Source organism: Sphingosinithalassobacter sp. CS137, assembly GCF_014334115.1.
GTDB lineage: Bacteria > Pseudomonadota > Alphaproteobacteria > Sphingomonadales > Sphingomonadaceae > Sphingomonas.
The window spans coordinates 1,610,264-1,721,672 of the sequence record NZ_CP060494.1; the positions used below are offsets into that span (position 1 = coordinate 1,610,264).

The window sequence follows — 111,409 nt, forward strand, 5'->3', positions numbered from 1 at the left end:
CGCGGATCGCCGCGCCAAGCGCGCCGCAGACCCGCTCGGTACGCACCGGATCTTCGAAAATCCGCATCTTCTGGAGAAATACGGGGGACCGCAGCCCCGAGGAAAGGATGAAATGTCCCTCCAGAAGCGCGCCCGCATCGCGGAACTCCGCCAGAATCTCGTCGCCGGTCACCAGATGCTTTCCGCTGTTCGAACGGCCGCGACTCTTAGGCTGCGCCTTGACGTGTCGCAACCACGGGAAGAAAGGGGCCGTCACAAGCTTGAGACACGCGGGTTGCGCGCGTATAGGCCCTTGCAATCAGGAATTCTCCTGCCCCTTGCGGCCGGCCGACGGCGCTCCTGAAAGGGTGATACGATACGATGCGCATGCCTGGGTTGACTTCGATTTTCCTCGCGGCGGGACTGGTGCTGGCGGGTCCCGCCACCGCCCAGACCGAGCCGTCCGCCACGCCGACGACGGCTGCGGGCGCTCTCGACGTGCCGGCCGCGACGACGCCGCCGGAATATATGGGCAATACGCCCCCGGTCACTGCCGCGGCTCCGCTGCCGGAAGCGCCGGGCGCCCTTCCCGATCCCACGCTGCGCGCAGACGGCTCTCCGCTGCTTCAGGCCGCTCCCGGTTTCGGCCAGCCCGCCGACCGCGAAATCGGCCTGCAGAGCCAGGTCACGCCCACCGGCCGCGAGGCGCACTGGTTCCACAACCAGGTACTGCTCCCGCTGATCGTGTTGATCTCGCTGATTGTGCTGGCGCTGCTGGTCTATGTCGTGATCCACTATCGCCGCGCCGCCAACCCCACGCCGTCGCGGACCGCGCACAACACGCTGGTCGAAGTCGTCTGGACGCTGGTGCCGGTGCTCATCCTGCTGGCGATCGCGGTCCCCTCGATCCGCCTGCTCGCAGCGCAGTATCGCCCGGCGCCCGACAATGCGGTGACGCTCAAGGCGATCGGCAACCAGTGGTTCTGGTCCTATGAATACCCCGATCACGGCGGCGTCTCGATCGTGTCGAACATGCTGCGCGAGCAGGGCGAGGTCGAAGCCGGCCAGCGCTATCGCACCGATGCCGACGGTCCGCGCCTGCTCGCCACCGACAACCGCGTCGTGCTGCCGGTGGGCGTGCCGATCCGGCTGATCACCACCGCCACCGACGTGATCCACAGCTGGGCGATCCCCGCCTTCTGGGTGAAGCTGGACGCGGTGCCGGGCCGCCTCAACGAGACGACCTTCACCATCGAGCAGCCGGGCCTCTATTTCGGCCAGTGCTCGGAACTGTGCGGCGCGCGCCACGCGTTCATGCCGATCGCAGTCGAAGCCGTTGCGCCCGAAGTCTTCGCGCAGTGGATCCGCGCCAAGGGCGGCACCATGCCCGAGGCCGACTCCCCGTCCGATGCTCCGCCCATGCAGCCGGGCGCCGACGAGGGCGACACCACCACGACCCCCACCGAAACCATCGTTCCCAACGTCACCAACGTGACCATCGACGACACCGTGCGGACCGTCCCCGTCACCGACGCGGCGGCGACCCAGAACGGCGGCGGCCTCGGACAGACGGACCAGTAAGACATGACCGACACGGCTCTCACACCCAACCGCTTCGAAGCGCATGGCGATCCTGCGCACGACCATCACGACGAGCATGTTCCGGGCTTCTTCGCCCGCTGGTTCATGTCGACCAACCACAAGGACATCGGCACGCTCTACCTGATCTTCGCGATCATCGCGGGGATCATCGGCGGCGCGATTTCCGGCCTGATGCGCTGGGAACTCGCCGAGCCGGGCATCCAGCATCTCCAGTGGATGGCCAGCATGGCCCATGGCGGCGAGCAGACGTTCGACGAGGCCATGCACTTCTGGAACGTGCTGATCACCGCGCACGGCCTCATCATGGTGTTCTTCATGGTGATGCCGGCGATGATCGGCGGCTTCGGCAACTGGTTCGTTCCGATCATGATCGGCGCGCCGGACATGGCGTTCCCGCGCATGAACAACATCTCTTTCTGGCTGCTCGTCCCCGCGTTCCTGCTGCTGCTCGCCTCGCCGTTCGTCGGCGTCGGCGCGGGCGTGGGCTGGACGGCCTATGCGCCGCTCTCCACCTATGGCGAGCCGGGTCCCTCGGTCGACATGGCGATCCTGTCGCTCCACCTCGCGGGCGTCAGCTCGATCCTGGGCGCGATCAACTTCATCACCACCATCTTCAACATGCGCGCGCCGGGCATGACGCTGCACAAGATGCCGCTGTTCGTGTGGTCGGTGCTGATCACCGCCTTCCTGCTGCTGCTGGCGCTTCCCGTGCTCGCCGCTGCGATCACCATGCTGCTCACCGATCGTAACTTCGGCACCGGCTTCTACGACGCCTCGGTCGGCGGTGACCCGATCCTTTACCAGCATCTGTTCTGGTTCTTCGGCCACCCCGAAGTGTACATCATGATCCTGCCGGGCTTCGGCATCGTCAGCCAGATCGTCGCGACCTTCAGCCGCAAGCCGGTGTTCGGCTATCTCGGCATGGCCTATGCCATGGTCGCGATCGGCCTGGTCGGCTTCATCGTCTGGGCCCACCACATGTTCACCACGGGCCTGTCGGTGAACGTGAAGATGTACTTCACTGCGGCGACGATGGTGATCGCGGTGCCTACCGGTATCAAGATCTTCTCGTGGATCGCGACGATGTGGGGCGGCTCCATCAGCTTCAAGACGCCGATGCTCTGGTCGATCGGCTTCATCTTCATGTTCACCGTGGGCGGCGTGACCGGTGTCGTGCTCGCCAACGGCGGCGTCGACGACTATATGCACGACACCTATTATGTGGTCGCGCATTTCCACTATGTGCTGTCGCTGGGTGCGGTCTTCGCGCTCTTCGCCGGCTTCTACTACTGGTTCCCGAAAATGTTCGGGCGGATGTACAACGAGGTTCTCGGCCAGGTGCACTTCTGGGTGTTCTTCGCCGGCGTGAACATCCTGTTCTTCCCGATGCACTTCCTGGGCCTGCAGGGCATGCCGCGCCGCTATCCCGACTATCCGGACGCCTATGCGCACTGGAACGAGATCGCGAGCATCGGCTATGTCATCATGGCCGCAGGCATGCTGGTGTTCTTCGTCAACCTCATCATGTCGCTGGTCGGCGGGCGCCGGGCCGAAGGCAATCCGTGGGGCGAAGGCGCGACCACGCTGGAATGGACGCTTTCCAGCCCGCCGCCGTTCCACCAGTTCGAGACGCTGCCGGTGATCGAGGACGACAAGCACCACTGATCGCACGGCAACTGCAACCGCAGGCGCCCCGGGGGAAACTCCGGGGCGCTTTGCTGTCGGGCACGTGCTGGGGCATACAGTTATCATGGCCAAGCATTCGGTGCCCGACTGGTCCGCGATCACGGACTATAGCGCGCTCCACGACGCCTCTCGCGACTGCACCGCGCTCGACGAGCCGGGCTTCTTCGCCGGGCCGTTCCGGCGGTTCCTGGAAATCGGGGCCACGCCCGACATGGCGCCGCGCGCCCGGGCGCGTGCGCTTGAATTCGGGCGGGGCGCACTTTGCGACTTTCGCGACCGCCTCGCGCCCGCTGCGCGCGCCGGGTTCGAGCGCCGGGCGCTCGATCGCGCCCGCGCCTGGTTCGCCGACAAGCCCGACGGCGACTATATGGTCGAGGTGCTGGAGGGCGTTTCCAACCACAATTGGCGCGGCCCGATCGAAGAAGAGACCGAAGAGGATGCCCCGTCCCCGCCGCCGCCCCGCGCCCGACGACGAATCCTGCCTTTTCTCCGCGGCTTCCGAGGCCTATAGGGCAGCCGATCATGACTCCCGCTGCCTTGAACCCCGTGGCACTGCCGGCCGACTGGCGCGATTTCCTCGCGCTCACCAAGCCGCGCGTGATGACGCTGGTCGTCTTTACCGGCCTCTGCGGCATGCTCGCCGCGCCCCAGCCGATCCATCCGGTGCTCGGCTTCACTGCGATCCTGTGCATCGCGCTCGGGGCCGGAGCCGCCGGCGCGCTCAACCAGTGGTATGAGGCCGATCTCGACGCGAAGATGAAGCGGACGCAGGGACGTCCGCTGCCCGCCGGCCGGATGGACCGCCAGTCGGCGCTGCATTTCGGCGTTGGCGTGGCCGTCGCTTCGGTCGTGCTGATGTTCTTCGCGATCAACTTGCTCGCGGCCGCGATCCTCGCCGCCTCGATCCTCTTCTACGTTCTCGTATACACTGTCTGGCTGAAGCGCCGGACGCCGCAGAACATCGTGATCGGCGGCGCGGCCGGGGCCTTTCCGCCGCTGATCGGCTGGGCCGCGGCCACCGGCGAGGTGGCGCTGCTGCCGGTCCTGCTGTTCGCGCTCGTGTTCCTGTGGACGCCGCCGCATTTCTGGGCGCTCGCGCTGTTCGTGAAGACCGATTACGCCAATGCCGGCGTGCCGATGCTGCCGGTGGTGGCGGGCGAGCGCGTGACGCGGCATCAGGTGGGGCTCTACAGTCTGCCGATGGCGGCAGTGGCGGTCGCGCCCTGGCCGCTCGGACTCACCGGCGCGCTCTATGGGGTGATCGCCGTCGCCGCGACGGCGCTCTTCCTGCTGTTCGCCGCCGCGATCGCATTGCGGACGACGGGTGAAGGCGATGCGATGCGTCCCGAAAAGCGGCTCTTCCGCTATTCGATCCTCTATCTCTTCCTCCTCTTTTCCGCCGTCGCGGCGGACCGGATGCTCGCATGACCGCTCCGCACGATGACCAGCTGGATCTGATTCGCGCCCGCCAGCGCTCGCGCGCCCGCGTAATGGCGCTGCTGCTCGGCGCATTCGTGATCCTGATCTTCGCGATCGCGATCGTGAAGATCCAGGCAGGGAGCACATCATGAACCGCAACATGCGCACTGCGATGCTCGCTGCACTGGGCGTGGTCGGCATGACCGGCCTGGGCTTCGCCAGCGTCCCGCTCTATCGCGTCTTCTGCCAGGTGACCGGCCTCAACGGCACTACCCAGCGCGCGCTCGAGGCGCCCGGCGCGACCGGCGAGCAGATCACCGTGGCGTTCGACAGCAACACCGATCCACGCCTGCCGTGGAGCTTTGCGCCGGAGGTGCGCTCGGGCAAGATCGACGTGGGCGCGCGCGACATGGCCTTCTTCGTCGCGACCAACAATTCGGACGTTCCCGTTACCGGGACCGCCACCTTCAACGTCACGCCCGCGCAAGCCGGCAAATATTTCAGCAAGATCCAGTGTTTCTGCTTCACCGAGCAGACGCTGCAGCCGGGCGAAACGATGCGCATGCCGGTGATCTATTTCGTCGATCCGGCGATCCGCGAGGATCCGGACGCGCGCGACGTTCAGGAAATCACGCTTTCCTACACTTTTTACCCTGTGGATTCCGACCGGACCACGGGTTAGAGCACGCCAGAACAAGGGACCAAGGGACACGCCGATGGCCGGAGCCAAGAACCACCAATATCACATCCTGCCGCCGAGCATCTGGCCCTTGATGGGCTCGTTGTCGGCATTCGTGCTTGCCGTCGGTGGCGTCATGCTCATGCATGAGGCGGCGGGCGCCTGGTGGGTTTTCCTGGCGGGGCTGACCGGCGTGCTCGTCACGATGTTCTCCTGGTGGGCCGATGTCGTGCGCGAGGCGCATGCCGGCGATCACACGCCGGTGGTGCAGCTTCACATGCGCTACGGCATGATCCTGTTCATCGCCTCCGAAGTGATGTTCTTCGTCGGCTGGTTCTGGGCCTGGTTCGATTTCGCGCTCTTCCCCTCCACGGTCGAAGTGGTCGGCGGTCAGTGGCCACCGGTGGGCATGGAAGTGATCAGCGCCTGGGGGCTCCCGCTGCTCAACACGCTGATCCTTCTCTGCTCGGGCACCACCCTCACCTGGTCGCACCACGCGCTGATCCACAACAATCGCAGGGACGCGATCAACGGCCTGTGGATCACGATCATCCTGGGCCTGATCTTCACGGCGATCCAGGCCTATGAATATATCCACGCGCCCTTCGCCTTCGAAGCAACCTCCACCGATCCAATCGGCACTTCGTTCGGCGGCGCCTTCTTCATGGCGACCGGCTTCCACGGCTTTCACGTGATCGTCGGCACGATCTTCCTGATCGTGAACCTGATTCGCCTCTACAAGGGCCACTTCACCCCCCGCCAGCATTTCGGCTTCGAAGCGGCGGCCTGGTATTGGCACTTTGTCGACGTCGTCTGGCTGTTCCTGTTCGTGTCGATCTACGTCTGGGGCTTCGCCGGCGCGCCGGTTCACGGCTGACATGGATGAAGGAGCCGGTACCGGGCAGGAACCGGCTCCTGCCGATGCGGCGCTGAAGGGCCTGTGTCCGCGCTGCGGCGCGAATACGCTCTTCCGAAGTTATCTCGCCTTTGCCGATCGCTGCCGCGCCTGCGGGCTCGACTTCTCGGCGTTCAACGTCGGTGACGGGCCGGTCGTGTTCCTCACCCTCGGCATCGGCACGATCGTCACCATCCTGGCGCTGATTCTCGAACTGGCCGCCGAGCCGCCCTTCTGGCTCCACGCGCTGCTCTGGATTCCGCTCACGCTGGCGCTGGTGATCGTGTCGCTGCGCTACACCAAGGCACTGCTGCTCGCGCTCGAATACAAGAACGCCGCGCGCGAAGGCCGGCTGCGGCGCGACACGTGATTCCGCGGCTGCCGATCCTGCCGACGCTGCTCGTCGGCCTTGCCGTGGCCGCCATGATCGGGCTCGGCCTGTGGCAGCTCGACCGGCGCGAGTGGAAGGAAGCGCTGATCGCACGCTTCGAAGCCAATCTCGAACGGCCGCCGATCACCTTTCCCCGCCCGCCCGTGGGCGAGGAGTATCTCTATCGCCAGGCGCACGCCTTCTGCCTCGAACCGGTCGGCTGGCGCCGCCGCGGCGGGCGTAGCGCCACCGGAACCAGCGGCTATCGCTTCATCGCCGAGTGCCGCACCGGCGGCGCCGAAGGGCCGCTGCTGCTGGTCGAAGTCGGCGTCACCGCGGACCCCGTGTTCGAGCCGCAATGGCAGGGCGGCGAAATCAGCGGCACCATCGTTCCCGCTCCCGTCGAGCGTTCCGCCTTCGCGTCGATCTTTTCCACGCCCGGCCCGACGCTGCTGATGCTCGTCGCCGACACTCCCGCCCCGGGCCTTGAGGCGAGCGCCCGTCCCGATCCTGCGGGCGTGCCGAACAATCACCTCGCCTATGCAGTGCAATGGTTCGCCTTCGCCGCGATCGCGCTCGTGATCTACATCCTCGCGCTGAGACGGCGGCGGGAGCGTTCGCCCGGCAATGATGACAGCGCGACGCCGGGCACCTGAAAGCCAGAGTTTCTTGCCGCCCCCTCGGCCGATCGCTAAGCCGCAGCGCACCATGCGCTATCAGAGCACCCGGGGCCGCGCGCCCATGCTGGGTTTCCGAGATGTCACGCTCGCCGGCCTCGCCGTCGACGGCGGCCTCTATGTCCCCGAATCCTGGCCGAGCTTCACGCGCGACGAGATCGCCGGCCTCGCCGGCCTTTCCTATGCAGAGACGGCGGTTCGCGTGATGCGGCCGTTCGTCGGCGACGATTTGGACGAGGCCGAGCTGCGCGCGCTGTGCCAAGCCGCCTATGGCCGGTTCGCGCATGCCGCGGTCACGCCGCTCGTCCAGCTCGATCACCGGCATTGGCTGCTCGAGCTGTTCCACGGGCCCACGCTCGCCTTCAAGGACGTTGCGCTCCAGCTGCTCGGCCTGCTCTTCGAGAAGTTCCTTGCCGGCAGCGACACGCATCTCACGATCGTCGGCGCGACGTCGGGAGATACTGGCTCGGCGGCGATCGATGCAGTCGCGGGCCGGATCGGCGTCGATATCTTCATGCTCCACCCCAAGGGCCGGGTGAGCGACGTGCAGCGCCGTCAGATGACCACCGTGCGGGCGCCGAACGTCCACAATATCGCGATCGAGGGAAGTTTCGACGACGCCCAGGCGCTGGTGAAGGCAATGTTCAACGATCGCGATTTCGCCGGGCGCTTCAGGCTGTCGGCGGTGAATTCGATCAACTGGGCGCGGCTGATGGCCCAGATCGTCTATTATTTCTACGCCGCCGTCCGGCTCGGCGCGCCCGATCGTCCGGTCGCCTTTTCGGTGCCTACCGGCAATTTCGGCGACGTGTTCGCCGGCTATGCCGCCGCGCGCATGGGGCTTCCGGTGGAGCGGCTGATCGTCGCCACCAACGTCAACGACATCCTCCACCGCGCACTGTCGGGCGGCGACTATTCTGCGGGCATTGTCACGCCCACGGCCGCGCCGTCGATGGACATTCAGGTGAGCTCGAATTTCGAGCGGCTGCTGTTCGATCTCGCGGGCCGTGACGGCGCCGCGATGGCCGCACAGATGACCGAGTTCGAAACCAACCGGGCGATCCGGCTCACCAATGCCCAGCGCGAAGGCGCGGCGCGCTGGTTCGCGAGCGACAGTGTCGATCCCGATGCCATGTCCCAGGCAATGCGCTGGGCCGCCGCCGAGGCAGGCCAGGTGATCGATCCACACACCGGCATCGGTCTCGCCGCCGCGCGCCGTGCCGACCTGCCGGTCGAAACCCAGGTCGTGACGCTCGCGACTGCGCATCCTTCCAAGTTCGACGATCCGGTCGAACGCGCGACCGGCGTGCGCCCCGCGCTCCCGCGCCGGGTGGGCGACCTGTTCGACCGCGAGGAGCGTTATGACGTGCTGCCCGCGACGTTCGAGGCAGTGACCGGCTATATTGCCGAGCGGGCGCAGCCGCGGCCGACCGAATAGCCCGGCCGATGGACCTGATCACCCTCGCCGGCGAACCCTGGGCCGAGTACGGACTTCTCGATTCGGGAAACGGCCGCAAGCTCGAACGCTATGGCCGCTATCGCTTCGTCCGCCCCGAGCCACAGGCGCTGTGGGCACCCGCCAGTGACGACTGGGATGCGCATGGCGAATTCGTGCCAGCATCGGACGAGGAAGGCGGCGGCCGCTGGACCTTCGACAAGCCGGTACCGCGCGAAGGCTGGTCGCTCGCGTGGGAAGAGGCCCGCTTCACCGCGCACACCACCCCGTTCCGCCATCTCGGCTTCTTTCCCGACATGGCACCCGTCTGGCACTGGATGCGCGGCCGGATCGCCGGCATGGCCGATCCCGAGTGCATGAACCTGTTCGGCTATACCGGCGTCGGCACGCTCGCGCTGGCGGCGGCGGGCGCCCGCATGGTGCACGTCGACGCCTCGAAGAAGTCGGTCGAGGCGGCGCGCGCAAATGCCGCACTGTCGGGCATGGAGGATCGCCCGGTCCGCTGGATCGTCGAAGATGCCGGCAAGTTCGTCGCGCGCGAAGTTCGGCGCGGCCGCCGCTATGATGGCATCATCCTCGATCCGCCCAAATGGGGCCGCGGACCCAATGGCGAGGTGTGGAAGCTGGAGGAAGGCCTCCCCGATCTGATCGCCGACTGCCGCCGCCTGCTCGATGGCGAATCGCGCTTCCTGTTTCTCACCGTCTATGCGGTGCGCATGTCGGCGCTGGCGATCGGCGAACTCGTGCGCCAGCATTTCGCAGATCTGGGCGGCACGGTGGAGTGCGGCGAACTTACCGTTCGCGAGGAAGCGCGCGGCCTGCTCCTCCCCACCGCCATCTTCGCGCGCTGGAGCCGCTGAGCCGGCTCAGCTGCGACCCATCCGGATCGCTGCCCCCGCGACGAAGGGGCAGCCCGCGACCAGCAGCAGGCTGACGGCGCCGAGCAGCTTGAGCGCGCCGGGCTCGCCGCCCACCGATCCCGCGCCGAAGATCAGCAGCGGCACCGCGAACGGCAGCATGACGAGCCCCGCGAGCCCTCCGGCCCCCCGCAGCCCCGCCGTCAGCGCCGCCGTCGCCACGCCAAGGGCGGCGAGACCCGGCGTGCCGATCGCAAGCCCGATCAGCACCTGCCCCAGCGCCGCTCCGCTCAGATTGAGCAGCGCCGCGGCGATCACCGTTGCGCCGAGCAGTGGAGGCCCGAAGCCGAGCCAATGGCCCGCCATCTTCGCCGCGGCGACGGTCGATTCGGCGAACCCGCGCACCGCGAGCTGATCCAGCACGCCATTCTCGGCATCGGGCGCGATCAGACGCTCGACCGGGAGCAGCGCCGCAAGCAGCGCCGCCGCCCAGATCACGCCCCCGCCCACACGCGCGAGCAGCCGCCCATCGGGGCCGATCGCGAAGGGGAACAGGATCGCGACCAGCAGGAAAAAGGCAACCGGAAGCACGAGGCCGCCCAGCGCCCAGCCGCGCCGCAATTCGCGCCAGATGAGCGCGCCGAACCCGCTCACAGCGGCGCCTCCAGCGTCACCGTGATCGCCCGCGCCATGCGCACCGGGAGATGCGTGGCGACCAGCACGATCCCGCCCGCCGCGCGGTGCGTCTCGATCACTGCCTCCAGCAGCGCGACCGAATCGGCATCGAGCCCGTTCGCGGGTTCGTCGAGCAGCCAGACCGGTGCCGCGCCTGCAACCACGCGCGCCAGCGCGGCGCGCCGCCGCTGGCCGGTGGAGAGCAGCCGGACAGGCACCTCCGCCAGCGCTTCCAGCCCCACCGCAACCAGCGCGGCAGCCACGGCCGCGCGGCGCCCGTCGAGCCGTGCCCAGAAATCGAGCGCCTGCACCACCGTCAGCTCGGGATCGAGCGCGGCGGTTTCGCTGAGCAGCGCGCGCGCGCCCTGCGCCTCCACCCGCCCCCCGGCAGGCGGCAGCAGCCCCGCCGCCACTCGGATCAGGCTCGATTTGCCCGCGCCGTTCGGCCCCGTAACCAGCGCGCCATCGCCCGGGCCGAGGGCAAAGCTCAGCCCCTCGAACAACAGACGTCCCCCGCGTGCGCAGGTCACATCATCGAAGGCGAGCCGCGCGGCGTTCACGCGTCGGCCGCGTCCTCCAGCGCATGCATGTCGTCGTCGGAAAGGCCGAAGTGATGGCCCACTTCGTGCACGACCACGTGGGTGACCAGCGCCTCGAGCGACACGTCGGTCTCGATCCACTCGTCGAGCAACGGCCGGCGATAGAGATGGATTCGATCGGGCAGCGCGCCCGAATCGAACGAGGATTTCTCCCCCACGGGACGCCCATGATAGAGGCCCGTGAGCTGAAACGGATCCTCGATGCCAAGCGCCGCGAGCGTCTCCTCGTCGGCAAATTCCTCGACGATCAGCACGACATCGCCGAGATAGCTGCCGAACGGCTCGGGAATCCTGGCGAGCGCCGCGCGCGCGAGCCGCTCGATCGCTTCGGCGCTGGGTGCGGTTGCCATCGGCGCTTGCCCGTTCATGGCCTAGCCCATAGTCCGGCAGGCGAAGCGACGGCAAGGAGAAGGACGATGGTGGCGAAACTGAGTCAGGCCGAGCGCGAGGCCGCATTGGGCGATCTGCCCGACTGGAACCACGATGCCGAGCGTGACGGCATTGCCCGGCGCTTCACCTTCGACGACTTCTCCGAGGCCTTCGGTTTCATGACGCGAGTCGCGCTGCTCGCCGAAAAAGCCGACCATCATCCCGAATGGTCGAACGTCTGGAATCGAGTCGACGTGCTGCTCACCACCCACGATGCAGGCGGTCTTTCGCAGCGCGACCTCGACCTCGCCGCGGCGATCGACGCGCTGCTGGTGCGCTGAGGCGCCCGCCGGAGCGAGCGCCAGCGCGTCAGCCGCTCAGCGATTGCTCTTCGGCAGCCCCGCCTTTTCCTCAGCCTGTACGGCCGCGCTCGGGTCGAGCGAGGGCGCCGCAGGATTGGGCACGGCCCGATCCTCGATATCGGCGGTCGGGATCGACTGATCGACGTTCGCTTCGCCCTGCTCGGCGTCGCCCGCCACTTCCTCGCCGGCCGCGGCTTCCGGCTGGGCCGGCGGCGCGGGGAAGGGCAGGTTCGATCCCTGCGCGTTCAGATAGGCGATCAGGTTGGCACGGTCCTGGGGGTCCGAAAGGCCGGCGAAGGTCATCTTCGTTCCGGGCGCATAGCGGCGCGGCGATTCGAACCATGCGTCGAGCGCCTCGAAGGTCCAGTCGCCGGGCACAGACTTCAGCGCGTCCGAATAGGCGAAGCCGGCGACGTGCGCGTGCGGCTTGCCCACCGTGTCCCAGAGATTGGGGCCGACGCCGTTCGCGCCGCCCTGATTGATCGTGTGGCAGGCGGCGCACTTCTTGAAGACGTTCTCGCCCGCGGCGACGTCCGCAGCGGCAAGGCGAGTAGCGATCGGCGCGACGGCATCGCCGCCTTCGCTCGCCAGCTCTACGCCCTCGATCGGATAGCCCATCTTCTCGGGCCGCTCGGCGTGAAACACCATCCCGCTGACGATCGTAAGCCCGAGCGCGGCAATGCCTCCCGCCAGAACCCATCCCGCGATCGTATTCGTCCGATTGTCCATCTGCTGCCCGGCACCCTTGGATTAAGTCGTGCTCCTTTAGAGCGGCACTTGGCGCATCGCAAGCCGGGCTTGCCCGCAGGGTCCGGCAGGTCTAAGCGCGCCCTCCCATGGAGAATTTCGCCGCGCCCGCGCGACCGATCATCGCCGCCATGATCGCCGATGCGGCGGCTGCGCCGGATCGCGCCGTCGCGTTCCAGGGTGCCCCCGGCGCCAATTCGCATATGGCCGTGCGCGAGGCGCTGCCCGATGCGCTGCCGCTCCCCTGCTTCAGCTTCGAGGATGCGATCGAGGCGGTGCGCGAAGGTCGCGCCGCGCGCGCGATGATTCCGATCGAAAATTCGCTGCACGGCCGAGTCGCGGACATTCATTTCCTGCTGCCCGAATCCGGGCTGGTGATCACCGGCGAACATTTCCTGCCGATCCGCCACGCACTGCTCGGGACCGGAACGCTCGAGCAGGTGCGCGAGGCGACCAGCCACGTTCAGGCGCTCGGCCAGTGCCGCCTGTGGCTGCGCGCGCGCGGCATCACCCCGGTCGCCTATGCCGACACCGCCGGCGCGGCGGCGCTGGTCGCCGAAACGGCGAATCCCGAAATCGCCGCACTTGCCCCGGCGGGCGCCGCGCCGCTCTACGGCCTCGACGTGCTCGCCTCCGACATCGCCGATGCCGATCACAATATGACGCGCTTCGTGCTGCTGGCGCGCGAAGGCGCGGCGCCCAAAGGCGACGGACCGTGCATGACGACCCTGGTCTTTGAAGTGAAGAACGTGCCCGCCGCACTCTACAAGGCGCTGGGCGGCTTCGCGACCAACGGCGTCAACATGACCAAGCTCGAAAGCTATCAGCGCGGCGGCAGCTTCGCGGCGTCCGAATTCTATGCCGACATCGTCGGCCGCCCCGGCGATCCCGCCGTCGATCGCGCGCTGGCGGAGCTGGGCTTTCACAGCAAATGGGTGCGTTTGCTCGGCACCTATCGTCAGGCGCGCCCGCGACCCTGACCGTCCGGGCGGGCGAAACGGCTACGCCTCGTCGAGCCAGGCCCGCATAAGCGTGTGCGCGATCGCATAAGGCGGGGGCGCGGCAAAGGGGGCGCCGGGTTCCTCGGACAGCGCCGCGCGGATGCCTGCCCGCGGCACCCACAAGGCATCCTCCAGCTCGTTCGGATCGACGGTAAGCGCATCGTCTTCCGCCCTGCCGATGCATGCGATCATCAGCGAGGAGGGGAAGGGCCAGGGCTGGCTGGCGACATAGCGGATGCCGTGCACGCGCACGCCCGCCTCCTCCAGCGTTTCGCGCGCCACCGCTTCCTCGATCGATTCGCCGGGCTCCAGAAAGCCCGCGAGCGCCGAATAGCGCCCGGGCGGCCAGCCGGGCTGGCGCCCCACCAGCACGCGGTCGTCGTGCTCGATCAGCATGATCACCACCGGATCGGTGCGCGGGAAATGCTCGGCGGCGCAATTGGGGCATTTGCGTGCCCAGCCCGCGCGAAAGGCCTGGGTGCCATGTCCGCACACGGCGCAGAAGCGGTGCCGCATGTGCCAGTCGACCACGCTGCGCGCGGCGGCATAGAGCGACGCCTCCTCGGGCGGCATCAGCCCCAGCATCCGGAACAGCGCGGGCGATCGCCCGCGCACCGGCGGCTCCTCGGGATCGACGGCGGCGAAGTGCGGCACCTGCCGTTCGTCTAGCCCGAGCAGGACGAGCTCGGCATTCTCCGCCGCATCGGCGAGCGATCCCCAGCCGAGCCGCCCCGCGTCGTCAATCTCCGGATCGAGCGCGGCAAGCCTGAGCAGCCGCGCCCGCCAGTCGCCCGTTGCCGCGGCGAGCGCCTCGGCATCGTGGCGCAGCCGGTCGGCGCGATCGAGGGTGCAGCCGGTGAAGCCCGGCCGGATCACTGCGCCATGTCGGTGTAGATCGCGCGCACCGCATCGTCGCGCAGCGGCCATTTGTCGGCGGGAAAGTAATTGACCATCACGACGCCGCGCACCTTGTTGGTCGGATCGACCCAGGCGGCCGTACCGGCGGCGCCGCCCCAGCCATAGGTGCCCGCGCCCGCACCACCCGGAACGCTGTCGAGATACACCGATCCGCCGGCGCCATAGCCCATGCGTGGGCCGGTGGTGCCGCCGGTGTTGCCCGCCACGCCGCCGAACGCGACGCCTTCGGGCAGCAGGTTCGACATGGCGAGCCGCACCGTCTCCGGCTTCAGCACGCGCGTGCCGTCCAGCACGCCTTCGTTGAGCAGCATGTGCAGGAAACGGTCATAGTTGCGCGCCGACATCACCAGCCCGGCGCCGCCATAGGGAAAGCTCGGCGGCGTCAGCCAGACCGACGATCCGGCCGGATCGACCGGTAGCCGGTTGTCGCCCGCCCAGGCATAGTTGGTGGCGAACCGGCCGACCTCGGACTGCGGCACCGTCCAATAGGTCGAGTCCATGTCGAGCGGATCGAACAGCCGGGTCTGGACGAAGCGCTCGAACGGCATGCCCGCCGCCACTTCGATCACCCGTGCCAGCACGTCGAGCGAGATCGAGTAGCTCCAGCTGGTGCCCGGATCGGCGATCAGCGGCAGCGTGGCCACGCGATTCGCGAATTCCTCGAGCGAATCGGGGCGGATGGTGCGCATCTGCGGCTCCAGCGCCGCGTTCAGTGCCGCCGGATTGATCCCCAGCCGGTTGTATTCGTCGAGCAGCGGGCCCTTGGTGACGATGGTGTAGCCGAGGCCGGCGGTGTGGGTCAGCAGGTGGCGGACCGTGATCGGGCGCGCGGCCGGGCGCGATTCGAGACTGTTCTCGGGATCGGTCAGCACCTTCATTTCGGCAAAGCCGGGAATGAAGTCGGAAATCGGCTGATCGAGCTCCAGCTTGCCTTCTTCGACCAGCATCATCGCCGCGATGCCGGTTATCGGCTTCGTCATCGAATAGACGCGCCAGAGCGAATCGGCGTCCGCCGCTGCGGCGCCCTCCTCGGCGGCGATGCGGCCGGCCGAAACGAACACGGGCGCGCCCGTGCCGCCATAGCCGATCACGATGCCGTTGGTCCGGTCTTCGGCCACATAGCGATCGACGAGCGCCTGAGTCTCCTGCGAAGCGGCGACACGCGATTCGACCGGCGGGGTCTGCGTCGCCGTCTGCGCGCAGGCCGCGCTCGCGGCGAGCGCCAGGGCGAGGCCGGTCAGTCCGAACTGTCTCATTGCACGCATCGCTGTTTCTCCATCATCCGCACCGCCCGAACGAACACGGTCGGCAGTCCTGCCGAGCCGAGATCGTCGATCGGCCACCATTCGCTCTCCGGCGGCACTGAATGCCCGGCGAACGGAGCCGCCGCAAGCGCCGCCTCGAGCCGGAAGTGCGTGAAGACATGGCGTACCCTCGGTTCGAGCAGCCGCCACTCCGCGGCGAACGGCGAAGCCGCCAGTCCCGGCGGTTCGGCGCCCCACTCCCCGGTCGGCAGCGCGCGCATCCCGCCGAGCAGGCCGCGTGCGGGGCGGCGCACCAGCAGCACCGCGCCGTCGCGCTCGGCCCAGAAGAAGGTGCCGAAGCGGCGCGGCTTCTCGGGCTTTCGGGCTTTCACCGGATAGGCTTCGGGCGCGCCCTCGGCCGCCGCGCGGCAGCGCTCACGCAGCGGACAGGCGAGGCAGCGCGGCGCCCGGGCCGTGCAGATCATGCTGCCGAGATCCATCATCGCCTGGGCGAAGTCGCCCGCGCACGCGTCGGGCGTAATCGAATCGGTCGCGGCATGGATCGCGGGTTTCGCGGCCGGCAGCGGATCAGAGATCGCGAACAGCCGCGCCACCACGCGCTCGACATTCGAATCGACCACCACCGCGCGCCGGCCGAAGGCGATCGCCGAGACCGCCGCCGCGGTATAGCCGCCGATCCCGGGCAGCGCGCGCAGCGCCGCCTCGTCCTCCGGAAGCCGGCCGCCATGTTCGCCCGCCACGGCACGGGCACAGGCCAGCAGATTGCGCGCCCGCGCATAATAGCCGAGCCCCGCCCATGCGGCCATCAGCTCGGCCTCGTCGGCCGCCGCCAGCGCCGCGAAGCTGGGCCAGCGGGCTAGGAACTTCTCGAAATAGGGCCGCACGGTGGGCACCTGCGTCTGCTGGAGCATCACTTCGGAAAGCCACACCGCATAGGGGTCCGCACGCGCTGCGCCGGGCGGCGCCCGCCAGGGCAGGACGCGCGCATGGCTATCGTACCAGTCGAGAAGCAGGGCGGCGATGACGTGAGGATGATTGTCGGGCACGCCTCGCCTATGGCATGGGTCTGTTCAGATGAAAAAGCCGTCCCCCCGATCCCGGCAAAAGCCTGTCGAGCCGCAGCGTGCGATGCGCGCACGGCCCGTGTCCGAGCTGCTGCCGGACGTCGGCCGCGCCACCTTCCGCAAGTTCGGCTTCGTCCAGCATTCGGTGGTCAGCCGCTGGAACGAGATCGTCGGCGAGCGCTTCGCGGGTGTGTCGGCGCCCGAATCGATTCGCTTCCCGCAGGGCAAGCGTGCCGAAGGCGTGCTGACGCTCACCGTTTCCGGCGCCCATGCGCCGATGATGCAGCATCTCGCCCCCGAGATCGTCGAGCGCGTGAATCGCTTCTTCGGCTATCCGGCGGTCGCGCGGGTCGCGATCCGCCACGGCGACGTGGCCCGCCGCGCCGCTCCCCAGCCACGCGCCGAGCGTCAGCCGATGCCCGAAGCGATGGGCGACAGTCTGCGCGGCATCGCCGATCCCGAGCTCAAGGCAGTGCTCGAAGCGCTCGCCGCCGGTGTCGCGGACGCAGAAGCCAAACCCATTCCCCAGCTCGGCCGGATCGACTGAATGATTCGCCACCCCCTCACTCGCCTCGGAGAATAGTCCATGCGTACTGCCCTTTTCCTCGCTCCGGTTCTGGCGCTTGTCGCCTGCAACGGCGGCAATGCCAATGAAGCCGCGCCCGTTCAGGGCGAGGCAGTCGAGAATGTCGCCGCGCCACAAGGGCAGCAATGGACCGAGGTCGTCACCAAGACCGAGCAAGGCGGCTATCTGGTCGGCAATCCGAACGCGCCGGTGAAGCTGGTCGAATATGGCTCGCGCACCTGCCCCGCCTGCGGCGCCTTCGCCGGTCAGGCGTTCGAGCCGCTGATGGAGGACTATGTCTCCACCGGCCGCGTCAGCTTCGAATATCGCGATTTCCTGATCCATCCGCAGGATCTCGCTGCCTCGCTGCTCGGCCGCTGCGTGAGCGAGGAGCGCTATTTCCCGATGCTCGAGCAGATGTTCGCCGCCCAGCCCGAACTGCTGCCGCGCGTCCAGCAGCTCAGCGATCAGCAGATCGCACAGCTTCAATCGATGCCTGCGCCGCAGGCGGCGCCGCTCTGGGCCGAAGCGACCGGCTATCTCGATTTCGTCAAACAGCGCGGGCTTTCCGAGAGCCAGGCCCGCCAGTGCCTCAACAACGCGGAAATGGTCGAGGAGCTGGTTGCGCTCCAGCAGGTCGCGCGCGAAGACAATGTCAGCGGCACGCCGAGCTTCTTCATCAACGGTCGGGCGGTGCCAAACACGCTGAACTGGGCGCAGCTCGAGCCGCAGCTGCAGGCAGCCGGCGCGCGCTGACGGCGTAGCGGGCCGGGAACGGCGATGCAGATCAAACGGCTGCGGCTGACAGGCTTCAAGAGCTTCGTCGACCCGGCCGATCTGCGCATCGAGCCCGGCCTCACCGGCATCGTCGGACCCAACGGCTGCGGCAAGTCCAACCTGCTTGAGGCGCTGCGCTGGGCGATGGGAGAGAACTCCGCTCGCTCGATGCGCGGCTCGGGCATGGAGGACGTGATCTTCGCGGGCACCGAATCGCGCCCCGCCCGCGATTTCGCCGAAGTCTCGATCCTCGCCGAAGAAGCCGGCGACGCCGACGAGCTGGAAGTCGTGCGCCGGATCGAGCGCGGCGCGGGCAGCGCCTATCGCATCAACGGCCGCGACGTGCGCGCCAAGGACGTGGCACTGCTGTTCGCCGATGCCGCCACCGGCGCCCATTCGCCCGCGCTCGTCAGCCAGGGCCGCATCGGCGCGGTCATTTCGGCCAAGCCTGCCGAGCGGCGCGCAATGCTCGAGGAAGCGGCGGGCATCGCCGGCCTCCACGTCCGCCGCAAGGACGCCGAGCAGCGGCTCCGCGCAACCGAGAACAATCTCCAGCGGCTCGACGAAGTGATCGGCGACCAGGAGAACCGCGCCAATGCGTTGAAGCGCCAGGCGCGTCAAGCCGAGCGCTATCGCGCGCTTTCCGATCGCATCCGCGAAGCCGAGGGGCGGATGATCTTCGCCCGCTGGCGCGATGCCGCCGCCGCCGCCGATGCCGCCAAGGCCGAAGCGGCGAGTGCCGAGGCGCTCGTCGCCGAACGGACGCAGGCGCAGGAAGCCGCGCTCGCCGCCCAACAGGCGGCGGCGGAAAAGTTGGCGACTGTGCGCGCCGCCGCGCTCGCCGTACGCGACCGCGCGAGCGAAGCCATGCACCGGCTCGCCCAGCTGCGCAGCGAACGCGCGGGCGTCGATCGCCGGATCGGCGAACTCGCCGACTCCGAAGCGCGACTGACCGAAGACCGCGGACGCGAAGGTGCGCTCGCCCGCGACGCCGCCGAGGCGCTGAAGCGGCTCGACGAGGAAGCGAAGACGCTCGAAGCCCGGATCGCCGAAGGTGCCACGCGCCTGCCCGAGCTCGACGCGGCATTGGCGCAGGCCGAACGCGCCGCGCGCGATTCCGAAGTGGCGCTCGCCCAGGCAGTCGCCGCGCAGGCGAGCGAAGCCGCCGAGGCGCGCGTCGCCGAAGCCGCGCTCGCCGCTGCCCAGTCCCGGCTCGAGCGCAGCATTCGCGACTGCACGCGAGTCGAGGCCGAACTGCGCGCGCTCGCCGATCCCGCTCCGCTCCAGGCCGAGCGGGCCCGCGCCGCGCAGGCACGCGAGCAGGCGGCGCGGCAGACCGAAAGCGCGCGCACCGCGCTTTCCCGCGCCGAGGCAACCGAACGCTCCGCGCTGGCGGAGCGCGATCGCGCCCAGTCCGCGCGGGCCGCCGCCCATGCCGAACTCGCCCAGCTCGACAGCGAGGCCACTGCGCTTGCCAAGGCAACTCGCCCCTCGGGCAAGGACCGGCTGCTCGACCGGCTCGACGTCGATTCGGGCTATGAGCGTGCGCTCGCCGCCGCGCTGGGCGACGATCTGGAGGCCGGGCTCGATCCGGCGGCCGAGCGGCATTGGGCGGGCGCCGAGCCCCGGCCGGAGGACCCCGCCGGTCCGGCCGGCACCACGCCGCTCGCCGCGCATGTCCGCGCTCCGGACGCACTCGCGCGCCGTCTCGCACAAGTGCTGGTGGCCGAGGAGGACGGCGGCCAGCCGCTCGCGGTCGGTCAGCGGCTGGTGACGCTCGCGGGCAAGCTGCGGCGGTGGGACGGCTATGTCGCGCGCTCGAGCGGCGCCGCGGCGGCCGAGCGGCTCGAGCGCATCAATCGGCTGCGCGCGATCGAGAAGGCGCGACCCACCGCCGTTCGCGCGGTCGAGGCCGCCGACGCCGCGCTGACGCGGATCGACGAGGACATCACCGAAGCCCGCCGTGCCGCCGGCGACGCGCGCCGCGTGCTCGAACATGCCGATGCCGCCGGGCGCGAGGCGATGCGCGCCGAAGATCGCGCCGCCGGGCAGCTCGAACGGCTCGAAGCGCAGCGCGCCGATCTCGACGCCCGCGCCCGCCGCGTCGCCGGCGAAGTCGAAGAGGCCGAGGCCGAACAACGCCGCGCCGAAGCCGCGCGCGCGGCGCTTCCGGACGGCAGCGCCACGCGCGAGCGAGTCGCCGCGCTCCAGTCCGACACCGAGGCGCGCCGCACCGCCACCGCCGCCGCGCGCGCCGAACGCGCGGCGCAGGAGCGCGACGTCGCACAGGCGCGCGAACGCCTTGCCGCCGCCCAGGCCGAAAATCGCAACTGGCGCGCCCGCGCGGGCGACGCCGCCCGCCGCGCGGCCGAGATGGACAAGCGCGGAGCGGCGATGGCCGAGGAGCGCGCCGCGCTCGCCGAGCGCCCGGCGCAGCTCGACGCCGCGGTTGCCGAAGCCGAAGCGGCGAGCGAGACCGCGCGCGGCGAATCGGCCAGCGCACAGTCGGCCGAGCGCGATGCGGAAGCCGGCGTTCGCGGCACCGACGCCGCGGTTCGTGCCGCCGGCGAGGCACTGGCGGAGGCGCGCGAGGCGCGCGCCGGCGCCGCCGCGCGCGCCGAGAACGCGGACTTGCGCCGGATCGAAATGGGTCGCCTTTCGGGCGAGCGGTTCGAATGCCCGCCGCCACTGCTTCCGCAGCGCGCCGGCTTCGACCAGGATGAGGTCGGCACGCCGCAGGACGAATCGGCCCGGCACGACCGGCTGATCGCCGAGCGCGAACGGATCGGCCCGGTCAATCTCGTCGCCGAAAGCGAACTGGCCGAGCTCACCACCCTGGCCGAGACAAACGCGCGCGAGCGCGACGAGCTGGCGCAAGCGGTCAATCGTCTGCGCGGATCGATCGGCACGCTCAACCGCGAGGGCCGCCAACGGCTGCTCGCCGCGTTCGAAGCGGTGAACGGCCATTTTCAGCGGCTCTTCACCACCCTGTTCAACGGCGGGCAGGCGCATCTCGAGCTGATCGATTCGGACGATCCGCTCGAAGCGGGGCTCGAGATCATGGCGCAGCCGCCCGGCAAGAAGCTCCAGTCGCTGACCCTGCTGTCGGGCGGCGAACAGGCGCTGACGGCAGTGGCGCTGATCTTCGGCCTGTTCCTCACCAATCCGGCGCCGATCTGCGTCCTCGACGAAGTCGACGCACCGCTCGACGACGCGAACATCGAGCGTTTCTGCGACCTGCTCGACCGGATGAACGCCGAGACGCGCACCCGTTATCTGATCGTCACACACAATGCCGCCACGATGAGCCGCATGGACCGATTGTTCGGCGTCACGATGGTCGAGCGCGGCGTGAGCCGGCTCGTCAGCGTCGATCTGGGCGGCGCGGAAAATCTGTTGGCGGCGGAGTAGGGAAATGGCGACAGGCAGGCCGAACAGGTGCCCCCGGTGCGACGGATCGATGACCGAGGGAGTGATCATCGACAACAGCTATGGCGAAAAGAAAGTGAGCGCCTGGGCCGAAGGGAGGCCGGAAAAGCGCTGGTACGGCCTGAAATTCCCGAAGAAGGTCCGCGAGATCACCAGCTTTCGCTGCAACCGATGCGGCTATCTCGAAAGCTACGCCCGCTAGGCGGCGAGGATGCGGCGATAGAGCGCGAGATAGTTCTCCGCCATCGTCTCGACCGAAAAGCGCGCCTCGACGGCGCTTCGGCAAGCCGTCCGGTTGATTGCACCGAGTCCAGCGACGGCCTCGACCGCCGCACCCGGCTCGCCGACCAGAAATCCGGTCGTGCCGTCGTCGATCAGCTCGGCCATGCTGCCGCGGTCGATCGCGATCACCGGCGTGCCGCACGCCATCGCCTCGATCACGCTCAGCCCGAACGGCTCGTCGAAATCGATCAAGTGGAGCAGCGCCTTGGCCGCGCCGAGCGCGCGCACCCGCTCCGCTCCGCCCACCGGGCCGTGATAGACGATCGCCTCGCCGTCGCAGTGCGGCTTCACTTCGCGCTCGAAATAGCCTGCGTCCTGCACGATGCCATAGAGGTGCAGCCGCCGCCCGGTCGCCTGGGCCACCGCGATCGCATGATGCGCGCCCTTGTCGGGATGCATCCGGCCGAAGAACAGCAGGTCCTCGCTGCCCACCGGATCGAAAGCGAATTCGTCGAGCCGGATACCGTGGTGGATCGTCGCGGCGTAGCGCAGGTCGGGATGCCGGTCGGCCTCAGAAATCGCGACATAATGCACCCGATCCTCGAACGGCTTGTACATCGGCAGGATGCGCTCGCTCGAAAAGCCGTGGATCGTCGTCACCATCGGCGTATCGATCAGCGGCGCAAAGGCATGTGCCGGGAAATCCGCCTGGTTGTGGATCAGATCGAATTCCCGCGCGCGGGAGAAGGCGTGGCTGAGGTGGCGATATTCCCACACCTTGGCGTCGAGGCTGCGATCCTCCTCATAGCCGGCGGGCACCACGCCATCGAGCTTTCCCGCGGTCTGCGAGTCGCGCGTCGCGAACAGAGTCACTGCGACTCCCTTCGCCACCAGCGCTTCGGTGAGCAGGCTCGTCACCAGCTCCCACGGCCCATAGTGGCGCGGCGGCGCGCGCCACGCGATCGGCGCGATCATCGCCACTTTCATCCCAAGATCAGTCCCTCGTCGGCACGGAGCCGTGCGGGATCGGCCCCGGCACCGCGGGTCGAGAGCAGCACGGCGAGTTCCCCGGCCCATTCGGGAATGGCGAAAGGCTGCGGCCGATCACCGAGATTCAGCACCACCAGCATTCGTTCGTCGCCGTGTCGGCGCGCATAGGCGAGAATGTCGCCCGCGCATTCCACCGGCAACCAGTCGCCGACATGCAGCGCAGCGCGTTCGCGCCGCAGCGCCAGCAGGTCGCGATACAGGCTCCATATCGAGCCGGGGTCGCCGCGCTGCGCCGCCACGTTGCGCGTCCGCCAGTCGTCGTGGAGCGGCAGCCACGGCTCGCCGCGCGTGAACCCGGCAGTGTCGCCGTCGTCCCACGCCATCGGCGTGCGCACCGGATCGCGGTTCAGTCCCTTGCCCGGTTCGCGCAGCTCGCGCGGATCGACCACCCGCTCGGCGGGAATCGGCACGTCGGCCAGCCCGATCTCGTCGCCGTAATAGATCGTCGGCGTGCCGCGCAGCGTCAGCAGCAGCATCGCCGCCACGCGCGCCTGTTCCGGCCCGAAGCGGCTCGCCGCACGCGGCCGGTCATGATTGCCGAGCACCCAGTTGGGCCAGCCGCCCGCCGGCAGTGCCGCCTCGTAATCCGCGATCAGCCGCGCCAGCGTCTCGGCCTTCCACGGCGCCTCGATCAGCTGGAAATTGAAGGGCAGATGCACCTCGGGCGCGCCGCGGCCGTAATAGTCCATCAGCCGCTCGACCGGCAGGTAGATCTCGCCGATCAGCACGCGCTCGGGGCTGTAGCCGTCCGCCACGCGCCGCATGTCGCGCGCGATCCCGTGCACTTCGGGCTGGTCGGTCGAATGGAGCTGCAGCACCCGGAACATCTCGCCCATCGCCGGGGTCCAGGCGGGATTGGGCGGATTATCGGGGAAATCGGCGTGCTTCACCATGTGCCACAGCACGTCGATGCGGAACCCGTCGACTCCGCGATCGAGCCAGAAGCGCAGCACTCCCAGCATCGCCTCGACCACCTCGGGATTGCGCCAGTTGAGGTCCGGCTGCTCCTTCAGGAATGCGTGGTAATAAAATTGGCCGGTGGCTTCGTCCCACTCCCAGGCCGATCCCCCGAAATCGCTGATCCAGTTGTTGGGCGGGCCGCCGCCGGGCGCCGGATCGCGCCAGAGATACCAGTCGCGCTTGGGATTGTCGCGCGAGGCGCGGCTCTCGGCGAACCAGGGGTGCTGGTCGGACGTATGGTTCGGGACGAAATCGAGCAGCAGCTTCAATCCGCGCGCATGGCATGCCGCCAGTAGCGAGTCGAAATCGTCCATCGTCCCGAAGCGCGAGTCGATGCCGCAATAGTCGGCGACGTCATAGCCGAAGTCGGCCATTGGCGAGGGGAAGATCGGCGACACCCAGATCGCGTCGATACCGAGCGCCACCAGCGCGTCCAGCCGCGCCTCGATTCCCTTCAGGTCGCCGATCCCGTCATCGTTCGAATCCTGAAAGCTGCGCGGGTAGATCTGATAGATCACGCCGCGCTGCCACCATTGCGGATCGCTCATCGCGCCTGCCCCTCGTTCGGTCGAGAACGAACGACGGGCGCGACCCGCGGTTTCACGCAAAACGGCTCTTGGGGAGGTGAGACACGCGACAGGCCAGATCGGCCTCGCCCGATACGACGATATAGCTGTCGCCCGCATCGGCGATTCCCGTGGAGAACACCACCGCCGTCGGCAGGTACATCTGGTGTGCGATCCCTGCGCACAGGTCCGGCCGCGCCTCCAGCAGCGGAACGCCGTCCTCCTGCCGCAGGATGCGCGAGGGATCGTCGCGATCGAGCAGCGCCCAGAAGGTGCGATAGACCCCCACCGCATCGCGCCGCTCGACACCGTGATAGAGCAGCAGCCATCCCTCCGGCGTCAGGATCGGCTGGGTGCCGCCGCCGATCCGCAGCGTCGAGCTGGTTTCCTTGCGCGGGCGGATGCCCGGGGCGTCGAGCGGCTTCCAGTGCAGCCCGTCGGGCGATTGCGCCAGGTTGATCGACGGTCCTCCGAGATACGGGCTCTCCTCGGGATAGGCGAAATAGACCTCGCCCAGCGGCCGCGTGAGGGCATGGTATTTCTGCCCGATCTTGCCCTCGAACAGCACCATGTCCTTGTTCTGGTGATCGAGCACGACGCCCATCGGCTCATAGTCGATCCCGTTCACCGATCGGTACATGGCAGTGCAGTGCCGCTCGGCCGAAACCCCGCACACCGTCATCCACCAGCTGCCGCCGACCAGGCTGATCCGTGCGTCCTCGATGCCATATTCCATATAGCTTGCCGAAGGGGCGATGATCTTGTCGTAATGGATCTTCACGATTTCGCGCGCGTCGCGGCTGATTTCGACCGGCAGGAGCCACGACAGCGACGTGAGCCCGAGCTGGGGCGGCAGCGCATTCTTCAACGCGAACTGGCGCGGATCGCGCATCTCGATCGAGCCGACCGGGTAGCGATCGAGCACATAGCCTTCGGGCGTCCAGCGAATCGTCCGTGCGTGCCCGGCGACCACGGGATTCTCCAGCGCCTCGGCGACACGCACCATCAGCAGCAGATTGCCGCCGGGCAGCCGCGCGAGCCCCGGATTGAACGCGCCCAGCACGAAGGTCGGCTCGCCGATCGAACCGCGCAGCGGCGAGCGACTCAGGTCCACGTCGTCCGGCCCGAAGATCAGATAATCGTCACTACCCACCCGCATCCCCTCCGCCCCCCGACGCGGAGCCGGGAGGACTCACCGGTAGAGGCAAAATGCGCCGTTCGACAAGATCAGGACTCGCGAAGCCGCTCGTGATGCCGGATCACTTCGTCGATAATGAACCTGAGAAATTTTTCGGAGAATTCGGGATCGAGATCGGCTTCCGCCGCCAATCGCCGCAGCCGCGCGATCTGGGCCTCCTCGCGCCCCGGATCGGCGGGCGGCATTCCGGACGTGGCCTTGTGCTCGCCGACTGCCTTCGTCACCTTGAACCGTTCGGCGAGCAGGAAGACGAGCGCCGCATCGATATTGTCGATGCTCTGCCGATAGCGTGCGAGCGTGTCGTCGGTCATGCGCCCCTCCCCCACGCTCTTTCGCCTTCCGCGGGCGCCGACGCAAGCCGCAAGACTTGCCTTTACGGCGCGCAGACGCCAGAGCCCCAAGCGATGACTGCCACCATCCACCGCCTCGGCTCGCGGGACGCGCCTTCGCTTGAGCCGATGATGGCGCTGGTCGCGTCCGACCTCAATCTCGTCAACGCCGTGATCCTCGACCGGATGCAGTCCGAGATCACGCTGATTCCCGAGCTCGCCGGTCATCTGATCGCGGGCGGGGGCAAGCGGATGCGGCCGATGCTGACGCTCGCCAGCGCGCGGCTGCTCGATTATCCGGGCACGCGGCACCACCGGCTCGCAGCCGCGGTCGAGTTCATTCACACCGCCACGCTGCTCCACGACGATGTCGTCGACAGTTCGGATCTGCGGCGCGGCCGCCGCACCGCCAACATCATCTGGGGCAATCCGGCGAGTGTGCTCGTCGGCGACTTCCTGTTCAGCCGTTCGTTCGAACTGATGGTCGAGGACGGCAGCCTCAAGGTGCTCAAGATCCTGTCGAACGCGAGTGCGGTGATCGCCGAGGGCGAAGTGAACCAGCTGACCGCCACGCGCCGGATCGACCTTTCCGAAGAGCAATATCTCGAGATCATCGGCGCCAAGACCGCCGCGCTGTTCGCCGCGGCCTGCCGCATCGCCGCCGTGGTGGCCGAGCGCAACGAGGCCGACGAGATGGCGCTCGACGCCTATGGCCGCAATCTGGGCATCGCCTTCCAGCTGGTCGACGACGCGCTCGACTATGCCTCCGACGCGGCGACGATGGGCAAGGACGCAGGCGATGACTTCCGCGAAGGCAAGATGACGCTTCCCGTCATCCTGGCCTATGCGCGCGGCAATGAAGCCGAACGCGCCTTCTGGCGCGACGCAGTGTCGGGCAAACGTGCTTCGGACGCGGATTTCGCCGAAGCCGTCCGTCTCGTCCAGTCGAGCCGGGCGCTCGACGATACGCTCGCCCGTGCGCGCCACTATGGCCAGCGAGCGATCGATTCGCTGGGCACCTTTCCGCACAGCGACGCGCGCGACGCGATGGTGCAGGCAGTCGAGTTCGCCGTCGCCCGCGCCTATTGAGCCGCCGGGTCAGACTTCCGCGTCGTCCGCGTCCTCATCCCCGTCGACGCTCAGCAGATCGTCCTCGTCGGCATCGAGCTGCTCCTCGACCGCTTCGGTGATCAGGTCGAGCTGGTCGAAGCTGGCGACGAATTCGGTGGTTTCGCCGTCCTCGTCCTCGATCTGCAGCACATAGTCGTCACCGGTGCGGGTGATGCTGAAATGGGCGAGTACCTTGGCCATGCCTTTCTCCTTTCGATTTCGGGCGCAACGCGCGTCGGGCGCTGCGGTGCCGTCAAAAGGTCGGGTCGTGCTGTCCGGCGGATCGAAAATTGTGGCAAAGGGTCGCCTGTGATGACTGGGCGCCCCCACTCCGCGCGTACGGAAGCCCATGGCTGAGCTGCCGGTTCGCGCCGTCCTGCCGGCGCTGCTCGCGGCGTTGCGCGAGCGTTCTAGCGCGGTGCTCGTCGCCCCGCCGGGCGCCGGCAAGACCACCGCCGTCGCGCCCGCCCTGCTCGACGAGCCCTGGTGCAACGGCGAAGTCCTGCTGCTCTCGCCGCGCAGGCTGGCCGCGCGTGCCGCCGCCGAGCGGATGGCGGCGCTCGCCGGCGAGACAGTCGGCCGGCGCTTCGGCTATGCCACGCGCATGGACAGCAAGCGCTCGGTGGAGACGCGCGTGACGGTCCTCACCGAAGGGATTTTCGTCAATCGCATCCAGTCCGATCCGGAGCTACCCGGCGTGTCGGCGGTGCTGTTCGACGAAGTGCACGAGCGCAGCCTCGACAGCGATTTCGGCCTTGCCCTCGCGCTCGACGCTCAGGGCGCGCTGCGGCCCGATCTGCGCCTCGTCGCCATGTCCGCCACGCTCGATGGGGCGCGGTTCTCGGCGCTGCTGGGCGATGCGCCGGTAATCGAAAGCGAAGGCCGCAGCCATCCGCTCGCGCTGCGCCATCTCGGCCGCGCGGCCGAGGCCCGGATCGAGACCAGCGTCGCCGACGCAATTCGCGTGGCGCTGCGCGAGGCGGAGGGCGGAATCCTGGCCTTCCTCCCGGGAGTCGCCGAGATCGAGCGCACCGCCGAGCGGCTCGGCGATCCCGGCCCCGGCATCGTCCTCCACAAGCTCCACGGCAGCCTCGACCCCGCCGCGCAGCGCGCCGCGATCGCAGCGGATGCTGAAGGGCGGCGCAAGATCGTGCTCGCCACGTCGATCGCCGAAACCTCGCTCACGCTCGACGGCATTCGCATCGTGGTCGATTCGGGGCTCGCCCGCCGCCCGCGCTACGATCGCGCGGCGGGAATGACGCGGCTCGTCACCGAGCGCGCGAGCCAGGCGGCGGTCACCCAACGCGCCGGCCGCGCCGCGCGGCAGGGGCCGGGCACGGCCTATCGCCTCTGGGAAGAGGCCGCGACTGCCGGCCTGCCGCGCTTCGACCCGCCCGAGATCCTCGAGGCCGATCTTTCGGCGCTGACACTCGACTGCGCGCTCTGGGGCGTTGCCGATCCGCGCGATCTCGCCTGGCTCGATCCGCCGCCGGACGCTGCGATCGCCGAGGCGCGGGCGCGGTTGCGGACGCTGGAGGCGCTCGGCGAAGATGGCCGCCCCACTGCGCACGGCCGCGCGATCGCGGGCCTCCCGCTGCCGCCGCGGCTGGGGCATATGCTGGTGCGCGCGAGCGAACTCGGACTTGCGCGGATCGCCGCCGAAGTCGCCGTTCTCCTCGGCGAACGCGGCCTGGGCGGCACCGACGCCGACCTCGACCTGCGACTGCGCCGCTGGCGCGGCGATCGCGGCCGGCGCGCCGAAGCCGCGCGCAAGCTGGCGGCGCGATGGACCGCACTTGTGGCGGGATCGGGCTCCCGCGCCGGCACCATCACCTTCGGCCCGGATGCCGTCGCCGTCGCGATCGCCCTCGCCTTCCCCGATCGGATCGCGCGCCGTCGCGATTCCAGCGGCGAACGCTGGGCCTCGGCCGGCGGACGCGGCTTTCGCCTCGACCCGGCCTCGCCGCTCGCTTCGTCCGAATGGCTGGCGGTCGCCGAGACGCAGGGTATGGCCTCGGGCGCGCGCATCCTCTCGGCCGCACCCATCGGCTTCGCCACGCTGGAAACGCTCTTCGCCGAGCGGATCGAGACGCGGCGCAGCGTGACGTTCGACGCCGCCACCGGCCGAGTGGAGGCGCTGCGCGAACGCCGGCTCGGCGCGGTCCGCCTGTCGAGTGGCAGCGATTCGGCCGCCACCGCCGAGGAGATCGAAGCCGCGCTGCTCGAGGGCGTCCGCGCCCATGGTCTCGCGCTGCTCCCATGGCCGGAGTCAGCCGCTGCGCTTCGCCGCCGCGCCGCCTATGCCGGGCTCGCCGCGCTCACCGATGCCGAATTACTCGGTGCGCTCGACGAGTGGCTGCCGCCGCTGCTCGTCGGCAAGCGCCGCCTCGATGCGGTGCCGCCCGAACTGCTCACTCAGGCGTTGCAGAACCGGCTCGGCTGGGACGGGCAGAGGACGCTCGATCGCCTCGCCCCCGCCCGCTTCGAGACACCCGCCGGGTCGAGTCACGCGATCGACTATGCCGCCGAGGCGGGACCGACGGTGGAGGTGCGCGTCCAGGCGCTGTTCGGACTCGCCGCGCATCCCCTGTTGGGGGACGGGACGCCGCTGGTGCTCAGCCTTACCTCACCCGCCGGCCGCCCGATCCAGACGACGCGCGACCTGCCGGGTTTCTGGGCTGGAAGCTGGGGAGCCGTCGCCAAGGAAATGCGCGGCCGCTACCCCAAACATCCCTGGCCCGACGACCCCGCGAACGCCCCGCCAACGCTGCGCACCAAAAAAGCCGATGCACGCGGCGCTCCGCCGCGATAAGGAAGGAGTCATGAAGACCGCCCGCATCTATCAGCGTCCCAAGAACGCCATGCAGTCCGGCCGCGCCCGCACCGATCGCTGGGTGCTCGAATTCGAATCGAACGAGAAGCAGCGCGCCGATCCGCTCACCGGCTGGGCCGGCTCGGGCGATACCGCGGCGACGCAGCTGCGGCTCAACTTCCCGACGCTCGAAGCCGCAAAGGCGCATGCCGAGCGCGAGGGCATCGCCTATCACGTGATCCCCGCGCCCGAGCGCAAGCTGAAGCTCCAGGCCTACGCCGACAATTTTCGCTGACGCTCCGACAGGGGGGGGCGCCCTGCGCGAGCGGTGGCCCCGCCCCCGGGCCGTTCAGGCCAGCCAGTCGTGCGCGAGCAGCAGCAGCAGCTTGACGTCCATCGCCAGTCCTTCGGCACGCTTGGCGGCGACGAAGGCGGTTATCTCCGTCAGCGGCACGCGGTGTACGACGATGTCCTCCTCGCCGGTTCCTCCGCCTTCGCTCACTTTCATCAGCCCGTGCGCGCGGACCAGCGTGAAGCCCTCGGTCACCATGCCGGGCGAGGAGTGGAAGAAGCCCAGTTCCTCGATCCGCTCGGCGCGATAGCCGGTTTCTTCCTCCAGCTCGCGGATCGCGGTCGCCTCGGGCGTGTCGCCGTCGCGCTCGTCCCCGACGAGCCCGGCGGGCAGCTCGAGGCAGCGGCGGCCGAGCGGCACGCGATACTGATCGACGAGCAGCACCTGCCCTTCGTCGTCGATCGCCAGGATCACGGCCGCCTGGATGCCGCGCGCGCGCGAGACATATTCCCACCGCCCCTGCCGCTTGGCGACCACCCAGTCGCCCTGCCAGGCGATCTCCACCGGCGCGTCGGCGTCGGGCGTGCTCACAGTTCGATCAGCCGGTCCGGAAGCTCGTTGGTGTCTGCGGCGGTCTTGGGGAAATGCTCGGCGAGCAGCTGGGAAATCAGCCCCACCGCCGCGACCATTCCGCCGGCGGGATCGCCCGCGCGTACCTGATCGACCAGCGCGGCCATCGCATCGCCCCAGCGTTCGGCCGGAACCTTCGAATGGATCGCGGCGTCGGCGACGATCTCCGCCCGATGCTCGGCGAGCGACAGATAGAGGAGGATGCCGACGCGATGCTCGGTGCGCTTCTCGGCGCTCGCCTTGAACAGCTCGACCGCGCGCCGACGGACTCGCCGCGACTTGGTCCCGCGCGGGGTCAGCGCCATCCGCAGCGGCGCCCATTCGAGCGCATAGCGCACGATCAGAAAGGCGACTGCCTGCCCCACCAGCACGAGCAGCAACAGCAGTGCGACGTTGGTCTCGCTGTTCCATCCGCCGTCCAGCCAGGCGAGCTTTGCCTCGGCCAGCCCGGGAACCGCGGCGAGCAGCGCCACCACCAGCAGCATCGCGAGAATCGCGTAATGGATCGCCACGTCGCGATAGCCGTCCGACCTTGCGCTCACGATCGTCACGATCTCGCCATCGGTCTCGCGCTCGGCGCTCGCCACTGCGGCGGTCACGCGCGCATGATCCTCGGCGCTGAAAATAGGGTCTGTCATCACCAGCTCCCCGATGCGCCGCCGCCGCCGAACGACCCGCCGCCGCCTGAAAAGCCGCCACCGCCGAAACCACCGCCGCCGCCGAAGCCGCCGCCGCCCCAGCCCGATCCACCGCGATGGCCGCCGCCGCTCCGCATCGCCGCGTCCAGTGCGGTCCACAGCAACACTTCGCCCACGCCGCTGCCGCGCCGGCGATAGCGCCGTCCGCGCCGGCCGAAGATCGCGGGGATCACGAACACCAGCAGCATCACCAGCCAGAAGGCGAGCACCAGCCCGCCGACCCAGCCATCCTCTTCGCCGTCGCGCTGGCGTCCGCTCTCGATCAGCTGCTGGGCGCGCGCCTCCGCCTGTTCGAGTGGCAGGCGCATCTGCTCGCCGATCGCCTGCGCCCCCGCCAGGATCCCTGCGGCCATGTCGCCATCGCGGAAATGCGGCAGGATCTCGTTGCGGATGATCTGGCTCGAGAGCGCATCGGTCATGATCGGTTCGAGCCCATAGCCCACTTCGATCCGGACCTCGCGCTCGTTGGGCGCGACGATCAGCAGGATGCCGTTGTTCGCCTCGCCCTGCCCGATCTCCCAGGCGCGGCCGAGCTGATAGCCATAGTCGGCGATGTCATACCCCTGCAGATCGGGGATCGTCGCGACGACGAACTGCCGCGAGGACGCCTGTTCGATCTCCGCCGAAAGCTGGGTGAGCTGCGCCTCCTGCTCGGGGCTCAGCAGCTCGGCCGCGTCGACGACGCGCCCCGTGAGCTGCGGAAACTCCTGCGCATGGCCCGGCTGCAGGCCGAGCAGCGCAAGCGCGAATGCAATCAACAGGGTGCGAAATCCGGCCATATCGCTCTTCCGGCCAAAACCGGTCAGTTGCTGTTCCCGAAATTCACCGTCGGTGCGACTTCGGAGCCCGCCTGCGCCTCGAACGGCGTCATCGGCTCGGCGCCATAGAAGATCTTGGCGCCGATCGCCGAGGGGAAGGTGCGGATGGTGGTGTTATACTCCTGCACCGCTCCGTTGTAATCGCGGATCGCGATGTTGATGCGGTTCTCGGTGCCTTCGATCTGGCTCATGAAGGTCTGAAACGCTTGCTGGCTGCGCAGCTCGGGATAGCGCTCGACGTTTACCAGGAGCCGGCTCAGCGCACCGCCAAGCTGCTGCTGCGCCGCCTGGAACTGCTGGACAGCGCTCTCGTCGGTCAGCTGGTCGGGAGTGACCTGGATCGAAGTGGCGCGCGACCGCGCCTCGATCACTTCGGTCAGAATGTCGCGCTCGGAACCGGCCGCTCCCGCAACCGTCGCCTGCAGGTTCGGGATCAGGTCCGCGCGGCGCTGATAGGCGGCCTGAACATCGGCCCACCTTGCCTTCGCGTTCTCTTCGGCCGTGGGAACGCTATTGAGGCCGCATGCGGAGAGCATGGCGGCGGCGGCAAGAATGATGACGGCGCGAAACTTCATGGGATACCCTCCCCGGCTCCAACTGTTGCGGCGCTATACGACACCGGAGACCGCGCCGTGAAGAGCGATTCCGGAAAAGAAGGGAGACCGAACGGGAATGTGGAAGGATTTCAGGACCTTCATCGCGAAGGGCAATGTGCTCGACCTTGCGGTGGGCGTCATCATCGGCGCCGCGTTCGCGACCATCACCAAGTCGCTGACCGATGATCTCATCATGCCGGTCGTCGGATGGCTCTTTGGCGGCGTGGATTTCTCCAACTATTTCATTCAGCTGGGACCCGTACCGGAGGGCTATACAGGATCGCTCAGCAACTATGCCGCGCTGAAGGAAGCGGGGGTGCCGCTGATCGGCTATGGCCAGTTCCTCAGCGTCGTGCTGAATTTCCTGTTCCTCGCCTTTTCGGTGTTCCTGCTGGTGCGCTACGTCCGCCGCGCGATCCGGCTGCTGCACGAGGACGAGGCGAAGGGCACCGCCGCTCCTGCGCCCGAGCCGCAGGACGTCGTGCTGCTGCGCGAAATCCGTGACGAACTGCGCGGGCGGAGCGAGCCTCCCATACGCTGATCGCCGCAACGCGCGCTCAGGCCGCTTTCAGATCCTCCGAACCGGCATCGGCCAGGCTGGTGCCGTCGAGGATGCGCGCGGTTTCGTCGCGCACGCGCGCCATCGCGTGGCGGATCGCGCAACTCGCCTCGTCGGCGCAGTCGGTGCAGGGCCGATAAGCGGTCCGGCTGACGCACGGCACCAGCGCCAGCGGCCCTTCGATCACGCGGATGATCTCGCCGAGCGACACCAGGTGAGTGGGCTTCGACAGGCAATAGCCGCCCAGCTTTCCGCGATGGCTGTGGACGAACCCGGCGTCGCGCAGATCGGCGAAAATCGCCTCGAGGAACTTGCGCGGCACGTTCGTCTCGGCGGCGATTCGGTTCATCGGGATCGGACGGCTTCCCACGGGCTGCTCTGCCAGGAAGAGCATCGCGCGAAGCGCGTACCGGGAACGCTGAGTCAACATGATGCTGGATTCGTGCCAAATCATTGTGGCGCGGTGATGGCGCTCCGGGGCTTTCAATTAATTCCCCGGGCCCTATATTGGAAGCTGCCGGGCTTGCCCGGCTATAGCGATAAACTGCGGCGTTCAATAGACGCAGCGGACCCGGGGGCAGTACCCGGCGGCTCCACCATAACCGGTGGTGTATCTGGACACCGTTTCTGACGGGGCCGAACCAGGATCGACGTGTGTTGAAAAGCGCTGTTTTCGCTCGGAATGGGACCACCGCGACGGCCCATACACACAAGTGCCAACGATAACGAAGCACTCGCTATTGCGGCGTAACCCCACGGCCTAACGGCCTAAGGTTATTCCAAAATGCGCGGTTGGACCGCACCGGGCAACAGAAGCGGATTCCAGCGGCTACCAGGGGGGCCGGGCAACAGAACCCCCTGGACCTTCCCCGACGCGCGACGCCCCGGCCGAAGCCCTTGCTCGGCTCCAGCAGCGGGGACGAAAGCGATGCCGGCCTTTCAGCCGGCCGCGTCCTCGGGATTTGCGCGATTTCGCTGCGACCCGCAGCTTGTCCGCCGTCGTGCTCGAGGAATGCGAGCTAGTCAGGATTCGAACGCTCCAGCATCGCCAGGGCCATGAGGAGCTCGCTCTCCAGCCGCACGCGATCGCGAAGGCGCGGCAGCATCGCGAGTGCCGATTGGTCGAATCCCGAGCGATCCGCCGCGATCGCGGTCGCGTCCCACGCGCGCGTGAAGCGCTGCCAATTCTCCTTGAGGACGCAGAACTCCTGTTCGGCACGCGCGATCCTGTCGCGCTGAGCGGCAGTGCCCGACCGCGCGGCCAGCGTTTCGAGGAGCGCACCCTCATGATCGAGGTGATCGCTCACGAGCTCCTTCAGATGGCGCAGCGCATCCGCGAGGACGTGCGGGTCCGCAGCGCGATCGCGCACGAGATTGCTCAGCCGACCGCTCAACATCTCGATCTCGTCATGCTCGCGCATGATCCGCGTATAGCTCGTTTCTGGCACGCGATACTCCTGGCGCGCCAGTTTAGGTCGATGCGCGCGCCGCACAAGCGGCATTCGCGCGATCTCGATCCGGATTGCTAGCGATCGTCCGGACGCAACAGAAAAGGGGCCCGGTCGCCCGAGCCCCTTTCGATCGAGATGATCGTGAGGATCAGCTCTCGGTGATGAAGGAGGGAAGGCCGATGTCCTCGCCGCCCTCGTCGTCGGACTTGCCGCTTTCCGAACGCTCGCGGCGCGGGCCGCGATCGCCCCGGTCGCGACCACCGCCGCCACCGCCGCGGCCGCCACGGCCGCCGTCGCGACGCCGGTCGCCGCGGTCGCCACGATCCGAACGCTCGCCCTTCTCGCGCGGCTCGCGCGCGGGACGGGTGTCCTCCAGCTCGGCGCCGGTCTCCTGATCGACGACGCGCATCGACAGGCGCACCTTGCCGCGCTGGTCGATCTCGAGAACCTTGACCTTCACTTCCTGCCCTTCGGACAGGACGTCGGACACCTTCTCGACGCGCTCGTTCTTGATCTCCGAGACATGGACCAGCCCGTCACGGCCGCCCATGAAGTTCACGAAGGCGCCGAAGTCGACCAGGTTCACCACCTTGCCGGTATAGACCTTGCCCACCTCTGGCTCCTCGACGATGCCGAGGATCCACTGCTTGGCGGCTTCGATCTGCGTCAGGTCGGACGAGCTGATCTTGATCACGCCCTCGTCGTCGATGTCCACCTTGGCGCCGGTCGAGGCGACGATCTCGCGGATGACCTTGCCGCCCGTGCCGATCACGTCGCGGATCTTCGACTTGTCGATCGTGATCGTCTCGATCCGCGGCGCGTGCGCCGACAGCTCGGTGCGGGTCTCGCCCAGCGCCTTGGCCATTTCGCCCAGGATATGGGCGCGGCCGTCCTTCGCCTGGTCGAGCGCGGTCTTCATGATCTCTTCGGTGATGCCGGCGATCTTGATATCCATCTGAAGGCTGGTGATGCCTTCGCTGGTGCCCGCCACCTTGAAGTCCATGTCGCCCAGATGATCCTCGTCGCCGAGGATGTCGGACAGGACCGCAAAGTCCTTGCCTTCGAGGATCAGGCCCATCGCGATGCCCGACACCGGCCGCTTGAGCGGCACGCCGGCGTCCATCATCGACAGCGATCCGCCGCACACCGTCGCCATCGACGACGAGCCGTTCGACTCGGTGATGTCGCTGGTGACGCGGATCGTATAGGGGAACTCTTCCTTCGTCGGCAGCACCGGACGCAGCGCGCGCCACGCCAGCTTGCCATGGCCGACTTCGCGACGGCCCGGCGCGCCGAAGCGGCCCACTTCGCCGACCGAATAGGGCGGGAAGTTATAGTGCAGCATGAAGTGCTGGTAGCTCAGGCCCGTCAGCCCATCGATCATCTGCTCGGAATCCTTGGTGCCGAGCGTGGTGGTGGCGATGGTCTGCGTCTCGCCGCGCGTGAACAGCGCCGAGCCGTGGGCGCGCGGCAGGAAGTGCACTTCGGCCTCGATCGGGCGCACCGTCTTGGTGTCGCGACCATCGATGCGGCGGCCATCCTTCAGGATCGCGCCACGGACGATCTCGGCTTCCAGCTTCTTGACGAGCTTGCCGGCGATCATCTGCTCCTGCGGATCGCGATCGGCGAAGGCTTCCTTCGCCTTGGCACGTGCCGCATTCAGCATGTCCGAACGGTCGGACTTGAGCGTGGTCTTGTAGGCAGCGGCGATATCGTCGCCGATCAGCTTCTTGAGCTCGGCCTTCATCGCCGACTGGTCGGCCTGCTCGGCAAGCTCCCAGGGCTCCTTGGCGGCCTGTTCGGCGAGGTCGATGATCGCGTTGATCACCTTCTGCATCTCGCGATGGCCGAACATCACGGCGCCGAGCATGACGTCCTCGGGCAGCTCATTGGCTTCCGATTCGACCATCATCACCGCATCGTGCGTGCCTGCGACCACCAGGTCGAGATCGCCCGCCTCGACATCGGCGTCGGTCGGGTTGAGCTGATATTCGCCGTCCTTGTAGCCGACGCGCGCGGCGCCGATCGGGCCGAGGAACGGCAGGCCCGACAGCGTGAGCGCGGCCGACGCGGCGACCATCGCCAGAATGTCGGGCTCGTTCTCACCGTCATAGCTCATCACCTGCGCGATGCAGTTGATCTCGTTGTAGAATCCCTCGGGGAACAGCGGGCGGATCGGACGGTCGATCAGGCGGGAGACCAGAGTCTCCTTCTCGGTCGCGCCGCGCTCGCGCTTGAAGAAGCCGCCCGGGATCCGACCGGCGGACGAGAACTTCTCCTGATAATGCACGGTGAGCGGGAAGAAGTCCTGCCCTTCCTTCACCTTCTTGGCGGCGGTCACTGCGCACAGCACCACCGTTTCGCCGAGCGTCGCCACCACGGCGCCGTCGGCCTGACGGGCAACCTTGCCCGTTTCGAGCGTGAGGGTCTTTCCGCCCCACTCGATTTCCACTTTCTTCGCGTTGAACATGTGCTTTCCTTTTCACCGGACGCCCTATGCGCCCGGGGCAGCTAGCGAGCCCTTGTGGCTCATGCGGTGTCCCCCAACCCGTTCGGGTTGGGCCTGTCGAAGCCCCGTTCCTCTTTCTGCGTCCGAAGAATTGCAGCCCCGCGACAAAATCGGGGCGAACGGAGGAGACTTGGTCGGCGGTGAGCCGGATTGCTCATCGGCCGATAAAGAAACGGCCCCCGAGCGGGGGCCGTTCCTGAATTACTTGCGAAGGCCGAGCTTCGCGATGAGATCCTGATAGCGCGCTGCGTCCTTCTTCTTGAGATAGTCGAGAAGGCTGCGGCGCTTGTTGACCAGCATCAGCAGGCCGCGGCGCGAATGATTGTCCTTGGCGTGCGTCTTGAAGTGCTCGGTCAGGTTGGCGATACGTTCGGTGAGGATCGCGACCTGCACTTCGGGGCTGCCGGTGTCGCCGTTCGCACGGCCGTGTTCCTTGACGAGCGCGTCCTTGCGCTCCTGCGTGATCGACATGTCTTTTCCTTCGACATCGTGGCTTACAGATTGAAGCCGCGGACGACCCGGATCATTCCGGCCTGAACCTCGGCGAGCGCGACCGGAACCTCGTCCAGCATCGCAAACACCAGTCCGTCGTCGGCGGTTGCCCCGGTCACTTGCAGCCCCGCGCGGAGCTGCCCTGCCTGACCGGGCGTGAGGGATAGAGCCGGGATGTCGTCCAGCCCCGCCCTCAACGGCAGAAGCACTGTTTCAAGGCGCCGCTCCTTAGCGGCATCGGCCAATTTGTCCAGCGAAATCGCCTGATCGAGGCCGAACGGCCCGGCCTTCACGCGGCGCAGCATGGTGACATGGCCGACCGTCCCCAGTGCGCGTGCGATATCGCGAGCAAGGCTGCGGATATAGGTGCCCTTCGAGACATGCGCGGTGAGCGTCGCCGATTCTAGCGGTCCGCCCGCTTCGGTCGAGGAGGCGAGGTCCAGCGCGTGCACCGTCACGCTTCGGGTCGCAAGTGCTACCTCCTCGCCCGCCCGTGCCAGATCATAGGCGCGCGCGCCTTCGACCTTGAGTGCGGAATAGGCCGGAGGCACCTGTTCGATCGGCCCCGTGAAGCGAGCCAGCACCGCTGCGAGCGCATCCTGCGTCGGCCGTTCGTCACTCTGCACGACCGGCTTGCCTTCGAGGTCGAGCGTATCGGTCTCGACTCCGAAGCCGATGGTGAAGTCATAGATTTTGTCGCTGTCGAGCATCCGCCCGGCGAGCTTGGTCGCTTCGCCGATCGCCACCGGCAGAACGCCGCTCGCGAGCGGGTCGAGCGTTCCGCCATGTCCCACCTTGCGCTTCGGCGCGCCCGCATCGCGCAGCGCGCGTTTGACCGCGCTCACCGCCTGGGTGGAGCCGGGCCCCACCGGCTTGTCGAGAATGATCCAACCGTTCATCGCAGCGCCTTAAGCGGGGCGACGCCCCAACCCAAGGCCTGAAGCAGTGCCGCGATCAGCCGTCCGCGCGCATCTGCTCCGGCGGCAGGCTCGTCTTGATGCTCTCGACACCGCAGACGAGGTCCGGATTGCGCGCCGAGGAAATCCGCGAGAAGCGGTCGAGCGCGCCACCGGGGCCGGTCGTATAGACCATCGGCTCGAAGCTCGTGTTGTCGAGGCAGGGCCCGGTCAGCGTCACTTCGTACCAGCGCAGGTTACGCGCCTGCAGATAGACGATGTTGCTGTCCTCGGGGCCGCGCCGCCAATCGCGAATCCCGCCGTTGGCGGCAAAGCTGATCTGCGTTTCGACTCCGATAGGCCGGGTTTGGGAGGCCTCCTGCGCCGGCAGCGGCGCAGTGGCGGCGAGGAGTGTGAGAAGGGTCGTCAGCATGGCCTGCTCCTAGCACGTCGTGCATGAACCTTGGCTGAGCGGCGCGGTTCCCGCCAGCGCCGCAGTGAAGTGGCGACGGCACAGCGCGACATAGCGCTCGTTTCCGCCGATCTCGGTCTGCGCGCCCTCGGCCACCGGCTTGCCCGCCGCGTCGACTCGCAGGTTCATGATCGCCTTGCGCCCGCAGGTGCAGACCGATTTGATCTCGATGAGCGCGTCGGCGATCGCCAGCAGCCGCGCCGATCCCGGAAACAATTGCCCGCGGAAATCGGTGCGCAGGCCATAGGCGAGCACGGGCACGTCGCATTCGTCGCACAGCCCGGCGAGCTGATCGACCTGCTCCTCGGTGAGGAACTGCGCCTCGTCGATCAGCACGCAGGCGACCGGCCCGGCGCGCTGCTCGCGCTCCACCAGCGCGCGCAGGTCGGTCGCCGCGTCGAAGGGAGTCGCCTCCGCCTCCAGTCCGATCCGCGATCCGATTGCGCCCGGACCGCTCCGATCGTCGATCGCTGCCGTGAACAGCATCGTCCGCATGCCGCGCTCGCGATAGTTGAAGTCGGCCTGCAGCAGCGTGGTCGACTTCCCCGCGTTCATGCTGGCGTAGTAGAAATAGAGCTTGGCCATCAGGCGACTGGGTCGACAGGGCTCGACGGAGCCGGGTCCGCTCCAACCGGCACCAGCCGGGGCTTGAGCAGGAGCCATGACGCGGCAAGCAGGGTGATCGCGATCGTCAGCAGAAGCACCAGTGTGGCGCCCGCCCCCTCCACGCGCGACTGCGCCGACCAGAACAGCAGGAGTGCGGTAAGGCCGATCCACAGATTCTTCGGGACGACAAGGCTGGCGTCACAGCTCCGGCAGGCAAAAGGCGTTCCGAGCCCCCACTGCGTTTTCACGAACGGGATGATCGTGCCACACCGGGGGCATGCCGGGCCCATTGCCATCACATCATTCCTGCCGCTCGAATTCTGCCGCGCCGCGGCACGTCGGCCGAGACGGTTGCCAAGGCTAATCCTCGGTCGCGTCCCCGTCCAGATCGCGCGCGACGCGCGGGTTGCGCAGCAGCGCGTCGATCCGGCTGCCCTCGTCGAAGCTCTCGTCGGCCAGGAATTTCAGCTTCGCGGCATATTTGGTGTTCACCCGCCGCGCAACTTCGCCCTGCAGATAGGCGGTGTTGGTGCGCAGCGCCTTCAGCACCGCCTCCTCATGCTGGCCGAGCAGCGGCTTCACGAACACCGTCGCATGCTTGAGATCGGGCGACATCCGCACCTCGGTGATCGAGACCATGTGCTTCGCCAACGTCTCGTCGTGCACGTCGCCGCGCTGGAGAATGTCCGACAACACATGCCGCACCTGCTCGCCGACGCGCAGCAGGCGGACCGAGCGGTCTTCGTTGGGGTCGCTTTTCATTGGTGTCTACTGCCGATTGCCTTGATGATGGCGGCGCCCAATTGCCGTGTGTTTCGCGGCCGGCCGGAGCCGTTCAGAAGATCGACGCCAAGCTGAGCGGCGAGTTCACGCAGCACAGGTTTGGCGACGTCGACCCGGTTGCCGTGGCGCAGTACGCCAATTGAGCCGCTTTCAAATTGTTGGACGGTGTACCCCCCAAAACTCTCGGCAGCTTCAATGGACTGGGCGTCGAGCGGGCGGGTTGACTTCCGACGCGACGCGATCGGAAAATCGATCGAACCATTCGACAAGCGCCTCAGATGTCCATCGAAGTCTGCTCGACCGATGTCCAGTAATGTCTCGACCGATACACCCTCGTCGTCGTCAACATTTATCCGCAGGACCATTATGCGGTCAGCCAATTCTAATGTGTTCGTATTGAACCGCGCCTGCACGCTCGTAGTAACGGTCTTCACGGAGATACGCTCTCCCTCGGCGCTCACGACATCATAGCCGCGCTGATTGGTGGTGGTCGCCATTTGGCCGCGCGTTATCATCGCGGCATACAGCTCACCAATTCGCCCGGTGAGGTGGTTGAGTTCACCCGGAGCGACGCCCCATTCCAGCTCTTTCTCAAACCAGCTTAACGCTTCGCCCAAAGACTGAATAATCTGAATTTGCGTAAGAGGCATGGCGAAGTGAATCCTGCTGTACGTGAAGAGCCCTCCGCCAACTACCGGCGGAGGGCCTCTGCTTACAGCGTGCGTTCGCGCATCTCGACTTCGAACGTCTCCAGATAGTCGCCCGGCTTGATGTCGGTGAAGTTCTGGCTGAACGTCACACCGCATTCCAGGCCCGCCCGCACTTCGGCGACATCATCCTTGAAGCGGCGCAGCGATGCGATCTCGCCCTGATAGATGATGACGTCGTCGCGCGTGATGCGTGCCTTGAGCGCCTTGCGGATGACGCCCTCGGTGACGAGCAGACCCGCCGCCTTGCCGTGCTTGCCCGCCGAGAAGACTTCCTTGATCTCGGCGCGGCCGACCACCGTCTCGAAGGCCTCGGGGCCCAGCTCGCCGGCCATCCCCGCGCGGATGTCGTCGGTCAGGTCATAGATGACGTCGTAGTATTTCAGCGCCACCTTGTTCCGCTCGGCGATCTCGCGTGCCTTGGCGTTGGCGCGCACGTTGAAGCCGATGATCGGCGCGCCGCTGGCCGCGGCCAGCGTCACGTCGCTCTCGGTGATGCCGCCGACGCCCGAGTGCAGGATCCGCACCCGGATCTCGTCGGTCGAGATCTTGTTGAGCGAGCCGATGATCGCCTCGACGGTGCCCTGGGTGTCGCCCTTGACCACCAGCGGATATTCGATCGCCTGCTTGTCCTTGAGCGCCGAGAACATGCTCTCGAGGCTCGCCGGCGCCTGCGTCGTGCGCTTCTGCTGGATGACGCCCTGGCGGTATTCGGCGACTTCGCGCGCACGCGCCTCGCTCTCCACGACCTGCAGCGGATCGCCCGCCATCGGCACCCCCGACAGGCCGAGCACTTCGACCGGCATCGCCGGACCGGCTTCCTTGACCTGGCGGCCCTTGTCATCGACCAGCGCGCGCACCTTGCCGCTTTCGGCGCCGACGACGAACACGTCGCCCACCTTCAGCGTGCCGCGGCTGACGAGGATCGTCGCGACCGGGCCGCGGCCCTTGTCGAGCTTGGCCTCGACCACCGTTCCCTCGGCGTCGCGGGCGGGGTTCGCCCGCAGCTCGAGCAGCTCGGCCTGGAGCTGGATCTTGTCGATCAGATCGTCGAGCCCGGTCTTCTTGAGCGCCGACACCTCGACGTCCTGCGTCTCGCCGCCCATCGCCTCGACCTGGACGTCGTGCTCGAGCAGCCGCTCGCGGATGCGCTGCGGATTGGCCTCGGGCTTGTCGACCTTGTTGATCGCCACGATCATCGGCACGCCGGCCGCCTTGGTGTGATTGATCGCCTCGATCGTCTGCGGCATCAGCCCGTCGTCGGCGGCGACCACCAGCACGACGATGTCGGTCACGTTCGCGCCGCGCGCGCGCATGTCCGAAAACGCCTCGTGGCCCGGCGTGTCGAGGAAAGTGATCTTCGACTTGTCCTTCTGGGTCACCTGATAGGCGCCGATGTGCTGGGTGATGCCACCGGCCTCGCCCTGCACCACATCGGTGCCGCGCATCGCGTCGAGCAGGCTCGTCTTGCCGTGATCGACATGGCCCATGATCGTGACCACCGGCGGCCGCGGCTGCAGCGCCTCCTCGGGATCCTCGGCGGCATCGAGCTGAAGGTCGATGTCGCTTTCCGACACGCGCCGGAAATTATGGCCGAATTCGCCGACGAGCAGCTCGGCGGTGTCCTGGTCGATCGTCTGGTTGACGGTCACCGGCATGCCCATCTTGAACAGCGCCTTCACCAGGTCGGCGCCCTTCTCGGCCATGCGGTTGGCGAGTTCCTGCACGGTGATCGCGTCGGGCACCTGCACGTCGCGCACCTGCTTCTCGCGCGGCTGGCTCGAGCCGCTGCGATGCGCGCGCTTTTCCTTCTCGCGGGCGCGCTTGAGCGCTGCGAGGCTGCGCGCACGCGCGCCATCGCCGTCGCCCAGGGCGCGGTTGACGGTGAGCTTGCCCGACTGGCGGCGATCGTCGCCGCCCTTGCGATCGCGGCTCGGCTTGCTCGCCGGGGCCTCGGAACGCTTCGGCGCCGCCGGAGCACGCGCCGCGGCCGGCTCGGGCTTGGGTTCGGGGCGCGGGATTTCGGGCCGCTGGACCGGCGTGAACCGGCGCGGTGCGGGACGCGTGGGGTCGAGCTCCAGCGCGCGGTTCGCTTCCGCGGGGGCAGGAGTCGGCGCGGCAGGCGCAGGCTCGGGCACTTCGGGCTCCGGCGCACGCGCTTCCGGCTCGGCCCGTTCGGGCGCCTGCGCGGCGGCCTTGGCGGCCTCTTCCTCGGCCTTGCGGTTTTCCTCGGCGCGGCGGCGCTCCTCCTCGGAGGCCTCGGCCTTCTCGCGCTCCTCGCGACGGCGCGCTTCCTCGAGCGCGGCCATGCGCGCTTCCTCGGCCTCGCGCAGCAGCTTCGCCTGAAGCTCCTGGCGCGAAAGCAGGCTGTCGCCCGACGAACGCGGCGCAGGCGCGGGTGTCCGCGCCGCGGCCTTCTCCGGCTGCGGCGGCGCCTTGGCCTCCGGTTCGGGCGCCGGCGTCGGCGCCTGCTGCTGAGCCGCGCCTTCCTCGCCCGGACGGCCGAGAACACGCCGGCGCTTCACTTCCACGACGACGGTGTTCGAGCGGCCATGGCTGAAGCTCTGCTTCACCTTGCCCGTCTCCACCGTGCGCTTCAGTCCCAGCGGCGCGCGCGTGCCCAGTTTCGGCTTTTCCTTGTCCGTGTCGCTCATGCGTGTACTCAAAATCCTTCGTTCGTCTCGGTCGTTCGCGTCGCAGGCGATCCCAACGGCGCACTGTCCTGCGATTTAGGTTCGCAAGGCGAATCTGCGCGATCGGGTCCGATAAAGTGCAGCCAGCGGGCAAGCAAATCGCGCACCCGCTTTGCCGCCTGGGCGTCGGTCAGGCCGGCATGTACCACATTTTCGCGGCCGAGGGCCAAGGACAATATGGTACGATCGACCGGCAATGTTAAGCCCTTGAGGCCGGAGCCTTCGCGGTCGCTGCCCACCCGCCATGCCTGGGCGAGCTTGGCCGCGCCGTCCGCGCTCGCGTCCGCGGCATGGAGCAGCAGCGCGAGCTTGCCTTGCCGCGCCGCCTTGTCGATCCGCTCGCCCCCGGTCACCAGCGCGCCAGAGCGCGCTTCGAGCCCCAGCCGCTCGAGCGTCGCGCGCCGCAGCGCCGCGTCGATGCGGTCGGCCAGATCGTCGGGCAGGCGGAACTCGCCGGTCTTGAACGCGCGGGCCAGCGCGCCGCGAAGGCGTCCCTTGGCGGTCGCCGCCTCGAGCTCTTCCCGGCTCACGCCGATCCAAGCACCGCGCCCGGGCGCCTTGGCATGGACGTCGGGCAGCACGTCGCCCTCGGGCGAGAGCGCGAGACGGATCAGCCCGTCGCGCGGCGCTTCCTCGCGCGAGAGGATGCAGGTGCGCATGGGATCGCTCATCGCGCGCCTCCCGCCGGCATGCCGCGGGGCAGGTCGTGCGCCGCAACCGGGCGCACGCCAGGCACCGGCCCCGGCGCGAGGCCGGGGCGGCGATCAACGCTGTCGGTTAGCGCAAGCCAATCATTGTTCGGATTCCGCAACAGCGTCCTCCCCGCCCGTGTCCGGCTCCAGCTCGACGCTCGAGTCGGTCAGCGGCGCTTCCTCGTCGGCGAACCAGTGCGCGCGCGCGGCCATGATGATCTCGTTGCCCTGCTCGTCGGTCAGTCCATACTCGCCGAGCACCCCGCCCTTGTCCTCGCTGCGGTTCGACGCGGCCTGATCGCTGCGCCGGCGCGGCTCGGCGCGCTTCTTCTGGACCAGTTCGTCGGTGGCGAGATCGGCCAGGTCGTCGAGCGTCTTGATGCCCGCCTTGCCCAACGTCACCAGCATCGCCTCGGTGAGATAGGGGATGGTCGTCAGATCGTCCGACACGCCCAGCGCGCGGCGTTCCTCGCGGTTCGCCTCCTCGCGGCGTTCGAGCGCTTCCTGCGCACGGCTCTGCAGCTCCTGCGCCAGATCGTCGTCGAAGCCTTCGATCATCGCCAGCTCGTCGAGCTCGACATAGGCGACTTCCTCCAGCGCGCCGAAGCCTTCGGCGACCAACAGCTGCGCCAGCGTCTCGTCGACGTCGAGCTCGTTCTGGAACATCTCGGAATTCTGGACGAATTCCTTCTGGCGCTTCTCGCTCGCGTCCTGCTCGGTCAGGATGTCGATCGCCTTGGCGGTCAGCTGGCTGGCGAGGCGCACATTCTGGCCGCGGCGGCCGATCGCCAGCGAAAGCTGGTCGTCGGGCACCACCACTTCGATGCGGTCCTCTTCCTCGTCGATCACCACGCGGCTGACGTTCGCCGGCTGAAGCGCGTTCACCACGAAGGTCGCGGTGTCGGGCGACCAGGGGATGATGTCGATCTTCTCGCCCTGCATCTCCTGCACCACCGCCTGCACGCGGCTGCCCTTCATGCCGACGCAGGCACCGACCGGATCGATGCTGCTGTCGTGCGAAATCACGCCGATCTTGGCGCGGCTGCCCGGATCGCGCGCGGCCGCCTTGATCTCGATGATGCCGTCGTAGATCTCGGGCACTTCCTGCGCGAACAGCTTCTTCATGAAGTCGGGGTGCGCGCGGCTCAGGAAAATCTGCGGCCCGCGGTTCTCGCGGCGCACGTTGAGGATGATCGAGCGGACGCGGTCGCCCACGCGCACCACTTCGCGCGGGATCTGCGCGTCGCGGCGGATCACGCCCTCGGCGCGGCCCAGATCGACCACGACATGGCCGAACTCGACTCGCTTCACCACGCCGGTGATGATCTCGCCGACGCGGTCCTTGAACTCTTCATACTGGCGCTCGCGCTCGGCATCGCGGACCTTCTGGAAGATGATCTGCTTGGAAGCCTGCGCCTGGATGCGGCCGAATTCGATCGGGGGCAGCGGATCGACGATATAGTCGCCCACCTTGGCGTCCTTCTGGAGCTTCTGCGCGCCCTTGAGGTCGACCTGCTTGAAATAATCGTCGACCACTTCGACCACTTCGACCACGCGCCACAGGCGCAGGTCGCCGGTGTTGGGGTCGAGCTTGGCGCGGATGTCGTTCTCGACGCCATAGCGGTTCTTGGCGGCGCGCTGGATCGCGTCCTCCATCGCCTCGATGACGATGGCCTTGTCGATCAGCTTCTCACGCGCCACCGCATCGGCGATGGCGATCAGCTCGGCCTTGTTGGCGGAAACGGCAGTGGCCATTGCGACTATCCTTCTACCACGATCTTGTCTGCGCCCTCGGGCGACAGCGGTTGGGTTGCTTCGATCAATGCGTCGGTCATGACGAGCTTGGCGTCGGCGATGTCCTCGAACGCCACGTCCATGACCTTGAAATTGCGGACGTCGATGACGACGCGCCCTTCGTCGAGGCCCTGGAGCACGCCGTTCAGCTGCTTGCGGCCGTCGATCTTCTCGATCAGCGTGACTCGCGCCTCATGCCCCTTCCACTGCTGGAAGTCCTTGCGGCGCGTGAGCGGCCGGTCGATCCCCGGCGAGCTGACTTCGAGCCGATAGGCATGGTCGATCGGATCGCGGCCATCGGCCTCCAGCGCGTCGAGCTGGGCGGAGATGCGGCGCGAGAGCTCGGCGCAATCGTCGATGGTGAGCTGGCCCGTGTCGGGCCGCTCGGCCATCACCTGCAGCGTCGGGTCGGACGTGCCGCCGAACATGCGCACGCGCACCAGTTCGAAGCCGAGCGCCTTGGCTTCGGCTTCGATCAGATCGGTCAGTGCGGCGATGTCCGCCATTCGGTCTCCAGGATGCAAGTCTACGGCGCCGGAGCCCTGCGGCCCCGACCTCGCCAGTGTCACCAATGTCGAGAAGTGCCCTGCATATAGGCGAAACCGCGCGGCCCGGCAAGAGCCGGCGAGCACCTCCGCGCCCCTTCCGGCGCAGCGGGCGCCAGACCCCGGAGCATTTTCCCCTGTCCTACACCATCGTGGTTGCGATAGCCTCCCCGCCGATGCCGCTTCGCACTCTGCCACCGGCGCCGCCGCGCCATCGTGCCGCCTCGCGTGCGTATGCGCGCGTGGGAGCGCGCGTGCGCGCTGAGGTGCGACTTTTGTGCGACCTTCGGCGGAAAACCGCGAGTTCGCAACCAGCCGCGCCGCGCCGCGTTGCACCTTCATTCCACGCCCTTGGGGAGATCTGATTCGATGCGCCGCTTCTCCGCCGCCGCCGCTGCCTTCACGCTGATCGCCTGCACCTCGGGCACTCCCGGCAACTCGCAGGATCCTGCTCCGGTCGGAACCACGCCCGCGCCCGTCGCGCAGGATGGGCGCCCGTTCACGGTCACTCGGGTCGCCGATTTCGACTCGCCCTGGGCGATGGATTTCCTGCCCGACGGCCGCATGCTGATCACCGAAAAGGCGGGGACGCTTTACCTCGTCTCGGCCGACGGGCAGCAGCGCCAGGCGGTGGCAGGCATCCCGACGGTCGACAGCGCCGGTCAGGGCGGGCTGATGGATGTCGTGCTCCATCCCGATTTCGCGCAGAACCGGCTGGTCTATTTCAGCTTCTCGGAAGCCGGCGAGGGCGGCAAGGGCGTGGTGCTCGCGCGCGGTACTTTGGAAACCGGGGACTCGCCGCGGCTGGCGGACGTCGAGCGGCTGTTCCAGGCGACTCCCTATGTGCCGGGCGACGGCCATTATTCGGGCCGGATCGCCTTTTCTCCGGATGGCCAGCATCTCTTCTTCACCAACGGCGACCGGCAAAAGCTCGAGCCCGCTCAGGACAAGACCGGCACCTTGGGCAAGGTGCTGCGTCTCACGCCCGATGGCGATCCGGCGCCCGGCAATCCGCTCGCCAGCCAGGGCTTTCATCCGGCGGTCTGGTCCTACGGCCATCGCAATCTGCTCGGCATCGCCTTCGACGATGCGGGCAATCTGTGGGAACAGGAAATGGGGCCGCGCGGCGGCGACGAGGTCAATCTGATCCGGCCGGGGCAGAATTACGGCTGGCCCGTCGTCTCGAACGGCGACCATTACGACGGCCGGCCCATCCCCGATCACGGCACCATGCCCGATCGCGATTTCGTTCCGCCCCAGGCCTCCTGGAATCCGGTGATCTCGCCTGCCGGGCTGATGATCTATTCGGGTCAGCTGTGGCCGCAATGGGATGGCGACATCTTCCTCGGCGGCCTTTCCAGCCAGTCGCTGGTGCGCGTCGACGTCAATGGCACCAGCGCCTCCAAGGGCGACCAGTGGGACATGGGGACGCGCATCCGCGACGTGGCGGAAGGCCCCGATGGCGCGATCTGGCTGCTCGAGGACGGGGGGCGCGGCGCGAACGGCGCGCTGATGAAGCTGACGCCGCCGTCCTGAGCGGAGCGCTCAGCGCTGGAGCAAATAGTTCATCCGCGCCGCGGCGATCGGCTTGTCGGGATCGTCCTGCCAGGCCGTCGCCTCGACATTGGCGACGCGGGTGCCCAGCCGAGTGACCACGCCCTTTGCACGGGTCGGTTTGTCGCGGCCGCCGCGCATGAAGTCGACCGTCACGTTGATCGGCTTCACTTGCGCCTCTTCCTCGCCGAGCGCCTGCTGAAGCGCCCCGATCGCCGCCATTTCCAGCAATCCGCCGATCGCGCCGCCGTGCAGGAAGCCCGGCCGCCCGAGCACGTCCTCGGCGAACGGCATGACGAAGGTCGGCGCCTCGGCGCCCGGTTCCTCGGTCAGGCCCAACAGCGCGGCGTAGGGGGGAAGCGTCATCTCAGATCCCGGTGGTCATGAAGGTGCCGGCGACATGGGCGAGCGGATCGTCGGGGTCGCCGTCATGCGCCTGACCGCGAACGAAGCCGATGTTGCGAGTCACGCGATAGCATTCGCCGCGCCCGATCACCGTCCGGCCGGGGGTCGCCGGGCGCAGATAGTCGATCCGCAGGTCGAGCGTCGCATGCGGCAGAAAGGCGCCGCGGCGCAGCCAAACCGCGAAGCTGGTCGCCATGTCCATCAGCGCGATCACCGGCCCCGAAGCGACCACTCCGGTCTCCGGCTGGCCGATCTGGTCCGGATCATAGGGCAGTTCCAGTTCGGCCCAGTCGGCGCCATGGGCGCGATAGCGAATGCCGAGCCGACCGCCATGGCCGCCGAACCCGCTGCGCGCCAGGCGCTCGGGGTCGAAGGAAGGCATCGGGCTGGGCGGGGCATTGTTGGTCATCGCCTCCGCCGTAGCGCGGCCCCGGGCGCCGCGCAAACCGAAGGACGGGCGCCAAGATTACATCGATTTAACTAAGCGCCGGCGCTGGTCGGGCCTAGCCTGCCGCCGCGCCGGCATCCACGCCGCGCCAAAGGGGGAACGATGGCACCGGTACAGATCGGGATCGGCGAGATCGCCGAGCTTGGAACGCAGGTCGGCATGTACGGCAGCGTCCGCGCCGGCGAGGTCATGATGGACGATGTGTTCGAGATGATCGTCGCGATCGCCAATCTGATTTACGAGCTCTACCCCTAGGCCATGCCCGGCATGTCTAGGGCAGTGCGCGAGGCGATCGCCGCTGCCCGCGAGCCTTCGCTCGACGCCGGACGCCGCTGGCGCGGCGGCCCGGAGATGCAGGCGCTCGCCGCGGCCTTCGCCGACTGCCCGCTCGATCGCGCCGAACCCGCCGCCGACCGGGCCGAGACGCTGTTCGCCGACATCGGCTGGATCGAAGCGCTACTCGCACCGCTTGTCGGAGCGCTCGCCGGGGATCCGTTCTTTGAGCCGCCGTTCAAGGCGAGCCGCGACTCAGTACGCACCGGCATCGTCCTGTTCGACTGCCCCGTCGCCTCGATCAGCGCCAGCGTGTTGCGGGCCGATGCCCTGGCAGCAGCCCCGGCACCCGGGACAGCCGTGGTCTCCGGCCGCATCGTCGTGACGCACTATTTCCGGGCGGGCGGCGCGGTGCTCCGCCGATGGGAGGCCGAGCCGCTGGCGCCGGATTTCACTGCCGCGACTGCGCCGCCGTGCCGTCCGCTGCCGCCGACTCGTCTCCTCGACGGCGACGTGATCCGCACCGACGGGCGAACACGGGCCCAGCTTGTGACTGGTGCCACCCGTGATCTGGCGACGCTCGTCGCCACCATCCGCGCCGGCGCCGCGCCGCTGATCCGCGAATATGACGTCGAAAGCGGCGCACTGGTTCGGGTCGCCAGCGCCGATGACGGCGCCTCGCGAACCGAAATGCTGCTGACCTTCCTTCGCAATGCCCGCCGCACCGACGCCGGTCCCCAGTTCGACGCGGCGACGCACGACCCGGCCTTTCACGCCCGCTGGGCGGCGATGCGAGAATGGCTCGCGCTCGACGCAGCCGCCGCGCTGCCCCGGCTGGAGACGATGGCGGCGCAGGACCCGAATTCGGAAGTTCGGGCTGCCGCCGCAGCCACGCTTCGGAATGTACGGCTCCGCGTCGCGGAGGCGCGCCGATGCCGCGCCTGATCGATCCCGGACGAGGCGGCGCGATCGGACTCAATGATCTGATCGAGGCGCTCGAGACGACTCCCTTCGACGTCCGGGACGAGGATAGCTTTGCCGGCCTGGGTCCGCTGCTTGCGCGGCTTGGCCGCAACCGCGACTTCCTCGCCGACCTCGCGATCGCGGAGCTCAAGACGCGCTGCGAGGCGCAGTCGGCGTCGTCGGGCTATGGACCGCAGGTCTTCCTGCTGCGCCCGCCGAACGGTCGATACGTGCTTCGCGCAAATTTCTGGCCCGCCCGCGACGAGCCGGTCACGCGCGCCAGCGGCACGGCCGCCTTCTTCTACGATCTGCCGCACGACCATAATTTTTCGTTCCTCACCTACGGCTATTTCGGGCCGGGCTATTGGAGCGACTATTACGAATATGATCCCGATCTCCGCGTCGGACTCCCGGGGGAGCACGCCGGGCTGCGGCTCATCGAACGCGCCCGGCTCGAACCGGAGCGGCTGATGCTCTACCGCCGCAGCCGCGACATCCATGTCCAGCTTCCGCCCGAAGCCTTCTCGGTATCGCTCAACATCCTTGGGTCGGACCCGGCGCAACCCTGGATCGACCAATACCGCTTCGACATCAGTAGCGGCACTTTCGCCGAAGCGCTCACCTGCACCGCCGCCGAGGCACTTCTGACGCTGGCGGCGCAGTTCGGTGGCGAAGGATCGGAGCGTGCGCGCGATTTCGCACGACGCCACCCCTGCGATCGAATGCGCCTCACGGCCGTGACGGCGCTCGCCGCCGCCGCGCCTGATCCGGTTGCCGCGCACGCCATATTCGTCACGGCGGCCGATTCATCGAGTGGGCTGGTCGCGGGGCATGCCCGCCAGCGGCTGGCAGCGATGGAAGCGCTTCAGAGGCGTTCGGCTCCGGAACGGACGCAACCGCCATTGGGGTCGGGCGGAGAGGCGCTAGCAGGGACGGCGTGATCGAAATCCTCCAGTGCGATGTCGATGTCCCAAAACTCGGTGCGGCATTGCAGCGCCGCGGCATCTGCGCGACGACGCTGCCGCGGCATCGGCTCGACGCTAAGCTCGACCAAGGCGCGCCCGCCGCCGTTCTGCTGGGTTCGCGCGGCGAAAATCTCGGCGCGGAGATAGCGACGGTTCGTCATCGATGGGGTGGGCCACTGCTGATCGCGCTGAAGCCCGGCACCATGGCTTGTCCGGCCGAAGCGCTGGATGCCGGCGCAGACGATGTTGTCGGCCTTCCCGCCGCGATCTGCGAGATCGCCGCCCGGGTCGCGGCACGGCTACGTCCGCGACCCGAATTGCCGCTACAGATCGGCGAACTGCGTATCGAGCGCGCCGAACGGCGCGTGGCGCGGGCAGGCAAGCCCGTGCCGCTGCTGCCGCGCGAATACGCGCTCCTGCTACACTTGGCGCATCGGCCGGGCGCCTGCGTGAGCCGCAGCGAACTGCTCGGAGCCGTATGGGGACTGGATTTCGACCCCGGCACGAATGTAGTCGAGGTTCACGTCTCGCGCCTGCGGGCGAAGCTCGATCGCGGATTCTCGCGGCCCATGCTGCTGACCGAGCGGAGGCGCGGCTATCGGCTTGACCCCATCGTTGCCGCCGCGCCCCCGCCGCGATAGCGTTCGGGAGGAGTCGAGCGGAGAGGGAAATCATGGCCGAAGAACGCGTCACCGTGACGATTGCAGACAGTGTTGCCGACGTCCGGCTCGCGCGCGCCGACAAGCTCAATGCGCTCGACCCCGCGATGTTCGATGCGATCATCGCGACGATCGAGCAGCTCGGCGAGGCGAAGGGAGTGCGCGCGGTTGTGCTCAGTGGCGAAGGCCGCGGCTTCTGCGCCGGGCTCGACCTCGCCAGCATGGCGGGAATCGGCTCGGACGTCGATCTGGCCGCACGTACCCATGGCGACGCGAACCGGTTTCAGCAGGTTGCCTGGGGCTGGCGCATGCTGCCGGTTCCGGTGATTGCCGCGGTGCACGGCATTGCCTTCGGTGGCGGGCTTCAGGTCGCGAGCGGTGCCGATATCCGGATCGCGGCGCCGGACAGCCGGTTCTCCGTGATGGAGCTCAAATGGGGCATCGTGCCCGATATGGCGGGGTTCGCACTATGGCGCGGGCTGGTCCGCGACGACGTGCTGCGTGAACTCGTCTATACCGCCCGCGAGTTCGATGCCGAAGAAGCGCTGCGCCACGGCTTCGTCACACGCCTTGCCGCCGATCCGCGCGCCGCGGCGATGGAACTGGCGCGCGCGATCGCCGGCCGCAATCCCGAAGCGATCCGCGGCGCGAAGCGTCTGGCCAATACAATGGCCGAAGGTACTGCCTCTTCGATCCTGCCTGCGGAGAGCGCCGAACAACAGGCGGTGATGCGGACGCCCAACCAGATGGAAGCGGTCCGGGCCAACATGGAAAAGCGTGCGCCGGTGTTCACCGACTAGCACGATCGATTCACAGCTCCCCGCTAGGCGCACCGCACCCTGCCGCGTCGCGCCCAACCGGCCGTTTCCTTCTTCGGCGAAATGGCCTAGAAGGCCGTACCCGAAATTCGAAACGTTGAGAGAGCCCATGCGCGAAGCCGCCGTCGTCGCCACTGCCCGCACCGGAATCGGGAAAGCCTATCGCGGCTATTTCAACGATACCGAGGCACCGGTGCTCGCCGCTCACGTGATGAACGCCGCGGCCGAGCGCGCCGGGATCGATCCGGCGCGCATCGACGACATCTTCTGGGGTGTCGGCAACCAATGGGGCACCACCGGCGCAAATGCCGGGCGCATGGCGGTGTTTGCGGCAGGTTGGCCCAACACGGTTCCGGCGTTCACGCTCGACCGCAAGTGCGGCTCGGGCCTTACCGCACTGGCGCTCGCCGCCCGCTCGATCATGTGCGACGAGATCGACGTCGCGCTCGCCGGCGGCATGGAGTCGATCAGCCATACCGTAACCAAGGATGCGCCGCGCTATCCCAACAGGTCGGTGCTCGAAAAAGAGCCTGCAGCCTATATCCCGATGATCGAGACGGCGGAGATCGTTGCCGAGCGCTATGGCATCAGCCGGGAAGCGCAGGATGCGTTCGCGGCTGCCAGCCAGCAGCGCGCCTCCGCCGGACTTGAGAATGGCGCCTTCGCCGAAGAGATCGCGCCGATCACGGTCGAGAAAGCGGTGTTCGACAAGCAGGGCAATCGCACCGGCACCGAAACCGTGACCGTCACTCGGGACGAAGGCATCCGCGCGGGCACCACGGCCGACGTTCTCGGCGGGCTCAAGACCGTCTGGAAGGACGGAGAGTTCGTGAAGGAAGGCAAGCACGTCACGGCGGGCAATGCGAGCCAGTTGTCGGACGGCGCGGCGGCGCAGATCGTGATGGATCGCAAGACGGCGGAAGCCGAGGGCAAGGACATCCTGGGCATCTACCGCGGCTTTCAGGTCGCCGGCTGCGGGCCCGAGGAGATGGGAATCGGGCCGGTATTCGCGATTCCCAAGCTGCTCGACCGCGCGGGGCTTTCTGTCGCCGACATCGGCCTCTGGGAACTTAACGAGGCGTTCGCCAGCCAGTGTCTCTATTGCCGCGACGCGCTCGGCATCGATCCCGAAAAGTATAACGTCAACGGCGGCGCGATCGCGATCGGACACCCGTTTGGCATGACCGGCAGCCGATTGGTCGGACACGCGCTGATCGAAGGGCGCAAGCGCGGGGTGCGCTGGGTCGTCGTTTCGATGTGCACCGCAGGCGGCATGGGGGCAGCGGGGCTCTTCGAAATCGTCTAGGCTTGCCCGGGCGAATCGCGGGAGGTTGCGATTACCAAGGGCACCGCACTTGTCACAGGCGCCTCCTCGGGCCTCGGTACCGAGTTCGCGCTGGCGCTGGCCGAGCGTGGGCACGATCTCATCCTCACCGCGCGTCGCGCCGAGCGGCTCGAGGATCTCGCGCAGCGGCTGCGCTCCCGCCACGGCGTGGCCGCAACCACGATCCCATGCGACCTCGCGCGCACCGGGGCCGCGGAGAGGCTGATCGGCCAAATCGCCAAGCGCGGACTGGCAGTGAACCTGCTGGTGAACAACGCCGGCTTCGGGTTTCGCGGGCCGTTCGTCGAGATGGATCCTGTACAGCTCGCTCGGATGGTCGATCTCAACTGCCGCGCCGTGATGGAGCTTTGCCGGCTGGTGCTGCCGGGCATGGTGCAGATGCGATCGGGCGCAATCCTGAACGTCGCGTCGGTGGCGGCAGTGCTGCCGGGACCATGGATGGCGAGCTATTACGCGACCAAGGCGTTCGTCCTCAGCCTTTCCGAGGCGCTCCACGAGGAAGTGCGGCGCCACGGCGTTTCGGTCAGTGCGCTGTGCCCGGGACCGGTGGCGACTGAATTCGGCGATCTGTCGGGCCTGTCGCAGAGCGCCTTGTTCCGCCGCGCTGCCGAACCGGCCGAACAAGTGGTGCGCGCCGGGCTCACGGCGCTCGATGCGAACCGGGCCGTGGCATTCCCGGGCGCCCGCACGAAGCTGGTCGCGGCGAGCACAAGGCTGATGCCGCGCGGAGCGCTGCGCCGGATCACCGGCGCGTTCCAGCAACGGCGTTAGGCGCCGCCCTCGCGACGGCGCGGAGCAGCTTCGTTTCGCGCCGCCAGCGCGGGATCACTCACCGGCGTGACCGTCAGTCCTCGCGCCGTGCGCCCGCTAGAGTCCGCTCCAGCTTCGCGTGCGCAGCCGCCTCGGCCGCGCGCTCCCCCTTGGTCCGGCCGTGCAGCGCACGGTTGGCGGCTGCCTTCGCCTCATGATCCCGCCGCGCCTTCGCCTTGCGCACCTGCCGCAGCTTCACCACCTCGACCATCAGTCGGCGAACAGCAGCACCGGGGTTTCGAGCAGCTTCTTCAGCGCCTGGACATAGCTCGCTGCATCATAGCCGTCGACGACGCGGTGATCGCAGCTGATCGACAGGTTCATCAGCTTGGCACGGACGATGTCGTCGCCCTGGAACACGGGTCGCTCCACGATCTTGTTGGGACCGATGATCGCGACCTCGGGCCGGTTAATCACCGGTGTGGTCGCGATTCCGCCCAGCGGCCCAAGCGAGGTGACCGTTATGGTGCCGCCCGAAAGTTCCTCGGATTTGGCCTTGCCGGTGCGCGCTGCCTCGGCCAAGCGGCCGATCTCGCTCGCGAGCTGCCAGACATTCTTGTCCTGCGCGTCGCGGATCACCGGCACCATCAGCCCCGCATCGGTCTGGGTCGCCATGCCCATGTGCACTCGGCCCGACCGCGTCACCACCCCGCCCTCGTCGTCATAGCGCGCGTTGAGCATCGGGAAGTCGGGGAGGGTGCGGCAGATCGCCACGATCAGGAACGGCAGCATGGTGAGCTTGGGCCGGTCGCCGCGATTGGCATTGAGGTCCGCGCGCATCTCCTCCAGCGCAGTCACGTCGATTTCGTCGACATAGGTGAAGTGCGGGATGTTGCGCTTCGATGCAGCCATGTTCTCGGCAATGCGGCGGCGCATGCCGATCACCTTCACCTGCTGATCGTCGCGCGCGCGGCTGACGTGCGGCGCGTGATAGCCTTGCCCGGAGCCGTAGCGCAGATAGGAATCGAGATCCGCGTGGCGGATCCGGCCCTCCTCGGACGGCTTCACCTGCGACAAATCGACCCCCAGGTCCGCGGCACGCTTGCGAACCGCCGGCGAGGCGAGGACGGGATGTTCCTCTCGCGGCTTAGCCGGAGCCTGCTCTCCCGCGCTCTCGGCGGGAGCGGGAGCGGGCGAAGGAGCGGGCGCCGGCGAAGCGACCGGCGCGACCTCCGCGGGGCTTTCTTCCTCGACGCCCGGCGTCTCCGCCGCGACCTGTTCCTCGACCTCCTCTTCGACATCCACGTCGTCTTCGGTCTCGATCACCACCAGTGCAGAGCCGATCGGAATCAAGTCGCCCGCTTCGCCCGCCAGCTCGACCACCGTGCCGGCGACCGGCGACTCCATCTCGACCGTCGCCTTGTCGGTCATCATGTCGGCGAGCCGGCCATCTTCCTCGACCCGATCGCCGACCGCGATGTGCCACTCCACGATCTCGGCTTCGGAAATGCCTTCGCCAATGTCCGGCAGGCGGAAAGTGAAGCGTGCCATGTCAGTCCTTCAGGATTTTCTTGAGCGCCTGGCCGATGCGGACGGGGCCCGGAAAATAGGCCCACTCCAGGCTGTGCGGATACGGAGTGTCGAAGCCGGTGACGCGTTCGATCGGCGCCTCGAGATGATAGAAGCAGCGCTCCTGCACTACCGCCGCCAACTCCGCGCCGAACCCCTGGGTTCGAGTGGCTTCGTGAACGATCATGCAGCGTCCGGTCTTCTTCACGCTCTCGACGATCGTGTCGACGTCGAGCGGCATCAGCGTGCGCAGGTCGATGATTTCGGCATCGACGCCCGCTTCGGCGACGGTGTTCGCCACCACATGAACCATGGTGCCGTAGCAGAGGATCGTCAGTGCCTCTCCTTCGCGCACAACCGCCGCCTTGCCGAGCGGGATGCGGTAATAGCCGGTGGGCACCTCGCCGCCCGGGTGGCTTCCCCAATTTTTCGCGGGGCTGTCGTACTTGCCGTCGAAAGGACCGTTGTAGATGCGCTTGGGCTCGAAGAAGATGACCGGGTCATTGTCCTCGATGCATGCGATCAGCAGCCCCTTGGCATCATAGGGCGTGGCCGGAATCACGGTCTTCAGCCCAGAGACGTGCGTGAAGATGCCCTCGGGCGACTGGCTGTGCGTCTGCCCGCCGAAGATGCCGCCGCCGAACGGCGAGCGCACGGTCAACGGCGCGATGAACTCGCCCGCCGAGCGATAGCGCAGTCGCGCAGCTTCGGAGACGAGCTGGTCGAGCGCGGGATAGATATAGTCGGCGAACTGGATTTCCGGCACCGGGCGCAGGCCATAGGCGCCCATGCCGATCGCCACGCCCACGATCCCGCACTCGGTGATCGGCGTATCGAATACCCGCTCCTTGCCGTATTTGTCCTGCAGGCCCGCGGTCGCACGGAACACGCCGCCGAAATAGCCGACGTCCTCGCCCATCACGACGACGCTGGAGTCGCGCTCCATCATCACGTCCATGGCGCTGTTGATCGCCTGGATCATGTTCATTCGCGCGGTGTCGCCCTCGCGCTCGGGGGTGGGAGCGATGCGTGCTTCCTGGGTGGCTATGTCGGTCATTCGGCACTCTCGGGCGTGATAAATTGGTCGCCTTGGGCGGGCTGCCAAGCGGCGAGCGCCGCGCGCGCAGCGGCGTCGTCCAGGCCATAGCCGCGCAGGAACAGGCGCACCGCGGGCATGGCGCGCGCGAGCATCTCCGGATTGTCGACCAGCACGTGATCGCCATCCTGCAGCACAAGACCATAGGCAGGCGCCGGACTGGTCTGAACCGGCAGGAGATGGTCCTGGGGAGTGCTGGCGTACCCCATTTCGCTCGGAATCACGTCTTCGGTTCCCGTCACCGCAAGAACCGGCACTTCAAGGGTCGAATAGGCGTCGGGCTGGATCAGGCCGGGAATTTTGCCCGGAGTGGAGAAGGCGAGCGCCGCACGCACCTCAGGTACGCGGAGCGGCATTAGGCCTCCGAGAGCGCCGCCCTCTCCCAGCGAGACCAGGGAGCCGAAACTATGCCCCACGGCGACGATCGGAAGACCTTCGAACATACGGGCAGCATAGTCGCGTGCTGCCCGCATATCGGCGAAACGCTCGATGAAACCCTGCTGCGGCGTGAACGCCGCCCGATCCTCATATCGCACCGAATCGACGTGGAGCGGCGCGAGCACAGCGAAGCCCTCCGCCGTCAGCGCGTCCACGAGGTGCGCATAGCGTTCGGGCCAGGACCCGAAGCCGGTGGAGAACAGCACTACGCCTCGCGGCTCCGCGGGCGCCCAGACCGTCAGCGTGGTGCTGCGCTCGGTGGAAACCTGAAGCGGCACGGTGTTCGCGGGAAGAGCCGTCTGGGACTCCTGGGCCACCGCCTGCGCAAGAGCTGGGTGCGGCGCCAGGCCGAGGAGCGCGGCGGCCACCGCTGCCAGGAATGGGTGAACCGTCCGAGTCACCGCTTTGGCCCCGGACGGCCCGCGGCCGCTTCCTCGTCGAGCATCTGCTGCATCTGTTCCTTCAGATGCCAGGGCATTTCCTCGTATACGCCCTCGAACATCGTCTCGAACTTCTGGTGCATGCCATGGCCCAGGATGCCGTTCTTCTCGGCCTCCTTCTGCGTCTTGCGCACCATCTCGGCGAGTTCGAGATCCTGCGCGGCATGGCGCTCCTCGTCCCATTCGCCCAGTGCGATCAGATGCTCCTTGAGCCGCTTCACCGGATCGCCCAGCGGCCAGGCAGTCGCCTCCTGCGCACTGCGATAGGCGCTCGGATCGTCCGACGTGGAATGGCCCTCGGCGCGATAGGTGAAATGCTCGATCAGCGTGGGACCCTGATTGGTCCGCGCCCGCTCGGCGGCCCATTGGGTCGCTGCATAGACGGCGAGCGGATCGTTGCCATCGATGCGCAGCCCGGCGATGCCATAGCCGATCGCGCGCGCGGCGAAGGTGGTCGCCTCGGCGCCGGCGAAGCCCGAGAAGCTGGAGATCGCCCACTGGTTGTTGACTACGTTGAGGATCACCGGCGCGCGATAGACCGCGGCAAAGGTGCAGGCCGAATGGAAGTCGCCCTCGGCAGTCGATCCCTCGCCGCACCAGGTCGCGGCGATGCGGCTGTCGCCCTTCGCCGCACTCGCCATCGCCCAGCCGACTGCCTGCGGATATTGCGTCGCGAGATTGCCCGAGATCGAGAAGAAGCCCTTCTCGCGATCCGAATACATGATCGGCAGCTGCTTGCCCTGCAGCTTGTCGCCCTTGTTCGAATAGATCTGATTCATCATCTCGATCAGCGGATAGCCGCGCGTGATGAGAATCCCCTGCTGGCGATAGCTGGGGAAACACATGTCGTCCTGCGCCAGCGCCATCGCGGCCGCCACCGCAACGGCCTCCTCGCCGGTCGACTTCATGTAGAAGCTGGTCTTGCCCTGGCGCTGCGCGCGGAACATCCGCTCGTCGAAGGCGCGGGTCAGCGCCATGTTGCGCAGCATGATGCGCAGCGTATCGGGGTCGAGCCGCGGATCCCAAGGGCCCACCGCCTGCCCGTCGTCGCCCAGAACGCGAACGAGCGTATAGGCAAGCTGGTGGAACTCGGCTGGATCGGCAGCGGAATCGGGGCGCGACGCGCTCCCCGCCGCGGGAACGTCGACGTCGCTGAAGTCGACTTCATCGCCGGGCCGGAACTTGGGTTCCGGCACGTGCAGCGACAGCTTCGGAAGGTTGGAGCGCTGAGGAGCGGCAGGCATGAACTCTCCGGATTAAACCGCGTCGTCCTATGGAACGCGCGGAATCGACTTTCCGTGCCTGTTATAAAATTTCAACGGCGCTGTCGAGTAGGTCAGCAGGACTGACCTGACGCTGCACCTGCGAAAAGGCGGCCCGGCACCGCCGGACCGCCCACTCGTGTCACTCGCCGGTCGGAAAGCCGCGGCGGCGGAACAGCGCCTGCACGTCCGGATCGCGCCCGCGGAACGCGCGATAGGCCGCCTTGCGGTCGGTTTCGTTGCCGGTCGACAACAGCGTGTCGCGGAAGCGCTGCGCGGTAGCTGGATCCCAGACATTGCCGGTCGCCTCGAACGCGGCCCAGGTGTCGGCGTCCATCGTCTCCGACCAGAGGTAGGAGTAATAGCCCGCCGAATAGGAGTCGCTCGAGAACAGATGATTGAATTGCGGCAGGCGGTGGCGCATCACGATCTCGCGCGGCATGCCGATCTCGGCCAGCGTCTCGCGCTCGAACGCATCGACGTCGGTCACCGGCTCGCTGCGGTCATGCAGCTTCATGTCGACGATCGCGCTCGCCAGATATTCGACCGTGTCGAAGCCCTGGTTGAAGGTCGAGGAAGCCTCGATCTTGTCGACCAGCTCCTGCGGCATCGGTGCGCCAGTCTGGTAATGGCGCGCATAGCGATCGAGCACGTCGCGCGTCAGCAGCCAATTCTCGTTCACCTGGCTCGGATATTCCACGAAATCGCGCGGCGTGCCGGCCAGCCCCGGATAATAAACGTCCGACAGGAAGCTGTGCAGCGCATGGCCGAATTCGTGGAACAGCGTCGTCGCGTCATCGAGGCTGATCAGCGTCGGCTCGCCCTCGGCGCCTTCGGTGAAGTTGTTGTTGTTCGAGGCCAGCACGATGTCTTCGCCGCGCAGTCCGCTGCGGCTGCGATAGCTCGTCGCCCAGGCGCCCGAGCGCTTCCCCGACCGCGCGAAATTGTCGAGGTAGAAGACTCCGATCGCCTCGCCGCTCTTGTTATCGGTGACTTCGAAGGTGCGCACGTCGGGGTGAAAGACGGGAATCGTCCCCGTATTCTCCTCGAAGCTGATGTCGTAGAGCCGCCCGGCCGAATAAAAGGCCGCGTCGACGATATTGTCTAGCTGGAGATACGGCTTCACTTCGCTTTCATCGAGGTCATACTTCGCCTTGCGCACCTTCTCGGCATAGAAGCGATAGTCCCAGGGCTCGATCACGATGTCGGCGCCTTCCTGATCGGCGAGCGCCTGCATGTCGGCAACCTCCTCGCGCACCCGGGCGACCGCCGCGGGCCACACCGCCATCATCAGCTCGGTGGCGGCGGCGGGAGTTTCCGCCATGGTGTCGTCCATGCGGTAATAGGCATGGTTCTCGAAGCCGAGCAGCTCGGCGCGCTCCTGCCGCAGCGCCAGGATCTGCGCGATCGTCTGGTTGGTGTCGTTCGCGCCGCCATTGTCGCCGCGATCGACATAGGCGCGCCACACCTGCTCGCGCAGGTCGCGCCGCGTGGAATACATCAGAAAGGGCTGCATCGACGAGCGGGTGTTCTTCACCGCCCATTGGTCGGGCTGGCCGCGCTCGATCGCCTCGGCTTTCAGCGAGGCCGCGAAGCTTTCGGGCAGGCCGGCGAGATCGTCCTGCGACTCGAGGAAGATTGCAGTCTCCTCATCGGCCAGCACCTTCTGGCTGAAATCGGCGTAGAGGCCGGCCAGTTCCTGATTGATGCGGCTGATTTCGGCCTTCTGCTCGGCGTTCAGCAACGCGCCGGACGTGACATAATCGCGATAGGTGCGCTCGAGCAGCCGCATCTGCTGCGGCGTGAGGTTCGCCTGCTCGCGATTGTCGTACACGGCCTTTACGCGCGCGAACATCTCGGGATCGAGGCTGAGCTCGGTGAAGAAGGCGGAGAGCTTCGGGCTCCATTCGCGCGCGATCGCCTGCACTTCTGGAGTGGCGAGATTCGACTGGTACACGCCCCATGCCGAGAAGAGCCGGCCGAGCTGCGCGCCCGAGCGCTCCTGCGCCTCGATCGTGTTTTCGAAGGTGGGCGCCGCCGGATTGTCGCGGATCGCCGCGAACTCGGTGCGCGCATTCGCCATCGCAGCCTCGAAGGCGGCTGGGAACATGTCGGCAGTGATGCGGTCCCAGGGCGGCACGCCGTCATAAGGGCCGGTCCAGGGTTCGAGCAGCGGCGCCGGGTCGACAGCCGCCTGCTGAGTGGTGGCGGTCTCGGCAGGTTCGGTTTGCAGAGCCGTGGCCGTTGCAGGGCTGGTCATGGTCATGAGCGCCGAGGTCGTGGCGAGAAGCGCGATCCGCAAGCGGAAGGACATTCATTTCTCCGGAATTCTGGAACAATGGGTGGTATAGTAGGACAAGGCGCCTGAATGGCAACTGAGCGCCCCGTGGACGTCCTGGGTCTCAGTCCTTGCGCCATTGATCGCCCCAGACCGAATAGATGAAGGTCGCCGACCAGGTGATGATCATGAACCCGCCCAGCGACTGCATCATGCTTACGAGCCGGATCGGTCCGTCGGTCTTGAGTTCGGTATAGCCCAATGTGGCGAAGTTGATTCCCGAGAAGTAGAGATAGTCGCTCCAGGTGCGCGGATAGGTGTCCGCAAGTTCGCCGAACATCGGCCAGCGCGCGATCTCGTAATAGACGCCGGCGAACAGCGCGATTTCGAAGAGGTGGAGCAGCAGGAGCGCGGGAAAGAGAGTGAGCATCGAAAGATGCGCCTTCTTATTGGGATCGGGCGTGATCCGGCGCGTCGCGAGGATACCATAGTGGTGGATGATGCCGAGCAGACCCACCAATCCCACACCCAGCGCGAGCGCGATGAAATCATCCTGCATGATCTTCCCCTGTTTCACGGCAGCCGTGAGAGGCCAACGCGGCAGGCGCGGCAGGGGCTCCGAACGGCGTTGACTCTCCGGCAGGTTGGAACAGAATAGGAACAATTGTTCCGATTCGAGTCGTTTGTTCCACATGGCCGATGCCGCCGCTCTCGCCGACCTCCGCGAAACCCTACGTTCGATCGAGACGCAGGGCTTTCGAAAGCGCCCCGTGCTGCCCTTCGGAATCGGCGCGGTCGATGCAAAGCTGGCGAGCACCGGCCTGCGGCTCGACGCCCTGCACGAAATCGCCGGCGCGACTCCCGATCTGGCCGATGATGCTTCCGCCACGCTGTTCCTCAGCGGGATCGCCGGGCGCGCCTTCGGCCCGGTGCTCTGGGTCGTGCGGCGGCGGGACCTGTTTGCACCCGGCCTTGCCCAGGCAGGGCTCGAGGCGCGGCGCGTGCTTTATGCCGAGGCTTCCGACGACGCCGAGGTGCTGGCGCTGATGGAGGAAGGGCTGCGCCACCGCGGCCTGGGCGCAGTGATCGGCGAAGTGAAGCGTGCGCACATGACCGCGACGCGCCGGCTGCAACTCGCAGCCGAAGGTGGGCGAACGATCGCGCTGCTGCTCAAGCGGCATGGGCGGAGCGGGGGCAATCCGCTGGGCGCGCCTTCGGCTGCGGTGACGCGCTGGCGCATCGGCGCGGCCCCATCGACTCCGCTGCCGGTGGAAGGCGTGGGCCGTGCGCGCTGGAAGGTTTCGCTCGTCCGCCAAAAGGGCGGCGAGCCTGCGGACTGGATTTTGGAGGCGTGCGATGAAACGGGTCGCTGCGCTCTACCTGCCAAACTGGCCGATCGACCGGCTGCGGCAGGCGGAGCGGACCGCCGCGCCGCCTGAGCGCCGCGGTACAGTGGATGCCGCTCCGCTGGCAGCAGCGGCAGCGACGGAGCGGCTGAACGCCTGTTCGGTACCGCGCGAGGCGGGATTCCGCCCTGGCGCCCGCTGGGCACGCGCCGAACGCGCCAAAGAGATCGACGCGCTGCCGGCGCACCAGCGGCCCAGAATGCGCGAGCTCGGCCGCCGCAGCGAAGCGGCGGAGCATCCGTTCAAAGCTGCGCACGCGGAAAACGGGCGAGGAGGAGCCCATCCACCGGTTTCCCCATTGCGAAAAGCAACCCTGCCTCTCGTCACGTCGCATCGTGTCGGCACCCGCACCCTCGTCGCCACCGCATGCCCGGCTGCTCGTGCGCTCGGGATCGTGCCCGGCATGGCGCTTACAAGCGCCCGCGCGCAGCTTCCCGGACTCGAAGTGCATCCTGCCGATCCACAGGGCGACGCGGAAGCGCTCCGCCGCCTTGCCGTTCTTGCGGCGCGGCGCTGGTCGCCGCTGGTCGCACGCGCCGGCGAACACGGCCTGTTCCTCGATCTCACCGGCGTGGCACATCTGTTCGGCGGCGAAGAGGCGATGGCACGGCGCATCCTGCGTCTGCTGACGCGGCGCGGCTATGCTGCGCGCATCGCCGTGGCCGACACGGCGGGCGCGGCATGGGCGCTGGTCACCCGGATGCCGGAGCCGGTCTTGCTCTGCCCTCCGGGTGCGCACCGCACCGCGATCGCCGCACTTCCACCAGAGGCGCTGCGCATAGCGTCCACCGCAGTCGAACTGCTCCGCCGGCTGGGCGTCGATCGCATCGGCACGCTCGCGGCCATGCCGCGCGCGCCGCTGGTCCGCCGTTTCGGCCGCGGCCTCGCCGAACGGCTCGACCAAGCGCTGGGGCTCGCTCCCGAGCCGCTCGATCCGATCATCCCGCAGGAACATATTCTCGCCGGTCACCGCTTCGCCGAACCGGTCCTGAGCGCCGAAGGCATCGCCTTTTGGCTCGGCCAGCTGGTGCCTGAGCTCGCCAACGCATTGGCGCAGGCGGGGCTCGGCGCACGGCGCATCGAGTTCGTCGCCGAACGCATCGACGGGGTTCCACAGCGCATTCGCATCGGCCTTGCCCGCGCCAGCCGCGACCCTGCGCATCTCGTGCGGCTACTCGCCCGCCGCATCGAGGAGATCGAACCCGGCTTCGGCATCGATTCGATCACACTTCATGTCCGGCGTGCCGAACCGCTGGGTCCCTCTTCCTTTTCCGACCGGCTCGACGCCGAGGACAGCGTGCCCGATCTGGCGCCGCTGGTCGATACGCTGGCGACCCGCATCGGCGCCGCGCATATGTGGCGCATGCGCGCCGTGGAAAGCGACGTACCCGAGCGCTCCGCGGCGCACGGGCCGGTGCTCGATCCGCCCGCTCCCCCTGTCGAGCGCCGGCGCATCGACGACGTGCGCCAACTCGATACCGGCGCGGCGCTGCCGCCCTGGCATGCACGCTGGCCGCGCCCGACTCGGCTGTTGCACCGTCCCGAGCAAGTCGATGACGTGCTCGCGCTGCTTCCGGATCAGCCGCCGCGCCGCTTCACCTGGCGTGGCGAAACGCATCGCATCGTCCGCGCCGATGGTCCCGAGCGCATCCATGGCGAATGGTGGAAGCGGCTGAGCGAGGTACATGCCACGCGCGACTATTATCGCGTCGAGGACGAGCAGGGCCGCCGCTACTGGCTGTTCCGCCGCGGCGACGGCGAGCGCGCGGTGAGCGGCGACATGCGTTGGTATCTGCACGGCGTTTTCGGGTGACGCACTGCAAGTCCTTCTCTCCGGTGGAGAGGAGCAGGGCGGCATGACCTACTCCGAGCTTCAGGTCACGACGCACTTCTCCTTCCTGCGCGGCGCCTCGTCGTGCGAGGAGCTGTTCGCGATGGCGGCGGCGATGGAGATGCCTGCGCTAGGCATCACCGACCGCAACTCCGTCGCCGGAATCGTTCGCGCGCTGGTCGCCGCCGAACAGACCGGCGTGCGGCTGGTTGCGGGATGCCGACTCGATCTCGTCAGCGGCCATTCGCTGCTCGTCTGGCCGCAGGATCGCGCCGCCTGGAGCCGGCTCACGCGTCTTCTCACGCTCGGCAAGCATCGCGCCGACACACAACGCGGTGAAAAGGGACAGTGCTTCCTCCACTGGGACGATATTGCGCAGCATGGCAACGGGCTGGTCGCGGCGCTGGTGCCGGGCCTGGCCGATTTCGGGGATGCTGTGGCGCTGCGCTGGATGGCCCACATCTTCGGTGCCGACGGCCATGTAGCGCTCAGCCACCATCGCCGTCCGAATGATGCGCTGCGCCTTCACCGGCTGAGCGAGGCCGCGCGCGCGCACGGGCTGACGCCGCTCGCCACGGGCGACGTGCTCTATCACCATCCCGACCGGCGCATGCTGCAGGACGTGGTCACCGCAATCCGCGAGAAGGCCACGATCGACACGCTCGGCTTCGCCCGCGAGCGCCATTCCGACCGCCACCTGAAACCGCCTGCCGAGATGGCGCGCCGTTTCGCGGCGCATCCCGAGGCGCTCACCGCAGTCGAGGTGATCGTCGAGCGCTGCACCTTTTCGCCGCGCGAGCTGCAGTATCAGTACCCCGACGAAATCGTGATGTCGGGCCGAACTCCGCAACAGGCGCTGGAAAAGCTCGCCCGCGAGGCGCTGGCCAGGCGATTTCCCGACGCACCCCGCTACGCCGCGCAGCTCGAACACGAGCTCAGCCTTGTCGCGCAGCTCGACTATGCGCCCTATTTCCTCACCGTCCATTCGATCGTCGAATATGCGCGCAGCCAGGGGATATTGTGCCAAGGACGCGGTTCGGCCGCCAATTCGATGATCTGCTATCTGCTCGACATCACGTCGATCGATCCGGTGCAGCACGAGCTGCTGTTCGAGCGCTTCGTTTCGACCGAGCGCAAGGAGCCGCCCGACATCGACGTCGATTTCGAGCATGAGCGGCGCGAGGAAGTGATCCAGTGGATCTACCAGACCTACGGCCGCGATCATGCCGCGCTGACCGCCGTCGTCAGCCGCTTCCGCAGTCGCGGCGCCGTGCGGGAGGTGGGCAAGGTGCTGGGCCTGCCTGAAGACCTCACCGGAGCGCTGGCGGGTCAAGTCTGGGGCTGGTCTTCCGAAGGTGTCGAGCAGCGCCATGTCGAGGCGCTGAACCTCGACGCCACCGATCCGCGGATCGCACTGACGCTCGATCTCGCGCGCCAGCTGATCGGCACGCCGCGCCACTTGTCGCAGCATCCCGGCGGTTTCGTCCTCACCCGCGACCGGCTCGACGATCTGGTGCCGATCGAACCCGCCTCGATGCCCGATCGCTGGGTGGTCGAATGGGAGAAGGAGGATATCGAGGAGCTCGGCTTCATGAAGGTCGACATCCTCGGGCTCGGCATGCTGGGCTGCATGCGGCGCGCGTTCGAGCTGCTCGAGGAACACAAGGGGCTGCGCGTGGGCATGGCCGACCTGCAAGACGACGATCCCGCCGTGTACGAGATGATCCAGCGCGCCGACACGCTGGGCGTGTTCCAGATCGAAAGCCGCGCGCAGATGGCGATGCTGCCGCGGATGAAGCCAAAGGAATTCTACGATCTCGTCATAGAAGTGGCGATCGTGCGACCCGGGCCGATCCAGGGCGACATGGTGCATCCCTATCTGCGCCGGCGCGAAGGCAAGGAGAAGGAGGAATACCCCTCCGAGGAACTGCGCGCGGTGCTCCAGAAGACCAAGGGCGTCCCGCTGTTCCAGGAACAGGCGATGAAGGTGGCGATCGTCGGCGCGGGCTTCACCGCGGCCGAAGCCGATGCGCTGCGGCGATCGATGGCGACGTTCAAGTTCACCGGCGGCGTGAGCCATTTCCGCGACAAGCTGGTCGAGGGAATGGTCGCGCGCGGCTATGCCCGCGACTTTGCCGAGCGCACCTTCAAGCAGATCGAGGGCTTCGGCAGCTACGGCTTTCCCGAAAGCCACGCGGCGAGCTTCGCCAAGATCGCCTATGCGAGCTGCTGGATGAAGCACCACCATCCCGACATCTTCTGCGCGGCGCTGCTCAATGCGCAGCCGATGGGATTCTATGCACCCGCTCAGATCGTGCGCGACGCGCGCGAGCACGGCGTCGTGGTGCGTGCCGTGTGCGTCAACGCCAGCCGATGGGACACGCTGGCGGAGGATGGCCCCGAAGACGGGCTGCTGCCCCTGCGGCTCGGCATGCGGATCGTCCATGGCCTGTCGAACCAGGATGCCGCGCGTATCCTGGGCGCGCGCAGCGAACGGCCGTTCGCCAGCGTCGAGGACATGTGGCGGCGATCGGGCGTTCCGCTCGCCGCACTGGAGAAGCTCGCCCGCGCCGACGCCTTCGCATCGCTGGGGCTCGACCGGCGCCAGGCGCTCTGGGCGATCAAGGGATTGGGCGAGAAGCCGCTGCCGCTGTTCGCCGCCGCCGATGCGCTGGAACGCGGGGAAGAGGCGCCGGTGGCGCTCGACCCGCTATCGGCCGGCCGCGAAGTGGTGGAGGATTATCGCACGACCCAGCTGTCGCTGCGGGCGCATCCGCTGCACTTCCTGCGTGACCAGCTGGCGGCGGAGCGGGTGGTCCGCTGCGCCGACCTCGCCCGGATGAAGGACGGCGCGCGAGTGGACGTGGCGGGCGTGATCCTCGTCCGCCAGAAGCCGGGCAGCGCCAAGGGCGTGCTGTTCATCACCATCGAGGACGAGACCGGCACCGCCAATGCGATCGTCTGGCCCGACCGGTTCGAGGCGCAGCGCCGGACCATCATGTCCGCCGCGATGATCTCGATCCGCGGGCGCGTGCAGCGCGAGGGCATCGTGATCCACGTCATCACCGACCGGATCGTCGACCGATCGGAAATGCTGCGCAACATCGGCGACCTCGACCTGCCCGACCTCACCGGCCCCGGCGACGGAGCGCATCGCGGCGGCCCCGACCAGCGCGACCGGATTCGCCCGCGCGACCTGTATTTCAAGCCGCACGCCAATGGCACGGACCCCGAAGAGGCGATTCGATTCAAGTCGCGCGACTTCCATTGAGTCGCCGCTTCGCTTCGCGGTTTTCGCACTAATTCTTTGCGAAAATTTCCTTCAGCCGATCCTTTGTTGCGCAAGCCCGGTCGCGCGAGGCGAGCATGGCAGATTCGCGCCGTGTAGGACAGCGCCGCCGCGCCTATTCGCCGGGCAACCCATATTCGGCGATCAGCGCGCGCGTGACGCCGTTCGTCCAGCCGAAGCCGTCCTGCAGCGGATATTCGCCGCCACCGCCCGGCCGAACCGCCTCGACATCATATTTTTCGACGAGCTTGCCGGTCTCGCGATAGGTGCGGACCACCGTGCCGAGGAAGCGGTCGGCGACCGCCCGCGCCAGTTCGGGATGGCCGGTGCGGCGCAGCCCCTCGACCGCGATCCACTGGAGCGGCGGCCAGCCGTTGGGCGCATCCCATTGCTGGCCCGTGTCGACCGTCGTCGTGCGCAGCCCGCCGGGCGCGAGCAGGCTCGCCTCGACCACCGCCGCCACGGCATCGGCACGCGGCCCGCCCTCGATCACGCCAGTGAACAGCGGATAGAGCGTCGCCGCGGTCACGCCCGGTCGGATCCCGCCGCGCGCAATATCCCAGTCGCCGTAACGCCCCTCGCCTTCGCTCCACAGCCAGCGCTCGATCGCCACCCGGCGCGCTTCGGCGGCGCGCGCATAGCGATCGCCGCACGCCGTATCGCCGAGCGCCCAGCACCGCTCGGCGATCGCGCTCTCGAGCCCATAGAGCAGGCTGTTGAGATCGACCGGCACGATGTTGGTGGTGTCGATGCTCGCCAGCGTGCGGCCGTCCGCCAGCCAGCGCGACGAAAAATCCCAGCCGCTTTCGGCGCCAGCGCGCAAATGGCGATAGACCTCCGCCGCGGCCCGTCCGCTTTCGGCCGCCGTTTCGACGTCCTCGCGATAGCTTTCGTCGCGCGGCGTGTCCCGATCGTCCCAATAGCGGTTGAGCAGCGCGCCGTCGGGCATCCGCACGACACGCGCCGCCGCCGGAGCCGAATCGCCGAGCCGATCGGCGCCGCGCATCCAGAAATCATGCTCGGCCCGGAGCGCCGCCAGCCGGGCCTCGAGCACCGCCCGGTCCTGCTCGGCGGACAGCTCGGCCATCAAATAGAGGAAGGGCGGCTGCGACCGGCTGACGTAATAGGTGCGCGTGCCGTTCGGCACATGGCCGAAGCGATCGACCAGCGAAGTGAAATCGGCGAGCATCGATTCGATGAGATCGTGGCGCCCGTCGCGCGCGAGCCCGAGCATCGTGAAATAGCTGTCCCAGTAATAAAGCTCGCGGAAGCGCCCGCCGGGCACGACGAACGGCTCGGGCAGCGCCAGCGCCGAACTGCCGCGCTCGGGCACGACCGGCGGCTTGGTGAGATGCGCCCAGAGCGCGCCGATATGCGATTCGAGCGGCAGCGCCGGGCCGCGCCGCACGAGCGACGGCGTCGGCTGGGCATCGGCCGCGGGCAGATCGAAATTGTCGAGGACGAAGCGGCGCAGCGCGGCGTCGTCTCCGTCGAAATCGCGTTCGCGCCACGCCGCCAGGATCGCCGCGGGCTCGCGCCGTGGAACGGCATCGACGAAGGTCTTCCCGTCCGGGAAGATGCGGCGCATCTGCACCTGGACGAACAGATCGCCGTAGAGATCGGCCGGGGTCGCGACCGAAGCGGTGTCGGCCGTCGCCGCGACCAGCGCGAGCGGCGCCTGGGGCCCGGCGCAGGCCGCGGGAAGCGATGCCGCTAGAAATGCTGCCACTGGCTTCAACCAAAACGAGAGGCGCATGCGCGACTCCTGTGGTTCGTCCCTCTCCTGTTTCAGCCGCTCGCGCGACCGCCCCACCCCCTTCACAGGCTCAGGACGAATCGAGCGAGGGCAGAGTCCTTTATAGGGCAGTCACCGTCTGCTCGATCACCCCGAAAACGGGGTGGTGACGATCGTCTTCGGCCCAGATGCGCACCGTATCGCCGGCCTTCAGGAATGAGGTTTCCGGTTTTCCACGGAGGATCGTCTCGACGGTGCGCACTTCGGCGAGGCACGAATAGCCGACGCCGCCGTCGGCGATCGGCTTGCCCGGGCCGCCATCGGCATCGCGGTTAGAGACGGTGCCCGAGCCGATGATCGTGCCGGCACCGAGGTTTCGCGTTTTGGCGGCATGCGCGATCAGCGTGCCGAAATCGAAGGTCATGTCCTCGCCCGCCTCGGCGCGGCCGAACGGTTCGCCGTTCAAATCGACCATCAGCTTGCGATGGAGCTTGCCGTCGCGCCACCAGTCGCCGAGCGCATCGGGCGTGACGAACACCGGCGACATCGCGCTGGCCGGCTTGGACTGGAAGAAGCCGAAGCCCTTGGCGAGCTCGCCGGGGATCAGGTTGCGCAGCGACACGTCGTTGGTGAGGCCGACGAGGCGGACGTGATCGAGCGCGTCCCGCGCCGAGACCCCCATCGGCACGTCGCCGGTGACGACCACCACCTCGGCCTCGAGATCGCAGCCCCAGCTTTCGTCCTTGAGCGGGATATCGTCGCGCGGGCCGAGGAAGCCATCGGACCCGCCCTGATACATCAGCGGATCGTGCCAGAAGCTCTCGGGCATTTCGGCGCCGCGCGCCTGGCGGACGAGCGCGACGTGATTCACATAGGCCGAGCCGTCGGCCCATTGAAAGGCGCGCGGCAGCGGCGCCGCCGCTTCGCGCTCGTGAAAGCGCTCGCGCGGGATCGCCTCATGGTTGAGGTCGGTCGCGAGGTTGCGCAGATCGCCCTCCAGCCGATCCCAATCGTCGAGCGCGGCCTGCAGCGTCGGTGCGACCGCGCCGGCATCGGCATACCAGGCGAGATCGTCGGAGACGATGACGAGGCGGCCGTCGCGACCGTGCTTCAGGCTGGCGAGTTTCATGCGGTGTTTCTCCTCTCTTGCCATTCACATAGGGGCCTGCGCGATCCTGTCGAGGTTTTCGAGGCGCGCGCGGCCACGACGGTTGACAGCCATCCCGCCAACTCACAACGCTGTGGTCCATGAACCCGTCGCTACGATTTCTGGATCACGGCGGCGACATGGCCCGGCGCATCCGTGAGCACGATTGGTCGGACAACCCGCTGGGCACGCCCGATCGCTGGCCGCAGGCGCTGCGATCGGCGCTGGGGATCTGCCTGGGATCGAGCTTTCCCACCGCGATTTACTGGGGGCCCGATCTGCGGCTGCTCTACAACGACGCCTGGGCGCCGATCCCGGCCGAGCGGCATCCGTGGTGCCTGGGCCGCCCGGCACGCGAAGTGTGGGGCGACATCTGGAGCGTGATCGCGCCGCAGTTCGACGAAGTGCTGCGCACCGGCAAGGGAATCGCGGCGTTCGACCAGCTGTTGCCGATGGTGCGCGAGGGACGGCCGCAGGACACGTGGTGGAACTACAGCTTCACGCCGATCCGCGATCGCGACGGCGCGATTGCCGGCGTGTTCAACCAGGGCAACGAAACGACGCGCGTGGTGCTCGCCGAAAACGCGCGCAAGAGCGAAGTCGACCGGATGCGCGAGCTGTTCCAGCAGGCGCCGGGCGCGGTCGCGCTGCTCCACGGGCCGCACCACCGGTTCGAACTGGCCAATCCCGCCTATCTCGAGCTGGTCGGCGCGCGCGACCTGATCGGACGCGAAGTTGCCGAGGCGCTGCCCGAAGTCGTCGCACAGGGCTATGTCGAAGTGCTCGACACGGTGTACCGCACGGGCGAGGCGTTTCGCACCACGGCGACACCGGTGGAGCTCCAGCGCACCGCCGACGCGCCGGCCGAGACGCGCATCCTGGATTTCGTGTTCCAGCCGATCAAGGACGCGCGCGGCAACACCACCGACATCTTCATCCAGGCGACCGACGTGACCGAGCGCGCCGAGGCCGAGACCGCGCTGCGCACGAGCGAGGAGCGGCTGCAGCTGGCGCTCGACGCTTCGGCCGGAATCGGCACCTGGGAATGGGACGGACGCACCGGGCGGCTGCGCGGCGACGGGCGGTTCGCCAGGCTGTTCGGAGTCGACCCCGATCGGCTGGCCAAGGGAACGACGATCGAGGGCTTTTACCAGCTCGTCCATCCCGACGACCGCGAGCGGGTGCGCGGCGCGATCGAATCGGCGGTCGAGAAGCACGAGACGCTGTCGATCGAATATCGCGTGCTGCGCCCCGACGGCGAGGTGCGGTGGCTGCTGACCCAGGGCCGGGGCTTCTTCGACGAGGCGGGCATGCCGGTCCGCTTCCCCGGCGTGAGCTACGACATCACCGCGCGCCGCGCGAACGAGGATGCGGCGCGGCTGGCGGCCGAGGAGCTGCGGATCGCCAACGAGGCGCAGACCTTCATCTATGCACTGGCCGAGCGGCAGCGGACGCTCGACACGCCGGCGGCGATCATGCGCTTCACCGCGGCCGCGCTCGCCCAGCGCATGGGGCTCGACCGAGTCGGCTTCTATCGCGTCATCGGCGACGGCATCCTCCAGTTCGGACCGTCGTGGACGAACGGATCGCTGCCGGCGATGCAGGGTACGATGAGCGTCGATATCCTGGGATCGGCGGTAGAGCGCTATCGCTCGGGGCGCAGCGTGGTGACTCGCGACTCGCAGACCGACTATCCCGGCACCGAGCTCGCGCAGCTTTCTCCCGCCGCGGTGGGCGTGCCGCTGCTGCGCGGCGGCAGCTGGGTAGCCAGTCTCTACGCCAACCAGGCGGAGCCGCGCGACTGGACGGCCGAGGAAGTGGCGTTCATCGAAGCGGTCGCCGAAATCTCGTGGGACGCAGTGGAGCGCGTCAGTGCCGCCGCGGCGCTGCGCGAGAGCGAGGAGAAGTTCCGCGCGATCGCCAATTCGATCGACCAGATGATCTGGGCGACGCGCCCCGACGGGTACCACGACTATTTTAACGATCGCTGGTACGAATATACCGGCGTGCCTCATGGATCGACCGACGGCGACATGTGGGCCGGCGTGTTCCATCCCGACGACGAGCCGCGCGCCGTGAAGCTGTGGCGCCGATGCCTCGAGACCGGCGAGCCCTATCACATCGAATACCGGCTGCGGCACCACAGCGGCCACTATCGCTGGGTGCTCGGCCGCGCCCAGGCGGTGCGCGACGAATATGGCGCCATCACGCGCTGGTTCGGCACCTGCACCGACGTGCAGGAAATCGTCGATGCGCGCGAAGTGCTCGCCCGCTCGCGGCAGGAGCTGGAGCAGGCTGTGGAGGAGCGGACGCGCCAGCTGATGGCCGCCGAGGAACAGCTCCGCCAGGCGCAGAAGATGGAGGCGGTGGGCCAGCTGACCGGCGGCATCGCGCATGATTTCAACAATATGCTGGCGGTCGTGGTCGGCGCGCTCGACCTGCTCGAGCGGCGGCTCGCCCAGGGGCAGACCGATGTCGACCGCTATGTCACCGCGGCGCGCGACGGGGCCAGCAGGGCGGCGGCGCTGACCCAGCGGCTGCTCGCCTTTTCACGCCAGCAGCCGCTGAAGCCGGTGCCGGTCAGCGCCAACGACATGGTCGCCGGCATGATCGAGCTGCTGGTGCGGACGCTGGGCGAGGACGTGACCGTCGAGACGATCCTGCCGCGCACCGTGTGGCACGCGCTTGCCGATCCCAACCAGCTCGAGAACGTGATCCTCAACCTGGCGGTGAACGCACGCGACGCGATGCCCCAGGGCGGCACGCTGACGATCGAGACGGCGAACGTGACGCTGCGCGAGGAGGACCGTGCCGCCTATGACCTGGCGCCGGGCGACTATGTGCAGATCGCGGTGCGCGACACCGGCTGCGGCATGCCGCCCGACGTGGCGGCGCGCGCGTTCGAGCCGTTCTTCACCACCAAGGGCGTCGGCAAGGGCACCGGGCTGGGGCTGAGCCAGGTGTTCGGATTCGTGCGCCAGTCGGGCGGGCAGATCCGAGTCGAAACCGCCCCGGGCGAAGGCACGACGGTGCGCGTCTATCTGCCCTGCTACAGCGGCGGCCAGTTGCCCGATGCGCCCGCCGCGACCGCGCGCGCCGCGGCGCCGCGCGCGCGCCGGGGCGAGACGATCCTCGTCGTCGAGGACGAGGACCGCGTGCGCAGCTTCTCGGTCGAGGCGCTGCGCGAGCTGGGCTATACGGTGATCGACGCACGCGACGGGCCCGAGGCGCTGCGGCTGCTCGATCGGGGACAGCGGGCGACATTGCTCTTCACCGACATGGTGATGCCCGACATGACCGGGCGCGAGCTCGCCGCCAAGGCGCGCGAGCACATCGCCGACCTGAAGGTGCTGTTCACCACCGGCTATTCGCGCGAGAGCGAACCGGCGCCCGACAGCGACGCGGGAGCGGTGCTCGCCAAGCCGTTCGACTTCGATGCGCTGGCGCATCGCGTGCGCGCCGCGATCGACGGCTGAGGTTGCCGCGACGCGACGGGGCGACTAGGGCGCCAAGCTCGGGGCCGCGGGGCCCGCTTCGAGGACGGAATAGTGGCGAACGTCGCAGTGATCGGCGCCCAATGGGGCGATGAAGGCAAGGGCAAGATCGTCGACTGGCTCGCCGAGCGCGCCGATGTGGTCGTGCGGTTTCAGGGCGGGCACAATGCCGGCCACACGCTGGTGGTGGGCGACAACACCTACAAGCTCTCGCTGCTGCCCTCGGGCATCGTGCGCGGCACGCCGAGCGTGATCGGCAATGGCGTGGTGCTCGACCCCTGGGCGCTGCGCGACGAGATCGAGCGGCTGCGCGGGCAGGGAGTCGAAGTGACTCCCGACACGCTGATGATCGCCGACACCTGCCCGCTGATCCTGCCCTTTCACCGCGACCTCGACGGACTGCGCGAGGACGCCAGCGGCGCCGGCAAGATCGGCACGACGCGGCGCGGCATCGGCCCGGCTTACGAGGACAAGGTGGGCCGCCGCGCGATCCGGGTGTGCGACCTCGCCCACCTCGACAGCCTGGGGCCGCAGCTCGACCGGCTGAGCGCGCACCACGACGCGCTGCGCGCCGGCTTCGGCGAAGCGCCGATCGACCGCGCCGCGCTGACCGCGCAGCTCGAGGAGATCGCCGGTTTCGTCCTGCCCTATGCCCAGCCGGTGTGGCGGACGCTGCACGAGGCGCGCGCGCGCGGCCGCCGCATCCTGTTCGAAGGCGCGCAGGGCGTGCTGCTCGACATCGACCACGGGACCTATCCGTTCGTCACTTCGTCGAACACGGTGGCGGGCACCGCCGCGGCGGGATCGGGACTGGGGCCGGGCGCGGTCGGCTTCGTGCTGGGCATCGCCAAGGCCTATACGACGCGCGTCGGATCGGGGCCCTTCCCGACCGAGCAGGACAATGAGACCGGCGAACGGCTGGGCACGCGCGGGCGCGAATTCGGCACGGTGACGGGGCGCAAGCGCCGCTGCGGCTGGTTCGACGCAGTGCTCGTCCGCCAGTCGGTCGCGGTTTCGGGCGTCACCGGAATCGCGCTCACCAAACTCGACGTGCTCGACGGATTCGACGAAGTGAAAGTGTGCACCGGCTATCGGCTGCGCGGCGCGGAGCTCGACTATTATCCCGCCAATTTCAACGATCAGGCCGAAGTTGAGCCGATCTACGAAACGGTCGAGGGCTGGTCGGAATCGACCGCGGGCGCGCGCAGCTGGGCCGAACTGCCGGCGCAGGCGATCAAGTACATCCGCCGGATCGAGGAGCTGATCCAGTGCCCGGTCGCGCTGGTATCGACCAGCCCCGAGCGCGACGACACGATCCTGGTGCGCGACCCCTTCGCCGATTGAAGGTCGCGCCCGGCCAGAGGCTTCCGCCGGGCGCACTCCCCGCCTCAGCGCGTCGGCGGCGCATCGTCTCCCATCGGCTCGGGCATCACCGGCCCGATCGTCGTCGGATCCGACACTTCCTCGTCGAGCACGGGATCGGGCGTCGCGGGATCGAGCGGGGGCTGGTCGAGATCGTCACCGGGCAGCGGCGCATCGGGCATCGGCTCGCCCGTCTGGTTCGCCAGCGGATCGAGCGCCGGATCCTCGGCCAGCGGTTCGTCCATCAGCGTGTTGGCGGTGGCGTTCGGCGCGTCCTGAAGCGCCGGCGCTGCCTGGATGTGCGCGACTGCCGCAGTCGAGCCGCAGAGGAACAAGAGGCTCGCAAGTGTCGTGGTACGCATGGGTTTACTCCGGTTGCTGAACTGAGCAGCTGAAGAACCCTCTTCTCCGGCAAAGGCGCCCGGGCAGCCGCCCCGTTCGGCGCAGTCCGCCGCCGGTTCGACCGGCATCTGCACGATTTGAGCGACCAATCGCGTTCCGCCGCCCCCGAAGCGCGGTGCGGAACGGGACGCGGCCTTCGCGGTTCCCCAAGCGTGGCCCAACAGGAAGCACGCACCGAGCGGATCGCGGCGGCGATCGACCGTGTCGACGGAGTCCGTCCCGGCGCGGGCCCGCCGACGACCAAGCACCGCAGGATGCTCGAAAGCCCGTACCGCTTCCTGCGCGGCTCGGCGCAGCTCTTCTACGCCGACCTGGCCGACGGCGCGCTGCGCCTGCCGGCGGGGTTCGACACGCCGGCCTGCACCACTGCGGTGCTGGGGGACTGCCATATGGGCAATTTCGGCTTCGTGACGGAGAAGGGGTCGCACGGGCGCCACATCGCCTTTGTGCCGACCGACTTCGACGAAGCCTGTATCGGCCGCGCCGGCTGGGATCTGATGCGGCTTTCGGTCAGCCTGTTCGTCGGCGCCGAGCTGGCGCGCGGCATTCTGGCCGGCAGATACGCGACCGACGCATTCGCGGATCTGGACGGGCTTGCCGCTGCGAGCGCCGACGATGCCGAAGCCGCCGTGCGCGCGTGCCTCGATTCTTATGCCGAGACCTGCCGCCGCGTGATCGACAATCCGATGGTGCGCCGGACGACGCTCGACCGATTCGCCCGCCGCCATCCGCTGCGCCGCTATCTGAAGAAGGCGCGCAAACGGGCGATCGGCGGGAAGAAGTTCGAGCGCAAGAGCTCGCTGGGCAAGGCGGCGGCGAGCGGACCGAACGGCCTGTGTTTCCGCGAGCGGCCGAACCGGTACCGCCGGCTGGAGCCGGCGCTGGAGGAAAGCGCCCGCGCCGCCTTTCGTCCCTATGTCGACGACACCATCCTCGACATCATCGAGCGGCTGGGACAGGGCACGGGATCGCTCGAGCTGCCGCGCTATTATCTGCTCGTCGGGCGCGAGGGCGCGATCGGAACGGCGGGCCTCGCGATGGCACAGGTTGTGGAGGCGAAGCAGCAGCGCGTGGCGGCGCCGGTCCATGCCTTTCCCGATCTCGATCCGCGCAACAGCCTGGGCGCGGCGCATCTGACCGTGCATATCCAACGGCGCGTGCAACGCGAGCCCGACCTGCTGCTCGACCAGATGGAATGGCAAGGCGCGCACTGGCTGATCCGATCGCGCCACCATGCGCGGGTGAGCGCCGAGCCCGAGGAAATCTGCCTCGCCAAGCGCCATGTGGGGCAGCGGATGCGCGACTATGCGGTCGCCTGCGGCACCGCGGCCGCGCTTGCCCATGCCCGCGGCGACAACCGCTCGGTGCGGTTCGAGACCGCGATGGCCGACGCGCTCGACCGCGAACGCGATGCGCTGATCGAGAACGCCCGGCGCTATGCCGAGCAGGTGGTAGCGGACTGGCGGTGTTTCGGGCGGCTGATGGATAGGAGCGGCGACGGCTGAACCGGACCGCTCAGCCGCACTGGGCGCGATGCAGCAGCTTCTGATCGGCGAGGACGAGCGCGACCATCGCCTCGACGACCGGAACCCCGCGGATGCCGACGCAGGGATCGTGGCGCCCCCGGGTCGCGATCTCGGTCGCCTCGCCGTCGCGAGTGACCGTTTCGACCGGGGTGAGGATCGAGCTGGTCGGCTTGAACGCGACGCGCAGCCGCAGCGGCTGTCCGGTAGAGATGCCCCCCGCGATGCCGCCGGCATGATTGGCGAGGAACTCCGGCCCGTCGGCGCCCGGGCGCATCGGATCGGCATTGGCCTCGCCCGACAGCACGGCGGCCGCGAAGCCGTCGCCGATCTCGACGCCCTTGACCGCATTGATCGACATGCACGCGGCGGCGAGCTCGCTGTCGAGCTTGGCATAGAGCGGCGCGCCCCAGCCCGCGGGCACGCCGGTCGCTTCGCAGGCGACGACCGCGCCGAGCGAGGAACCGGCCTTGCGCGCAGCGTCCACCAGCGTTTCCCAGCGCGCGGCGGCGGCGGCATCGGGGCAGAAGAAGGCGTTGCGGCCGATCTCGTCCGCATCGAAGTTCGCCGGATCGATCGCGTCGCCGCCGATCGCCTCGACCCAGGCGGTGATCGTCACTTCGGGAATCACCTTGCGCGCCACGCCGCCCGCCGCGACGCGCGCCGCCGTCTCGCGCGCCGAACTGCGCCCGCCGCCGCGATAGTCGCGGAAGCCGTATTTCGCGTCATAGGCATAGTCGGCGTGGCCCGGGCGATAGGCCTTGGCGACGTCCGAATAATCCTTCGAGCGCTGGTCGACATTCTCGATCATCAGGCTGATCGGCGTTCCGGTCGTCCGCCCCTCGAACACGCCCGAGAGGATGCGCACCGCATCGGGCTCGCGCCGCTGGGTGGTGAAGCGCGACTGGCCGGGGCGCCGGGCATCGAGGAACGGCTGGATGTCGGACTCGCTGAGCGCCAGCCCCGGCGGACAGCCATCGACCACGGCGCCCAGGGCGGGGCCGTGGCTCTCGCCCCATGTGGTGAAGCGGAAGATGCGACCGAAGGTATTGAAGCTCATGCGGCGGTCGCGGGCGCCTGCGACAGATCGCCATTGCCTCTGAGCAACCCTGCGATCGAAATGTCTTCGTCGAGCACGTCCCAGTGCAGACCGGACGGGCTGATCATAACGGTTTCGCGCTGAGCCGGAGTAGCGTTCCGCAACCGAGGAAACCAGGCGAGCGGCACGCCGAGGATCCGCCCGTCCTCGAGCGCCACCCACATCTGATCCGCATCGAAGCGGACGCTGACTGCACTAACCGAAATGGGCATGCCACGCTTCCTCAATATCCCGGCGGCGTTCCAGCACGACTTGCGAGACAAGCCGGAGCTCACGCGCCGAAAGCCCGTGATTGTAGGCAGGCGCCACCTCCGGATAAAGCCAGAACTTCGCTTCGCGCCCCTCCTTCAGAACATGGACGTGCGCCGGCTCGCGCGGATCGCCTTCGTTCGAGTAGAAGAAAAAGCGCCATCCCTGATGCTCGAACACCCGGGGCATGGCGGCTCAGACCTCGTTCAGCGCGGCAAAGGCGGGCGGGTGATCCGCAAGCCCCCGCGCGCCGCAGGGCAGCCCGCCCTGCAGCTCGATCGCCAGCAGATACGGCCCGGCATAGGGCGAGTCGAAGCCCTCCGCCGCCGCGGCGGAAAAGCCGAAGCGGCCGTAGAAGCCGGGCTCGCCGAGCACGAACATCAGCAGCGCGCCCGCCCGCGTCATCTCGTCGATCGCCGCACGGACCAGCGCCTCCGCGACGCCGGTCTGGCGATAGGCGGGCAGCACCGCGAGCGGGGCGAGCGCCACCGCAGGCACCGATTCGGGGCCGATCGCCACATGCATCCTGCTGAGCGCGACGATGCCCGCCGCCGTGCCGCTCGCCTCGTCGCGCGCGATCAGCGCGAGCACGAGATCACCGTCGATCGCGAGCTGCTTCACCAGCATCGCTTCGGCCGGGCGCGGGAAACAGGCGCGCAGGATAGCGTCGATGTCGTGCGCGTCGCGCGGCGCGGCGCGCTGGATCGTCGTCGTCACGCGAAGCGTCAGCTCAGCGCGATGTCGGGCGCGTCCTCGGCCTTCATGCCGATGACGTTGTAGCCGGCATCGACATGGTGCGTCTCGCCCGTCACGCCCGAGGCGAGATCGGAGAGCAGATAGAGGCCGGCGCCGCCGACATCCTCGATCGTCACGTTGCGGCGAAGCGGCGAATTGAGCTCGTTCCACTTCATGATGTAGCGGAAGTCGCCGATGCCGCTGGCGGCGAGCGTCTTGATCGGCCCCGCCGAGACCGCGTTGACGCGGATCTTTTCGGGCCCGAGGTCCATCGCGAGATATTTGACGCTGGTTTCGAGCGCCGACTTCGCCACGCCCATGACGTTATAGTGCGGCACGACCTTTTCCGCGCCGTAATAGCTGAGCGTCAGCAGGCTGCCGCCGTTCGGCATCATCGCGCGCGCGCGCTTCGCCACCGCAGTGAAAGAGAACACCGAGATGTTCATCGTCATCAGGAAATTGTCGAGGCTGGTGTCGTAATAATGGCCGCGCAGCTCGTTCTTGTCGGAAAAGCCGATCGCGTGGACGACGAAGTCGATCGTCGGCCATTTCGCCTGCAGCGTGTCGAACGCCGTATCGAGCGCCGCCATGTCGGAAACGTCGCACTCGATCAGGAAATCCGAGCCGAGCTGCTCGGCGAGCGGCCGGACGCGCTTGGCGAGTGCCTCGCCCTGATAGGTGAATGCCAGCTCCGCCCCGGCTTCGCGCAGCTTCTGCGCAATGCCCCAGGCGAGCGATCGATCGTTGGCGAGCCCCATGATCAGCCCGCGCTTGCCCTGCATCAGTCCCGTCACGTCGCTTGCGCCTCCTGTTCCTGCGCCTCGTCTAGACCCTCGTCGGGGTCTTCCGCCAGTGCGGCGTTGAGCTCGGCGCCGATAACGAGGCCGAGGCCGATGATGAAGAAGAAGATCAGCGTGATCATCACGCCCGCGAGGCTGCCGTAGGTGAGATCATAGGTGCCCAGGCTGCCGAGCACGACCGGCAGCAGCGCCGTGGTGGCGAGCCACCAGCAGGTGGTGAACAGCGGGCCCGGCCATTTATGGCAATGGCGGCGATAGCCGCTGGGGGTGAGCGAATAGAAAAGGATGTAGAGCGCGATGAACAGCGCGACGCCGGGCGCGAGCCGGCTGATCGAGACGATCCGCGCGGCATCATCGGCAAAGGGCAGCAGCCGGGTGATGAACTCCTGCACGCCGGTGAGCACCACCTGAAGGCTGAACGCGGACATCAGCAGGATCACCGAGCCGATGATGAGCCCGGCCGAGCCGAGCCGATACTCCCAGAACGGCCGACCGCCGGTGACGCCATAGGAGCGGCGCAAAATGCCGCGCAGCGTCTCGATGAAGCCGCCGGTGGTCCACAGCCCGACGAGCGCGCCGAGCCACAGCAGCGTGCCCGAGCGCGCCTCGAGCACGTCGCGCACCGGCTTTCGCAGCACTTCGGCGACGTCGGGCGGGACAGTCTGGAGGAACGCCTCGAGCGTCTGGACGCCCTCGCCGCTGTGACCGAACAGCCGCGCGATGGCGGCGGCGACGATGAAGAAGGGAAACAGCGTGACGAGCGAGAGATAGGCGAGATTGCCGGCATAGGTGAAGCCGTCGGTATAGGTGCCGACCGCGACACGTTTGACCACTTCGAAGAAGCGCTCGGAAAAGCCGAGATCGTCCAGCCGCCGCCGGATCTTGCCGCCGAAGCCCTTGCGCCGCGCCTCGGGCGATTCCGGGGAGATGTCTGCATCAGCCACGAAAGGATCAGACGCCCATGCGGCCGCGCGGGTTCCCCTTGTCGCGATCCTGCCAGCCCCGGACGAACTCGACCAGCGCGTCGTCGCCGACCGGCAGATCGACCATCAGCGTGACGAGCAGATCGCCGCGCCCCCCGCCCTTGCGATGGAAGCCGCGGCCCTTGAGGCGCAGCACCTTGCCCGACGTCGAGCCCTTGGGCACCGTCAGCATCACCGCGCCGTCGGGCGTGGGCACGCGCACCTGCGCGCCGAGCACGGCTTCGGAGAGGCTGACCGGCAGGTCGAGGCGGACGTCGTCGCCGTCGCGCGTATAGAAGGCATGCGGCTGGACCTCGACCGTCACGATCGCATCACCATTGCCGCCGGGGCCCGCCTGCCCCTTGCCCGACAGGCGCATCTGCGTACCGCTCTCGACGCCGGGCGGGAGCTTGAGGTCGATCGTCGAACCGTCGGCGAGCGTAATCCGCTGCGCCGCGAGCGTGGCTGCATCGACGAACGACACCTGCAGTCGATAGGCGGTGTTCGCGCCCTTGGGCGGCTGGCGCCGGCCGAAGCCGCCGAACCCGCCCGAAAAGCCGCCGCCGCCCTGCTGGCGCGCACCCGCGCCGCCGCCGAACAGCCCCTCGAAAATGTCGCCGATGTCGCCCTGGCCGCCGAAATCGAACTGGCCGCCGCCGGGGCGGAAGCCGCCCCCCTGCCCCCCCGCGCCGCCGCCGAAGCCGAACGGCGCGGTGGGATTGCCATCGGCATCGATCTCGCCGCGATCGAAGCGCGCGCGCTTGTCCTTGTCGGTCAGCAGGTCATAGGCCTGGGTGACCTGGCTGAACCGCTCGGCCGCCTTGGGATTGTCCTTGTTGCGGTCCGGGTGCAGCTCCTTGGCGAGCTTGCGATAGGCCTTTTTGATGTCGGCCTCGCTCGCGCCGCGTGCCACGCCCAGCGTTGCATAAGGATCTGCCATCGGGTTCTTCACTCTCCACGCGGTTTCAAGCCTATATAGGCGCCGCGAACATCGGCGCGAGCCGGCCTTCCTGCAAGGGGACGCTCAGCCGGCGCAATCGCCGAGCGGCTCGACATCGACCGACACGTGCATCCGCTGCGCGCCCGATCCCAGCACGATCCCGTCGATCGGCGCGATATCGGCATAGTCGCGGCCGACCGCCATCAGCACATGATCGCTCGCCATCCAGATGCCGTTGGTGGGATCGAGCCCGACCCAGCCGCGTTCGGGCCCACACCACAGCAGCACCCAGGCATGGGTGGCGTCGGCGCCGACCAGCCGCGGCTGGCCGGGCGGCGGCAGCGTGCGCAGATAGCCCGAGGCATAGGCGGCGGGCAGGCCGGCGGCGCGCAGACCCGAGATCATGATCTGCGCGAAATCCTGACACACGCCGCCGCGCTTGCGAAAGGCGTCGCCGGGCGGCGTATCGACCAGCGTGGCGGCGGTATCGAAGGCGAATTCTGCCTGGATGCGCCGTGCGAGCGCGATTCCAGCCGCGAGCGCGCCGCGGCCGGGATCGAGATCGGCCGCGCACCATCGCGCGATCTCCGCATCGATCGGAATGAGCGGCGAGGGAAAGAGATAGCTTGCCGGGCCGAGCGGCGAGGCATCGGCGCTGGCGCGCGCCAGCGCGGCTATTTCGCCCAGCGTCGGATCGCCGGCATCGGGCACCGGCACCAGTCGGTCGACATACACCTGCGCCGCGCTTTCGATCGTGAGCGTGCGCGCCGGCGCCGCGACCACCAGCCGAACGACATGCGCCAGCCCCGCATCGGCGCGTGCCGGGAAAGTGTGCCCGCCCGGTTCGACCGACAGCCGATAGTCGTCGAGCCGCTGGCCCGGCCAGTCGATCGGCTTCAGCCGCAGGTTGCAGCGCGCGAAGCCGACCGGCTCGGCATAGTCGAAGCGCGTGACGTGGCGAATGGCGTAGCGCATCAGGCGAGCACCAGCCCCGAAGCGCGCAGCGGCTCGGCGCCCTGAAGGAAGTAGCGGCGGGCGATCGCATCGGAGAGCGTTTCGACCCGATCGTGCAGATCGGCGAGCAGCGCCGCGTCGACCGCCGCCGCGCGCGCGGTGAGCACGATCGCCGCCAGCGCCCGCGCCTGTTCCTGCTGCGGCTCGGCGAGCCCGTCGTCGGACAGCACCGGCAGCTGATCGAGATGCTCGGCGATCGCCTGCACCTGATAGGCGATCGAGCGCGGATTGCCGGGATCGAGCGCGACGAGATCGACCACCGGAACCCGCGCGATCCCGGTGAGATAGCGCTGGCGATAGCTGATCTGGCTGTCGGCGAGATCGAGCAGAGTCGAAAGATCGTCGGCGGTCGCATCGGCGCCGGCAAAGACGCGCACCACCCGCAGCGCCGCGGCCGCGCGTTCGACCCGTCGCCCGAGATCGTGGAAGCGCCATGCCTCGGTGCGGGCCATATGCTCGGCCGAGAGCCCGGCAAGCGCCGAATAGCGCCGCTGGAGCGAGCCCGCCTTGTCGAGCAGTCCGCCGCGGCTGGGGAAAGGCGCGTCGAGCAGGCGGATCATGTCCGCCGAAAGCCGCTCGCGCGAAACCTCGCCGATCAGCCGCGCCTGACGATTGATCGCGCGCACGCTGTACCACGCCTCTTCGTCTTCCAAGGCGGTGCGGGCGAGCTGGATGAGATCGGCGCGGCGATGGCCGCGCGGCTCGGGCGCGGCATCGGCGCCGACCACCAGCCCGACCAGCCGCCGAACCGTCTCCGCCGACAGCGCGGCGCCGGTATCGGCGCTGATCGAATTGCCGAGCAGCGCACGCACCACGCCGAGCAGCGCCTCGCCGCGTTCAAGATAGCGGCCGAGCCAGAAGAGATTATCGGCGACGCGGCTGGGAAGCGTGCCGGGATTGCGGCGCAGCTGAGTCGTCGCGCTCGACGGCAGCAGCGTGACCGGTTCGACCGGGGCAGGCCCGTGGACGCACACATCGGCCGACCAGCTGCCCTCCCCCATCACCGCCGCGCGCGGATCGGGATGTTCGCCGATGCGGGCGAAGCCGCCGGGCAGCACGGTCCAGCCGCCGTCGGCACCGCGCGCGGCGAAGACACGCAGCGTGAACGGGCGCGCCACGAGCCCCTCGCCCGACACCATCGGCATGGTCGAGAGCCGCGCCACTTCCTGGCCGACATAATCCTGCGGCCGCCGCTCCAGATCGTCGAGGAGCGCGGCACGCGCCTCCGTGTCGAGCGACGCCCCGAGCACCGGCCGACCATCGGGCAACGCGCGCGTCGGCACGCCGAACGCGGGCGCAATCAGCAGCTCGTCGAGCCGGTCGATCACCTGCCCGCGCTCGCGATCACCGCCGCACCACCAGGTCGCGATACTCGGCAGCGCGAGCGTTTCGCCCAGCATCGCCTCGGCGAGCCACGGCAGGAAGGCGGCCACCGCGGGTGCCTCGAGCATGCCCGCACCGGGCGCATTGGCGACAACGACATTGCCAGCCGCCATCGCATCGACGAGCCCGGCAACGCCGATCGTCGAATGGCTGTCGAACGCCAGCGGATCGAGCAGCCGCGGATCGACTCGGCGCCACAGCGCATCGATGCGCTTCAGCCCGGCGATGGTGCGGACATAGACCTGATCCTCGAGCACGGTGAGATCGGCGCCCTCGACCAGCAGATAGCCGAGATAGCGCGCGAGATGCGCCTGTTCGGCATAGCTCGGGTTGAGCCGGCCGGGCGTGAGCAGGCCGATGCGCGGCTCGGCACGGCGGCAGAGCGCGGCGAGCCCGTCGCGAAAGGCGGCGAAGAAGGGCGCATGCCGCTCGATGTTGAGTCGCGACTGCAGGCCGCCCAGCATCCGCGCCATCGCCAGCCGGTTTTCGAGCGCATAGCCCGCGCCGGCGGGGGCACGGAGATGATCGGCGAGCACGCGCCAAGTGCCGTCTGGGCCGCGACAGAGATCGGCGGCGATAAAATGGAGATGGCGGCCGCCGGGCGGCGCGAGGCCGACCAGCGGGCGGAGGAAGAACGGGCTGCCGGTGACGAGCGCGGCGGGGACATGGCCCTCGGCGGTAAGCCGCCCCGGGCCGTAGACATCGGCGAGGATCGCCTCCATCAGCCGCGCGCGCTGCGCGACGCCCGCCGCGATCTTCGTCCACTCCGCCGCCGGAAGCAGCAGCGGCACCGGCGAGAGCGGCCAGGGCCGTTCGTCGCCTTCGCCGGCGATGCGAAAGCCGGTGCCGATGTCGTCGGCATGGCGCTGGGCGCGCTCTCGGGCGTGCCCGAGCGTGTCGCCGCTATGGCTGGCGAGCTCCTCGAACAGCGCCGTCCAGGCGGCGTCGTCCGAGCCCTGCCCGCAGAGCATGTCGCCCGACCGGCCCTCGCCGCAATAATCGGCGATCCAGCGCGCGGCGATGGTGCCGGCGTCGAAAAGTCCTTCTGGACCCCGGATGGCGCGTTGCTCCCGCTGCATGAGTGGCGGACGATGGGGGAAACCATGCTGCCGCGCAACGCCGATTGCGACCGGCGGAGACTCGGCTAGACGTCGGGCAGTTCCTGCGACGCCTCTCCCCAGCCGGCGAGCGCGCGGCTGGTGGCGCGATCGACCAGCGTATCGGCATCGGCGACACTGAACCGCTGGGGCCCGTCGAGATCGCGCAGCTCGCTCCAGCTGATCGGCGCCGAGACCGGCGCGCCGGGCCGCGCGCGCGCGACATAGGGCAGCACCGCGGTCGCGCCGCGCTGGTTGCGCAGATAATCGATGAAGATGCGGCCCGTGCGGCTCGCCTTCTTGAGATTGGCGGTGAAGCGATCGGGCTCGGCCTGCGCCAGCGCGCGGGCGAAACGCTCGGCGAAGCTCTTCACGTCCGGCCACTCGGCCTTGGGAATGAGCGGCACCACCAGATGCACCCCCTTGCCGCCGGTGAGCATCGGGAAGCTCGTGAGGCCGATGTCGGCGAGGTGGCGCTTGAGATCCTCGGCGGCTTTCTTGACGTCGCGGAAGTCGAGCCCCTCGTCGGGATCGAGATCGAACACCAGCCGATCGGCCTTCTCCACATCGGCGACGCGGCTGCCCCAGCCGTGGAATTCGATCGTGCCCATCTGGACGCAGGCGAGGATGCCGTCGACGTCGTCGACATAGAGGTAGGGCTGAACCGAGCCATCCTTCTCGCGAATGTCGACATGGCGGACATGCTCGCCGAAGCTGCCCGCGTCGTGCTTCTGGAAGAAGCATTTGCTCGCCCGGCCCTGCGGACAGCGAACGAGGCTGATCGGCCGATCGGCGATCCACGGCAGCAACACCGGCGAGACCGCCTGGTAGTAATCGGCGAGTTCGCCCTTGGTGACGCCGGCATCAGGGAAGATCACGCGATCGCGGCTGCTGATCTTCACCGTCGAGGCAGGCGCCTGCGGCAGCGGCTCGGGCGTTTCGGCAGTCACGTCGGCGGCATGCTTGTCTTCGCGCAGGCCGAGGAAGCTGGCGTGGCGGACGACGTTTTCGGAAGTGAGCTCGGCAAAGGCGATCTCGGCGACGAGCTTCGGCGTTACCCAGTGCGCGCCCTTCGCGACGCTTTTCGGAGCATCGACCGGCGGCGTCTTGCGGGCGAGCCGATCGAGCCTGTCGCGCAGCGCCTGAAGCGTGTCCATGTCGAAGCCGGTGCCGACCTTGCCGCGATATTCGAGCCCGTCGGGCCCATGCACCGCGAGCAGCAGCGAGCGCAGCGGCCGCCCCTTCGAATTGCTGGGCGACCAGCCGACGATGACGAATTCCTGGCGCCGCACGCACTTCACCTTGAGCCACGCCTTGGTCCGGCTGCCGCGATAGGGCGCGTCGACCTTCTTCGAGACGATACCTTCATAGCCTTCGCGGCACATCGTTCCGAACAGCTTCTCGCCCGCGCCGATCACATGTTCGGCGAACTGGATGCGTTCGTCGCTTTCGGCGAGCAGCGGGCGCAGCCGCTCCTTGCGCTGGACCTGCGGCAGCTTCGTCAGATCCTCGCCATCGGCTTCGAGCAGATCGAAGGCGAAGAAGACGAGCCCCTTGCCGCCCGCGGAGATCGCGTCCTGAAGGGTCGAGAAATCGGGGCGGCCGTCGTTGAACGCGACGATCTCGCCGTCGATCAGCGCCGAACCGACGCGAAGCGACGCGGCGGCATCGGCGATGCCGGGAAATTTGTCGGTCCAGTCGAGCCCCGAGCGAGTGAAGATGCGCGGCCCGCCCGCGCCCAGGCTGAGCAACGCGCGATAGCCGTCATATTTGACTTCGTGCAGCCACTGGTTTCCCGAGGGGACGGCATCGACGAGCGTGGCGAGCTGAACCGGGCGGAACGCCGGGGCCTGGGCGCTTCTGGGTTTGGCGCCGCTCTTCGCGCGCTTCGCGGGCGGCTTCTTCCCGGTCGCTTGCCTGCCCTCGGCGATCTCGAGCATCGTCCGGCCGGTCTTCACGCTGGTGAGGCCGGTCTCGACCAATGTGTCGGTGCCGCCGGCATATTCGTCCTCGAGCTTGCGCAGCAGCCAGTTCTCGGCCTTTTCGCGGCCGCGCGGCTTGAGGCGGATCAGCAGCCACTCGCCGCGCATCCGCTCGCCAAAGAGGCGGAAGTGGAGATGGCCCTTTTCGAGATCCTTCGCGCTCTTGCCCTCCACCGGCTCCCACTCGCCGCGATCCCAGAGCATGACGGTGCCGCCGCCATATTCCTCCTGCGGGATGGTGCCTTCGAAGGTGGCATAGGAGAGCGGGTGATCCTCGGTGCGGACCGCGAGCCGCTTTTCGCCCGGATCGAGGCTGGGGCCGCGCGTCACCGCCCAGCTCTTGAGCACGCCATCGACTTCGAGCCGCAGATCCCAGTGGAGCCGCGAGGCATCGTGCTTCTGGACCATGAAGGTGCGGCCGGTGCCGCCCCCTGCTTCGCCGCGCGGCTCGGCGGTCTTCGCGAAATCGCGCTTGGCATTGTATCTGGCGAGAAGATCGGCGTCGGCCATCGCGCGTCAGCCCGCCGCCTTCTTCTTCGCCGGAGGTTTTTTCGCGCTGCTGCTGCTACGCGAGCGGCTCGATGCCTTTTTCGCCGGCTTGGTCTCGACCTCGTCGTCGTTCGAGGCGCCGGGCTTTTCGAGCGACTTCTTGAGCGCGGCCATCAGATCGACGACATTCGAGCCGCGGCTGGCGGGGCCTTCCTCAGCCTCCTCGACGATACGGCCGCCCTTCGAGCTTTTCTTGCGCTCGATCAGATCCTTGAGCGCGTCGACATAGCGATCGTGAAACTCCTGCGGATCGAAGGCGGCGGTCTTCTTCTCGATCAGCGATTCGGCCAGCTCGAGCAGCTCGGCATCGGGCTTCTCGTCGGAGATGTCGCGGAAATAGCTCTGCGCCTTGCGCACTTCGTCGGCATAGCGGAGCGTTTCGAGGACCATCCCGCGCCCGCAGGGCTTGAGGCTGACGACATGTTCGCGGCCGCGCAGCGCGAGCTGGCCGAGCCCGACCTTCTTCGTCCGCCGCAGCGCCTCGCGCAGCACGATGAACGCTTCCTCCGCCAGATCGTCGGCGGGGACCACGAAATAGGGTTTCTCGTAATAGAGAACGTCGATCTCGTGCGCGTCGACGAATTGCGTGAGCTCGAGCGTCTTCTTCGATTCGAGCTTCACTGCGTCGATCTCTTCCTGATCGAGCAGGATGTAGGAGCCCTTTTCGTATTCGAAGCCCTTCATGATCTCGTCGGTGTCGATCGGGCCGACGCCGGGAACCACTTTCTCATATTTGACCGGCTTGCCGCTCGGTTCGTGAATCTGGCGGAACGAGATGGCGGCGCCGGAGCGAGTCGCGGTGAAGATCTCCACCGGGATCGACACCAGCGCCAGGCGAATCTGTCCCTGCCAATAGGCGCGCGCGGCCATGCCATTCTCCTCGTTGCGAGGCCGATTCAATCCCCGAGCGCGCGACTCGTTCCTCGACACTCCTGCGGGGTGCCGGTAGAGCGCGGGCCATGGCAGAAGACCCGATCGCGCTGTTCGACAGCTGGTTCGCGCACGCCCAGGCGAGCGAACCCAACGACGCCAATGCGATGGCGCTCGCCACCGTCGATCCGGCGGGCCAGCCGTCGGTGCGGATGGTGCTGCTGAAGGGGCATGGCGCCGAAGGCTTCACTTTCTACACCAACGGCGAGAGCCGCAAGGCGATCGAGCTTGCCGAATGCCCGCGCGCGGCGCTGCTGTTCCATTGGAAGTCGCTGCGGCGGCAGGTGCGAGTCGAAGGGCCGGTCGCACGCGTGAGCGACGCCGAATCGGACGCCTATTTCGCCAGCCGCGGCCGCGATTCGCAGCTTGGCGCCTGGGCTTCGGACCAGTCGCGCCCGCTGCCCGCGCGCGCGGTGTTCGAGGAACGCTATGAAGCCGTTCGCGCGCGGTTCGAAGGCGGGCCGGTGCCGCGCCCGCCGCATTGGGGCGGCTGGCGGGTGAGCCCCGAGCGAATCGAGTTCTGGCAGGACCGCGAACATCGGCTGCACGAACGGCGGTTGTTCGTGCGCGAAACCACGCCGGGCGCGGAGGGCTGGTCCGAGGGGCTGCTCTACCCGTGAACCGGCCGGTTCGCCGGGCGGCTCTCGCGAGCGTTGCCGTCGCGCTGCTGCTCGGCGCACTGAAAGCCTGGGCGGCGCTGAAGACCGGATCGGTGGCGGTGCTCGCCTCGCTCGCCGACAGTCTGCTCGATCTGGTCGCGTCACTGGTGACGCTGGGCGGCGTGCGCTGGGCGATGCAGCCCGCCGACGCCGAGCATCGCTTCGGCCACGGCAAGGCCGAGGCGCTGGCCGCGCTGTTCCAGGTGGGCGTGATCGCGGTTTCCGCCTTCGCCATCCTGCTGCGCGCGATCGAGCGGCTGTCGACCGACCAGACGAGCACCGATCCCGAATATGGCATCGGCGTTTCGATCGTCGCCTTCGTGCTGACGCTTGCGCTGACCAGCTATCAGCGGTCAGTGATCCGGCGCACCCGATCGGTGGCGATCGGCGCGGACCATGTCCACTATCAATCGGACCTGCTGCTCAACGGCGCAGTGATCGTCGCGCTGGTGCTCGAAGGCTATCTGGGGCTTGCCGGCGCCGATCCGCTGTTCGGCATCGCCATCGCCTTCTGGCTGATGTTCGGCGCGTGGCGCGCCTCGGTCGAGGCGATCAACCAGCTGATGGACCGCGAATGGCCCGAGGAGAAGCGCCGCCGACTGGTCGAAGTCGCCTGCGGCCTTTCGGGATTCGAGCGGCTGCACGACCTGCGCACGCGGACCAGCGGCAATCGCGACTTCGTGCAGTTCCACATCTGGGTCGATCCGGACATGAGCGTCGCCGCCGCACATGACGTGGTGGAAGCGCTGGAGCGTGCGCTCGCAGACGAATTCCCGGGAATCGAAGTGCTGATCCACCTCGATCCGGCGGGACAGGTCGACGATCCGCACAATCCGCTCGTCGAGGCCGACGAGAGCGCCTTCCTCAAGGAGACCAAGCGATGAAGCTGCCCTTCGCCCAGATCGACGCGTTCGCGAGCGCGCCCTTCACCGGCAATTCGGCCGCGGTGATGCCGCTCGACGCGTGGCTCGACGACGCGGTGCTGCAGGCGATCGCGATGGAGAACAATCTCTCCGAGACCGCCTTCCTCGTTCCCGACGACAGCGACGAGGCCGATTACGAGCTGCGCTGGTTCACGCCGACCACCGAAGTTGCGCTGTGCGGCCATGCGACGCTGGCGAGCGGCCATTATCTGCTGAACGCGAATTCGGAGACGGACCGAGTCGTCTTTCGCACGCGCCAGGCCGGGCTGCTCGAGGTGCGGCGCGACGGCGACGGCTATGCGATGGCGCTGCCCGCCTATCCGCCCGAGCCGGCCGAAGTGCCGGGGCTGCTCGAGGCACTGGGGATCGAGGAAGCGCAGACGCTGCGCCACGCCAGCGGCTATGACCTGACGGTGCTCGACAGCGCCGAGGCGGTGCGCGCGGTGGAGCCGGACTTTCGCGCGCTGGCGCAGATCGGCGACACGCTGAACATCGTCACGGCGCCGGGCGGCGACACCGATGTGGTGAGCCGCGTGTTCGCGCCCGCCGCGGGGATCGACGAGGATCCGGTGACCGGATCGGCGCATTGCGTGCTGACGCCCTATTGGGCGCAGCGGCTGGGGCGCGAGGCTTTCGCTGCTTATCAGGCGAGCGCACGCGGCGGCCATGTGCAGTGCGGGCTGGCCGGCGACATGGTGATCCTGGGCGGCAACTGCGTGACGGTGATCGAGGGCGCGTTCCTGCTCCCCGACTGACCCGGCCGGATCAGGCCAGTGCCAGATCGGCGCGTTCGGTTTCGGCGATCCAGCCGCCGCCCAACACGCGATCTCCCGAATAGAGCACCGCGGCCTGGCCGGGCGCGACGCCATATTCGGGCGCGGTGAACACCACGCGATCGCCCTCGAGCCGCGCAGGCACGGGCTTGGCAAGCGACCGCACCTTCGCCGTCATCGGCCCGGCCGCATCGCCGCCGATCCAGTTCAACCGCTCGATCCGCGCCGCACGCACCGCGAGCGCGCGCTTGGGCCCGACGATCACTTCACGCCGCTGCGGATCGAGCCGCAGGACGTAGAGCGGCTCGGCCTGGCCGCCGATTTCGAGCCCGCGGCGCTGGCCGACGGTGAAATGGATGAGCCCGCGATGTTCGCCGAGCTTCACCCCGCGCTCGTCGACGATGTCGCCGCCCGCCTCGGCCTGCGGCCGCAGCTTCTTGACGAGCGTGGCGTAATCGCCGTCGGGCACGAAGCAGATGTCCTGGCTGTCCGGCTTGCCCGCCACGCCGAGCCCCAGTTCGGCGGCGAGCGCCCGCACCTCGGGCTTGGGCAGGCCACCCAGCGGAAACCGCAGGAAATCGAGCTGCGCCGCAGTGGTGGCGAACAGGAAATAGCTCTGATCGCGCGCCGGATCGGCGGCGCGGTGCAGCTCTGCCCCCGCGGCGCCCTCGACACGGCGGACATAATGGCCGGTGGCGAGGCAATCGGCGCCCAGATCGCGCGCAATCGCCAGCAGATCGGTGAATTTCGGGCCGATATTGCACTGGACGCAGGGGATCGGCGTGCGCCCGGCGAGATATTCGTCGGCGAAATCGTCGATCACCGATTCGCGGAAGCTGCTGGCGTGATCGAACACATAATGGGCGATTCCGAGCCGATCGCAGACTGCGCGCGCATCGCGGATGTCGCTGCCCGCGCAGCAGCTTCCCGCACGCCCGACCGCTTCGCCATGATCGTAGAGCTGGAGCGTGATGCCGATCGTTTCGGCGCCGGTGCGGGCCGCGAGCGCGGCCACGACCGAGCTGTCGACCCCGCCCGACATGGCGACGACGATCCGCCGCGCGGCGAGCGGCTCGGGAAGCTGGAAATCACCGGAATGCATCGCCGCCGCACATAGGGCGCCGGACGCGCCGATGCAAAATTTCGGCGCCTTTACCGGTCCTTCAGGACGCGCCGCTACGAGAGTCGTCCGAAGTGAGTTTTGCGGATGCGTAGCAGTGGACCTGAGCTTTGCCCGACTGGACCGCGACGTCGCGGTTACGGCGCTGCCCACCGAACTGGCCGTGCTGCTGGTCGGCGTGGCCGCGCGCCAGGCGGCGAGCCCGACGGCGGCGGCGCAGGCGCGGCTGAGCGGCACGGCGCCCGAGGCCGAGCTGCTGGCGCCGCCGCACGGCGCATTTCATCGCGCCGTTTCGCTGGCGTTAAGGCGTTGGCCGCAGGAGTGAATACGCTGTTTACCGTCCCGTTTCAGCCAATGTTGAAGCAGCACGTCTAACGGTCGTTCAAGTGAGTTGGAGAGGGGGCCCCCCGCCCCGATCGAGGTTTGGTAGATGATTGAGAATCAGAAGATCCGCCCTGCAAAAGTCATCGGTCCGCTGGGCGAGCCGCTGACGCTGGACACGCTGCCGCCGCCCGACACGACCCGCTGGGTCGTGCGGCGCAAGGCCGAAGTCGTGGCCGCAGTGAACGGCGGTCTGCTGAGCATCGACGAGGTCTGCGAACGCTATGGCCTGACGGTGGAGGAATTCGCCGGATGGCAGCGCGCGATCGACCGTTCGGGCATGCCCGGGCTGCGCGTCACGCGCATCCAGCATTATCGCACGCTGTACGAGCGCCAGCAGAAATATTGAGGGACGACCTGGACGGCCAAGCGGGGGCGGCCGGAACCAAGCACGGGCTTCGCGAGTCTTTGCGGTGATCTCCGGAACGTACCGGAGGTGAAACGGAGGGACCTCGAATGGATCTCGTTGGCATTATCGTCTGGCTGATCGTCGGCGGCGTCGTCGGCTGGCTCGCATCGCTCGTCATGCGCACCGATGCGCAGCAAGGCATCTTCCTCAACATCGTCGTGGGCATCGTCGGCGCCTTCATCGGCGGCTGGCTCTTCTCGAGCGCCGACATCAACGACGGCATCACCGTGGGCACGTTCCTCGTCTCGCTGGTGGGCGCGATCATCCTGCTCGCGATCGTCAATCTGGTGCGCCGCGGTTCGCTGCGCTGAACCGGATCGTACGGCCGCTCCGGCGGAACAGAAAAAAGGGGTCGCCCGCCGGGCGGCCCCTTTCTCGTTTCACTTCAGCAGGAAGCGGAAGGTGAGCGTGACGGTAACGTCCTGCTCGCCCGGCACGATCGCGGTATCGGCCGATTCGCTCTGCGCGCGGGCGGAGACCATCATCGGCGGCTGCGGCCCCGCTCCCTCCATCGTTTCCGAGATCGAGACGATGCGGTCGACCGACAGGCCGGCGGCGCTGGCATAGAGCTGCGCGCGGGCGGCGGCGCGGGCAACCGCGTCGCGGCGCGCCTCGTCGAGCGCGGCGGCCGGATCGTCGAGCGAGAGGCTGGGCCCGTTGATGTTGTTCGCGCCCTCGCGCACCAGCACGTCGAGGATCGATCCGCTCTTCGCGACGTCGCGGAAGCGCACCGAGACCATGTTCACCGCCTGATAGCCGGTGATGACCGGCGGCTCATTCTCCTGATAGCGATATTGCGGGTTGAGCTGGATGCTCGCCGTCTGGATGTCGCGCTCGGCAACTCCGGCCCGGCGGAGCGCGGCGAGTACCCGCTCCATGCGCGCACTGTTCTGGGCGAGCGCCTCGGCCGCGGTGGCGGCCTGGGTCGTCACGCCTGCGCGGATCGTGGCGAGATCCGGAGTGCGCGTCGTGCGCCCCTCGGCCACTACCGTCAGCAGCGTGCCGTCGTGCGGCATCATGTGCATCGGCGCGGGCATGTTCTGCGCCGCGGCGGGCGCCGTCAGCCCGAGCATCGCGACGCCGGCCGAAACCATCAATAGGCTACGCATTGTCTGTCTCCCGAATAGCGAAGGTCCCGCGGGCGGGACGAACCGCACGCGGGACCATGGACGCGAGCGCCTGTCGCGCCGATTAAGCGCGGCGGGCCATCACCAGGCGATAGAGCGCGAGAAGGATGATCGCGCCCACCGTGGCGGCGGCATAGTTTTCCCAGCCGCTGTCGAGCGCCAGACCCATCGACCGCGCGATGAAGCCGGCGAGCAGCGCACCGGCGATGCCGATCAGGATCGTGACGATGATGCCGCCCGGATCCTTGCCCGGCATGATGAGCTTGCCGAGGACGCCGGCGACGAGGCCGATCAGAAGCCAGCCGATCAGAGTGCGTTCTTCCATGGGTTCCTCCCGTTGCGGCCCGTTCCCGCGAGCCGCGGCCGAGCGTCGCGCGATGACGCCCGGGATGCAACCGTTTCTTGGCGGAAACGATCCCAGGACTTGCGAAAAACCGCGGTCGCGGGCAAGCGCCGACCATTGCGACAAACGACCGTTGCGGTCGGTGACTTATTCTTCTAATACAGCGTTTCGATGGCGTGCCCCGCGGGGCCGAGCAGAGATATGCGCAGATGAATTACGAGGCGAAGATGTTCGGTGAAGACGAGCGCGCGGCACTTCCGGGCGAGGAGCGGCGCCGTTCGCGCCGCTGGTGGATCCTCGGTGGCATCGCGGCGATCGCAATCCTCATCGTCGCCTTTCTCGCGTTTGGCAGCGGTTCGGGCGAAACGGCCGAGAAGGCCGGAGCGCCGGGCGCAGCGGCTGGCGGCAACGAGGGGCAGATGCCGACGATCACCGTCGCCGTTCCGGGGCGCCAGACGATTCAGCGGATCGTTTCGGGCACCGGTTCGCTCGCCGCGCGCCGCGAGATGCCGGTGGGCGTCGCCGGCGAAGGCGGCCGGGTGACTCGCGTGCTCGTCGAGCCGGGCGACTGGGTCCGCGAGGGCGAAGTGCTCGCGACCGTCGACCGTTCGGTACAGGAGCAGACGATCGACTCGCTCGAGGCGCAGGTGCGCGTGGCGCAGGCCGACGCAGAACTCGCCCAGTCCGAACTCGACCGGGCGCAGCAGCTCGTCGGCCGCGGATTCATTTCGCAGGCCGATCTGGAGCGCAAGACCGCGACTCGCGACGCGGCGCGTGCGCGCGTCAACGTCGCGCAGGCGCAGCTTCAGGAAGCGCGCGCGCGCAATCGCCGGCTCGACATCCGCGCGCCTGCCGCGGGCCTGGTGCTGTCGCGCGACGTCGAGCCGGGCCAGATCGTGAGCCCCGGCAGCGGCACGCTGTTCCGCGTCGCGATGGGCGGCCAGATGGAGATGCGCGCCCAGCTTTCCGAAGAGGATCTGCACCGGCTGAACGTCGGCGCGCCCGCCCGCGTGTCGCCGGTGGGCATCGAGGAGGAGTTTGCCGGCGAAGTGTGGCAGGTGTCGCCCGTCATCGATCCGCAGACCCGCCAGGGCATCGCCCGCATCGCGCTTTCCTATGATCCGGCGCTGCGCCCCGGCGGCTTCGCGACCGCGCGGATCGTCGCGGGCGCCACCGTGGCGCCGCTGCTGCCGCAGTCGGCCATCCAGAGCGACGCGAGCGGCAACTATGTCTATATTCTCAACGAGAACGACCAGGCGGTGCGCCGGCCGGTGACCACGGGCGAAGTTTCGGACGAGGGCGTCGCGATCACCGGCGGCCTGAGCGGCACCGAACGCGTCGTCCTTTCCGCCGGCGCCTTCCTCAACGAGGGGCAGCGCGTGATCCCCAACCTCACGACCCTGCAGGCGCCAGAATGAACTTCCGCAACATCTCGGCCTGGGCGATCCGCAACCCGGTTCCGCCGCTCGTCCTCTTCTTCGCTCTGACCCTGGCGGGCATCGTCAGCTTCGCGCGCATGGACGTGAACAACGAGCCGGACATCGACTTCCCGGTCGTGTGGGTGTCGATCAGCCAGCCCGGCGCCGCGCCGAGCGAGCTCGAAACCCAGATCACCCAGCGCGTCGAGGCGGCGGTGCGCAGCCTGCCCGGTATCGACCAGATCGAATCGACGATCACCGAAGGCAATTCGCAGACGATCGTGCAGCTCGACATCGGCACGCCGATCGACCGGGCGGTGAACGACGTGCGCGAAGCGGTGTCGCAGATCCGCGGCGACCTGCCCGACGGCATCCTCGAGCCGCAGGTCGGGCGCGTGAACACCACCGACAACGAGCTTGCGAGCTTCACTGCGATCGCCACCGACATGACGATCGAGGATCTGAGCTGGTACGTCGACAACACGGTCGCCAAGGAACTGCTGTCGATCGAAGGCCTGGCGAGCGTGGATCGCATCGGCGGCGTCGATCGCGAGATTCGCGTGATCCTCGATCCGGCCAAGCTCCAGTCGCTGGGCATCACCGCAAGCCAGGTGAACCAGCAGCTGCGCCAGGTAAATCTCGATGCCGCCGGCGGCCGCGCCGAGATTTCGGGCGCCGAACAATCGGTGCGCGTGCTGGGCAATGCGCAATCGGCGTTCGCCCTCGGGCAGACCCAGATCGCAGTGGGCGGCGGCCGCACCGTGCGGCTCGATTCGATCGCGCAGGTCCGCGACCTTTATGCCGAACAGCGCTCGCTGGCCGAGTGGAACGGGCAGCAGGTGCTCGCATTCGACATCTCGCGCGCCAAGGGCGCGTCGGACGTCGCCGTGTTCGAGCAGGTCGAAGCGAAGCTGCAGGAGCTGGAGGAGCGCAATCCCGACGTGCGCTACGAGATCCTGTTCAACAGCGTCGAATATACCGAAGAGCAATATGAAAGCGCGATCGCCGCACTGGTCGAAGGCGCGGTGCTGGCCGTCATCGTCGTGTTCCTGTTCCTGCGCGACTGGCGAGCGACGCTGATCTCGGCACTTGCGATCCCGCTGTCGGCGATCCCGACCTTCTGGTTCATGGACATGCTGGGCTTCACCCTCAACCAGATGACGCTGCTCGCGCTCAGCCTGGTGGCGGGCGTGCTCGTCGACGATGCGATCGTGGAGATCGAGAACATCGTGCGCCACATGCGCATGGGCAAATCGGCCTATCAGGCGTCGATCGACGCCGCCGACGAGATCGGCGTCGCCGTGGTGGCGACCACCATGTCGATCGTCGCGGTGTTCCTGCCCGTCGGCCTGATGCCCGGCGTTTCGGGGCAGTTCTTCAAGAATTTCGGCCTGACGGTGGTCGCGGCGGTGCTGATGAGCCTTGCCGTGGCGCGCATGCTCACGCCGATGATCGCGGCCTATTTCCTGAAGGCGCACGGCCACGCCGTCCACGGCGAAGGCCGGATGATGGACGTGTACATGAAGATCCTGCGCTGGACGCTGCGCCACCGCTGGTCGGCCGTGGTGGGCGGCGCGGCGGCGCTGCTGGCGACGGTCGCCTGCATCATGGCGCTGCCGATGACGTTTCAGCCGCAGGAGGACCGCGACAGTTCGACCGCCACGATCGAGATGGTGCCGGGCACCACGCTCGAACAGACCGATGCAGTGGTGAATCGAGTCGATGCGTTGCTGCGCGACCATCCGCTGGTCGAGAACACCTATTCGCGCACCTATGTGGGCAATGGCCGCGTGGTCGCGATGCTCAAGGACGATCGCGAGATGTCGAGCACGCAGTTCGAGCGCAGCCTCGCGCCCGAGCTGAACAAGATCGCCGACGCCCGGGTGGGCTTTCAGTCGCAGCAGGGCTGGGGCGGCAGCGGCCGCGACATCACGATCACCCTGGGCGGCGAGGACCCGGTGCTGCTGAACGAAACCGCCGTGAAGCTGGTGCGCGAGATGGCGCAGCTCGACACGCTGGTGGCTCCGCGCATCGCCGGCGATCTGCAGCGGCCCGAGATCGTCATCAAGCCGCGGCTCGACCTGGCGGCGAACCTGGGCGTGACGACGGCTGCGCTTTCGAGTGCGATCCGCATCGCGACGCTGGGCGACATCGACCAGAACAGCGCTCGCTTCTCGCTCAGCGATCGGCAGATCCCGATCCGCGTCGCCCTGTCCGAAGACGCGCGCGAGCAGCTTTCGACGATCCAGAACCTGCCGGTGCCGACCCAGAGCGGCGGCTCGGTTCCGCTCAGCCTGGTGGCCGATATCGAATTCGGCGCTGGCCCGACTCGAATCCAGCGGCTCAACCAGCAGCGTCGCCTCGTGGTCGGCGCCGATCTGGCGCCGGGCATCGTGAGCGGCGTGGCGATGGAGCAGATCCGCAAGCTGCCGACGATGCGCGACCTGCCGCTCGGCGTGAACGAGCTGGTGGTCGGTTCGGCCAAGTGGCAGGCGGAAATGCTCAACAACTTCACCGTCGCGGTGATTTCGGGCGTGTTCCTGGTCTTCGCGGTGCTGGTGCTGCTGTATCGCCGCTTCATGTCGCCGCTGGTGAACATGGGATCGCTGCTGCTCGCGCCGCTGGGCGGACTGGTGGCGCTGCTCATCACCGGGCATCCGCTGTCGATGCCGGTGTTCATCGGCATCCTGATGCTGCTCGGCATCGTCGCGAAGAACTCGATCCTGCTGATCGACTTCGCGCTCGAGGAAATGGCCAAGGGAGTCGACAAGTTCAGTGCGATCCTCGACGCGGGCCACAAGCGCGCCCAGCCGATCGTGATGACCACCGTCGCGATGGTCGCGGGCATGGTGCCCACCGCCCTGTCGCTTTCGGGGGACTCGTCGTGGCGCGCACCGATGGGCATCACCGTGATCGGCGGCCTGATCCTGTCGACGATCCTGACGCTGCTGATCGTCCCGGCGAGCTTCAGCCTGGCGGTGGGCATCGAGCGGCGGCTGGGCAAGGGGCTGGCGCGGCGGCTGCTGACCTATCGCCCCGGCGACGAAGAGAGCGGCACGGCGATCGAGCATCGCCCGGGCGGCCATATCGACTATCGCCCGGGAGAAGACGGGCCGCAGCCCGCCGAGTGAACCTCTCGACCGCTTCGGGGATTGGGCGGGCATGACATTGCTCGCCCGAACGCCCCGAGGCCGCGAGGCCCCGCCCCCCGGCCTGATCCGCATGCGCTGGATCGCCACCGGCCTGCTGGTCGCGATGGCGGCGACCTTTCTGATCGCCGGGCGCTACGACGAGGCCTATCCCTGGGTCGGCTTCGTCCGCGCCTTTGCCGAGGCGGCGATGGTGGGCGGGCTGGCCGACTGGTTCGCCGTCACGGCGCTGTTCCGCCACCCGCTGGGACTGCCGATCCCGCACACGGCGATCATCCCGCGCAACAAGGACCGGATCGCGACCACCCTCGCCGCGTTCCTGCGCGACAATTTTCTCACGCCCGGCGTGGTCGCGCGGCGCATGGCGCGGATGGACGTGGCGGGCGCGGCGGGACGCTGGCTGTCCGATCCGAGCGGCGGGCGCAGCCGCGTGCAGGCCGGCGCGGCACGGCTGTTCGCCGACATGCTCGAGGCGCTCGACCAGGACCGGCTGGGCGGGATGACCAAGCGCGCGCTGGGCGGCCAGCTGCGCACCCTGAACGTCGCGCCGCTGCTGGGCCGCGCGCTCGAGGCGGCGATGGCCGAGGACCGGCACCTGCCGCTGCTCGACGGGATCATCCGCTGGGCGGCGCGGGTGCTGGAGGCCAACGAGCATCTGATCCGCGACATGGTGCACCAGCGCGCGGGCACGATCCTGCGCTGGACCGGCCTCGACGAGCGGCTCTCCAACGCGATCATCGACGGGCTGGCGAAGCTCATCACCGAAATGGCCGAGGATCCGCGCCACCCGCTGCGCGCCAAGGCCGAGGAAGGCATGGCACGGCTCGCGTTCGATCTGCAGTTCGATCCCGAGACCCAGGAGAAGGTCGAGCGGTTCAAGGCCGAGCTGCTCGACAATCCGGCGCTCGACCGCTGGTGGATGGGCGTGTGGGAATCGGCGCGCGCGGCGATGCTGCGGATGGCCCGCAACCCCGAGGCGGCGTTCAAGGGCGAGCTGGGCGCGGCGCTGCGCCAGCTGGGCGAGACGCTCGAGCGCGACGCGGGGCTTCGCGCGACGGTCAATCGCTTCGTCCGCCGCAGCGCCGTGGGCATCACCGCCGATCATGGTGATGCGATCGTCCGGCTGGTGTCCGACACGGTGCGCAGCTGGGACGCCGAGACGATCACCGGCCGGCTGGAGAACAGCGTCGGCCGCGACCTTCAGTATATCCGGATCAACGGCACGCTGGTGGGCGGGCTCGTCGGCGTCGCCATCCACACGCTCGAGGTACTGCTCTAATCCGCGCCGCCGTGCCAATCGAGCAGGGGCCATCCGCGCTGCCGTGCCAGCCGCCGCAGCGGCTCGTGTGCGTTGACCGCGAACGGCTCGTCGGCCCAGCCGAGCAGCGGCGCATCGGAGACATGGTCCGAATAGGCGCGGACATGCGCCTCGCCCCGACCGATGCCCTGCGCTTCGAGCCATTTCTCGACCAGGCGGAGCTTTGCCGGGCCGTAGCAGTTCTCCCCTTCGATCAGGGAGAGCACATGGCCGTCCACATTGCGCCGCGCATCGGTGGCGATCACATCGTCGAACCCGAGCCGCGCGGCGATCGCGGCGGCATAATAACGATGCGAGGCAGTGGCGAGCACGAGCCGGTAACCGGCGGCGCGATCGGCGGCGATCCGCTTGCGCGCACCGGCCAGAACGCCGCGCGCCACGACGGTCTCGGCGAAGGCGTCCCCCAGCCCCTCCAGCGCCTCGGGCGACAGCGCCCGGCCGATCAGCAGCCGGTGAGTAGCCTGTTTGAGCCCCGCCCTGTCGAGCAGCCGCAGCAGATAGCCGACGCTGGCCAGACCGGCGAGCGGCAGCAGCCCGAGCCGCCACGGCGCATGCGAGCGCGCGGCGTGAATCAGGAAGCGCGTCCAGGTGGGGGCGCGCGTGATCGTCTTGTCCATATCGTAGATCGCAAGGTACCGCATTGAGACAGGGTGGCGCGTCACCGCTTGCCGATCCAGCACAAATCCACCAAGGATGGCTTCCATGACCGCATCGGCCGATTTCGAGCCAGTTGAGACCGGCGGCGGCACGACCCTCCGCTTCACCGGCGCCTTGTCGCTCGCGCGGCTGGGCGACGTGGCGAACCGGCTGCGCGGCTATACGGGCGCGGCCGATCGCGTCGACCTCCAGGAGGTCGAGCGCATCGACACGGTCGGCGCCTGGTTGATCCACGAATTCGCGAGCGATCGCGGCATTCCGATCGAGGGTCTGTCGGCCGATCAGCAGCGGCTGCTCGAGCGTGTCGGCGAAGCTGCGGACCAGCCGGTGGCGCTGCCCGCCCGCACCCACAATCCGTTCACGCGGATCGTGGCCGAAACCGGCGAGGCAGTAGTGACCGCGGGGCAGACGCTGCTGGGCCTGCTCGGCTTCATGGGCGCGACGGTGATCGCCTTCTGGAACGTCGCGACTCACCCGCGCCGGTTCCGCTTCAACGCCACGGTCCACCGGTTCGAGGTCGTCGGCGTTTCCGCGCTCGGCATCATCGGGCTGATGAGCTTCCTGATCGGCATCGTCATCGCGCAGCAGGGCGCGGTGCAGCTGCGCCAGTTCGGCGCGGAAGTGTTCACGATCAACCTGGTCGGGCGGATCACGATCCGAGAGCTGGGCGTGCTGATGACCGCGATCATGGTCGCCGGCCGTTCGGGATCGGCCTTCGCCGCGCAGATCGGCACGATGAAGCTGACCGAGGAAGTCGACGCGATGCGCACCATCGGCGTGTCGCCGATGGAGGCGCTGGTGGTGCCGCGCACGCTGGCGGCGGTGCTGATGATGCCGCTGCTCGCCTTCTACGCCTCGCTGATCGCGATCATCGGGGGCGGCCTGCTCTGCTGGGTGTCGCTCGACATCCCGCCGGTCACCTTCGTCCAGCGCATCCGCGAAGTCGTGCCGATCACCGATCTGTGGGTGGGGCTGATCAAGGCGCCCGTGTTCGGTGCGATCATCGCGATCGCCGGCTGCTTCCAGGGGATGCTGGTCGAGGCCGACGCCGAGCAGGTCGGCAAGCGCACCACCGCCGCCGTCGTCCAGGCGATCTTCCTGGTGATCGTGCTCGACGCCTTCTTCGCCATCTTCTTCAGCGAGATCGGCTGGATATGAGCAAGGAAGCGGTCATTTCGGTGCGCGGCCTGCGCAACAGCTTCGGCGACCAGGTGGTGCACGAGAATCTCGATCTCGACGTCTATCGCGGCGAGATCCTGGGCATCGTCGGCGGGTCCGGCACCGGCAAGTCGGTGCTGATGCGTTCGATCATCGGCCTGCAGAACCCCGACGAAGGCGAAATCCGCGTGTTCGGCGAAGACACGCGGGACAGCGATCCAACCGAGCAAGTGGAAGTGCGCAAGCGCTGGGGCGTGTTATTCCAGGGCGGCGCACTCTTCTCCACCCTCACCGTTTCGGAAAACGTCCAGGTGCCGATCCGCGAATTCTATCGCGGCATGGACCCGGCGATGATGCAGGAGATCGCCGCCTATAAGGTGGTGATGACCGGGCTTCCCGCCGATGCCGGGCCGAAATATCCCTCCGAGCTCTCCGGCGGCATGCGCAAGCGCGCCGGGCTCGCGCGTGCGCTGGCGCTCGATCCCGAGCTGCTGTTCCTCGACGAGCCCACGGCGGGGCTGGACCCGGTGGGCGCCGCCGCGTTCGACGAACAGACGCGCTCGCTTCAGCGCACGCTGGGGCTCACCGTGTTCCTGATCACCCATGATCTCGACACGCTGCACGCGATCTGCGACCGCGTGGCGGTGCTCGCGGACAAGCGCGTGATCGCGGTCGGCACCATCGACGAACTCCTCGCGTTGGATCATCCGTGGATTCAGGAGTATTTCAACGGACCACGCGGCCGCGCGGCGGTCGCGAGCGCGCAGCGGTCGAGCGCGACGGGGAACAGGTGAGGGACTGATGGAAACACGATCCAACCATGTGCTGGTCGGGGCAGTCACGCTGATCCTGCTCGCCGTGCTCGCATTGTTCATCGTCTGGCTCGCGCGGCTGGGCGGCGGCGATTCGCGCGAATATGACATCTTCTTCAAACAGGCGATCGACGGCATCAATCCCGGCTCGCCCGTCGCCTTTTCGGGCGTGCCGGCCGGACAGGTGAAGAACATCGCCTTCTGGGCGCCCGATCCGCAGTTCGTGCGCGTGCGCATCAGCGTGAACCCCGATGTGCCGATCCTCGAAGGTACTACGGCGAGCATCGAGGGAATCGGCTTCACCGGCGTGAGCCAGATCCAGCTCGACGGCGCGATCAAGGGCGCCCCGCCGATCGATTGCCCCGAAAGCGAGGCGGCGGCGGCATGCCCGCTGGGCGTGCCGGTGATCCCCACCAAGACCGGCGGGCTCGGCGCGATCCTCAATTCGGCGCCGCAGCTTCTCGAGCGCCTCTCGACGCTGACCGAGCGGCTGACCGAGCTGCTGGGCGACCGCAACCAGGCCTCGATCGCCGGCATCCTCGCCAACACCAATCGCCTGACCGACGCACTGGCCGATCGCGGACCCGAGATGGCGGCGACGATCGCCGAGATGCGCAACGCCGTGCAGCAGGTGGGCGCCGCCGCCGACGAGATCGGTTCGCTGGCGAACACCACCGAGCGCGTCGTCGACACCAGCGTCGAGCCGGCGATGGAAAATCTCAACGAGGCCGTGCTCGCCGCCAAGCAGAGCATGGAGAATCTGGATGCCGCCATCGCCGACGCGCGGCCCGGCGTTCAGGCATTCTCGCAGCGTACGGTGCCCGAGGCGGGGCAGCTGATCCAGGACCTGCGCCGCACCGCGATCGCGCTGGCCGAGATTTCCGAGCGCATCGAACAGGGCGGCGCCGGATCGCTGATCGCGCCGCAGCGTCTTCCCGATTACGAACCCGAGGAATGAGAGCCGTGATGAAGAAGCTGCTTCCCGCCGCCGCGCTGCTCCCGCTGGCCGCCTGCATCAAATTCGGTTCCGAGCCGCCGGCATCGCTGCTGACGATCCGCCCGGCGGCCGAGCTGCCCATCGGCGAGACGCGCAGTTCGGGAACCGCGCCCGCGATCACCATTGCCGTGCCCAGCGTGCCGCAGGAGCTGTCGACCACGCGCATCCCGGTGCATTCGACCGCGACGACGCTCGCCTATGTCAAGGACGCGCAATGGGTGGAGCAGCCGGGGCGGATGTTCGCGCGCGTGCTTTCCGACACGATCGCGGCGCGCACCGGCCGCGTCGTGCTGAGCGCGCGCCAGTCGCTCACCGATCCCGGCGCGGTGCTGACCGGCGAGCTTCGCAGCTTCGGCGTCGACGCGCGTACGCAACAGGCCGTGGTGGTCTATGACGCATCGCTGATGCGCGACGCGGCCACCGCGTTCGAGAAGCGCCGGTTCGAGGCGCGGGTGCCGATCGCGCAGGTCGCCGCGCGGCCGGTCGCCGACGCGCTCGACAGCGCGGCCAATCAGGTGGCGGCCGAAGTCGCCGAATGGGTCGGCAGCTGACCCGCGCCGCCGCGATCAGCGCAGACGGCGCGTTTCGGGCATCAGATTGCAGATATCGGCGCCGCCCGCCGGCACGGTGAAGAACGGCGGCGTGCGGCTTTCGCGCGAGCGCACCCAGGCCGCGAAGCGCGGATTGTCGGTCGTGCGATAGGCGAAGCGCGGACGCTCGTCGGCAGGAAGCTGGCTCGCCAGCCGCACCGACAGGATCGGCGTGCGCTCGCCCTCGGTGCGATAGACTCCCATCTCCCCCGTGCCGCGCGGCAGGCTGGAGAGATGCTCCATCCCCTCGATGACGCGGCCGACGAGCGCGATGTTGCGATCGAGGTGGCGCGGCGCATGGCCGATCACCGTGTAGAGCGCCGAACCGTCTCCCGTGTCGGGAGCGAGATTGCGCGCCACGCCGACCATTCCGTAGCAATGGGTGAGCCACGCGCGCTCGCCGTCGCCGCCCAGCGGCCAGCCGTCGGCGCTGTGTCCGGTGGCCGCGGCATAGGGATCGGGCCGCGCAAGCTCGGTCACGCGATTGCTGCCGGGCCAGTCATATTCCGCCGGCAGCCGCCGCAACACTTCGGGCGGCAACGGCTTCTCCTCGCTCGCATCGCCCCATTGCGCGACATAATTGTCCTGGACCCGATAGACGCTGGTGCCGTCCCACCAGTTCGCCTGAGCAAGCTTGCGGATGTTCGCGACATGCGCCGGGGCATAGCCGGGGGCGAGGCGGATGAAGACCTGGCGCCCGCCATCGAGCGTCATCACCAGCAGCTCGTCATCGGGCAGCACCGCCCAATCCTCGGCGACCGCGGCGGTGGCGGCGTCCTGGGGCGCGACTGTCGCCGGCGGGGCGAGCAGCGCGAACAGCGCGGAAATCGGCATCAGCATGCCCGCGAGCGTGACACGCGCGAGCGGAGCGCGCAATGGCGTTCAGCGCCCGACCGCCGCTTGCACCGCGCCGGGCGAGGCAGTAAGGCCACGAGCCTTCCAGTGCATGCGGAGCGGTGGCCGAGTGGTCGAAGGCGCTCGCCTGGAAAGTGAGTATACGGCAAAACCGTATCGAGGGTTCGAATCCCTCCCGCTCCGCCAGAACCCATTCGAGCGAACAAGTACGAACGCCTGCGGCGCGGTTCGACCGTACGGTGCTCAACCTTTGGCGAGCCACCAGCTAGGATGCCGGCGCAGCGGCGGGCCTGGGCGTCCGCGGGACGGCAGCGATCGGGCCGGTCCAACGTTCAGCCCCTATCCAGCGCCCCGGATCGGCGACGGTCTCCCACCTTGGAAAAGGCGGTTGGGCGATGCCCGCGGCAACCGCTCCCTAGAGCAGCGACAGCACGACTCTTCCCTCGACTTTCCCGCCGGCGAGCGCGGCAAGGACCTCGTTCACCTCCTCGAGCGGCGCAGTCGCGGTGTGCGCCTTCACCTTGCCTTCGCCGGCGAAGGCGATCGCCTCGGCGAGGTCGTGGCGCGTGCCGACGATCGATCCGCGGATCGTCACGCGCTTCAGAACCACGTCGAAGATCGGCGTCGGAAAATCTCCGGGCGGGAGCCCGACGAGGCTCACGGTGCCGCGCCGCCGCGTCATGTCGATCGCCTGGCGGAATGCGGGAACCGACGGCGCCGTGACGAGCACGCCGTGCGCGCCGCCGTCCGTTTCCTGCCGCACCTGCCGGACGGCGTCCTCGTCGCGCGCGTTCACCGCCACATCGGCGCCCAGGCTGCGCGCCAGCTCCAGTTGCGGTTCGGAAACGTCGACCGCCGCGACGTGAAACCCCATCGCCTTGGCATATTGCACGGCGACATGGCCGAGCCCGCCGATCCCGGAGATGACGACCCATTGCCCCGGGCGCGCCTCGGTTTCCTTGAGCCCCTTGTAGGTCGTCACGCCCGCGCAGAGGATCGGCGCCATCGCGACGAAATCGGGACGGTCGGGCAGGCGCCCCACATAGTCGGCGGGTGCGATCACATAGTCGGCATAGCCGCCGTCGACGCTGTAGCCGGTATTGTGCTGTGCCTCGCAGAGCGTTTCCCAGCCGGTGCCGCAATGTTCGCAATGGCCGCACGCATCGTGCAGCCACGGCACACCGACGGGATCGCCTTCCTTCACGCCGGTGACCTCGCGCCCGACGGCGGCGACATAGCCCACCGCCTCGTGCCCCGGCACGAAGGGCGGATTCGGCTTCACCGGCCAGTCGCCGTTGGCGGCATGGAGATCGGTGTGGCACACGCCGCTGGCGACGACTCGAACCAGAACGTCGCGGGGCCCCGGCTCGGGGATCGGCCGTTCCTCGATCACGAGCGGTGCGCCGAATTTCCGAACGACCGCTGCCCGCATGGTGCCCATATCGTGCCCTCCGTCAGATGATCCGTTCATGCGCAGGATATGCAGCAAACCTATGCCACGCGGTTTGCGAACAGCATTGGGAGTTCTACGGATCGGCCGTCGGCGCTTCGGCATCGAGCAGCGCCTCGATGCCGGCGGGAGGCGCCGAACGCAGCGAATCATTGGTGACGATCACCGTCGCTCCGGGGTGGAGGATCGCGAGCAGCCGCTGACGAAACCCCTCCGACACCTCGAACTGATCCCCGCGCAGGCCAGGCTCCGCCCTATCGTCCTGGCCCGGCAGGGCGAGGCGCAGCCACTGCATCCCGTCCGCATCCTGCGATTGCAGCGCGAAGAGCATCGGCTGTGCGACCGGCGCCGCGATTTCGACCGACGCCCGGCCGATCGGTATGCCGTTGCGCAGCACCGTCACTTCGCGATCGGCAGTGCTGACCAGCACCGAGACCGGTCCGTCGGGCGCACGCTCCGGAGTCCAGCTGAACGGCGCGTTCCCCGCCGAGCCGATCCCGGCGAATGCCGAGTCGGGCGCGAGCAGCGGCGCCTGTTCTTGATCCACGACCGCCACCGTCATCCCGATGCGGGTCGCGCCGAACAGCAGCCGCGCGAATTCGTGCGGCAGGCGGATGCAGCCGTGCGAAGCCGGATAGCCCGGCAGATGTCCGCCGTGTAGGGCAACGCCGCCCCAGGTGAGCCGCTGCATGAACGGCATCGGCGCGTTGTCGTAGAGGTTCGAGAAGTGGCGCTCGCGCTTCTGGAGAATGGTGAAGACGCCGAGCGGCGTCTCATGGCCTTCCCTGCCGGTCGAAACGGTGGAGACGCCGATCGGCACGCCGTTGCGATAGACCACCGCGCGCTGGCTACGCACGTTGACGATCAGCAGCACCGGACCCTCCGGCGCGACCTCGGGCATCCAGAGGAACTCGCCCGGCTGCAACGCCTCGACGGTTTCCATCACCGTGGGCGCGTCGAGCGACTGGGCCGCGGCGATCCCCGGAGCGCAGGCCGCCAGCGCGCCTGCCGCGAGACCAAGAAGCGCCCGTTTCATTCGGCGCGGCCGCCCAGATCGAACAGATGGTCGAGCCACTGCGCGCGCTGTTCGGCGCTGTCCTCCACGCCGCCGAGCAGCGTGTGCGACACCGGGCGGACTCCGGCGAGCTTGAGGATGTTGCGCTCGAAGCTCTTCACCGAATGCGCGCCGAAATAGGAGCGGTAGAACAGCGCGGGCATCCCCATCGTGACGACGAGCCGCGCCGAACGGCCCTTGAGAAGCCCCACCGGGCCCCTGTGCCCCTCCTGTTCGCCGATCGCGAATCCGGGCCGCGCCACTTGTTCGAGAAATCCCTTGAGCAGCGCGGGAACGTCGCCGAGCCACAGCGGATAGAGAATGACGAGATGCTCGGCCCAGCCGATCGCCTCCTGCGCGGCGACGACGTCCGGCACGGGGGCGGCATCCTTCCAGTCCGCCGCGTTGCGCAGCAGCGGGAAGTCCATCGTCGCAATGTCGATCCGGCGCACCGCATGGCCCGCATCGGCAGCGCCGGCGGCATAGGCGTCCGCCAGCGCATGGACGAAGCGGGCGCGATCCGGGTCGGGGTGGCCGTCGATCACCACGATCCTGCGGGTTGCCGGATCCGACATCTCAGGCAGCTCCCGCGGGCGTGCGCAGCACCTTGCGCACGAGCGTCTCGGCCGGGTTCTCCGGGCAGGGATGCGCCGTGAAGCCCATTTCGCGCTCGAGCGCGAGCGCGGCGTGGTTCTCGCTGCTCTCGAGCGATTCGACCCTCTCGATTCGCTCCGCTTCGGCATAGCGGAGCACATGTTCCATCAGCGTCCAGCTGACTCCCTTGTGCTTCCAGCCCTCGCGTACCGAAAGGGCGAGCTCGGCATTCGACCGGTCGGATTCGGCGATCAGCATCGCGCTGGCGACCAATGTCTCCCCCGCAAAGGCAAGGAAATGCATCGCACGGCGATAATCGATCTGAGTCATCGCGGCGATCTGGTCACGCCGGACGTGGCGGACCGCAGTGAGGAAGCGGAAGCGCAGATCCTGCGCATCGACATGCTCGAAAAAGTCGGCGAGCACCGCTTCGTCGGCGGGGACGACCGGGCGGACGTGCAGCGCGGTGCCGTCGCGCGTGGCGAGATCGGCCGTCCACTCGCTCGGCACCGGGCGGATCGCGAGCTTCGCCTCGGTGCCCGGCGCGGTGAGACCGACCCGCGCGTCGAGCGCCAGCACGCCATCGCTGCCGACGAGCAGCGGGTTGATGTCGAGCTCGGCGATCTCGGGGAAATCGGCGACCAGCGTGGAGACCGCCTGGAGCACGCGCACCACGCCGTCGATGTCCGCTGCGGGAACATCGCGATAACCGGCGAGCAGCGCCGCGATCCGCGTGCGCGCCAGCATGTCGCGGGCAAGCGCGGCATCGAGCGGCGGCAGCCCCAGCGCGCGATCGTTCAGCACTTCGACCGCCTTGCCCCCGGCGCCGACCGCCAGGACCGGCCCGAATGCCGGATCGGCCGCAATCCCGACCAGCAGCTCATATTTGCCGACGGTGTCGACCATCGGCTCGGCTTCGAAGCCGAGCAGCTGCGCATCGGGATGGTCGCGCGCGATGCGCGCCGCCATCTCCTCGGCCGCCCTGGTCGCGGCGCGCGAATCGGGCAGGTTCAGCGCCACGCCTCCGACGTCGGACTTATGCGTGAGCTGGGGGCTCACGATCTTGAGCACATAGGGCGGACGCATCGAACCGCAGGCGTCGGCGACCGCCCCGGCGCCGGTCGCGAACACCGGCTGCACCACGGGCACGCCCAGCGCGGCGAGCAGCTGCTTGGCCTCGCCGGCCGAAAGCGTCGTGCGCCCTTCCGCGCGCGCGCCGTGGATCACCGCTTGCACCGCGTCGCGATCGGCCGCGGCGACGGCACCGGCCGCGGGCGTGCGCAACAGCGCCTCGCGGGCGTTGCGCGCCGCCACCATCGCGCCGAACCCCTGCACCGCCTCATCCAGATTATCGAACAGCGGCACATCGGCCGCATCGAAACGCGGCCGCGCATGATCGGCATTGCCCGCTCCGAGCCAGCAACCGATCACCGGCTTGTTTCGCGGAAAATCCTCGGCCGAGACGCGCGCGAGCACCGCATCGGCGATGCCGACGCCGTTCGCCACCGCGGTCGGGCAATGCATGACGAGCAGCGCATCGACCGCCGGATCGGCCGCCG

Annotated in this window: 111 protein-coding genes, 1 tRNA gene and 1 other RNA gene (2 of these 113 cut by a window edge); 50 read left to right on the plus strand and 63 right to left on the minus strand. The window is 68.3% G+C overall.

The annotated features are described in order from the left end of the window. Positions 1-172 carry the beginning of an orotate phosphoribosyltransferase gene (gene pyrE, locus H7V21_RS07925; protein ID WP_188052995.1) on the minus strand. It extends 410 nt beyond the left edge of the window, so 172 of the gene's 582 nt are visible here — the first part of the coding sequence; the start codon lies at positions 170-172; the stop codon falls past the left edge of the window. A 194-nt stretch (positions 173-366) separates the two neighbouring features. Here pyrE and coxB point away from each other — a divergent pair, with 194 nt between their 5' ends. The 11 genes from coxB (at position 367) to H7V21_RS07980 (ending at position 9,623) form a co-directional block, all read left to right on the plus strand. Then, positions 367-1,560 carry a cytochrome c oxidase subunit II gene (coxB, locus tag H7V21_RS07930; RefSeq protein ID WP_410482655.1) on the plus strand — a complete coding sequence of 398 codons (1,194 nt, stop codon included), beginning with the start codon at positions 367-369 and terminating at the stop codon, positions 1,558-1,560. 3 nt (positions 1,561-1,563) lie between these two features. Further along, on the plus strand, positions 1,564-3,246 hold the full coding sequence (gene ctaD, locus H7V21_RS07935; RefSeq protein WP_188052997.1) for a cytochrome c oxidase subunit I: 1,683 nt from the start codon (positions 1,564-1,566) through the stop codon (positions 3,244-3,246). Positions 3,247-3,331: 85 nt separating this feature from the next. After that, positions 3,332-3,778, plus strand: coding sequence for a hypothetical protein (locus H7V21_RS07940; RefSeq protein ID WP_188052998.1), 447 nt, complete (start codon positions 3,332-3,334; stop codon positions 3,776-3,778). An 11-nt stretch (positions 3,779-3,789) separates the two neighbouring features. Continuing rightward, positions 3,790-4,695, plus strand: a complete 906-nt coding sequence (locus H7V21_RS07945) for a heme o synthase (RefSeq protein ID WP_188052999.1) — start codon at positions 3,790-3,792, stop codon at positions 4,693-4,695. Further along, the gene (locus tag H7V21_RS07950) at positions 4,692-4,838 is read left to right on the plus strand and encodes a hypothetical protein (protein ID WP_188053000.1); all 147 of its coding nucleotides are present in this window, start codon (positions 4,692-4,694) and stop codon (positions 4,836-4,838) included. The genes H7V21_RS07945 and H7V21_RS07950 overlap by 4 nt, the downstream gene beginning before the upstream one ends. Continuing rightward, positions 4,835-5,368 (plus strand): cytochrome c oxidase assembly protein, encoded by a 534-nt coding sequence (locus tag H7V21_RS07955; protein WP_188053001.1) that lies wholly within the window; start codon positions 4,835-4,837, stop codon positions 5,366-5,368. Before H7V21_RS07950 ends, H7V21_RS07955 begins: the two co-directional genes overlap by 4 nt. A 34-nt stretch (positions 5,369-5,402) precedes the next feature. Then, positions 5,403-6,242 (plus strand): cytochrome c oxidase subunit 3, encoded by an 840-nt coding sequence (locus tag H7V21_RS07960; protein ID WP_188053002.1) that lies wholly within the window; start codon positions 5,403-5,405, stop codon positions 6,240-6,242. A gap of 1 nt (position 6,243) precedes the next feature. Further along, entirely contained in the window at positions 6,244-6,630 is a 387-nt protein-coding gene (locus H7V21_RS07965) for a DUF983 domain-containing protein (RefSeq protein WP_188053003.1), read from the plus strand. Then, positions 6,630-7,286, plus strand: a complete 657-nt coding sequence (locus H7V21_RS07970) for an SURF1 family protein (protein WP_188056427.1) — start codon at positions 6,630-6,632, stop codon at positions 7,284-7,286. Before H7V21_RS07965 ends, H7V21_RS07970 begins: the two co-directional genes overlap by 1 nt. Positions 7,287-7,338: 52 nt before the next feature. Then, on the plus strand, positions 7,339-8,745 hold the full coding sequence (gene thrC / locus H7V21_RS07975) for a threonine synthase (protein ID WP_188053004.1): 1,407 nt from the start codon (positions 7,339-7,341) through the stop codon (positions 8,743-8,745). A gap of 8 nt (positions 8,746-8,753) precedes the next feature. After that, on the plus strand, positions 8,754-9,623 hold the full coding sequence (locus H7V21_RS07980) for a class I SAM-dependent methyltransferase (RefSeq protein WP_188053005.1): 870 nt from the start codon (positions 8,754-8,756) through the stop codon (positions 9,621-9,623). 6 nt (positions 9,624-9,629) lie between these two features. Here H7V21_RS07980 and H7V21_RS07985 read toward each other — a convergent pair whose 3' ends face one another. From H7V21_RS07985 to H7V21_RS07995, 3 genes are read right to left on the minus strand one after another with little or no spacing between them, the layout of a single operon-like run. Then, positions 9,630-10,274 (minus strand): heme exporter protein CcmB, encoded by a 645-nt coding sequence (locus tag H7V21_RS07985; RefSeq protein WP_188053006.1) that lies wholly within the window; start codon positions 10,272-10,274, stop codon positions 9,630-9,632. Then, positions 10,271-10,855 (minus strand): heme ABC exporter ATP-binding protein CcmA, encoded by a 585-nt coding sequence (gene ccmA / locus H7V21_RS07990; protein ID WP_188053007.1) that lies wholly within the window; start codon positions 10,853-10,855, stop codon positions 10,271-10,273. Before ccmA ends, H7V21_RS07985 begins: the two co-directional genes overlap by 4 nt. After that, a complete protein-coding gene (locus H7V21_RS07995) occupies positions 10,852-11,244 on the minus strand; it encodes a metallopeptidase family protein (RefSeq protein WP_262503769.1) in 393 nt (130 codons plus the stop codon). Before H7V21_RS07995 ends, ccmA begins: the two co-directional genes overlap by 4 nt. A 66-nt stretch (positions 11,245-11,310) precedes the next feature. On the opposite strand from H7V21_RS07995, the gene H7V21_RS08000 reads away from it, so the two are divergent. Then, complete coding sequence (locus tag H7V21_RS08000) at positions 11,311-11,604, plus strand: 4a-hydroxytetrahydrobiopterin dehydratase (protein ID WP_188053009.1); 294 nt, start codon at positions 11,311-11,313, stop codon at positions 11,602-11,604. Positions 11,605-11,640: 36 nt separating this feature from the next. Here the strand turns inward: H7V21_RS08000 and H7V21_RS08005 are convergent, their stop codons facing one another. Continuing rightward, complete coding sequence (locus H7V21_RS08005) at positions 11,641-12,354, minus strand: c-type cytochrome (RefSeq protein WP_188053010.1); 714 nt, start codon at positions 12,352-12,354, stop codon at positions 11,641-11,643. A 107-nt stretch (positions 12,355-12,461) separates the two neighbouring features. On the opposite strand from H7V21_RS08005, the gene H7V21_RS08010 reads away from it, so the two are divergent. Next, entirely contained in the window at positions 12,462-13,352 is an 891-nt protein-coding gene (locus tag H7V21_RS08010) for a prephenate dehydratase (protein ID WP_188053011.1), read from the plus strand. Between the two features lie 21 nt (positions 13,353-13,373). Here H7V21_RS08010 and nudC read toward each other — a convergent pair whose 3' ends face one another. From nudC to mutY, 3 genes are read right to left on the minus strand one after another with little or no spacing between them, the layout of a single operon-like run. Continuing rightward, positions 13,374-14,249 carry an NAD(+) diphosphatase gene (nudC, locus tag H7V21_RS08015; protein WP_262503770.1) on the minus strand — a complete coding sequence of 292 codons (876 nt, stop codon included), beginning with the start codon at positions 14,247-14,249 and terminating at the stop codon, positions 13,374-13,376. Next, positions 14,246-15,556, minus strand: coding sequence for a serine hydrolase domain-containing protein (locus tag H7V21_RS08020; RefSeq protein WP_262503771.1), 1,311 nt, complete (start codon positions 15,554-15,556; stop codon positions 14,246-14,248). Before H7V21_RS08020 ends, nudC begins: the two co-directional genes overlap by 4 nt. After that, the gene (mutY, locus tag H7V21_RS08025; RefSeq protein ID WP_188053013.1) at positions 15,544-16,602 is read right to left on the minus strand and encodes an A/G-specific adenine glycosylase; all 1,059 of its coding nucleotides are present in this window, start codon (positions 16,600-16,602) and stop codon (positions 15,544-15,546) included. Before mutY ends, H7V21_RS08020 begins: the two co-directional genes overlap by 13 nt. A gap of 82 nt (positions 16,603-16,684) precedes the next feature. Here mutY and H7V21_RS08030 point away from each other — a divergent pair, with 82 nt between their 5' ends. From H7V21_RS08030 to H7V21_RS08045, 4 genes are read left to right on the plus strand one after another with little or no spacing between them, the layout of a single operon-like run. After that, the gene (locus tag H7V21_RS08030; protein ID WP_262503772.1) at positions 16,685-17,167 is read left to right on the plus strand and encodes a DUF721 domain-containing protein; all 483 of its coding nucleotides are present in this window, start codon (positions 16,685-16,687) and stop codon (positions 17,165-17,167) included. Between the two features lie 39 nt (positions 17,168-17,206). After that, positions 17,207-17,941, plus strand: a complete 735-nt coding sequence (locus H7V21_RS08035; RefSeq protein ID WP_188053015.1) for a DsbA family protein — start codon at positions 17,207-17,209, stop codon at positions 17,939-17,941. Between the two features lie 24 nt (positions 17,942-17,965). After that, positions 17,966-21,373 carry a chromosome segregation protein SMC gene (gene smc / locus H7V21_RS08040; RefSeq protein ID WP_188053016.1) on the plus strand — a complete coding sequence of 1,136 codons (3,408 nt, stop codon included), beginning with the start codon at positions 17,966-17,968 and terminating at the stop codon, positions 21,371-21,373. Positions 21,374-21,422: 49 nt separating this feature from the next. Then, positions 21,423-21,593: a hypothetical protein gene (locus tag H7V21_RS08045; RefSeq protein WP_188053017.1), complete on the plus strand. Its 171-nt coding sequence runs from the start codon at positions 21,423-21,425 to the stop codon at positions 21,591-21,593. Here H7V21_RS08045 and H7V21_RS08050 read toward each other — a convergent pair. From H7V21_RS08050 to H7V21_RS08065, 4 genes are all read right to left on the minus strand, one after another. After that, positions 21,590-22,600, minus strand: coding sequence for a glycosyltransferase family 4 protein (locus H7V21_RS08050; protein WP_188053018.1), 1,011 nt, complete (start codon positions 22,598-22,600; stop codon positions 21,590-21,592). The genes H7V21_RS08045 and H7V21_RS08050 overlap by 4 nt on opposite strands. Next, entirely contained in the window at positions 22,597-24,171 is a 1,575-nt protein-coding gene (locus H7V21_RS08055) for an alpha-amylase family glycosyl hydrolase (RefSeq protein WP_188053019.1), read from the minus strand. The genes H7V21_RS08050 and H7V21_RS08055 overlap by 4 nt, the downstream gene beginning before the upstream one ends. A gap of 52 nt (positions 24,172-24,223) precedes the next feature. Continuing rightward, positions 24,224-25,342: a glycosidase gene (locus H7V21_RS08060; protein WP_262503773.1), complete on the minus strand. Its 1,119-nt coding sequence runs from the start codon at positions 25,340-25,342 to the stop codon at positions 24,224-24,226. Between the two features lie 74 nt (positions 25,343-25,416). Then, the gene (locus H7V21_RS08065; protein ID WP_188053021.1) at positions 25,417-25,698 is read right to left on the minus strand and encodes a chorismate mutase; all 282 of its coding nucleotides are present in this window, start codon (positions 25,696-25,698) and stop codon (positions 25,417-25,419) included. A gap of 93 nt (positions 25,699-25,791) precedes the next feature. Between H7V21_RS08065 and H7V21_RS08070 the strand changes: the two genes are divergently transcribed. After that, positions 25,792-26,805: a polyprenyl synthetase family protein gene (locus H7V21_RS08070; RefSeq protein WP_188053022.1), complete on the plus strand. Its 1,014-nt coding sequence runs from the start codon at positions 25,792-25,794 to the stop codon at positions 26,803-26,805. Between the two features lie 9 nt (positions 26,806-26,814). Here H7V21_RS08070 and H7V21_RS08075 read toward each other — a convergent pair whose 3' ends face one another. Continuing rightward, on the minus strand, positions 26,815-27,027 hold the full coding sequence (locus H7V21_RS08075) for a hypothetical protein (RefSeq protein ID WP_188053023.1): 213 nt from the start codon (positions 27,025-27,027) through the stop codon (positions 26,815-26,817). 148 nt (positions 27,028-27,175) lie between these two features. On the opposite strand from H7V21_RS08075, the gene hrpB reads away from it, so the two are divergent. Both hrpB and H7V21_RS08085 read left to right on the plus strand, forming a co-directional pair. Continuing rightward, a complete protein-coding gene (hrpB, locus tag H7V21_RS08080; protein ID WP_188053024.1) occupies positions 27,176-29,638 on the plus strand; it encodes an ATP-dependent helicase HrpB in 2,463 nt (820 codons plus the stop codon). A gap of 10 nt (positions 29,639-29,648) precedes the next feature. Beyond that, positions 29,649-29,933, plus strand: coding sequence for an ETC complex I subunit (locus H7V21_RS08085; protein ID WP_188053025.1), 285 nt, complete (start codon positions 29,649-29,651; stop codon positions 29,931-29,933). Between the two features lie 54 nt (positions 29,934-29,987). On the opposite strand, the gene H7V21_RS08090 is transcribed toward H7V21_RS08085, so the two are convergent. From H7V21_RS08090 to H7V21_RS08105, 4 genes are read right to left on the minus strand one after another with little or no spacing between them, the layout of a single operon-like run. Next, positions 29,988-30,521: an NUDIX hydrolase gene (locus H7V21_RS08090; RefSeq protein ID WP_188053026.1), complete on the minus strand. Its 534-nt coding sequence runs from the start codon at positions 30,519-30,521 to the stop codon at positions 29,988-29,990. Continuing rightward, complete coding sequence (locus H7V21_RS08095) at positions 30,518-31,198, minus strand: TPM domain-containing protein (protein ID WP_188053027.1); 681 nt, start codon at positions 31,196-31,198, stop codon at positions 30,518-30,520. The genes H7V21_RS08090 and H7V21_RS08095 overlap by 4 nt, the downstream gene beginning before the upstream one ends. Further along, on the minus strand, positions 31,198-32,037 hold the full coding sequence (locus H7V21_RS08100) for a TPM domain-containing protein (protein WP_188053028.1): 840 nt from the start codon (positions 32,035-32,037) through the stop codon (positions 31,198-31,200). Before H7V21_RS08100 ends, H7V21_RS08095 begins: the two co-directional genes overlap by 1 nt. A 23-nt stretch (positions 32,038-32,060) precedes the next feature. Continuing rightward, positions 32,061-32,651 (minus strand): LemA family protein, encoded by a 591-nt coding sequence (locus tag H7V21_RS08105; RefSeq protein WP_188053029.1) that lies wholly within the window; start codon positions 32,649-32,651, stop codon positions 32,061-32,063. Between the two features lie 97 nt (positions 32,652-32,748). Here H7V21_RS08105 and mscL point away from each other — a divergent pair, with 97 nt between their 5' ends. Beyond that, positions 32,749-33,213, plus strand: a complete 465-nt coding sequence (gene mscL, locus H7V21_RS08110; RefSeq protein WP_188053030.1) for a large conductance mechanosensitive channel protein MscL — start codon at positions 32,749-32,751, stop codon at positions 33,211-33,213. A gap of 16 nt (positions 33,214-33,229) precedes the next feature. Here the strand turns inward: mscL and H7V21_RS08115 are convergent, their stop codons facing one another. After that, complete coding sequence (locus H7V21_RS08115) at positions 33,230-33,661, minus strand: RrF2 family transcriptional regulator (RefSeq protein WP_188053031.1); 432 nt, start codon at positions 33,659-33,661, stop codon at positions 33,230-33,232. Positions 33,662-33,708: 47 nt separating this feature from the next. On the opposite strand from H7V21_RS08115, the gene ssrA reads away from it, so the two are divergent. After that, positions 33,709-34,056, plus strand: a transfer-messenger RNA (tmRNA) gene (gene ssrA, locus H7V21_RS08120). Between the two features lie 194 nt (positions 34,057-34,250). Here ssrA and H7V21_RS08125 read toward each other — a convergent pair. The 13 genes from H7V21_RS08125 to rimP form a co-directional block, all read right to left on the minus strand. Beyond that, on the minus strand, positions 34,251-34,679 hold the full coding sequence (locus H7V21_RS08125) for a hemerythrin domain-containing protein (protein WP_188053032.1): 429 nt from the start codon (positions 34,677-34,679) through the stop codon (positions 34,251-34,253). Between the two features lie 151 nt (positions 34,680-34,830). Continuing rightward, positions 34,831-37,152, minus strand: a complete 2,322-nt coding sequence (gene pnp / locus H7V21_RS08130) for a polyribonucleotide nucleotidyltransferase (protein WP_188053033.1) — start codon at positions 37,150-37,152, stop codon at positions 34,831-34,833. Between the two features lie 240 nt (positions 37,153-37,392). Further along, positions 37,393-37,662, minus strand: coding sequence for a 30S ribosomal protein S15 (rpsO, locus tag H7V21_RS08135; RefSeq protein WP_188053034.1), 270 nt, complete (start codon positions 37,660-37,662; stop codon positions 37,393-37,395). 23 nt (positions 37,663-37,685) lie between these two features. Further along, on the minus strand, positions 37,686-38,582 hold the full coding sequence (truB, locus tag H7V21_RS08140) for a tRNA pseudouridine(55) synthase TruB (protein ID WP_188053035.1): 897 nt from the start codon (positions 38,580-38,582) through the stop codon (positions 37,686-37,688). A gap of 55 nt (positions 38,583-38,637) precedes the next feature. Next, positions 38,638-39,012 (minus strand): hypothetical protein, encoded by a 375-nt coding sequence (locus H7V21_RS08145; protein WP_188053036.1) that lies wholly within the window; start codon positions 39,010-39,012, stop codon positions 38,638-38,640. Between the two features lie 9 nt (positions 39,013-39,021). Then, a complete protein-coding gene (locus H7V21_RS08150; RefSeq protein WP_188053037.1) occupies positions 39,022-39,636 on the minus strand; it encodes a thymidine kinase in 615 nt (204 codons plus the stop codon). Continuing rightward, on the minus strand, positions 39,636-39,905 hold the full coding sequence (locus H7V21_RS08155; RefSeq protein ID WP_188053038.1) for a hypothetical protein: 270 nt from the start codon (positions 39,903-39,905) through the stop codon (positions 39,636-39,638). Before H7V21_RS08155 ends, H7V21_RS08150 begins: the two co-directional genes overlap by 1 nt. A 112-nt stretch (positions 39,906-40,017) precedes the next feature. After that, positions 40,018-40,419 carry a 30S ribosome-binding factor RbfA gene (rbfA, locus tag H7V21_RS08160; RefSeq protein WP_188053039.1) on the minus strand — a complete coding sequence of 134 codons (402 nt, stop codon included), beginning with the start codon at positions 40,417-40,419 and terminating at the stop codon, positions 40,018-40,020. Further along, positions 40,416-41,090: a DUF6998 domain-containing protein gene (locus tag H7V21_RS08165; protein ID WP_188053040.1), complete on the minus strand. Its 675-nt coding sequence runs from the start codon at positions 41,088-41,090 to the stop codon at positions 40,416-40,418. Before H7V21_RS08165 ends, rbfA begins: the two co-directional genes overlap by 4 nt. A gap of 62 nt (positions 41,091-41,152) precedes the next feature. Then, positions 41,153-43,801 (minus strand): translation initiation factor IF-2, encoded by a 2,649-nt coding sequence (infB, locus tag H7V21_RS08170; RefSeq protein WP_188053041.1) that lies wholly within the window; start codon positions 43,799-43,801, stop codon positions 41,153-41,155. An 8-nt stretch (positions 43,802-43,809) separates the two neighbouring features. Then, complete coding sequence (locus tag H7V21_RS08175; protein WP_188053042.1) at positions 43,810-44,511, minus strand: DUF448 domain-containing protein; 702 nt, start codon at positions 44,509-44,511, stop codon at positions 43,810-43,812. 120 nt (positions 44,512-44,631) lie between these two features. Further along, positions 44,632-46,287, minus strand: coding sequence for a transcription termination factor NusA (gene nusA / locus H7V21_RS08180; protein WP_188053043.1), 1,656 nt, complete (start codon positions 46,285-46,287; stop codon positions 44,632-44,634). Between the two features lie 5 nt (positions 46,288-46,292). Next, positions 46,293-46,832, minus strand: a complete 540-nt coding sequence (gene rimP / locus H7V21_RS08185; RefSeq protein ID WP_188053044.1) for a ribosome maturation protein RimP — start codon at positions 46,830-46,832, stop codon at positions 46,293-46,295. A 408-nt stretch (positions 46,833-47,240) separates the two neighbouring features. Between rimP and H7V21_RS08190 the strand changes: the two genes are divergently transcribed. Beyond that, entirely contained in the window at positions 47,241-48,407 is a 1,167-nt protein-coding gene (locus H7V21_RS08190; RefSeq protein ID WP_188053045.1) for a PQQ-dependent sugar dehydrogenase, read from the plus strand. A gap of 9 nt (positions 48,408-48,416) precedes the next feature. Here H7V21_RS08190 and H7V21_RS08195 read toward each other — a convergent pair whose 3' ends face one another. Together H7V21_RS08195 and H7V21_RS08200 are read right to left on the minus strand one after the other, a co-directional pair. After that, on the minus strand, positions 48,417-48,791 hold the full coding sequence (locus H7V21_RS08195; protein ID WP_188053046.1) for a PaaI family thioesterase: 375 nt from the start codon (positions 48,789-48,791) through the stop codon (positions 48,417-48,419). A 1-nt stretch (position 48,792) separates the two neighbouring features. After that, entirely contained in the window at positions 48,793-49,239 is a 447-nt protein-coding gene (locus H7V21_RS08200; protein WP_188053047.1) for a PaaI family thioesterase, read from the minus strand. A 141-nt stretch (positions 49,240-49,380) separates the two neighbouring features. Between H7V21_RS08200 and H7V21_RS08205 the strand changes: the two genes are divergently transcribed. The 7 genes from H7V21_RS08205 to H7V21_RS08235 all read left to right on the plus strand — a co-directional run bounded on the left by H7V21_RS08205 (position 49,381) and on the right by H7V21_RS08235 (position 55,072). After that, positions 49,381-49,533: a hypothetical protein gene (locus tag H7V21_RS08205; RefSeq protein ID WP_188053048.1), complete on the plus strand. Its 153-nt coding sequence runs from the start codon at positions 49,381-49,383 to the stop codon at positions 49,531-49,533. A 3-nt stretch (positions 49,534-49,536) separates the two neighbouring features. Further along, the gene (locus H7V21_RS08210; RefSeq protein WP_188053049.1) at positions 49,537-50,496 is read left to right on the plus strand and encodes a hypothetical protein; all 960 of its coding nucleotides are present in this window, start codon (positions 49,537-49,539) and stop codon (positions 50,494-50,496) included. Continuing rightward, on the plus strand, positions 50,484-51,455 hold the full coding sequence (locus H7V21_RS08215) for a transposase (protein ID WP_188053050.1): 972 nt from the start codon (positions 50,484-50,486) through the stop codon (positions 51,453-51,455). Before H7V21_RS08210 ends, H7V21_RS08215 begins: the two co-directional genes overlap by 13 nt. Before the next feature lie 47 nt (positions 51,456-51,502). After that, positions 51,503-52,120 (plus strand): response regulator transcription factor, encoded by a 618-nt coding sequence (locus tag H7V21_RS08220; RefSeq protein ID WP_262503774.1) that lies wholly within the window; start codon positions 51,503-51,505, stop codon positions 52,118-52,120. Between the two features lie 32 nt (positions 52,121-52,152). Beyond that, on the plus strand, positions 52,153-52,938 hold the full coding sequence (locus tag H7V21_RS08225; protein WP_188053051.1) for a crotonase/enoyl-CoA hydratase family protein: 786 nt from the start codon (positions 52,153-52,155) through the stop codon (positions 52,936-52,938). 127 nt (positions 52,939-53,065) lie between these two features. Then, positions 53,066-54,262 carry an acetyl-CoA C-acyltransferase gene (locus H7V21_RS08230; protein WP_188053052.1) on the plus strand — a complete coding sequence of 399 codons (1,197 nt, stop codon included), beginning with the start codon at positions 53,066-53,068 and terminating at the stop codon, positions 54,260-54,262. Between the two features lie 90 nt (positions 54,263-54,352). After that, a complete protein-coding gene (locus H7V21_RS08235) occupies positions 54,353-55,072 on the plus strand; it encodes an SDR family NAD(P)-dependent oxidoreductase (protein WP_262504078.1) in 720 nt (239 codons plus the stop codon). Positions 55,073-55,145: 73 nt separating this feature from the next. On the opposite strand, the gene H7V21_RS08240 is transcribed toward H7V21_RS08235, so the two are convergent. From H7V21_RS08240 to H7V21_RS08270, 7 genes are all read right to left on the minus strand, one after another. Continuing rightward, positions 55,146-55,322 (minus strand): DUF4169 family protein, encoded by a 177-nt coding sequence (locus H7V21_RS08240; protein ID WP_188053053.1) that lies wholly within the window; start codon positions 55,320-55,322, stop codon positions 55,146-55,148. Continuing rightward, positions 55,322-56,602 carry a dihydrolipoamide acetyltransferase family protein gene (locus H7V21_RS08245; RefSeq protein WP_188053054.1) on the minus strand — a complete coding sequence of 427 codons (1,281 nt, stop codon included), beginning with the start codon at positions 56,600-56,602 and terminating at the stop codon, positions 55,322-55,324. Before H7V21_RS08245 ends, H7V21_RS08240 begins: the two co-directional genes overlap by 1 nt. Position 56,603: 1 nt before the next feature. Then, positions 56,604-57,608, minus strand: a complete 1,005-nt coding sequence (locus tag H7V21_RS08250) for an alpha-ketoacid dehydrogenase subunit beta (RefSeq protein WP_188056431.1) — start codon at positions 57,606-57,608, stop codon at positions 56,604-56,606. 65 nt (positions 57,609-57,673) lie between these two features. Next, the gene (locus H7V21_RS08255; protein ID WP_188053055.1) at positions 57,674-58,522 is read right to left on the minus strand and encodes a serine aminopeptidase domain-containing protein; all 849 of its coding nucleotides are present in this window, start codon (positions 58,520-58,522) and stop codon (positions 57,674-57,676) included. 29 nt (positions 58,523-58,551) lie between these two features. Continuing rightward, positions 58,552-59,838: a 3-methyl-2-oxobutanoate dehydrogenase (2-methylpropanoyl-transferring) subunit alpha gene (locus H7V21_RS08260; RefSeq protein WP_188053056.1), complete on the minus strand. Its 1,287-nt coding sequence runs from the start codon at positions 59,836-59,838 to the stop codon at positions 58,552-58,554. A 160-nt stretch (positions 59,839-59,998) separates the two neighbouring features. After that, positions 59,999-62,170 carry a M3 family metallopeptidase gene (locus H7V21_RS08265; RefSeq protein ID WP_262503775.1) on the minus strand — a complete coding sequence of 724 codons (2,172 nt, stop codon included), beginning with the start codon at positions 62,168-62,170 and terminating at the stop codon, positions 59,999-60,001. An 88-nt stretch (positions 62,171-62,258) separates the two neighbouring features. After that, complete coding sequence (locus H7V21_RS08270; RefSeq protein ID WP_188053057.1) at positions 62,259-62,693, minus strand: ion channel; 435 nt, start codon at positions 62,691-62,693, stop codon at positions 62,259-62,261. A gap of 133 nt (positions 62,694-62,826) precedes the next feature. On the opposite strand from H7V21_RS08270, the gene H7V21_RS08275 reads away from it, so the two are divergent. From H7V21_RS08275 to H7V21_RS08285, 3 genes are read left to right on the plus strand one after another with little or no spacing between them, the layout of a single operon-like run. Next, positions 62,827-63,573, plus strand: coding sequence for an ImuA family protein (locus tag H7V21_RS08275; RefSeq protein WP_188053058.1), 747 nt, complete (start codon positions 62,827-62,829; stop codon positions 63,571-63,573). After that, a complete protein-coding gene (locus H7V21_RS08280) occupies positions 63,491-65,353 on the plus strand; it encodes a Y-family DNA polymerase (protein WP_188053059.1) in 1,863 nt (620 codons plus the stop codon). The genes H7V21_RS08275 and H7V21_RS08280 overlap by 83 nt, the downstream gene beginning before the upstream one ends. Positions 65,354-65,396: 43 nt before the next feature. Next, positions 65,397-68,642 carry an error-prone DNA polymerase gene (locus H7V21_RS08285; protein ID WP_188053060.1) on the plus strand — a complete coding sequence of 1,082 codons (3,246 nt, stop codon included), beginning with the start codon at positions 65,397-65,399 and terminating at the stop codon, positions 68,640-68,642. A 133-nt stretch (positions 68,643-68,775) separates the two neighbouring features. Here H7V21_RS08285 and treF read toward each other — a convergent pair whose 3' ends face one another. Continuing rightward, positions 68,776-70,416 carry an alpha,alpha-trehalase TreF gene (treF, locus tag H7V21_RS08290; protein WP_188053061.1) on the minus strand — a complete coding sequence of 547 codons (1,641 nt, stop codon included), beginning with the start codon at positions 70,414-70,416 and terminating at the stop codon, positions 68,776-68,778. Positions 70,417-70,516: 100 nt separating this feature from the next. Next, complete coding sequence (locus H7V21_RS08295) at positions 70,517-71,524, minus strand: fumarylacetoacetate hydrolase family protein (protein ID WP_188053062.1); 1,008 nt, start codon at positions 71,522-71,524, stop codon at positions 70,517-70,519. Positions 71,525-71,643: 119 nt separating this feature from the next. On the opposite strand from H7V21_RS08295, the gene H7V21_RS08300 reads away from it, so the two are divergent. Next, on the plus strand, positions 71,644-75,018 hold the full coding sequence (locus H7V21_RS08300; RefSeq protein ID WP_262503776.1) for a PAS domain-containing protein: 3,375 nt from the start codon (positions 71,644-71,646) through the stop codon (positions 75,016-75,018). Positions 75,019-75,090: 72 nt separating this feature from the next. Beyond that, positions 75,091-76,380, plus strand: a complete 1,290-nt coding sequence (locus H7V21_RS08305; RefSeq protein WP_188053063.1) for an adenylosuccinate synthase — start codon at positions 75,091-75,093, stop codon at positions 76,378-76,380. A 44-nt stretch (positions 76,381-76,424) separates the two neighbouring features. On the opposite strand, the gene H7V21_RS08310 is transcribed toward H7V21_RS08305, so the two are convergent. Next, a complete protein-coding gene (locus H7V21_RS08310) occupies positions 76,425-76,760 on the minus strand; it encodes a hypothetical protein (protein ID WP_188053064.1) in 336 nt (111 codons plus the stop codon). Positions 76,761-76,952: 192 nt separating this feature from the next. Here H7V21_RS08310 and H7V21_RS08315 point away from each other — a divergent pair, with 192 nt between their 5' ends. Further along, entirely contained in the window at positions 76,953-78,305 is a 1,353-nt protein-coding gene (locus H7V21_RS08315; protein ID WP_188053065.1) for a DUF2252 family protein, read from the plus strand. Positions 78,306-78,315: 10 nt separating this feature from the next. Here H7V21_RS08315 and aroC read toward each other — a convergent pair whose 3' ends face one another. From aroC to H7V21_RS08370, 11 genes are all read right to left on the minus strand, one after another. Continuing rightward, a complete protein-coding gene (aroC, locus tag H7V21_RS08320; RefSeq protein ID WP_188053066.1) occupies positions 78,316-79,383 on the minus strand; it encodes a chorismate synthase in 1,068 nt (355 codons plus the stop codon). Continuing rightward, positions 79,380-79,634: a DUF2442 domain-containing protein gene (locus tag H7V21_RS08325; RefSeq protein WP_262503777.1), complete on the minus strand. Its 255-nt coding sequence runs from the start codon at positions 79,632-79,634 to the stop codon at positions 79,380-79,382. The genes aroC and H7V21_RS08325 overlap by 4 nt, the downstream gene beginning before the upstream one ends. Then, positions 79,618-79,860, minus strand: coding sequence for a DUF4160 domain-containing protein (locus tag H7V21_RS08330; RefSeq protein WP_188053067.1), 243 nt, complete (start codon positions 79,858-79,860; stop codon positions 79,618-79,620). Before H7V21_RS08330 ends, H7V21_RS08325 begins: the two co-directional genes overlap by 17 nt. A 6-nt stretch (positions 79,861-79,866) precedes the next feature. Then, a complete protein-coding gene (locus tag H7V21_RS08335; RefSeq protein ID WP_188053068.1) occupies positions 79,867-80,388 on the minus strand; it encodes a GNAT family N-acetyltransferase in 522 nt (173 codons plus the stop codon). A gap of 8 nt (positions 80,389-80,396) precedes the next feature. Then, on the minus strand, positions 80,397-81,200 hold the full coding sequence (gene fabI / locus H7V21_RS08340; RefSeq protein ID WP_316714635.1) for an enoyl-ACP reductase FabI: 804 nt from the start codon (positions 81,198-81,200) through the stop codon (positions 80,397-80,399). Beyond that, a complete protein-coding gene (locus H7V21_RS08345) occupies positions 81,197-82,150 on the minus strand; it encodes a YihY/virulence factor BrkB family protein (RefSeq protein ID WP_188053069.1) in 954 nt (317 codons plus the stop codon). Before H7V21_RS08345 ends, fabI begins: the two co-directional genes overlap by 4 nt. A 7-nt stretch (positions 82,151-82,157) precedes the next feature. Then, positions 82,158-83,108 (minus strand): DnaJ C-terminal domain-containing protein, encoded by a 951-nt coding sequence (locus tag H7V21_RS08350; RefSeq protein ID WP_188053070.1) that lies wholly within the window; start codon positions 83,106-83,108, stop codon positions 82,158-82,160. An 84-nt stretch (positions 83,109-83,192) separates the two neighbouring features. Then, complete coding sequence (locus H7V21_RS08355; protein ID WP_188053071.1) at positions 83,193-84,083, minus strand: transglutaminase N-terminal domain-containing protein; 891 nt, start codon at positions 84,081-84,083, stop codon at positions 83,193-83,195. Next, entirely contained in the window at positions 84,083-86,584 is a 2,502-nt protein-coding gene (locus tag H7V21_RS08360) for a circularly permuted type 2 ATP-grasp protein (RefSeq protein ID WP_188053072.1), read from the minus strand. Before H7V21_RS08360 ends, H7V21_RS08355 begins: the two co-directional genes overlap by 1 nt. 65 nt (positions 86,585-86,649) lie before the next feature. Further along, complete coding sequence (gene ligD / locus H7V21_RS08365) at positions 86,650-89,094, minus strand: DNA ligase D (protein WP_188053073.1); 2,445 nt, start codon at positions 89,092-89,094, stop codon at positions 86,650-86,652. Positions 89,095-89,100: 6 nt separating this feature from the next. Beyond that, positions 89,101-90,003 carry a Ku protein gene (locus H7V21_RS08370; protein WP_188053074.1) on the minus strand — a complete coding sequence of 301 codons (903 nt, stop codon included), beginning with the start codon at positions 90,001-90,003 and terminating at the stop codon, positions 89,101-89,103. An 89-nt stretch (positions 90,004-90,092) separates the two neighbouring features. Here H7V21_RS08370 and pdxH point away from each other — a divergent pair, with 89 nt between their 5' ends. The 3 genes from pdxH to H7V21_RS08385 are packed head-to-tail and all read left to right on the plus strand — an operon-like array spanning position 90,093 to position 92,400. Then, entirely contained in the window at positions 90,093-90,683 is a 591-nt protein-coding gene (pdxH, locus tag H7V21_RS08375) for a pyridoxamine 5'-phosphate oxidase (protein ID WP_188053075.1), read from the plus strand. Continuing rightward, a complete protein-coding gene (locus H7V21_RS08380) occupies positions 90,680-91,606 on the plus strand; it encodes a cation diffusion facilitator family transporter (RefSeq protein WP_188053076.1) in 927 nt (308 codons plus the stop codon). The genes pdxH and H7V21_RS08380 overlap by 4 nt, the downstream gene beginning before the upstream one ends. Then, the gene (locus H7V21_RS08385; RefSeq protein ID WP_188053077.1) at positions 91,603-92,400 is read left to right on the plus strand and encodes a PhzF family phenazine biosynthesis protein; all 798 of its coding nucleotides are present in this window, start codon (positions 91,603-91,605) and stop codon (positions 92,398-92,400) included. Before H7V21_RS08380 ends, H7V21_RS08385 begins: the two co-directional genes overlap by 4 nt. 10 nt (positions 92,401-92,410) lie before the next feature. Here the strand turns inward: H7V21_RS08385 and mnmA are convergent, their stop codons facing one another. Next, on the minus strand, positions 92,411-93,520 hold the full coding sequence (gene mnmA, locus H7V21_RS08390) for a tRNA 2-thiouridine(34) synthase MnmA (RefSeq protein ID WP_188053078.1): 1,110 nt from the start codon (positions 93,518-93,520) through the stop codon (positions 92,411-92,413). A gap of 115 nt (positions 93,521-93,635) precedes the next feature. Here mnmA and H7V21_RS08395 point away from each other — a divergent pair, with 115 nt between their 5' ends. The 3 genes from H7V21_RS08395 (at position 93,636) to H7V21_RS08405 (ending at position 94,639) form a co-directional block, all read left to right on the plus strand. Continuing rightward, a complete protein-coding gene (locus H7V21_RS08395; RefSeq protein ID WP_188053079.1) occupies positions 93,636-93,863 on the plus strand; it encodes a hypothetical protein in 228 nt (75 codons plus the stop codon). Between the two features lie 105 nt (positions 93,864-93,968). Further along, positions 93,969-94,268: a DUF1153 domain-containing protein gene (locus H7V21_RS08400; protein ID WP_188053080.1), complete on the plus strand. Its 300-nt coding sequence runs from the start codon at positions 93,969-93,971 to the stop codon at positions 94,266-94,268. Positions 94,269-94,375: 107 nt separating this feature from the next. Beyond that, complete coding sequence (locus H7V21_RS08405) at positions 94,376-94,639, plus strand: GlsB/YeaQ/YmgE family stress response membrane protein (protein ID WP_188053081.1); 264 nt, start codon at positions 94,376-94,378, stop codon at positions 94,637-94,639. A 69-nt stretch (positions 94,640-94,708) separates the two neighbouring features. Here the strand turns inward: H7V21_RS08405 and H7V21_RS08410 are convergent, their stop codons facing one another. Both H7V21_RS08410 and H7V21_RS08415 read right to left on the minus strand, forming a co-directional pair. Beyond that, positions 94,709-95,437, minus strand: coding sequence for an SIMPL domain-containing protein (locus H7V21_RS08410; RefSeq protein ID WP_188053082.1), 729 nt, complete (start codon positions 95,435-95,437; stop codon positions 94,709-94,711). A gap of 82 nt (positions 95,438-95,519) precedes the next feature. Further along, positions 95,520-95,780, minus strand: coding sequence for a GlsB/YeaQ/YmgE family stress response membrane protein (locus tag H7V21_RS08415; RefSeq protein ID WP_188053083.1), 261 nt, complete (start codon positions 95,778-95,780; stop codon positions 95,520-95,522). 227 nt (positions 95,781-96,007) lie between these two features. Here H7V21_RS08415 and H7V21_RS08420 point away from each other — a divergent pair, with 227 nt between their 5' ends. Genes H7V21_RS08420 through H7V21_RS08430 form a run of 3 tightly spaced genes read left to right on the plus strand, consistent with a single transcriptional unit; the run spans position 96,008 to position 101,644 of the window. After that, positions 96,008-97,216 (plus strand): efflux RND transporter periplasmic adaptor subunit, encoded by a 1,209-nt coding sequence (locus H7V21_RS08420; RefSeq protein ID WP_188053084.1) that lies wholly within the window; start codon positions 96,008-96,010, stop codon positions 97,214-97,216. Continuing rightward, positions 97,213-100,347, plus strand: coding sequence for an efflux RND transporter permease subunit (locus H7V21_RS08425; RefSeq protein ID WP_188053085.1), 3,135 nt, complete (start codon positions 97,213-97,215; stop codon positions 100,345-100,347). The genes H7V21_RS08420 and H7V21_RS08425 overlap by 4 nt, the downstream gene beginning before the upstream one ends. A 31-nt stretch (positions 100,348-100,378) precedes the next feature. Beyond that, positions 100,379-101,644: a DUF445 domain-containing protein gene (locus H7V21_RS08430; protein ID WP_188053086.1), complete on the plus strand. Its 1,266-nt coding sequence runs from the start codon at positions 100,379-100,381 to the stop codon at positions 101,642-101,644. Here the strand turns inward: H7V21_RS08430 and H7V21_RS08435 are convergent. Then, positions 101,641-102,324 (minus strand): HAD family hydrolase, encoded by a 684-nt coding sequence (locus H7V21_RS08435; RefSeq protein ID WP_188053087.1) that lies wholly within the window; start codon positions 102,322-102,324, stop codon positions 101,641-101,643. The genes H7V21_RS08430 and H7V21_RS08435 overlap by 4 nt on opposite strands. A 61-nt stretch (positions 102,325-102,385) precedes the next feature. On the opposite strand from H7V21_RS08435, the gene H7V21_RS08440 reads away from it, so the two are divergent. The 4 genes from H7V21_RS08440 to H7V21_RS08455 are packed head-to-tail and all read left to right on the plus strand — an operon-like array spanning position 102,386 to position 105,858. Beyond that, positions 102,386-103,498: an ABC transporter permease gene (locus H7V21_RS08440; protein ID WP_188053088.1), complete on the plus strand. Its 1,113-nt coding sequence runs from the start codon at positions 102,386-102,388 to the stop codon at positions 103,496-103,498. Then, positions 103,495-104,292 carry an ABC transporter ATP-binding protein gene (locus tag H7V21_RS08445; RefSeq protein WP_188053089.1) on the plus strand — a complete coding sequence of 266 codons (798 nt, stop codon included), beginning with the start codon at positions 103,495-103,497 and terminating at the stop codon, positions 104,290-104,292. The genes H7V21_RS08440 and H7V21_RS08445 overlap by 4 nt, the downstream gene beginning before the upstream one ends. A gap of 7 nt (positions 104,293-104,299) precedes the next feature. Next, positions 104,300-105,268 carry an MlaD family protein gene (locus H7V21_RS08450; RefSeq protein WP_188053090.1) on the plus strand — a complete coding sequence of 323 codons (969 nt, stop codon included), beginning with the start codon at positions 104,300-104,302 and terminating at the stop codon, positions 105,266-105,268. An 8-nt stretch (positions 105,269-105,276) separates the two neighbouring features. Further along, on the plus strand, positions 105,277-105,858 hold the full coding sequence (locus H7V21_RS08455) for an ABC-type transport auxiliary lipoprotein family protein (protein WP_188053091.1): 582 nt from the start codon (positions 105,277-105,279) through the stop codon (positions 105,856-105,858). A 15-nt stretch (positions 105,859-105,873) separates the two neighbouring features. Here H7V21_RS08455 and H7V21_RS08460 read toward each other — a convergent pair whose 3' ends face one another. After that, the gene (locus H7V21_RS08460) at positions 105,874-106,773 is read right to left on the minus strand and encodes a peptidylprolyl isomerase (RefSeq protein WP_316714636.1); all 900 of its coding nucleotides are present in this window, start codon (positions 106,771-106,773) and stop codon (positions 105,874-105,876) included. 74 nt (positions 106,774-106,847) lie between these two features. Between H7V21_RS08460 and H7V21_RS08465 the strand changes: the two genes are divergently transcribed. Beyond that, a tRNA-Ser gene (locus H7V21_RS08465) sits at positions 106,848-106,938 on the plus strand. A 229-nt stretch (positions 106,939-107,167) separates the two neighbouring features. On the opposite strand, the gene adhP is transcribed toward H7V21_RS08465, so the two are convergent. The 4 genes from adhP to H7V21_RS08485 form a co-directional block, all read right to left on the minus strand. After that, a complete protein-coding gene (gene adhP / locus H7V21_RS08470) occupies positions 107,168-108,193 on the minus strand; it encodes an alcohol dehydrogenase AdhP (RefSeq protein WP_262503778.1) in 1,026 nt (341 codons plus the stop codon). 85 nt (positions 108,194-108,278) lie between these two features. Then, positions 108,279-109,238 (minus strand): L,D-transpeptidase family protein, encoded by a 960-nt coding sequence (locus tag H7V21_RS08475; protein WP_188053092.1) that lies wholly within the window; start codon positions 109,236-109,238, stop codon positions 108,279-108,281. Next, positions 109,235-109,831, minus strand: a complete 597-nt coding sequence (locus H7V21_RS08480; RefSeq protein ID WP_188053093.1) for an NAD(P)H-dependent oxidoreductase — start codon at positions 109,829-109,831, stop codon at positions 109,235-109,237. The genes H7V21_RS08475 and H7V21_RS08480 overlap by 4 nt, the downstream gene beginning before the upstream one ends. Position 109,832: 1 nt before the next feature. Further along, a protein-coding gene (locus H7V21_RS08485; RefSeq protein ID WP_188053094.1) for a bifunctional acetate--CoA ligase family protein/GNAT family N-acetyltransferase crosses the window boundary here: on the minus strand, positions 109,833-111,409 show its 3' portion. The gene runs 1,093 nt beyond the window's last position; only the last 1,577 of its 2,670 coding nucleotides appear in the window; its start codon lies beyond the right edge, outside the window; its stop codon occupies positions 109,833-109,835.

Excerpts from the sequence above, each read along its gene's own strand:
- coxB (WP_410482655.1), top strand. The coding sequence starts at position 367 with ATGCCTGGGTTGACTTCGATTTTCCTCGCGGCGGGACTGGTGCTGGCG.
- ctaD (WP_188052997.1), top strand. The coding sequence starts at position 1,564 with ATGACCGACACGGCTCTCACACCCAACCGCTTCGAAGCGCATGGCGAT.
- H7V21_RS07940 (WP_188052998.1), top strand. The coding sequence starts at position 3,332 with ATGGCCAAGCATTCGGTGCCCGACTGGTCCGCGATCACGGACTATAGC.
- H7V21_RS07945 (WP_188052999.1), top strand. The coding sequence starts at position 3,790 with ATGACTCCCGCTGCCTTGAACCCCGTGGCACTGCCGGCCGACTGGCGC.
- H7V21_RS07950 (WP_188053000.1), top strand. The coding sequence starts at position 4,692 with ATGACCGCTCCGCACGATGACCAGCTGGATCTGATTCGCGCCCGCCAG.
- H7V21_RS07955 (WP_188053001.1), top strand. The coding sequence starts at position 4,835 with ATGAACCGCAACATGCGCACTGCGATGCTCGCTGCACTGGGCGTGGTC.
- H7V21_RS07960 (WP_188053002.1), top strand. The coding sequence starts at position 5,403 with ATGGCCGGAGCCAAGAACCACCAATATCACATCCTGCCGCCGAGCATC.
- H7V21_RS07965 (WP_188053003.1), top strand. The coding sequence starts at position 6,244 with ATGGATGAAGGAGCCGGTACCGGGCAGGAACCGGCTCCTGCCGATGCG.
- thrC (WP_188053004.1), top strand. The coding sequence starts at position 7,339 with ATGCGCTATCAGAGCACCCGGGGCCGCGCGCCCATGCTGGGTTTCCGA.
- H7V21_RS07980 (WP_188053005.1), top strand. The coding sequence starts at position 8,754 with ATGGACCTGATCACCCTCGCCGGCGAACCCTGGGCCGAGTACGGACTT.
- H7V21_RS07995 (WP_262503769.1), bottom strand. The coding sequence starts at position 11,244 with ATGGCAACCGCACCCAGCGCCGAAGCGATCGAGCGGCTCGCGCGCGCG.
- H7V21_RS08000 (WP_188053009.1), top strand. The coding sequence starts at position 11,311 with ATGGTGGCGAAACTGAGTCAGGCCGAGCGCGAGGCCGCATTGGGCGAT.
- H7V21_RS08005 (WP_188053010.1), bottom strand. The coding sequence starts at position 12,354 with ATGGACAATCGGACGAATACGATCGCGGGATGGGTTCTGGCGGGAGGC.
- H7V21_RS08010 (WP_188053011.1), top strand. The coding sequence starts at position 12,462 with ATGGAGAATTTCGCCGCGCCCGCGCGACCGATCATCGCCGCCATGATC.
- H7V21_RS08020 (WP_262503771.1), bottom strand. The coding sequence starts at position 15,556 with ATGCGTGCAATGAGACAGTTCGGACTGACCGGCCTCGCCCTGGCGCTC.
- H7V21_RS08030 (WP_262503772.1), top strand. The coding sequence starts at position 16,685 with ATGCGCGCACGGCCCGTGTCCGAGCTGCTGCCGGACGTCGGCCGCGCC.
- H7V21_RS08035 (WP_188053015.1), top strand. The coding sequence starts at position 17,207 with ATGCGTACTGCCCTTTTCCTCGCTCCGGTTCTGGCGCTTGTCGCCTGC.
- smc (WP_188053016.1), top strand. The coding sequence starts at position 17,966 with ATGCAGATCAAACGGCTGCGGCTGACAGGCTTCAAGAGCTTCGTCGAC.
- H7V21_RS08045 (WP_188053017.1), top strand. The coding sequence starts at position 21,423 with ATGACCGAGGGAGTGATCATCGACAACAGCTATGGCGAAAAGAAAGTG.
- H7V21_RS08050 (WP_188053018.1), bottom strand. The coding sequence starts at position 22,600 with ATGAAAGTGGCGATGATCGCGCCGATCGCGTGGCGCGCGCCGCCGCGC.
- H7V21_RS08055 (WP_188053019.1), bottom strand. The coding sequence starts at position 24,171 with ATGAGCGATCCGCAATGGTGGCAGCGCGGCGTGATCTATCAGATCTAC.
- H7V21_RS08065 (WP_188053021.1), bottom strand. The coding sequence starts at position 25,698 with ATGACCGACGACACGCTCGCACGCTATCGGCAGAGCATCGACAATATC.
- H7V21_RS08070 (WP_188053022.1), top strand. The coding sequence starts at position 25,792 with ATGACTGCCACCATCCACCGCCTCGGCTCGCGGGACGCGCCTTCGCTT.
- H7V21_RS08075 (WP_188053023.1), bottom strand. The coding sequence starts at position 27,027 with ATGGCCAAGGTACTCGCCCATTTCAGCATCACCCGCACCGGTGACGAC.
- hrpB (WP_188053024.1), top strand. The coding sequence starts at position 27,176 with ATGGCTGAGCTGCCGGTTCGCGCCGTCCTGCCGGCGCTGCTCGCGGCG.
- H7V21_RS08085 (WP_188053025.1), top strand. The coding sequence starts at position 29,649 with ATGAAGACCGCCCGCATCTATCAGCGTCCCAAGAACGCCATGCAGTCC.
- H7V21_RS08095 (WP_188053027.1), bottom strand. The coding sequence starts at position 31,198 with ATGACAGACCCTATTTTCAGCGCCGAGGATCATGCGCGCGTGACCGCC.
- H7V21_RS08100 (WP_188053028.1), bottom strand. The coding sequence starts at position 32,037 with ATGGCCGGATTTCGCACCCTGTTGATTGCATTCGCGCTTGCGCTGCTC.
- H7V21_RS08105 (WP_188053029.1), bottom strand. The coding sequence starts at position 32,651 with ATGAAGTTTCGCGCCGTCATCATTCTTGCCGCCGCCGCCATGCTCTCC.
- mscL (WP_188053030.1), top strand. The coding sequence starts at position 32,749 with ATGTGGAAGGATTTCAGGACCTTCATCGCGAAGGGCAATGTGCTCGAC.
- H7V21_RS08115 (WP_188053031.1), bottom strand. The coding sequence starts at position 33,661 with ATGTTGACTCAGCGTTCCCGGTACGCGCTTCGCGCGATGCTCTTCCTG.
- pnp (WP_188053033.1), bottom strand. The coding sequence starts at position 37,152 with ATGTTCAACGCGAAGAAAGTGGAAATCGAGTGGGGCGGAAAGACCCTC.
- rpsO (WP_188053034.1), bottom strand. The coding sequence starts at position 37,662 with ATGTCGATCACGCAGGAGCGCAAGGACGCGCTCGTCAAGGAACACGGC.
- truB (WP_188053035.1), bottom strand. The coding sequence starts at position 38,582 with ATGAACGGTTGGATCATTCTCGACAAGCCGGTGGGGCCCGGCTCCACC.
- H7V21_RS08145 (WP_188053036.1), bottom strand. The coding sequence starts at position 39,012 with ATGCTGACGACCCTTCTCACACTCCTCGCCGCCACTGCGCCGCTGCCG.
- H7V21_RS08150 (WP_188053037.1), bottom strand. The coding sequence starts at position 39,636 with ATGGCCAAGCTCTATTTCTACTACGCCAGCATGAACGCGGGGAAGTCG.
- rbfA (WP_188053039.1), bottom strand. The coding sequence starts at position 40,419 with ATGAAAAGCGACCCCAACGAAGACCGCTCGGTCCGCCTGCTGCGCGTC.
- H7V21_RS08165 (WP_188053040.1), bottom strand. The coding sequence starts at position 41,090 with ATGCCTCTTACGCAAATTCAGATTATTCAGTCTTTGGGCGAAGCGTTA.
- infB (WP_188053041.1), bottom strand. The coding sequence starts at position 43,801 with ATGAGCGACACGGACAAGGAAAAGCCGAAACTGGGCACGCGCGCGCCG.
- H7V21_RS08175 (WP_188053042.1), bottom strand. The coding sequence starts at position 44,511 with ATGAGCGATCCCATGCGCACCTGCATCCTCTCGCGCGAGGAAGCGCCG.
- nusA (WP_188053043.1), bottom strand. The coding sequence starts at position 46,287 with ATGGCCACTGCCGTTTCCGCCAACAAGGCCGAGCTGATCGCCATCGCC.
- rimP (WP_188053044.1), bottom strand. The coding sequence starts at position 46,832 with ATGGCGGACATCGCCGCACTGACCGATCTGATCGAAGCCGAAGCCAAG.
- H7V21_RS08190 (WP_188053045.1), top strand. The coding sequence starts at position 47,241 with ATGCGCCGCTTCTCCGCCGCCGCCGCTGCCTTCACGCTGATCGCCTGC.
- H7V21_RS08195 (WP_188053046.1), bottom strand. The coding sequence starts at position 48,791 with ATGACGCTTCCCCCCTACGCCGCGCTGTTGGGCCTGACCGAGGAACCG.
- H7V21_RS08200 (WP_188053047.1), bottom strand. The coding sequence starts at position 49,239 with ATGACCAACAATGCCCCGCCCAGCCCGATGCCTTCCTTCGACCCCGAG.
- H7V21_RS08205 (WP_188053048.1), top strand. The coding sequence starts at position 49,381 with ATGGCACCGGTACAGATCGGGATCGGCGAGATCGCCGAGCTTGGAACG.
- H7V21_RS08210 (WP_188053049.1), top strand. The coding sequence starts at position 49,537 with ATGCCCGGCATGTCTAGGGCAGTGCGCGAGGCGATCGCCGCTGCCCGC.
- H7V21_RS08215 (WP_188053050.1), top strand. The coding sequence starts at position 50,484 with ATGCCGCGCCTGATCGATCCCGGACGAGGCGGCGCGATCGGACTCAAT.
- H7V21_RS08225 (WP_188053051.1), top strand. The coding sequence starts at position 52,153 with ATGGCCGAAGAACGCGTCACCGTGACGATTGCAGACAGTGTTGCCGAC.
- H7V21_RS08230 (WP_188053052.1), top strand. The coding sequence starts at position 53,066 with ATGCGCGAAGCCGCCGTCGTCGCCACTGCCCGCACCGGAATCGGGAAA.
- H7V21_RS08240 (WP_188053053.1), bottom strand. The coding sequence starts at position 55,322 with ATGGTCGAGGTGGTGAAGCTGCGGCAGGTGCGCAAGGCGAAGGCGCGG.
- H7V21_RS08245 (WP_188053054.1), bottom strand. The coding sequence starts at position 56,602 with ATGGCACGCTTCACTTTCCGCCTGCCGGACATTGGCGAAGGCATTTCC.
- H7V21_RS08250 (WP_188056431.1), bottom strand. The coding sequence starts at position 57,608 with ATGAACATGATCCAGGCGATCAACAGCGCCATGGACGTGATGATGGAG.
- H7V21_RS08260 (WP_188053056.1), bottom strand. The coding sequence starts at position 59,838 with ATGCCTGCCGCTCCTCAGCGCTCCAACCTTCCGAAGCTGTCGCTGCAC.
- H7V21_RS08265 (WP_262503775.1), bottom strand. The coding sequence starts at position 62,170 with ATGTCCTTCCGCTTGCGGATCGCGCTTCTCGCCACGACCTCGGCGCTC.
- H7V21_RS08270 (WP_188053057.1), bottom strand. The coding sequence starts at position 62,693 with ATGCAGGATGATTTCATCGCGCTCGCGCTGGGTGTGGGATTGGTGGGT.
- H7V21_RS08275 (WP_188053058.1), top strand. The coding sequence starts at position 62,827 with ATGGCCGATGCCGCCGCTCTCGCCGACCTCCGCGAAACCCTACGTTCG.
- H7V21_RS08280 (WP_188053059.1), top strand. The coding sequence starts at position 63,491 with ATGAAACGGGTCGCTGCGCTCTACCTGCCAAACTGGCCGATCGACCGG.
- H7V21_RS08285 (WP_188053060.1), top strand. The coding sequence starts at position 65,397 with ATGACCTACTCCGAGCTTCAGGTCACGACGCACTTCTCCTTCCTGCGC.
- treF (WP_188053061.1), bottom strand. The coding sequence starts at position 70,416 with ATGCGCCTCTCGTTTTGGTTGAAGCCAGTGGCAGCATTTCTAGCGGCA.
- H7V21_RS08295 (WP_188053062.1), bottom strand. The coding sequence starts at position 71,524 with ATGAAACTCGCCAGCCTGAAGCACGGTCGCGACGGCCGCCTCGTCATC.
- H7V21_RS08300 (WP_262503776.1), top strand. The coding sequence starts at position 71,644 with ATGAACCCGTCGCTACGATTTCTGGATCACGGCGGCGACATGGCCCGG.
- H7V21_RS08310 (WP_188053064.1), bottom strand. The coding sequence starts at position 76,760 with ATGCGTACCACGACACTTGCGAGCCTCTTGTTCCTCTGCGGCTCGACT.
- aroC (WP_188053066.1), bottom strand. The coding sequence starts at position 79,383 with ATGAGCTTCAATACCTTCGGTCGCATCTTCCGCTTCACCACATGGGGC.
- H7V21_RS08325 (WP_262503777.1), bottom strand. The coding sequence starts at position 79,634 with ATGCCCATTTCGGTTAGTGCAGTCAGCGTCCGCTTCGATGCGGATCAG.
- H7V21_RS08330 (WP_188053067.1), bottom strand. The coding sequence starts at position 79,860 with ATGCCCCGGGTGTTCGAGCATCAGGGATGGCGCTTTTTCTTCTACTCG.
- H7V21_RS08350 (WP_188053070.1), bottom strand. The coding sequence starts at position 83,108 with ATGGCAGATCCTTATGCAACGCTGGGCGTGGCACGCGGCGCGAGCGAG.
- H7V21_RS08355 (WP_188053071.1), bottom strand. The coding sequence starts at position 84,083 with ATGCGCTACGCCATTCGCCACGTCACGCGCTTCGACTATGCCGAGCCG.
- H7V21_RS08360 (WP_188053072.1), bottom strand. The coding sequence starts at position 86,584 with ATGCAGCGGGAGCAACGCGCCATCCGGGGTCCAGAAGGACTTTTCGAC.
- ligD (WP_188053073.1), bottom strand. The coding sequence starts at position 89,094 with ATGGCCGACGCCGATCTTCTCGCCAGATACAATGCCAAGCGCGATTTC.
- H7V21_RS08370 (WP_188053074.1), bottom strand. The coding sequence starts at position 90,003 with ATGGCCGCGCGCGCCTATTGGCAGGGACAGATTCGCCTGGCGCTGGTG.
- pdxH (WP_188053075.1), top strand. The coding sequence starts at position 90,093 with ATGGCAGAAGACCCGATCGCGCTGTTCGACAGCTGGTTCGCGCACGCC.
- H7V21_RS08385 (WP_188053077.1), top strand. The coding sequence starts at position 91,603 with ATGAAGCTGCCCTTCGCCCAGATCGACGCGTTCGCGAGCGCGCCCTTC.
- mnmA (WP_188053078.1), bottom strand. The coding sequence starts at position 93,520 with ATGCATTCCGGTGATTTCCAGCTTCCCGAGCCGCTCGCCGCGCGGCGG.
- H7V21_RS08400 (WP_188053080.1), top strand. The coding sequence starts at position 93,969 with ATGATTGAGAATCAGAAGATCCGCCCTGCAAAAGTCATCGGTCCGCTG.
- H7V21_RS08405 (WP_188053081.1), top strand. The coding sequence starts at position 94,376 with ATGGATCTCGTTGGCATTATCGTCTGGCTGATCGTCGGCGGCGTCGTC.
- H7V21_RS08410 (WP_188053082.1), bottom strand. The coding sequence starts at position 95,437 with ATGCGTAGCCTATTGATGGTTTCGGCCGGCGTCGCGATGCTCGGGCTG.
- H7V21_RS08415 (WP_188053083.1), bottom strand. The coding sequence starts at position 95,780 with ATGGAAGAACGCACTCTGATCGGCTGGCTTCTGATCGGCCTCGTCGCC.
- H7V21_RS08420 (WP_188053084.1), top strand. The coding sequence starts at position 96,008 with ATGAATTACGAGGCGAAGATGTTCGGTGAAGACGAGCGCGCGGCACTT.
- H7V21_RS08425 (WP_188053085.1), top strand. The coding sequence starts at position 97,213 with ATGAACTTCCGCAACATCTCGGCCTGGGCGATCCGCAACCCGGTTCCG.
- H7V21_RS08430 (WP_188053086.1), top strand. The coding sequence starts at position 100,379 with ATGACATTGCTCGCCCGAACGCCCCGAGGCCGCGAGGCCCCGCCCCCC.
- H7V21_RS08435 (WP_188053087.1), bottom strand. The coding sequence starts at position 102,324 with ATGCGGTACCTTGCGATCTACGATATGGACAAGACGATCACGCGCGCC.
- H7V21_RS08440 (WP_188053088.1), top strand. The coding sequence starts at position 102,386 with ATGACCGCATCGGCCGATTTCGAGCCAGTTGAGACCGGCGGCGGCACG.
- H7V21_RS08445 (WP_188053089.1), top strand. The coding sequence starts at position 103,495 with ATGAGCAAGGAAGCGGTCATTTCGGTGCGCGGCCTGCGCAACAGCTTC.
- H7V21_RS08450 (WP_188053090.1), top strand. The coding sequence starts at position 104,300 with ATGGAAACACGATCCAACCATGTGCTGGTCGGGGCAGTCACGCTGATC.
- H7V21_RS08455 (WP_188053091.1), top strand. The coding sequence starts at position 105,277 with ATGAAGAAGCTGCTTCCCGCCGCCGCGCTGCTCCCGCTGGCCGCCTGC.
- adhP (WP_262503778.1), bottom strand. The coding sequence starts at position 108,193 with ATGGGCACCATGCGGGCAGCGGTCGTTCGGAAATTCGGCGCACCGCTC.
- H7V21_RS08475 (WP_188053092.1), bottom strand. The coding sequence starts at position 109,238 with ATGAAACGGGCGCTTCTTGGTCTCGCGGCAGGCGCGCTGGCGGCCTGC.
- H7V21_RS08480 (WP_188053093.1), bottom strand. The coding sequence starts at position 109,831 with ATGTCGGATCCGGCAACCCGCAGGATCGTGGTGATCGACGGCCACCCC.